Here is a 115,343-nt window from a genome sequence, read left to right as displayed (position 1 = left end):
GCCGTTGCGCGCACGTTCGCGGCTGCCTTCGACGTTGTCGAGGATCCACTTCAGCTTGGTGCCGGAGAAGTAGGGGTCGGTGACCAGGCCGGTGGTGTCGCTGATGTATTGCTCGTGACCATCGCGCTTGAGCTGCTGGCAGATCTCGGTGCTGCGTCGGCACTGCCAGACGATGGCGTTGTAGATCGGGCGGCCGGTGTTCTTGTCCCACACCACGGTGGTTTCGCGCTGGTTGGTGATGCCGATGGCGGCTACCTGGTCGTGGTGCAGGCCGGCTTGTGCCAGGGCCTCGACCATCACGGCGCTTTGGGTGGCGAAGATCTCCATCGGGTCATGCTCGACCCAACCGGCTTGCGGGTAATGCTGGGCGAACTCCCGTTGGGCGGTGCAGACCACGTTCGCGTCGCGGTCGAAAATGATCGCGCGGGAGCTGGTCGTACCCTGATCGAGGGCAATGATGTAGTTCTTATTCTGTGTGTCGGTCATGTCGATTGCCTTGGACGAAAAAAGGGAGTGAGGTCTGGCGCGCGATCAAGGGGCAGGGGCACGCGCCAACGGTATCAGGATGTTCTGGGTTTGCCGTCAATGGCAGGTAGCTCATCCTTTGTAGCAGCTACGGAGCTGGGCAGATGGCGGGCAATCAGCCCGCGATAGGCGGCGGCGCCGAGGCAGGCACCGACAATCGGTGCAAAAACAGGAATCAGGAAGTACGGAATATCGCGTCCACCAGTGAGGGAAATTTCACCCCAGCCAGCGAAGAAAGTCATCAGTTTAGGGCCGAAGTCCCGCGCAGGGTTCATGGCAAAACCGGTCAGCGGTCCCATCGAGCTACCGATCACCGCAATCAGCAGGCCGATCAGCAGCGGTGCCAACGGGCCTTTGGGCAGGCCATTGTTGTCGTCGGTCAGGGACATGATCACGCCCATCAGGATGGCCGTAATGATCACCTCGACCAGAAATGCCTGGGCGGTGGTCAGCGCAGGATTCGGGAAGGTGGAGAACACGGAGGCCAATTCAAGGCTGGCTTGCGTGCCACGAACCATGTGCTGCGTTTGTTCGAATTCGAAGAATAGATTGCTGTAGAGCGTGTAAACCAACAACGCGCCACAGAAGGCACCCGCCACTTGGGCGAGTACGTAGAAAGGCAATTTGCGCTTTTCGAAGTCCGCGAAAATGCTCAGGGCAATACTGACGGCAGGGTTCAGATGAGCCCCGGAAACCCCGGCGGTGAGGTAGATCGCCATGCTGACGCCGACGCCCCAGATAATGCTGATTTCCCACAAGCCAAAACTGGCACCCGCGACCTTGAGCGCGGCAACACAACCGGTACCAAAAAAGATCAGCAGCGCCGTACCCAGAAACTCGGCCATGCATTGGCTCGAGAGCGACGGTTGTTGTAAAGCAGTAGTCATTGAAACCTCAATTTTTTTTGTTGTCTGGCGCGTTCTTGCCTACATGGTCAACGCGCGTTTTTCGCCGTGGCAGGATCCCCATCCTGGTCGCGGTTTACTGCCGGGTACAACGGTAGGGCGTTTCGTACAGTTTCAGAAACGAAAAAATATAGACAAGAAACGCTGCTGTCAAAGGTCGAAAGTGAACTTTCGGTCACAAAAAAACTATTCGATGCATGAATGAATGAGTCATCGCGCAATGGGATGGCCAGGCAATGGCGTCATGGATGCGCCGCCGTAGAGCCTTTTAACGATCAATGTCCTAGAATCCGGCGCAGTATTTTCTTCTGCCGCCCAGTCTGGAGCTGCCATGACCCCCGCATTGGATTTATTGAAAAAGGTTCGGGCCGAACATCGCGTACACAGTTACGAACATGACCCGAAGGCCGCTTCCTATGGTCTGGAAGCCGCGGAAAAGCTCGGGCTCGACCCGGCGCAAGTGTTCAAGACCTTGCTCGCGGCCAGCGAGAAAGGAGAGTTGCTGGTGGCGGTGGTGCCGGTTGTCGGCAGCCTGGACTTGAAAGGGCTGGCCCATGCCGCCGGCGTGAAAAAGGTCGAAATGGCCGATCCGGCGGCAGCGCAGCGCTCTACGGGTTATCTGTTGGGCGGGATCAGCCCGCTGGGGCAGAAAAAGCGTTTGCGTACCTTCATTGATAACTCGGCCCAGCCCTTTGCCAGCATTTTTGTCAGTGCCGGCCGGCGTGGACTGGAAGTCGAACTGGCGCCGGCCGTGCTGGCCGAACACACCCAGGCGAAGTTTGCCGATATCGGCCGTGCGTGAGCGCAGCGCTGTATGGTGAAAATCAGCCGGTTCTGTCACTGGTGCCGGTTCGGTCGGCGCTGCATGCTCGGCGGTCTGACAAAGGGAGATGGGTATGCAGATTGAGTTTCATCAGGTCGACGCGTTCAGCAATCAGCCATTCAGCGGCAACCCGGCGATGGTCTATCGGCTCGATACCTGGCTCGCCGATGAATTGATGCAGAAGATTGCCGCCGAGCACAACCTCGCCGAAACGGCGTTTGTCGTGCGCGAAGGGCAGGGCTGGCACATCCGCTGGTTTACACCGACCACCGAGGTGCCACTGTGCGGTCACGCGACACTGGCCAGTGCCCATGTGTTGTTTGAGGTCTATAAAGAGCCGGTCGAGCGACTGGACTTTATCTGCAAATCCGGCCCGTTGAGTGTGACCCGTGAAGGTGGACGGCTGTGGCTGGATTTCCCGGCGATCACTGCATCGCCGGTGAACCTGATCTCGGACATCGAGCGTGCACTGGGTGTGAAGTCTGTCGAGGTACTGGCTTCGAATGAGCTGTTCGTGGTGCTGGAGTCGGAGCAAGCCGTGCTCGACTGCAAGCCGGACATGGTGGCCCTGGCGAAACTGCCATGGTTGGGCGCCATCGTGACGGCGCGGGGCGAGCAGCACGATTTCGTTTCCCGTTACTTCGCCCCGGCAATCGGCATCAATGAAGACCCGGTGACCGGGTCGACCCATTGCCTTCTGATTCCGTACTGGTCAAAGCGTTTGGGCAAGTCGAGCCTGGCGGCCTGTCAGCGTTCGACCCGGGGCGGGGAGTTGTTCTGCCGGCTGGAAGGTGAGCGGGTGATGATCGGCGGGGATGCGACGTTGGTGGCGCGTGGAACGCTTATGTTGGGTTAACTCCCATCCAGTGTGGGAGCGAGCCTGCTCGCGAATGCGGACTGTCAGTCAACATCTTCATTGGCTGACACACCGCCTTCGCGAGCAGGCTCGCTCCCACAGGGGATGTATTGTTCAGTGAGCGGAGCTGTAGCGCCGGACACCCGATTCAACAGCCGGAATCTGCGCCGCCGTGCTGCCGGACGCCTGGAACAGCACCAGGTGTTCCGCCGCGACACGAATGCCCACCTCCGCCCCGACCTGACGATCGACATGGCTCGGGAAGATCGACTCCAGCTGCGCACCTGTCGGCAGTTGCAAGCGATACAGGGTCGACGCACCGAGGAACGTCTTGCCGGCGATTCGTGCCTTCAGTGCGCTGTCCGGTGCGTAGACGATATCGTCCGGGCGCAGGAGCACGTCCACGGCGCCGCCTACCGGCCAGGTGTAGGCCCGGTTGCCGCGCAGCTCACCCAGTTCGGTTTGCACCGACTCCGGGCTGCTCAACTGACCGCGAATGAAATAGCCCTGGCCGATGAAGCTGGCTACAAAGGGCGTCAGTGGTTCGTGATACAGGTTGTAGGGCGTATCCCACTGCTCCAGTCGACCTTCCTTGAACACGCCAACGTGGTCGCTGACCGCGAAGGCTTCTTCCTGGTCGTGTGTCACCAGAATCGCGCTGGTGCCACGGGCCTTGAGGATGTCGCGTACTTCGTGGCTGAGCTTGCGGCGCAATTCGCCATCGAGGTTGGAGAACGGCTCGTCGAGCAACAGCAGTTGCGGTTCCGGCGCCAATGCGCGGGCCAGGGCGACACGTTGCTGCTGCCCACCGGAAAGCTCGTGGGGGAAACGCTTGCCGAGGTTCTTCAGGTTGACCAGTTCCAGCAGCTCTTCGGTGACGCGATCCTTTTGCGGATGCTTGCGAATGCCGAAGGCGATGTTGTCGGCCACGCTCAAGTGCGGGAACAGCGCGTAGTCCTGGAACACCATGCCGATGCGGCGTTTCTCCGGGGCGAGGGTGAAGCCGGCGCTGGAGATGGTCTCGCCGGCCAGCTGGATTTCGCCTTCGTGTACCGGTTCGAAACCGGCAATCGCTCGCAATGTGGTGGTCTTGCCACAGCCGGAAGAGCCCAGCAGGCAACCGATGTCACCGGCGTTCAAATGCAGGTTCAGGTTCTGCACCACGCGTTGGTCTTGATAGCCGCAGGCGAGGTTGCGCAGGTTAAGCAGTAATGGCTGGCTCATGCGTGGTGATACGCCGGTTCAACGAGGAACTCGAGCAGGGCTTTTTGCGCATGCAGGCGGTTTTCCGCTTGATCCCAGGCCACCGAGCGTTTGTCGTCGAGCAGGTCGACGCTGATTTCCTCGCCACGGTGCGCCGGCAGGCAGTGCATGAACAGCACGTCGTCAGCGGCCAGGTCGAGCAGGGCGCGGTTGACCTGGTACGGTGCGAACAGCTCCAGGCGCTTGGCGGTTTCCTCTTCCTGGCCCATGGAGGTCCAGACGTCGGTGCTCACCAGGTGTGCACCACGCACGGCATCTTTCGGGTCGCGAACGATGGAGACGCGATCGCCGGCCTTGGCCAGGAACACCGGGTTGGGCTCGTAGCCTTCCGGGCAGGCAACGCGCAACTGGAAGTCGAACTGGATCGCCGCTTCTATATAGCTGTTGCACATGTTATTGCCGTCGCCGATCCAGGCCACGGTCTTGCCCTGGATGGAGCCACGGTGTTCGAGGAAGGTCTGCATGTCGGCCAGCAACTGGCACGGGTGCAGGTCATCGGACAGGCCGTTGATCACCGGTACGCGGGAGTTGGCGGCGAATTCGGTCAGGTTGCTGTGGGCAAAGGTACGGATCATCACCGCGTCGAGCATGCTCGACATGACGATGGCACAGTCGCCGATCGGCTCGCCACGGCCCAGTTGGGTGTCGCGTGGCGACAGGAAGATCGCCTGGCCGCCGAGCTGGATCATGCCGGCCTCGAAGGAGATTCGGGTGCGGGTCGAGGATTTCTCGAAAATCATCCCCAGGACGCGGTTTTTCAGAGGCTCGAACAGTACGCCGCGGTTACGCAGGTCCTTGAGCTCAACGCCTCGACGGATCACGCTGACCAGCTCTTCGGGCGTGCAATCCATCAGGGAGAGAAAGTGCCTTGCGCTCATCATTGACTACCTTTTTGCTACAAACCGCAGATGCTCAAAGCCTTGTTTGACGGAACAACGGGCGAGACCTGCGGCGTAAGCCGCACGGGGCGACGAAATAGGGGAAGGCGCGATCTTATAATTAAATGTCGCGTCTTACCAATAGGGCTACGGTTTTTAGGGAGTTTCAGAGGTGCTACGGGTTCACCGAGGTAGCGCTTTTGAAGCCTGTTTCCTGAAAACAGCAGTTCATTTGTACACCGGCCTCTCGGGGCTTGGCAATCAGGCGGGGCGGCAATGGTGCGCTGACAGTCGGTTTCTGACCTGTTATTCATCCCTGCCAGGCTCGACGAACACGGGCGCCTGATCGGTGTGCATGGCCCCCCACGAACCGATTGAACCCCTTCAGCAAATCCACTTGCAGGCGCCGCCCAGGCTGCCTTCGAACTGAGTTCTGGTGGCTATCGGCTGGCCTGATGACCCTCGATTCACAAAACGAACGTCGCTGGCGTGGCGTCGGGTCTGGCGCCATAGTTTTGTTTCCGCGGCCATCGTTGCCCGCCCATAACAAGACAGACTGGCCATGACCAAGACTCTCCATCACCGTGCGTGCCATTTGTGCGAGGCCATCTGTGGCCTGACCATTGAAACCACCGAGGTCGAAGGCGGTAAAGTGCAGATCACGTCGATCAAGGGCGATCCCCAGGACACATTCAGTCGTGGCCACATCTGCCCCAAGGCCGTGGCCCTGCAAGACATCCAGAACGATCCGGATCGCCTGCATCAGCCGATGCAGCGGGTGGGCAATGAATGGCAGCCCATCGAATGGGAAGCGGCATTCAACCTGGTGGCCGAGCGCCTGGCGGCGATTCAGGAACGTCATGGGCAAAACGCCGTGGCGGTCTATCAAGGCAACCCGAGCGTGCACAATTACGGGCTGATGACCCACAGCAATTACTTCCTCGGCCTGCTGAAAACCCGCAACCGGTTTTCCGCGACGTCGGTCGATCAATTGCCCCATCACCTGACCAGCCATTTAATGTACGGCCACGGTTTGCTGCTCCCGATCCCGGACATCGATCACACCGATTTCATGCTGATCCTGGGCGGCAACCCGCTGGCTTCGAACGGCAGCATCATGACCGTGCCGGATGTGGAAAAACGCTTGAAGGCGATACAGGCCCGGGGTGGCAAAGTGGTGGTGGTCGACCCTCGCCGCAGTGAAACGGCGGCGATTGCCGATCAGCACCTGTTCGTGCGCCCGGGCGGTGATGCCGCGCTGTTGTTCGGGTTGCTCAACACCTTGTTCGCTGAAGGTCTGACTCGCGACAGCCATCTGCCGGTAGACGGTCTGGAGGACGTGCGGGAGGCCGTCGCGTCGTTCACCGCCGAGGCCATGAGTCCGTTGTGCGCCGTACCCGCCGAACAGATCCGCCAATTGGCGCGAGACTTCGCCGCGGCGCCCTCGGCTGTCTGTTATGGCCGCATGGGCGTCTCGACCCAAGCCTTCGGAACACTTTGTCACTGGGCGGTGCAGTTGATCAATCTGGTCACCGGCAACCTCGACCGCGTGGGAGGTGCCTTGTGCACCGAGCCGGCGGTGGATCTGGTGGCGACGACTTCGGGCGGACATTTCAATCTGTGGCAGAGCCGGGTTTCCGGGCGCCCGGAATACGCCGGAGAGCTGCCAGTCTCTGCGCTGGCCGAAGAAATGCTCACCGAAGGAGAAGGGCAAGTCCGGGCGCTGATCACCGTGGCGGGCAATCCGGTGCTGTCCACGCCCAATGGCCGAAAGCTCGAGCAGGCACTGGACGGGCTGGATTTCATGGTCAGCATCGACCTGTACATCAATGAAACCACGCGCTACGCCGACCTGATCCTGCCGTCCACATCGGCGCTGGAAAACGATCATTACGACACTACATTCAACCTGTTCGCGGTGCGCAACGTCAGTCGTTTCAACCGCGCAATCCTCGCCAAACCCGAAGGGGCATTGCACGACTGGGAGATCTTCGTCGGGCTGGCCAAGGCGTTTGCCGCCAGGACCGACAAAGAGTTGAAGCCGACCATCGCCCCGGCGCAAATGATCGATCGCGGCCTGCGCATGGGGATGTACGGCGACACTTCAGAGTTCAAGCTGTCATTGGCGACTTTGTTCGATCATCCCCATGGTGTCGATCTGGGGGCGCTCAAGCCCAACCTGGCACCACGCCTGAAAACTGCCAATCAACGTATCCAGGCCGCGCCGGCGGCGATTCTCGCTGACCTGGCGCGCTTCGCAGCCTTGAAGGCGCCGGCCGCCGACGAGTTGTTGATGATTGGCCGCCGGCATGTACGCAGCAACAACTCATGGATGCATAACTATCATCGGTTGGTGAAGGGCAAGCCTCGACACCAGTTGCTGATGCATCCGGACGATCTGGCCAGTCGCGGGCTCAGTGACGGACAGCGCGTTCGGGTCAGTTCGCGGGTGGGTGTGATTGAGGTCGAAGTGCTGGGCAGTCTTGATATGATGAAAGGCGTGGTCAGCCTGCCGCACGGCTGGGGCCACGCGCGGCCGGGCGTGCAAATGTCGATTGCCAGCAGCCAGCCGGGCTCCAGCGCCAACGACCTGACCGACGAATGCCGGATTGACGAACTGTCGGGAAATGCCGCGCTCAATGGCGTGCCAGTGACCGTGGCGGCGGCTTGAATCAGTCTGACGGAGAGACCGAGCAGGGCGCTCGGCTTTCCGTTACAATGCGCCACCGTGCCGACCCATGAGTCGGAAAGTTCAGCCGAGGTGCTCCATGGATATCATCGAAACGATTAAAGAGCAGATTGCCAACAACACCATTCTGCTTTACATGAAAGGCTCGCCAAATGCCCCGCAGTGCGGCTTCTCCGCGAAAGCTGCGCAGGCCGTGATGGCGTGTGGTGAAAAGTTTGCGTACGTGGACATCCTGCAGAACCCGGAAATCCGCGCCAACCTGCCAAAATACGCCAACTGGCCAACCTTCCCGCAACTGTGGGTTGCCGGTGAGCTGGTCGGCGGTAGCGACATCATGACTGAAATGGCCGCTGACGGTTCGCTGCAGAGCCTGATCAAGGACGCCGCCGCCAAGGCCGCTGCTCCAAAGACCGAGGCCTGATCACGTTTCTCTGTAGGAGCGAGCTTGCTCGCGATGGACTCAAAAACGCCACGGGTCGTCAGGCTTCCCGCGTTATCGTTGAAGACCATCGCGAGCAAGCTCGCTCCTACAAGAGCAGGCAACAAAAAGCCCCGCCACTCGAAAGAGGGCGGGGCTTTTTATTGCATCGAAATTAATGGCCTGGAACTTACTCGTCTTCACCCATCTGCGATTGCAGATAGTTTTCGATACCGATCTTGTCGATCAGGCCCAACTGGGTTTCCAGCCAGTCGATATGTTCTTCTTCGGACTCGAGGATATCTTCAAGCAGCTCACGGCTGCCGAAGTCGCCAACTGTTTCGCAATGCGCGATGGCTACCTTGAGGTCGGCATGGCCGGTTTTCTCTATACGCAGGTCGCACTCGAGCATTTCCTTGGTGTGTTCGCCGATGTGCAGCTTGCCCAGGTCCTGGACGTTCGGCAGGCCTTCAAGGAACAGGATGCGCTTGATCAGCTTGTCCGCGTGCTTCATCTCGTCGATGGACTCGTGGTACTCGTGTTTGCCTAGCTTGTTCAGGCCCCAATCTTCGTACATGCGCGCATGCAGGAAGTATTGATTGATCGCGACCAGCTCATTGGCAAGGATCTTGTTGAGATGCTGGATGACTGTAACGTCGCCTTTCATGATGGGGTCCTGCCCTGTATTAGCTGTCAATAGAACAGAGTTTGAGCCGCGTATTTAATAGTGTCAAACCTAAGTTATTGAAACTTAAATGAAAATTAATCGGAATAAGAATGTTTGTGTTCCGCGTCTAGAGCATAACTAGTTGATTTTGAGGCATAAAAAAACCGGACATATGTCCGGTTCTTTGAAAATCGATACTTAAGCGGCTGTAAATTCTGCTGGATAGGGAATTGCAGCCTGGGCCGTTTGCAGTTTGGTCAGGGTCTCTCGGACCACTTCCTTGGCGAGGCAGGCACATTTGCCGCATTGACTGGCAACGCCGGTAGCTACGCGGACTTCCTTGTAGCTGCAGCATCCTTCATAGATCGCATCGCGGATTTGACCGTCGGTGACGCCAGTGCAGAGGCAGACATACATAAGGAAGGACCGTCGCTGATTGTGACTCAATTGCGATGGATCTTAATGTTAACGAGAATGATTGTCAAAGTGGTTTCAGAGTACTTTTCGTCATAAGCGGGGGGCGGCTGACGAACGGTCAATATGGCAAACCGGCGATACAAAACCGTCGGGGATTTCATCGTACCGGGAAAAAACAGCTAAGCCAGCTCAAATACGCGGTGTATGATGGCCGGTCTTTTGCGACCGGGGTTCGTGTCACAGGGCTGTCGCCTCAGGGTGGCAGGCTGATGCGAAACCTGTTTCTCACGCTATTACACCAGGAGATATCCAATGAGCGTACTCGTAGGCAAACAAGCCCCTGACTTCACCGTACCGGCCGTACTCGGCAATGGCGAGATCGTTGACAGCTTCACCCTGTCTTCGGCGATCAAAGGCAAATACGGCCTGGTGTTCTTCTACCCGCTGGACTTCACCTTCGTTTGCCCGTCCGAGCTGATCGCTCTGGACAACCGCATGTCCGAGTTCAAGGCGCGCAACGTTGAAGTGGTCGCCGTGTCGATCGACTCGCACTTCACCCACAACGCCTGGCGCAACACCCCGGTCAACAATGGCGGTATCGGCGAAGTTCGCTACACCATGGCTGCCGACATCAAGCAGGAAATCATGAAGGCCTACGACGTTCAGTCCGCTGATGGCGTAGCGTTCCGTGGCGCGTTCCTGATCGACGACAAAGGCGTTGTCCGTTCGCAGATCATCAACGACCTGCCGCTGGGCCGTAACATGGAAGAGCTGCTGCGTCTGGTCGACGCTCTGCAATTCCACGAAGAGCACGGCGAAGTCTGCCCTGCCAACTGGAAGAAAGGCGACAAAGGCATGAACGCTTCGCCAGAAGGCGTAGCGGCTTACCTGACCGAGCACGCTGCCGCTCTGTAAGGCGCACGCTGCAGGTAAAAAAAAACCGGCCATCGAGGCCGGTTTTTTTATGCGCGGGATAACGCCGGGACTGTGTAGGAGCGAGCTTGCTCGCGATGGACTTGAGAACACCGCTGGGTGTCAGGTTCCCCGCGTTATCGTTCACGACCATCGCGAGCAGGCTCGCTCCTACAGAAAGCCATCAATCGTTGAAGTCTTCCCAGCCACCCATCTGTTTCCAGCGATTGACGATGCCGCAGAACAGCTCTGCCGTCTTTTCGGTGTCGTAGCGGGCCGAGTGGGCCTCGCGACCGTCGAAGTCGATGTCCGCTGCCTGACACGCCTTGGCCAGCACGGTCTGGCCGTATGCCAGGCCCGCGAGTGTCGCGGTATCGAAACTGGAGAACGGATGGAACGGATTGCGCTTCATGTCCAGACGCGCAACCGCCGCATTCAGGAAGCCCAGGTCGAAGCTGCTGTTATGCCCGACCAGGATCGCCCGTTTGCAACCGTTGGCCTTGAGTGCCTTGCGCACGCCGCGGAAGATATCGTTGAGAGCAGACTCTTCACTCACGGCCATGCGCAGCGGGTGATCGAGCTTGATCCCGGTGAATTCCAGGGCGGCCGCTTCGATGTTCGCGCCTTCGAATGGCTCGACCCGGAAGAAGTAGGTGTGATCCGGGTACACAAAACCCTTTTCATCCATGGCGATGGTGGTCGCGGCGATTTCCAGCAGGGCGTCGGTGGCGGAGTTGAAGCCACCGGTTTCTACGTCGACGACAACCGGCAGGTAACCACGAAACCGTGCGGCCATTGGATGACGGGAACCGCCACCGCCGCCATTGCCTTCCAGTTCGTCGTCGAAATGGTCTTCACTCACGCGTGTTCCTCCAGCAGGCGCCAGCGCAGTTTTTCACCGGCGCGCAGCGGGATAACGGTCAGCTCGCCAAACGGCAGGCTGGCAGGGGCGGTCCATTCTTCGCGGACCAGGGTGATGCGATCGGTGTTGGCCGGCAGCCCATAGAAACGCGGGCCGTTGAGGCTGGCGAAGGCTTCGAGCTTGTCCAGAGCATTGCGCTGTTCGAACGCTTCGGCGTACATCTCGATCGCCGCATAAGCGGTGTAGCAGCCGGCGCAACCACAAGCGGCTTCCTTGGCGTGCTGGGCGTGGGGGGCCGAGTCGGTGCCGAGGAAGAATTTTTCACTGCCGCTGGTGGCGGCGTCGAGCAGGGCTTCCTGGTGCGTATTGCGCTTGAGGATCGGCAGGCAGTAGAAATGCGGCCGAATCCCGCCCACCAGCATGTGGTTGCGGTTGTACAGCAGGTGATGCGCGGTGATGGTCGCGCCAACGTTGGCCGAAGCCGAGTTGACGAACTGCACGGCGTCAGCGGTGGTGATGTGTTCGAACACCACTTTGAGCGTCGGGAAACGCTCGACCACACGACGCATGTGCTCGTCGATGAAGATTTTTTCGCGGTCGAACACGTCGACATCGCCACGGGTGACTTCGCCGTGGATCAGCAACGGCATCCCGACTTCGGCCATGGCCTCGAGTGCAGGGAAAATCTTGTCGATGCTGGTAACACCAGAGTCCGAGTTGGTGGTCGCGCCGGCCGGGTACAGCTTGGCGGCGTGCACGAATCCGCTGGCCTTGGCCTCACGGATCTCTTCAGGCTGGGTGCGGTCGGTCAGGTACAGGACCATCAGCGGCTCGAACAGGCTGCCGGCCGGGCGGGCAGCGAGAATCCGCTGGCGATAGCCGTCGGCTTCAGCCGCGTTGCGCACCGGCGGAACCAGGTTGGGCATGATGATGGCGCGGCCAAAGGTGCGCGCGACATCCGCGACGGTATTGGTCAACACGGCACCATCGCGAAGATGAATGTGCCAGTCGTCGGGACGCAGCAGGGTCAGGCGGTCGGACATGAGGGGATTCCAGGCGGGTCAAACTCAAGGGAATGCTACCGGAAAAGACTCTTGCAGGCACTCGCTATCAAGTTTTGCCGCAAGCTTCCGATATCCAACGGGTATGCCGTAAACATGTGTGTGTCGGTCTTTTTGTTGTAGAAGCCAGTGGAGCCTCCCGTGCGCCAGCGTTATTTAGCCTTGCTCAGTGTGTTTGCCAGCCTTCCTGCGATGGCGCTCACTTTTCAGACCCGCCTGGAGAGCATTGAGTGGACGGTCGAAGGCGACAAGTTCGAATGCCGCCTGACGCAGCCGATTACCGACTTCGGTTCGGGGGAGTTCGTGCGCAAAGCCGGTGAGCAGGCAACGTTTCGTCTCAAAGCCTATAACCCGATGATGGGCGGAGGTTCGGCGACCTTGCTGGCGGCTGCCGCACCGTGGCAACCGGGGCGTGAGGATATAAACCTGGGCACGGTGAGAATCGGTAGCGGCAACGTGTTGTTCAACAGTTCACAGGTGCAGGCCGGACGCCTGATCAGCGGTCTGATGGACGGTCGCAGCCCGGTGGTTCGCCATTCCTCGGGAGATGGCCGGGTGTCGGAAGTGCGCTTGCTGCCGGTCAGGTTCACCCAGGCGTTTGCCGATTATCAAGGCTGCGTGGCCAAACTGTTGCCGCAGAACTTCGAGCAGGTGAAACAATCCCAAATCGGCTTCCCTGGCGGCGGTATCGAGCTCGACAATGCCGCGAAAGCCAAGCTGCAGGTCATGCTGGAGTACATGAAGGCTGATCCGACGGTCAATCACATCGAGCTCGACGGTCACTCCGACAACAGCGGCAACCGCCTGACCAATCGCGACCTGTCGCGGCGCCGGGCCCTGGCAGTGATGGAGTTCTTCAAGGCCAACGGCATCCAGGAGTCGCAAATTACCCTGCGTTTCCATGGCGAACGTTATCCGCTGGCGCCCAATACCAACAACGCCAACCGTGCGAAGAACCGTCGGGTAGCGGTACGCCTGGAGCGGGGAGCGCCCGCGGAACAAGTTGCCCCGCAAGCGACGAAAGCGGTCACTTCGGCAACTTCCTGACCCTTAAGTCATCGTCGCGCTCTCGACAGATTCTGTCGCTTGGTCGTCATAAGCTGTCGCGCCTCTGTAAATTATCCTGCATGAGCGGTAGACTTCACGGCTTTCCGTAGAACCCCGTGGAGTGATGGCATGGCGGACGTAAACAAGGTCGTTCTGGCGTATTCCGGCGGCCTGGACACTTCGGTGATCCTCAAGTGGCTGCAGGATACTTATAACTGTGAAGTGGTGACCTTCACCGCTGACCTGGGTCAGGGCGAAGAGGTCGAACCTGCACGCGCCAAGGCTCAGGCCATGGGCGTCAAAGAGATCTACATCGACGACTTGCGCGAAGAGTTCGTGCGCGATTTCGTTTTCCCGATGTTCCGCGCCAACACCGTTTACGAAGGCGAGTACCTGCTGGGTACTTCCATCGCTCGTCCGCTGATTGCCAAGCGCCTGATCGAAATCGCCAACGAAACCGGCGCTGACGCCATTTCCCATGGCGCCACCGGCAAGGGCAACGACCAGGTTCGTTTCGAGTTGGGCGCGTACGCCTTGAAACCTGGCGTGAAAGTGATTGCTCCCTGGCGCGAATGGGACCTGCTGTCCCGTGAAAAGCTGATGGACTACGCCGCGAAGCACGCGATCCCGATCGAGCGTCACGGCAAGAAGAAATCCCCGTACTCCATGGATGCCAACCTGCTGCACATCTCCTATGAAGGCGGCGTGCTGGAAGACACCTGGACCGAGCACGAAGAAGACATGTGGCGCTGGACCGTTTCCCCGGAAAACGCTCCAGACAAGCCGCAGTACCTGGAGCTGACCTACCGCAACGGCGATATCGTCGCGCTGGACGGCGTCGAAATGACTCCGGCCACCGTACTGGCGACCCTGAACCGTATCGGTGGCGAGCACGGTATCGGCCGTCTCGACATCGTCGAGAACCGCTATGTGGGCATGAAGTCCCGTGGCTGCTATGAAACCCCTGGCGGCACCATCATGCTGCGTGCCCACCGTGCGATCGAATCGATCACCCTGGACCGCGAAGTGGCTCACCTCAAAGACGAGTTGATGCCCAAGTACGCCAGCCTGATCTACACCGGCTACTGGTGGAGCCCTGAGCGTCTGATGTTGCAACAGATGATCGATGCGTCCCAGGTCAATGTGAACGGCGTTGTGCGCCTGAAACTGTACAAGGGCAATGTGATCGTCACTGGCCGCAAGTCCGATGACTCGCTGTTCGACGCCAACATCGCGACATTCGAAGAAGATGGCGGCGCATACAACCAGGCGGATGCTGCGGGCTTCATCAAGCTCAACGCCCTGCGCATGCGCATTGCGGCGAACAAAGGCCGGAAGCTGTTCTGAGACCTTTGAACTCGTGATGGATACCTGACCTCGTCCTCGACGAGGTCAGGCTCCTGAATATGGGGTGTGGTGCCAGGTACTGCGTTGTCGGGTGTGCCGCTGACGGTTTCCTGTCTTTCTCCTTCCGATGGTCTGTCCTGTTCTACGCATTGTTGTTTGCCGGTTGGCCGGCTTGATCAATTACCGTCAACCTTTGCGAGACGGGATTGTAGGCAATGTAAAAGGCAGAGCAGTGCTTCCTGGTCTGTCTGGAATGTTTGAGCGCACTGGCCTTCAGTAAAGTCTCTGAAATGGCACTAGTGACAAACAGAATCACGTACGCCATTTTTTCCCGTGGCTTCTGGATTTTTTCCAGCAGCGTTTCAAATTCGACCTCCTTGTTCATACCGCGTGTATCAACGATGCACAGGTCTTTTACAAATTCCGGTAACTGAAGTTGATGCTGAACGAAGACGGTGCTGTGCAGACCAATCTCCGTTGGCGGGTCCTGTGCACCGCAGGGCGACCGAGCTGGCTGCTGGCCATTCGATGGCCTTTCCAAAGCGGGATTCGCGGGCGACTTCCCGGACGCTTTTTTTTCCGACCGCCCAGCATCTTCCATCGCTTTCATGAAATGTTTTCCCTTTTCAAAGTCGGAAGGCGCATACAGTGACCGGTAGTTGAAGTTGAGTGTCGCGAAAAAAAGCAAAAGTAAATAAAACGGAAAGCTGATCAGAAACCAGACATAGAGTTCTCTTTCCTCTTGGTCAAGGAAGGGGAGAGAAACGGCGGCCGAAGTTTCAGAGAGCGTTGCGAATATCGCAATGATTGTCATCGGGTTGGTGATTATCTTTCTGCCATGTTCTGTACTCATGTTGAATTCTCATTTTTTGAGTGTTTTTTGAAGTCTGTTTGATGAGGCTGTTTTGGGTTTTTTTATGATTGCTGGTGGTGCTTTAATGATTGCTCAAAAAATATAATTCGCTGTAAGAGTAATTGGATGTCTGGCGTGTGATATTTCTGGTGTGAGTGTTGAGTGCGAAAATATAAGTTACGTTCTGGCGCAGAAGTAAATATTTGTGTTTGTCAGGGCCCGGTTGTTCACGCTGGCTTTTGGAAAATTCTGGTTGTAAATCGATAGGGCCGATTGCTGAAAGCTGCGCCACCATGACGCCGATACAGTTTTCAATTCATTCCGCTCGAGGGATTTTTGTAGGAGAAATCCGTGTTGTTTGTAGGGTATGTCTCTTGGTGTGGGTGGTTGGAAGGGGCGACATGCCATGGGTGAAACGACTAGGCTATTGTGCGGGCTCTAAAAATTCGAACAGCGAAAATTGGACTTGCCCATGAATAAAGTGCTGATCGTGGATGATCACCCCGTCATTCGTCTTGCGGTACGTATGCTAATGGAACGTCATGGCTACGAAGTTATTGCAGAAACCGATAATGGTGTGGATGCACTGCAACTAGCCCGTGAACTTACGCCGGATATTGTCATTCTGGATATCGGGATTCCGAAGCTGGACGGATTGGAAGTCATCGCGCGTTTGTCTTCGACCTCAATGCCGATGAAAGTGCTGATCCTGACTTCCCAGGCGCCGGGGCATTTTTCCATGCGTTGCATGCAATCCGGTGCGGCCGGTTATGTCTGCAAACAACAAGACCTGACGGAGTTGCTCAGTGCAATAAAGGCCGTATTGTCAGGCTACAGTTACTTTCCCAATCAAGCCTTGCATACCGTGCGTTGCAGTTTGGGGAACGCCAGTGAGGCCGACATGGTTGATCGGTTGTCGGGGCGGGAAATGATGGTCCTGCAGCAGTTGGCCAGAGGGAAGACCAATAAGGAAATTGCCGATGGGATGTTTCTCAGCAATAAAACAGTCAGTACTTACAAGACCCGCCTGTTGCTCAAGCTCAATGCAAGGTCCTTGGTCGATTTGATCGAGCTGGCCCAACGCAACGGTCTGGTGTGATGGCGTATCTTTGCGACAAGGGGCGTTTGTTGAAGTATGGCACTTAAAAAAAAGCCTCCGTTTCGGGAGGCTTTCAGGTGTCATAAGTCAAAATCGTAGTCGGCCAATTGCTTTTGCAGTCGGCGCTCCTCCAGCAGATTGTCGATGGTGCGGCGTTTGCTCAGATTAGTTTTCGCTACTTCAACCACCGGCTCGGCGTCATCGGTTTCGGCGGTGGTGAAGTCGTCTTCTACGTCCAATTGCTCTTTGCCAGTACTCATTTAGTTGCTCCAGGCTAAGAAGGCCTTTGGCGCTCCTTATATCGACAATCTCCCGGCGGGTAAAAAAGATTTTTTCAATCGACAATTCAATAATCCCAATAGCGCCTCAATCGTCGGAGGTTTTGTGCTTGTATTCGCACAAGTCCTCGATCCGGCAGCTTCCGCATCGGGGCTTGCGGGCGAGGCAGACATAGCGGCCGTGAAGGATCAGCCAGTGATGGGAGTCGAGCAGGTACTCCCTGGGCACGAATTTCATCAGTTTTTTCTCGACTTCCACCACATTCTTGCCGGGCGCAATGCCGGTACGGTTGCTGACCCTGAAAATGTGCGTGTCGACAGCCATGGTCAGCTGACGGAATGCGGTATTGAGTACCACATTGGCGGTTTTGCGGCCGACGCCGGGCAGCGCTTCCAGTTCTTCGCGAGTTTGCGGTACTTCACCGGCATGACGCTCGACCAGCAAGCGGCAGGTTTCGATCACGTTTTTCGCTTTGCTGTTGTACAGGCCGATGGTCTTGATGTACTCCGACAGTCCCTCGACACCCAGGGCATGGATCGCCGCCGGGGTATTGGCCACCGGGAACAGTTTGGCGGTGGCCTTGTTGACGCCGACGTCGGTCGACTGCGCCGAGAGAATCACGGCAATCAGCAATTCGAACGGTGAGGAATAGGCCAGTTCGGTCTTGGGTTCCGGGTTGTCTTCGTGCAGTCTGCGGAAAATTTCCAGACGTTTTGCGGCATTCATGGGCAGTGCGTTTCCTCGTAGGCAATCAATGTGTGGGATTGGGGCGCCAGCTCTGCCAGGCGGCGATCAGCAGTCCGAGCAGAATGAACCCGCCAGGGACCAATGTGGCCAGGCGCAGACCACCATCGGCCACCAGCACCCAGCCTTGCCAGTCAGTTTGCGTTGCACCGGACAGCCACGATAGTCGGTTTCCAAGGGTTGCGTTGCCGATGAGTTCGCGCAACAGTCCCATAGCGATCATCAACGTGACAAACAAGCCACTGAGTCGCAGGCGCTGGCGCCAGCTGTTCTGAAAGAACCCGGTGTGTTCCAGTACGACGCACTGCAAGGCGATCATGGCGCCATAAAACCCCAGATGCTGCTGCCATTGCAGCGACCAGACTTGTGCCGTGAGCTCCGCGCAACTGGTGAGCGTGGCGGCCAACAGAACGCTGGCCGGCAAGCGGGCAGCCGGGACCAGTCGGGATCGCAGGGCGCCCATGGCCGGACTGAACAACCAGGTCACCACCATGAACATCAGGCACAGGCCAAGTGCGGCCATCAGCGAGTGGGTGGCACCGATCAGCGGCGTCAGCATCAGTGCGTTGCGCAGAGTGGATGAGTTATCCATGGGCAGGGTTCCCGAGCAGTTGTTGCCGGTGTTCATCAAAGTAGCGCAAGGCATCGTGCACGGCATTGATCACTGCTCTTGAGGTGATGGTCGCGCCTGCGATCTGATCGAACTGCCCCTGATCCTTTTTTAGCGCCCAACCGCTGTCACCGGGCTCTGTTCGGGATTTTCCGGAAAAAATCTGCAGCCAGCCATTGGGCCAGTCGGCGATCCGTGCCCCCAGCCCAGGTGTTTCCGCCTGTTTGAGGGTTTTGACGCCCAGCAACCTGCCATTGGCATCGACAGCGATCATTAGCTCGATGGCACCGGTGTAGCCGAGGGTTTGACTGCGCAGCAACACCGCGACGGGGCGGTCGCCCCGTGTCGCCAGGTAGCCACCCAGCAAGGTGCTGTCTGCCAGGGTGGTTGTATCGATCCTGATGGGGTGGTCGAGTGGTTGATTGTCGTAGCTGTCTGAAGGTATGAGGTCCAGCAGATTCTGGCTGTCGAGCAGACGCTGTTCGGCTGCAATGCGCGGCGCGCTGCCGAGTTGCACGAAGTACGTCACGCCCATGCCCAGTGCGGCCAAAAACACCAGAAGCGTGATGCTTGATGCCCGGCTCATGACACCTCCGGCTGTTGTCTGGCTGCCACGAACCGCTCCAGCGCCGGCACACACAGGTTCATCATCAACACTGCAAAGGCGATGCCGTCCGGATAGCCGCCCCAGGTACGAATCAGATAAGTCAGGAGCCCGACGCCGACGCCGAACAGCAGTTTTGCTCCAGGGCTTCTGGCGCCAGATACCGGTTCGGTGATGATAAAGAACGCCCCGAGCATGGTTGCACCGGTCAGCAGGTGGAACAGCGGCGAGCCATGGGAGTCGGAGCCCGACCCGTTCCAGCACAACAGGCTGATGACGAACAGGCTGGCCAGCATGCCGACCGGTGCATGCCAGCTGATCACCCTTCGTTGCAGGAGAAACATTCCGCCCGCCAGAAACGCCAGGTTGACCCACTCCACACCGCGTCCACCGTAGTGGCCGAATGCCGGATTGCCGGCAAACAGTTCATCCATGGTCAGGCTTTTGTTGACCCGCAGGCTGTCCAGTGCCGTGGCCTGCACCCACGCATCCGGTGCCTGGCCGACACCGAACACTTGCTGCAAGCCACTCAACAGGTCCATGCCATGGGGCGATGGCCAATGGGTCATGGGTTGGGGAAAGGCCACCAGCACCAAAGCAAACCCGAGCATCGCCGGGTTGAAGGGATTTGAGCCGACGCCGCCATACAGGTGCTTGCCAAAGATCATCGCAAAGGCTGTAGCACTAAGGGGCAGCCACCATGGGCAGTAAGGCGGCAGCGCCAGAGCCAGCAAGGTGGCACTGACCAGCGCGCTACCGTCACTCAGGGTTGGCCTCAGCGGTTGCTTGCGCCATTGCACGATGGCAGCTTCAATGGCCAGCGCAGCAGCGGCCGCCAGAACCAGGTTGATCAACACGCCCCAGCCGTATAGCCAGAACGCTGCGAGCACTCCCGGCAGCACGGCCAGCAGCACCAGCTTCATGGCCTGCTGCAGGCGCTCATCAACGGTTTCAAGGGCTGGCATGGGCGTTCACCTGGCGTTCGGCTTCGCCGAGTGCGCGCTCCAGGGCTTCGATTTGCTCCGCCGGTGCTTCGTTGGCCTGAGCCTTCTTGAGTTCGGCACGGCGCATGGCCAACTGGATCTTGGCCCGCTTCAGATCGGCATCATTTGACGACACCGTTGCGACCGTCGGCGCAGTGGCAGGTGGCGCGGCGCTTTCCAGTTGCACCAGGATTTGTTCGGCGTCTTCGAACTGCTGTTGCAGGACAATCAACTGCGATTGCTGTTCGAAGGTCGGTGGATGTCCGAAGGCTTTCAGCGATTTGTGCAGCTGTGCCCGACTCATCGCCACATCGATCTTCGCCTTTTTCAGCGCGGCATCGGCAGTGGCGGCTTTCTGTGCGCGGACTCGCTCGAGGGCAGCCTGTACCGGGTCGACTGCCGCTTCGCTAGGTTGCGTGACACGTTGCCGGGCCTGGCGTTCGGCGATTTTCTGCTGCTCTTCGCGCTGCAAGCGCGCATTGCGCTGTTCGAAGCGGCGCCGCGCGTGATCGCGCTTGAGGGCTCGGGCCTGCCGCGCTTGCGGTGTGAGGGCCAGGCCCCCGACCACCGGCAATACAGTGTCCAGCGGCAGCGGGCGCATTTCGATGCAGTCCACCGGGCAGGGTGCTACGCAGAGGTCGCAACCGGTGCACTCATCGATGATCACCGTGTGCATCAATTTGGCCGCCCCGACGATGGCATCGACCGGGCAGGCCTGAATGCACTTGGTGCAACCGATACACTCGGCTTCGCGGATATAGGCAATCTGCGCAGGTGCCGAGCCGCGAGTGATGTCCAGTTCCAGCACCGGCACCTTCAGCAACTCGGCCAGGGCCGCGATGGTTTCGTTGCCGCCGGGCGGGCATTTGTTGATCGGCTCGCCACTGGCAATGCCTTCGGCGTACGGTTTGCACCCGGGGTGGCCGCACTTGCCGCATTGGGTTTGCGGCAAGAGTGCGTCGATGAGTTGAATCAGACTCATGTTTTGATCAGTCCGCTGAATCCGAGAAAAACCACTGCGATCAGGCCGGCACCGATCAGGTCGATCGGCAGGCCACGAAAGGGCAGGGGCACATCGTTGTCGAGTGTGCGTTGTCGCAGGTCCTGGAACAGACTCAGCACCAGCCAGAATCCCAGGCCGGCACCCAGGCTAAGGGCCGTGGCGTGAAACAATCCTTTATCTTCCTGGGCATTGAGCAGCGCCACCCCGAGCACACCAGCGTTACCCAGCAGCAATGGCCAGAGTCCCTCGAATGTCAGCGTCGAAAATAACCGTGCCAGCACGGTCAGTAACGGAGCGATCAGCAATACACTCAATGGCAGGAACACGAACAGGTGCAGCGACGTCAGTTGCAATGGGACCAGCAGCCAGTGGTAGAGCGCATAGCCGAGGATGCCGACAATCAGCATCAGGCACGTGGTCGCAATGCCCAGCGCATGGATTTGCCGACGTTCGCTGCCCAATAGCGGATCGACGCCCAGCGGCCAGTGCAACACGAAGTTGTTGATCAGGGCTGCACTGATAAGCGTCAAAAGCGTTTCGGTCATGATCGTCCATATCCGATGCTGGATAACTCTGTGGGAGTCAGTATGGGCCAGACATGAAAATCCCACAGTCGCGCCAGGCACGACTGTGGGATCGATTTGCCGCAGATCTTACTTGATGCGCTGACCCGGCTTGGCGCCGCTGTCAGGGCTGAGCAGGTAGATCTCTTCACCGCCAGGACCGGCTGCCATCACCATGCCTTCGGAGATGCCGAACTTCATTTTCCGTGGCTTGAGGTTGGCGATCATCATGGTCAGGCGGCCATCGAGCTTGGACGGATCCGGGTAGGCACTCTTGATCCCGGAGAACACGTTGCGTTGCTCGTCACCAATGTCCAGAGTCAGGCGCAGCAGCTTGTCGGCACCTTCCACGTGTTCGGCCTTGACGATCAGCGCGACGCGCAAATCGACTGCCGCGAAGGTGTCGAACTCGATTTCCGGCGACAGAGGATCCTTGGCCAGTTCGCCATTGCCGGCAGGTGCGGCTTCGCCGGTGTCGGTCTGGCTGGCGGTCAGGTCTTCTTTCGAGGCGTCGGTCATGGCTTGTACCTTGACCGGGTCGATGCGGGTCATCAACGGCTTGAACTCGTTCAACTGATGGTTGGCGAGCAAGGTCGCGTGGTCGTTCCAGGTCAGCGGTGCGACGTTGAGGAACGCCTCGGCGTCGGCGGCCAGCAGCGGTAGCACAGGCTTGAGGAAGATCACCAACTGGCGGAACAGGTTGACGCCGGTGGCGCAGATCGCCTGGACTTCATCCTGCTTGCCTTCCTGCTTGTTCAGCGACCACGGAGCCTTGTCGGCGATCCAGGCGTTGGCGCGGTCGGCCAGGCCCATGATCTCGCGCATGGCGCGGGCGAAGTCGCGGGCTTCGTAGGCATCGGCAATGCCTGGCGCGGCGGCCAGGAATGCTTCGGTCAACTCAGGCGCGGCGTTGGTGTCGACCATCACGCCGGCATTGCCTTTGTGGATGAACCCGGCGCAACGGCTGGCGATGTTGACGACCTTGCCCACCAGGTCGGAGTTGACCTTCTGCACGAAGTCCTCGAGGTTCAGGTCGAGGTCGTCGACGCCACGGCCGAGCTTGGACGCGTAGTAGTAGCGCAGGTATTCCGGCGACAGGTGATCCAGGTAGGTGCGGGCCTTGATGAACGTGCCGCGGGACTTGGACATCTTCTGGCCGTTGACGGTCAGGTAGCCGTGCACGTTGATCCCGGTCGGCTTGCGGTAGCCGGCGCCTTCGAGCATGGCTGGCCAGAACAGGGCGTGGAAGTTGACGATGTCCTTGCCGATGAAGTGGTACAGCTCGGCGGTGGAGTCCTTGCCCCAGAACGCGTCGAAGTCCAGTTCCGGCGTGCGGTTGCACAGGTTCTTGAAGCTGGCCATGTAGCCGATCGGCGCATCCAGCCACACGTAGAAGTACTTGCCCGGCTCGTCGGGGATCTCGAAACCGAAGTACGGCGCATCGCGGGAGATGTCCCACTGTTGCAGGCCGGCATCCAGCCATTCGGCGATCTTGTTGGCCACGGCATCCTGCAGGGTGCCGCTGCGGGTCCAGGTTTGCAGCATGGCCTGGAAGTCCGGGAGCTTGAAGAAGAAGTGCTGGGAATCCTTGAGCACCGGGGTGGCGCCGGAGATCGCCGACTTCGGATCCTTCAGGTCGGTTGGCGCGTAGGTCGCGCCGCATTTTTCGCAGTTGTCGCCGTATTGGTCTTCGGTGCCGCATTTCGGGCAGGTGCCCTTGATGAAGCGGTCGGCCAGGAACATTTTCTTTTCCGGGTCGAAATACTGGGTGATCGAGCGCGTGGCAATGTGCCCGGCGTCACGCAGCTTCAGGTAGATCTGGCTCGACAGCTCACGGTTTTCTTCGGCGTGAGTGGAGTGGAAATTGTCGAAGTCGACCAGGAAGTCGGCAAAGTCGGCGCTGTGTTCAGCCTGGACGTTGGCGATCAGTTGTTCCGGGGTGATGCCTTCCTTTTCCGCGCGCAGCATGATCGCCGAACCGTGGGCGTCGTCGGCGCAGACATAGATGCATTGATTGCCGCGGTGCTTCTGGAAGCGCACCCACATATCGGTCTGGATGTATTCCAGCATGTGGCCAAGATGGATCGAACCATTGGCATAGGGCAGGGCGCTGGTGACGAGGATCTTGCGTGGCTCGGACATGGGGCTCGGCTACTTGATGAAACGGAGGTCGGCCACTATAAAGCGCCGGCGCATATTTTTCATCCTGTGCACCTGTTTCATTGGATGAGTAACAGGAGAAAGATCAAAAGATCGCAGCCTTCGGCAGCTCCTGCAGGGGGCACTTGTAGGAGCTGCCGAAGGCTGCGATCTTTTGAGGTACGATACCCAACATTTTTTCCAGTCCTGTTTTCGGAGTTGCCCATGAGCGCCGTCAATCGCGCAGCGGTGGAAGCCGTCCTTCGCCAATACACCGACCCTTACCTGAACCAGGACCCGGTCAGCGCCGGGTGCGTGCGCAACATCGACATCCAGGGTGACCGCGTCAGCGTCCAGCTCGAATTGGGTTACGCCGCCGGTCTGTTCAAGAGTGGCTGGGCGCAGATGCTGGAAATGGCCATTCAAGGTCTGGATGGCGTGTCGAGTGCAAAAGTCGATATCACCAGCGTGATTGCCGCGCACAAGGCCCAGGCGCAGATCCCGGGGCTGGCCAACGTCAAGAACGTGGTTGCCGTGGCGTCCGGCAAGGGTGGCGTGGGCAAGTCCACCACCGCGGCCAACCTGGCCCTGGCCCTGGCCCGCGAAGGCGCCAAGGTCGGGATTCTCGATGCGGACATCTACGGTCCGAGCCAGGGCATCATGTTTGGTATCCCGGAGCGTACCCGTCCTGAGGTCAAGGATCAGAAATGGTTCGTTCCGCTCAAGTCCCATGGCGTCGAAGTGATGTCCATGGCCTTCCTCACCGATGACAACACACCGATGGTCTGGCGTGGACCGATGGTCTCCGGCGCCTTGCTGCAACTGGTGACCCAAACTGCGTGGGGCGACCTGGATTACCTGGTCATCGACATGCCGCCGGGTACCGGTGATATCCAGTTGACCCTGGCGCAGAAAGTGCCGGTGGCCGGTGCAGTCATCGTGACTACTCCGCAGGACCTGGCCTTGCTGGACGCGCGCAAGGGCGTGGAAATGTTCCGCAAGGTCAACATTCCGGTGCTGGGCGTGGTGGAAAACATGGCCGTGCACATCTGCTCCAACTGCGGACATGCCGAGCATCTGTTCGGTGAGGGCGGTGGCGTGAAGCTGGCCAACCAGTATGGCGTCGAGCTGCTGGCCTCGTTGCCGCTGTCGATGGTCATCCGCGAACAGGCCGATGGCGGCAAGCCGACGGTGATCGCCGAGCCTGACAGCCAGATCGCCATGGTTTACCAGGAGCTGGCGCGTCATGTCGGTGCGCGGATCGTATTGCAGGAGGCTTTGACGCCGGCGATGCCGAATATCAGCATCAGCGACGATTGATGATCTGAAATGCTTTCCCCTGTGGGAGCGGCGGTGCGACGATTCGACTTGCTCGCGAATGCGGTGTGTCATTCAACAAATGGTTGACTGATCTAACGCATTCGCGAGCAAGCCCGCTCCCACATTTGTTTTGTGGTGCCTTTAGATCCGCAACCCGCCATCCATCTCCAGAATCCGACCGGTGTAATAGTCGTTCTCGAAGATGTAAGCCGCCGAATGGGCGATTTCCTCAGGTTTGCCCATGCGCTTGAGCGGAATGCCGGCGGTCATTTTTTCCAGCGCATCAGGCCTCATGCCCAGGGTCATTTCGGTTTCGATGAAGCCCGGTGCAATGCCGGCCACGCGAATGCCGTAGCGTGCCAGTTCCTTGGCCCAGGTCACGGTCGCCGCAGCGACACCGGCCTTGGCCGCCGAGTAGTTGGTCTGGCCGACGTTGCCAGCACGGGAAATCGACGAGATATTGATGATCGCGCCACTGTTGTTCAGCTCGACCATTTTCGCTGCGACTTCACGGGTGCACAGGAACACGCCGGTCAGGTTGACGTCGATGACTGCCTGCCACTGGGCCAGGCTCATCTTGGTCATTTCGCCATCCTTGACCTTGAGCAACAGGCCGTCACGCAGGATCCCGGCATTGTTGATCAGGCCGTGGATCGCGCCGAAATCTTCGGCAACCTGGGCAACCATGTGGGTCACTTGCTCTTCGTTGGCGACGTTACACAAGTAAGCGCGGGCTTCGACACCCTTGGCCTTGCAGGCCGCGACGGCAGCGTCGAGCTTTTCCTGGTTGAGGTCGACCAGGGCGAGTTTCGCGCCCTTGCCGGCGAAATACTCGGCCATGGAACGACCTAAACCCTGGCAACCGCCAGTGATAATGATTACTTTGTCAGTGAGTTGCATTCGCATGTCCCCCGGTAGCAGGTCTGAGTGGTTTCCTTGTAGAGAGCCTCTCGATCTGCGCCTGACGTGGCCCGGCTACACATGAGAACTGCCCCCGATGGCATGCTGGGACTTTCACCAGCAGCTTGTCCGTTTTTATGACGGATTCTATCTAAGGAGTCATAAATTGAGCGTTGAAGCGGCTAAGCATGCACGAGAATTGCTCCTCAAGGAATACCGTGGAGTGCTCTCGACGCACTCCAAGTCAATGCCCGGTTTTCCGTTCGGCTCTGTGGTTCCGTACTGCCTGGACGAGCAGGGCCGGCCGCTGATCCTGATCAGCCGCATCGCCCAGCACACCCATAACCTGCAGAAAGACCCGAAATGCTCGCTGTTCGTGGGCGAGCGTGGGGCTGAGGATGTCCAGGCCGTTGGTCGCCTGACCTATCTGGCGCAAGCGCAGCAACTCGAAGACGAAGCCGCCATCGAAGCCGCTTCCGAGCGTTACTACCGCTATTTCCCGGACTCGCAGGGTTATCACAAGGCCCACGATTTCGACTTCTGGGTGCTCAAGCCGGCGCGCCACCGTTACATCGGCGGTTTTGGCGCGATTCATTGGGTCAACGACCTGACCCTGGCCAACCCGTTCGCCGGCAAGGCCGAACTGAGCATGGTCGAGCACATGAACGCGGATCACGCCAAGGCCATCGCCCATTACGTCGAGCTGGCCGGTCTGCCGAAGAACGTGCCGGCGCAAATGGCCGGTATCGATACCGAAGGCATGCACCTGCGTATCGGCCAGAGCCTGTACTGGTTGCCGTTTCAAGCGCCTTGTAATACGCCGACACAAGTCCGCGAAGCCTTGGTTTCTCTGGCTCACGCTGAACATTGGCCGAAAAATGAAGTGGCCGACGCTTGAATTCACGAAACGGCGACGTCATCTAAGGTGAACTGGCAAGGCATTCTTGCGTTGAGGAACCATTTGATGCGCCCTTTTTTGTTGCTCTTTCTGCTGTTCCCGGTGTTGGAGCTGTTCGTATTCGTCAAGGTGGCAGGGTCCATCGGGTTTTTCCCGGCCCTGCTGCTGATCATTCTCGGTTCGATGTTCGGTGTGTTCGTGCTGCGCATCGCCGGCCTGGCCACGGCCCTGCGTGCCCGTGAAAGCCTGAACCGCGGCGAGTTGCCGGCCCAGACCATGCTCGAAGGCCTGATGCTGGCATTGGCCGGTGGACTGCTGATTCTTCCGGGTTTCATCAGCGATGTGATCGGCCTGTTCCTGCTGCTGCCGTTCAGTCGCCGTCTGCTGGCGGGCAAGATGCGCCAGCGCGCCGAAGAGCAGGCCATGCGTCAGCGAGCGTTCGCCGACGACCTGCAGGCACGCGGCGGTCCAGCCCCCCGCGAGCCGTTGGGGCGTGAACCGAATGTGATCGAAGGCGAGTTCGAACACCGCGATACCAAGTAATACGCCCATCGACACGGCACCTTCGGGTGCCGTGTTCGTTTGCGGGGCATCGACCTGAAAAATTTTCGCTACCCGCCCTTGTAATAAGCTTATGCGCCCTTATGTAACGGTCACCGCAAGGTTTCTGGCGAACACGCCAGACAGACTTCCGCGGTTCGCTTGACGAACCGCAACCGGCACCGCCGGCCTTTGTTAAACCCGCCGGGACTACACCGGCCGATGAAAACCACAATTAGGAGAGATCGACAATGAAGCTTCGTCCTCTGCATGACCGCGTCGTCATCCGTCGCAGCGAAGAAGAAAAGAAAACCGCTGGCGGTATCGTCCTGCCAGGTTCGGCTGCTGAAAAAGCCAACAGCGGCGAAATCCTCGCTGTAGGCACCGGCCGCGTACTGGAAAACGGTGAAGTGCGTGCACTGTCCGTGAAAGTGGGCGACAAGGTTGTGTTCGGTCCTTACTCCGGCAGCAACACTGTGAAAGTCGACGGCGAAGACCTGCTGGTAATGAGCGAGAACGAAATCCTCGCTGTTATCGAAGGCTGATTCCCCGCTCATTTTCCCGCTACTTCAAAGTATTTAAGGAATATCGATCATGGCTGCTAAAGAAGTTAAATTCGGCGATTCCGCCCGCAAGAAAATGCTCACCGGTGTCAACGTCCTGGCTGACGCAGTAAAAGCGACCCTGGGCCCGAAAGGCCGTAACGTGATCATCGAGAAGAGCTTCGGCGCTCCGACCATCACCAAGGACGGCGTTTCCGTAGCAAAAGAAATCGAACTGGAAGACCGTTTCGAAAACATGGGCGCGCAGCTGGTCAAAGACGTTGCCTCCCGTGCCAACGATGACGCAGGCGACGGCACCACCACCGCTACCGTTCTGGCTCAGTCGATCGTCAACGAAGGCCTGAAAGCCGTCGCTGCCGGCATGAACCCGATGGACCTCAAGCGTGGTATCGACAAAGCGACCATCGCGATCGTCAAAGAACTGAAAGCCCTGTCCAAGCCATGCGCTGACACCAAGGCTATCGCTCAGGTAGGCACCATCTCCGCCAACTCCGACAACTCCATCGGCGACATCATTGCCGAAGCCATGGAAAAAGTCGGTAAAGAAGGCGTGATCACCGTTGAAGAAGGCTCGGGCCTGGAAAACGAACTGTCGGTTGTTGAAGGCATGCAGTTCGACCGTGGCTACCTGTCCCCGTACTTCGTCAACAAGCCAGAGACCATGGTCGCTGAGCTGGACGGCCCGCTGATCCTGCTGGTCGACAAGAAGATCTCGAACATCCGCGAAATGCTGCCAGTGCTGGAAGCCGTTGCCAAAGCCGGCCGTCCACTGCTGATCGTGGCCGAAGACGTTGAAGGCGAAGCCCTGGCGACTCTGGTTGTGAACAACATGCGTGGCATCGTCAAAGTCGCAGCCGTCAAGGCGCCAGGCTTCGGCGACCGTCGCAAGGCCATGCTGCAGGACATCGCCGTTCTGACCGGCGGTACCGTGATCTCCGAAGAGATCGGCCTGAGCTTGGAAAGCGCAACCCTGGAAAACCTGGGCAGCGCCAAGCGCGTGACCCTGTCCAAGGAAAACACCATCATCGTTGACGGTGCTGGCGTACACGGCGACATCGAAGCACGCATCACTCAGATCCGTGCCCAGGTTGCCGAGACTTCCTCGGACTACGACCGTGAAAAACTGCAAGAGCGCCTGGCCAAGCTGTCCGGCGGCGTTGCAGTGATCAAGGTTGGCGCTGGTTCCGAAGTTGAAATGAAAGAGAAGAAAGCCCGCGTTGAAGACGCCCTGCACGCTACCCGTGCAGCCGTTGAAGAAGGCGTGGTACCTGGCGGTGGCGTGGCACTGATCCGTGCCCTGGAAGCTATCCTGAACCTGAAAGGCGACAACGCTGACCAGGACGTAGGAATCGCTGTACTGCGTCGTGCCATTGAAGCACCGTTGCGTCAGATCGCTGCCAACAGCGGTGACGAGCCAAGCGTTGTGGTCAACGAAGTCAAGAACGGCAAAGGTAACTTCGGTTACAACGCTGCGACTGGCGAATACGGCGACATGATCGAAATGGGTATCCTGGACCCAACCAAGGTAACCCGTTCCGCTCTGCAAGCTGCATCGTCGATCGGCGGTCTGATCCTGACCACCGAAGCCGCTGTTGCTGAAGCACCGAAGAAAGACGGCGGTGCTGGCGGCGGTATGCCAGACATGGGCGGTATGGGCGGCATGGGCGGCATGATGTAAGCCAGCCTTACCCCTGTACGAAAAACCCCGCCTGCGAAAGCAGGCGGGGTTTTTTATTGCCGGGAATTTGAAAGGCGCCTCGGTCTAGTGTGGGAGCGGGCTTGCTCGCGAAAGCGATGTGTCAGACAACATGTTTGTTGAATGTTGAACCGCTTTCGCGAGCAAGCTGAACTGGTCAACTAATTTTGGACACCAGTTACGGTTTCATGCCGCCAGCTTCTCCATAGCTACCGGCGACCGGTAGTCGTTGTAGCTATGGAGCCTGACGTTGTTGTAACGCATCACATAACGCTGCACATCCACCCGCGCCTCATGTTCCGAGCGGTAGCCATCTTCTGGTACCCACTCTGACTTGAGGCTTCCAAAGAAACGCTCCATCGGAGCGTTGTCCCAGCACTCACCTTTGCGACTCATGCTTTGCAGGAGGCCATGTTTGCGCATTTCTTTCCTGAATTTATGACTGGTGTATTGGCAGCCCTGGTCAGAGTGAAACAGCACCTCTTTTGGCCGGCCTCGCAGGTCGACCGCCATCCGCAACGCTTCGCAGGTCAGCGTGGCATCGGAAATCATCGAAAACGACCAGCCCACGATCCTGCGGGCAAACAGATCCAGCACCGCCGCGAAATACATCCAGCGCGTGCCGACTTTGATGTAGGTCACATCGCCGCACCACACTTGGTTAACCGCCGTGACATCAAACTTGCGCTTGAGCACATGCGGCGCCACCAGCGCCTCAACGCCGGAAGATTTGTACTTGTGCCGCCGCCGTTGATGACTGGCAACACCGGCTTCGCGCATCAAGCTACGAGCCATATGGCGCCCGACACGGTGCCCCTTGGCTTGCAGTTCCTTGGACAGGGTGCGAGACCCGGCGGACGCTCTGGATTCCTTATGATGCTTGACCAGCACGGCCTTAAGTTTCTCCCGTTCAGGATTCACCTTGCCCTGGCGCTGACGCCAGGCGTAAAAGCTGCTGCGGGTGACTCCAAACGCCCGACAGCAATTGTTAACGCCGTACTGCTCGTCCAGCTCATTGATCAGCGAGAATGATCTTTGGAGTCCAAAAGCAGGAGAGCACTGGCCTTTTTTAGGATTTCAATGTCCAGGTCTTTTTGCCTGAGCAACGCTTTGAGCTGCTGAATCTCCCGCTGATCGGCGGTGATTGCCTTGGCCCCCAACGGGGTCGAACCCAAGCGTTCTTTGCGAACCTGGTCGACCCAACGGCGCAAGGCCGTAGGGCCAATATCCAAACTGGCACAAACATCGGGAACTGACTGGCCCTCGTCCAGCACCATGCTGGCGGCCTTGAGTTTGAACTCACTGGAATAAGATTTACGCATATCCAAACACCTCAGATTTGGGCGCCATCATAGCGCCCGATTGAAGTGTCCAAAATCATTAGGCCAGTTCAAGCCCGCTCCCACATTTTTGATCTGTGTTTCAGGCACTCACCGGTTGTGCTTTGGCAACAGCGTCGGCTCGGGAAGCAGGCCGATACAGAATCCAGTAATACGACCCCAGGCAAATCAGCCAGCAGAACACCGCCGTCCACACGTTATGTGAGAAAAAGTGTGCGCCCTGCATCATCCGGCTGATGGAAAACACCGAACCCAAGGCAAATGCAAAGACAAATGCCGCACGGGCCATGCGCGGGCGACGGTCACGCAGCACGAAGAACAATGCAAACAGGGTGAAACCGGTCGCAGCATGGCCTCCGGGCCAGCAACGTCCAGGCTTATCGGTATGCGGGCGAGGGCTCAACAGTTCGCTGTACGTCTCATGGCCGCCGAACTGCTCCAGGCTCCATGGGCATTGCACCGCCGTCACTGCTTTCATTGGCGTTACAAACGACGTCGCCAGCCCCAGCGAGAGCACCAGGCAACCCAGTTCGCGCTTGAACGGTTTGAGCCTGGCCATGTAGAACGAGGCGATGAAGCCGAGGATGGCAAACACAGAGAAGGCGATGACTACTTGCTTGGCGCGATCGTGCAGGATGTCCTCGAGAAAGTAACTGTGGCGTCCGATGAATTCCCCGGCGACCGGGTCGAAAAACAGCCTGGCCAGGTCCATATCCAGACTGGTCAATTCGAGCAACACCAGAATGATCGCGACAACGGCAGGGACTCCAAGGCACACCCAGAAATTGAGCGGGCGAGGAGCGGGGCGGACTAGGGTCGAAACCATGCGAGTTCCTTGGTCGGTAGAGTGTTCTGAAAGGCGCAGCCGCGCAGAGTTTGAACTCGCTTATGTCGTCAACCTGTGAGTCGATAGTGAAAAAGTCGTTAATGCCGCAAACGTTTGATTTCAACGGTTACAGCAGCATGCAATCCTAGCCCTGAGCCACACTTGGCCTTAAGCTGCGCGGGCCATGACGGTCGTTACTGTGGACGGAGAGATGCCCATGCGAATTCTATTGGTTGAAGACAACCGCGATATCCTGGCCAACCTGGCCGATTACCTGGGACTCAAAGGCTATACCGTGGATTGCGCGCAGGATGGTCTGTCTGGCCTGCATCTGGCGGCCACCGAGCATTACGACTTGATCGTGCTCGATATCATGTTGCCCGGCATCGATGGCTATACCTTGTGCAAGCGCCTGCGCGAAGATGCCCGGCGCGAAACGCCGGTGATCATGCTCACGGCCCGCGATCAACTGGACGACCGTCTGCAGGGCTTCAAGTCCGGCGCCGATGATTACCTTATCAAGCCGTTTGCCCTGTCTGAACTGGCGGCGCGTATCGAAGCGGTCATGCGCCGGACCCAGGGCGGCGGGCGGCGGACTCTGCAGGTCGGCGACCTGAGCTATGACCTCGACACCCTGGAAGTCACCCGCGAAGGCCGATTGCTGAAACTCAACCCGGTCGGCCTGAAATTGCTGGCCGTGTTGATGCAGAAAAGCCCGCATGTGTTGCGTCGTGAAATTCTTGAAGAGGCGCTGTGGGGGGACGACTGTCCGGACAGCGACAGCCTGCGCAGTCATGTCCACCAACTGCGTCAGGTGATCGACAAGCCGTTCGCCAAGCCGTTGCTGCAAACCGTTCACGGCGTGGGGTATCGCCTGGCCGAGGGGCGTGATGGAGTTTAAGCAGAGCCTTTCCCAACGAATCATCATTGCCTTTGCGTTGATGAGCGCACTGGTGGCGGGTGCCTTTGCCATGGGCATCGTCGCGACGGTGCACCTGGTGGAGGAAAAACTGATTTCGGCAGGCCTGGGCGGTGATTTGCAGCGCCTGTTGCTGATGGACAATGTCACGGACTGGAGCCATCGCCCCGAGCCGGACCAATTGTTCTACTTCAGCAACGGGCCAGGCGATTTCAGGTTGCCCAAGGATTTGCGCCATCTGGAGCCGGGTTTTCACGAAGTCTTCCGTGAAAACCTGTCGTACCACGCCATGGTCGAAATCGTCGACGGCCGACGTTACGTGCTGATGCAGGACCAGAGCGACTTCGAAGAGCGCGAGCGGGTGCTGTTTGCCGTGGTGCTGGTGGGGTTCGTACTGAGCCTGGCGCTGGCGGTGTTTCTCGGCTGGGTCCTGGCACGCAAGGTCATGGCGCCGGTGGTGCGGCTGGCCCGGCAGGTACGCCATCGCGATCAACTGCTCGGCCTGGCCCCACCTTTGGCCCCGGATTATGCCGCCGACGAAGTGGGCGAATTGGCCGTGGCCTTCGACGCTACCCTCGGGCGCTTGCGTCAGGCCCTGACCCGTGAGCGCTTGTTTACCAGCGACGTCAGCCATGAATTGCGTACGCCCCTGATGATATTGGCCAGTTCCTGCGAGTTGTTGCTGGAAAACCCCGGTCTCGATCAGCGTGGCCGTGCCCAGGTCGAGCGCATCGCCCGGGCCTGTGAAGAAATGCGTGAGCTGGTGCAAACCTTCCTGATGCTGGCCCGTGCCCAGCGCGAAGACGCCGGCATGTCGCCGCAACAGCCACTGGGCCAGGTGGCCGAGGGCCTGGTCGCTCTGTGGCGCGGACCCATTGAAAGCAAAGGGTTGAAGCTGATCTTCGAACCGGGCAGCCCTGAGGCCAGGAGTTACAACGCGACGCTCCTGCACGCGGTGATGGGTAACTTGCTGCGCAACGCCTTGCATTACACCGAACGGGGCTTCATTCGCCTGAGCCTGACGGGCACGGGATTTCTGGTCGAGGACAGCGGTGTGGGCATTCCCGAGGAAAAGCGCGAGGCGATGTTCGAACCCTTCGTTCGGGGCACTGAAAAACGCGGGGAAGGCTTGGGCCTGGGGCTTTCACTGGTGCAGCGGATCTGTGAAAACCAGGGCTGGAGCGTCAGCCTGACTACGATGGAGCCCAGTGGCTGCCGTTTTCAGGTGGAGCTCTCCCGAACTTGATCTGTTGAGTCCGTCGTCCAGAAAACCCTATCAATTCAGTAAAACCCTGTAATAATTCCGGGTTTCCCATAACGATATTTTCACAAATGGATGACCAGTCACCGACACCACAAAATCTAAGGTAGTTGCATCAGAAGTTCAGGAGACCTGATGATGGACGGCCCGATCAAACTCGAGTTTTCAGAGAAGTACGACGATCAACACGCGCAGCGCTATTTGCGCAAACATCAGGAAGGTCTCGGTCGTCGATTGTCCCATTGGCGTGACGAACAACTGGCGCGCAAGGCGCTGGCCTTGGTTGGCGAGCCTGGTCTGGTCCTCGATTTGCCTTGTGGTGCAGGGCGTTTCTGGCCCTTGTTGGCGGAAAAATCCAACCGTGTGATCATCGGTGCCGATAACTCGAAGTCCATGCTGAAGGTCGCAACCCAGGCGCAACCGGCCGATGTGGTGAAGCGGGTACAACCCTTGCACACGTCTGCATTCGACATCGCCTTGCCGGACAACGCCGTCGACAGCATTTTTTGCATGCGCTTGCTCCACCACATCGGTGAAGCCGGGCATCGCATGGCTATTTTGCGTGAATTCGAGCGGGTTTCCCGCGACAGCGTGATCCTTTCGCTGTGGGTCGATGGCAACTTCAAGGCCTGGAAACGCAAGCGTTCGGAGAATTCCCGTGGGCAGGAAGGTTACCAAAACCGGTTTGTGTTACCGGCCGCTACCGTAGAGAAGGAATTTGAGCAGGCGGGTTTCCGAATCCAGGAACAACTGGACTTTTTGCCGCTCTATGCCATGTGGCGAGTTTACGTATTACGCAAGAGGTAACAGGATGGCAGTGCAGTGTGCAGCAGAAACGGAAGTCGTTCCCCAGGACCGCTTCGATTACTTCTGGAATCAGCGCGGTGAATGGGTAGAAGAGCCCAACGTCCGTCGCGGCGGGGAAAGCGGCGTTCAACGCCTGATGGGCAGTGATGGTCAACTGCTCTACGTCAAGCGCCAGACCGGTCATATTCATCGTAGCTTGCAGCACCCTTTCGGGCGGCCTACGGTCATGCGCGAGCATGCCGCGCTCACCGGTGTGACCGCGCTTGGCGTACGGGTTCCGGAAATCGTTTTCTGTGGGGCACAGCGCGATCCTGTGCACAAGTGGCGTGCCTTGCTGGTCACCAAGTCACTGGACGGCTTCGAGGAAATCGAGCACTGGTACGCCGGTGGCGGTCGCGAGCGCCATGGTGAAACCGTACACGAACGAGTGCTCAAGGACCTGGCTGAAAACCTGGCCCGTATGCACAAGGGCCGCTGGCAGCACGGTTGCCTTTACGACAAGCACGTATTCGTTCGCGTGACCGGTGAGGGCGAGACGGCCAAGGTCGAAGTGGCCCTGATCGATCTGGAGAAATGCCGACAGCGTTTGACGGCCCGCCGCGCAGCTGTCCATGACTTGAAGCAACTGCGTCGCCACTCGTCGTTCAGCGACGCAGACTGGAAAAAGCTCGTCTACTTTTATGAGGCGGCGTTTGGCAGCGCTATCAAGGGTTTATAGCGATGAAACTCGAAATTGCACGAGGTTTGTTTCTGGTAGGAGCCTTGGCAGTTGCATCGATCGCGATGGCAACCTGGGAGCAACCACGCCCCCAGGTTCTCAGCTCGATAAACGCAGAAGAACATTGTCCGTTGCCGCGGGTTGCGAAGGCATCCGTGGCCACTCGACCCGATCATGATCTATTGCTTTTCATGTTCGGACTTTCTCAGGGACTGAGGCCGCAAAGTTGAACCGATTGAAGCCAAAATGAAAGGCCTCGCACCTGCGAGGCCTTTTTTTGCCCGGATTTTCAACCTGCACGATTCAATGTGGGAGCGGGCTTGCTCGCGAAAGCGGCTCAACATTCAACAACGATTTTGTCTGACACACCGCTTTCGCGAGCAAGCCCGCTCCCACAGGTCTTTCTGCATCAGGGTTTATCCGGTTTGGCCAGCATCGTGTAGATGCAAGGCAACACAAACAGGGTGAACAACGTGCCGATCGACATGCCGGTCGCGATGACCGTGCCGATGTCGAATCGGCTGACCGCGCCAGCACCGGTGGCGATGATCAAGGGCACCATGCCGAACACCATCGCCGCGGTGGTCATCAACACCGGACGCAGGCGGATGGCCGCCGCTTCCTCCACGGCTTCCCGCGCCGTCAGGCCCTTGTCCTTGCGCAGCTGGTTGGCGAACTCGACGATCAGAATGCCATGCTTGCTGATCAACCCGATCAACGTCACCAGACCGACCTGGGTGTAGATGTTCATGCTCGACCAACCCAGGAACAGCGGAATCAACGCGCCGCAGATAGACAGGGGCACGGTGACCAGGATCACCAGCGGGTCGCGGAAACTCTCGAACTGGGCCGCCAGCACCAGGAAAATGATTGCCAGTGCCAGGGCAAAGGTGACCCACAGGGCGCTGCCTTCCTGTATGTACTGCCTCGACGCGCCGGCGTAGTCGAAGGCAAAACCGACCGGTGCCTCTTCGCGGGCGATCTGGCGCACGAGGTCGATGGCTTCCCCCATGCTCACCAGCGGCACGCCGGACAGGATGGCGGAGTTGAGTTGTTGGAACTGGTTCAGCTGTCTCGGTCGAGCGCGGTCGGTGACCGTGATCAGGGTCGACAATGCCAACAGCTCGCCCTGGGTGTTTTTCACGTAGTAATTGTTCAGCCAGCCCGGATTGTCGCGGAACGTTCGCTCGACCTGGGCAATGACCTTGTAGCTGCGACCTTCGATGGTGAATCGGTTGATCTCGCCTTCACCCAGCAGAGTTGCCAGGGTTCCCCCCAGATCCTGCATGGAAACCCCCATCTGCGCTGCCTTGGCGCGGTCGATATCCACCACCACTTCCGGCTTGTCGAAGGCCAGGTCAACGTCGACAAACGCAAACTTGCCGGATTCCATCGCCCGTTTTTTTACCCGGTCGACCACTTGCAGCAGCAGTTCGTAATCGTTGGAGGAGTTGATGACGAACTGAAACGGCAAGCCTTCGCCGGTGCCCGGCAGGGACGGCAGGTTGAAGCCGAAGATCTGCAGCCCCGGGATCTTTTCCAGTTTGGCCTGCACCTCGGGCAGGATCTCCATTTGCGTGCGACTGCGATCGTCCCATGGCTTGAGCAGGAAACCGCCGATGCCCGATTGCACGCCGTTGAAACCGTTGATCTGGAACGATGAGTAGTACTCGGGAAACGCCTTGAAGATCGAGATGAACTCGTCGGTGTAGGTGTTCAGGTAGTCGAGGTTGGTCGGTTGCGGGGCGTTGGCAATCATGAAAATGATGCCCTGGTCCTCATCCGGCGCCAGTTCCGATTTGGTGAACTTGAGAAGGACCGGAATCAGGCACAACACGATCACGGCGAACACCAGCACCACCGGTCGGGTGTTGAGGGTGCCGTGAAGCATACTCTGGTAGCGGCGCTTGAGGCGTTCGAAAATCATGTCCAGGCGATGGGCCAGGCCACTGGGGTTTTCGTCGTGGCGCAGCAGAAACGCACACATCATTGGCGACAGGGTCAGGGCGACTATGCCGGAAATCACCACCGCGCCGGCCAGGGTCAGGGCAAACTCCTTGAACAGCGCCCCGGTCAGGCCGGTCAGGAAACCGATCGGCGCATACACCGCCGCCAGGGTGATGGTCATCGAGATCACCGGCATGGCGATTTCCCGGGCGCCTTCAATGGCGGCGTCGAACGGCGTCTTGCCTTCCTCGATGTGGCGATGAATGTTTTCCACCACCACAATGGCGTCGTCCACCACCAGGCCGATGGCCAACACCATCGCCAGCAGGGTGAGCAGGTTGATGGAGTACCCCATCATCTGCATGAAGAACATGACGCCGATCATCGACAACGGGATGGTCACCACCGGGATCACCACCGAGCGCAGGGCGCCAAGGAACAGGAACACCACTACGATCACGATCAGTACCGCTTCGAACAGGGTCTTCACCACTTCGTCGATCGAGGCCTGGATGAACAGGGTGGCGTCGTAGGCGATTTCACCCTTGAGGTTCGGCGGTAGCTGGGCCTCAAGTTCCGGCATGATCTTGCGCACTTCCTTGATCACATCCAGCGGGTTGGCGGCAGGTGTCGCCTTGATGCCGATGTACACCGAAGGGGTGCCACCGAAGGAGCTGATGGAGTCGTAGTTTTCCGCACCCATTTCCACGCGCGCCACATCGCGCAGCAGCACACGGCTGTCGCCATCGACCTTGAGCGGAATCGCCCCGAAGGCTTCGGCGGACTTGAGTTCGGTATTGGCGTTGATGCTGGTGACCACGTATTCGCCTTTCACCTCGCCGGCGGCCGAGAGGAAGTTGTACTGGCGCACCGCGTTGGTCACATCGCTGGCACTGAGGCCGAAACCCGCGAGCTTCACCGGATCCAGCCACAGGCGCATGGCAAATACCTGGTTGCCGAGGATTTCGGCCTCGGCCATGCCGGGCAAGGTCGCCAGCTTGGGCTGGATCACCCGCGACAGGTAATCGGTAATCTGCGGGTTGCTCAATTCCTTGCTGAAGAAACTCATGTACATCAGCACTGACGCATTGGCAGATTCTTTGCTCAGCACCGGGTCTTCTGCGTCCTGGGGCAACTGGTTCTTGACCTCGTTGGCCTTGGCCAGCAGTTCGGTAAACAGGCGGTCGCTGTTGGAGCCGATGCGCGCGTAGATCGAGATCACCGAGAAATTCTGGCGACTGACCGAGGTCATGTAGTCGATGCCCTCGGCGCTGGCCAGGCTTTGCTGCATCGGTTGGGTGATGTAGCCCTGGATGGTCTCGGCGTTGGCCCCGGGGTAGGCGGTGGTCACCGTGATCAGGGCGTTTTCCATTTGCGGGTACTGGCGCAGCGGCAGCTTGCTCCAGGCCTGGAAGCCCAGCAGCACGATCAACAGGCTGACCACGGTAGCGAGAACCGGACGGCGGATGAACGGGTCGGTAAAAGCCATGGAAATTCCTTGATCAGTCCGCGCGTGGCGGGCTGTTCTGCCCGGCCTGGGTCTTGTCGTCGCTGATGGCAATGTGCGCGCCGTTATCCAGTTTGAGCTGGCCGGCGGTCACCACTGTCTCGCCGCTCTGCACACCTTTGATGATCATCACTTGCCCATCACGGCGTTCGCCGGTCTCGACAAACCGCCGTTCGGCGATCAGCACCGGTTGGCCCTTGTCGTCCTTTAGCAGGCTGCCATCCTCGGCCTTCTTCGGTACGGCCACATACACCGAGTTGCCGTAGAGCGTGTAGGTAATCGCGCTTTCCGGCACCACGATGCGCGGTTGCGGGTCGGGCAGGAGCACCTGGAGGTTGGCGAACATGCCTGGCATCAACTTGCCATCGGGGTTGGCCAGGGTGGCGCGGACCTGCACGTTACGGGTGCTGTTCTCGACTTTGGGGTTGATTGCACTGATGGTGCCCGGGTACTCCTGGTTCGGATACGCCGCGACAATGACCTGCACTGGCTGGCCGAGTGCAATCTTCGGCACCGACTGCTCGGGCACAAAAAAGTCCACATACAGGCTACTGAGGTCTTGCAGGGTGGCGATCATGGTACCACTGGCAAGATAGTCGCCAACGTCTACCTGCCGAATGCCGATGGTCCCGCTGAAGGGCGCGAGGATGCTTTTTTTGCCGAGCGCAGCCTTGAGTTGATTGACCGTGGCCCTGCTCTTCTTCAGCACCGCCGAAAGTCGGTCGAACTCGCCTTTGGAAATGGCCTGGCTGCCGACCAGTTGGCTACCGCGACCGTAATCGAGCTGTGCCAGCCCGAGGTCGGCCAGAGCCGTTTCCAGCAGGGCACTTTCAACAGCGCTGTCGAGGCGCAGGAGTGGTTGACCGGCCTTGACCTTTTGCCCTGACTCGAACTGCAAGTCGATGACGGTGCCATCGGTCTCCAGGCTCAGGTCCACGCCCTGCAATGCCTTGAGCGTGCCAACGGTAGGCAGGCGGGCTTGCCACGGGCGCTCGGTGGCGGTGGCCACGGCAACGCTGATGGCCGGTTTAGGCGCAGAGAAGCCTTGAACCATCGTGTAGATCGAGAAGGCTTTGTACGCGGCCAGGACCAGCACAATCAGTAGAACCACACCCAACATGATCAGCATGCGGCGACGCAGCATATTCCAGTTCCTTGGAGAAAATCAGGTGAGACAGCAGGGCACATTACCGGGAGTGTAGAGGTAATCCAACTGCCGTTTTTACAGGTTGCGAGGTATTAGAGGGGGGAAAGCCTGAAAAGATTCGCCGTCTCGGGTCGCGCTGCGGGGTGTACGTCATCCCGATGCCGGCGCGGCCCAAGGCGGCGATCTTTTCAATGATTCAAGCCATCAGATGCAGATGGTTGTCCCAGAGCCCTGCGGGTAGCTCCAGCGGTTTGGCGACCAGGTTTGTCTGGCGGCAGTCGTAATAGCGGCAGCGTCCCTGGCCCGAGGTCACGACAAAACCATCGGCCACGGCCCCGACCCCGGCGCAATCGGGCAGGGGGGCATCCAGGCGTACTTCACCGCTGTCCAGGTCCCAGATGAAAAAACGATTGCCTCGCGGCGCAGTCAACGCCACCAGGCGCAAGTCGTTGTGCACCGCGACGCTGGCGGTGTAGTGCCCCATGGCCTGCAACTGGTGCTCGGGCACCGGGAACGCCACGAAAGGCTGACCGGGACGCTTGATCGCCAACAGCTCCGACGACTCGTGGGCTGGGCCCATGAACTGTTGGCTGGCGACGATGGTGCCATCGCTAGCGACGGCCAGATGGCGCACGCTGTTCATCTGCTGGGCGAGGGTTTCCTTGCTCAGCAGGGTGCCATCACGTTGCATCAGGACCAGGCTCGGTTCCATGGCGTTGAGGTTCATTTCCACCCGGCTTTCGGCCTCGGTGCGAATCCCGCCGTTGGCCACCACCAGGGTTTCGCCATCGGGCATCCACGACACCTGGTGCGGACCCAGGCCGTGGGTGGAAATCTCACCGCTGTGCACCAGCCTTTCGCCTTCGAACTTATACACACCGAGCAGGCCGCGGCCTGGGTCGGTGGTGTCATTTTCGGTGGCGTACAGCCAGTCGCCGCTGTGGTGAATGACCGCGTGTCCGTAGAAGTGCCGGTTTGGCTGCGACACCACGGTTTGCAGGAGCGCGCCGTCGCGCAGGTCGATCAGGTAGCTCTCGGTGCCCGGACGGCGGGCGACGAACAGCGCAATCGGCTGTGTCGGGTGGTTGATGATGTCGTGGCAACGCTGGCCGACCCGGGTGGCGAACACCTGGGTACCATCGAGCCGATAACCGACGGCGTAATGCTGGCCATCGGTATCGTCCCGTGCCGAAAGCAACAACGGACTCTTGTCCTTTTGCTTGAACAGCTTCCAGCCGCCCAGCGTCACCGCGCCCAGCAGCAAACTCCCTAATGTCAGAACCTGGCGTCGCAGCATGGAACTGGCCCTCATCAGTCACCGTCGTTGGCGTTGAAGCCCAGCTGGATGCCCAATGCCTTGGCCAGATCAGCCTCGTGCAGGCGATGGACGACGTTGAGGCTGTCATACAGCTCGTTGAGTTGCTGGCGGCCGGCCTCGTCATTGAGCATGTCGGTCAGCGAGCGCTGGTTGCCGGCAAACAGTTTCAGCGAGGCGGCATAGGCGGCATCGATCTTGTCGGCCAACGGCTTCTGCTCGCTTGGCAACAGTGCGCGCAGGCCTTTGTTATCCACACCTTCCCAGACTGTTTTGGCGGCCGCGAGGCTGGCTTCGAGGCTGGTCAGGGACGACTGGCTGCGCCAGGCATCGGCCTGGAACGGTTGCGGCACGCCCTTGCTCTGGCGACCCATCGGCGTGCCGAGTTTTTTCTTCAGGGTGTCGATGGCGGTGACTTGAACCCGCAGCAGATCGGCGATCGCTTCGTGGGAGTCGGCGTAACGCTGGTTGGGGAATTTGCTCATCTGCGCGAGCATGCCGTCAGTGTTGTTCCAGGTTTGCAGAATCTCTTCGGCCAACTGTTTCTGGCGTTCGCCGATGGCGATCAGCAGTGGGCAGTATTTGCTCTTCTGCTCAGCGTTGGCCACGTCAGGCTTGCTGTCGAACAGAATGTATTCGTAGGCCGAGAGGCCCTGCACCACGACACTGGACTTGGCCAGCGCTGCAACATCGATCTGCGGCTGGGCGCTGACCAGTTGCTCGACCTGACGGCCGACCAGGTTTTTCTTGTCCGGCCAGAACTGCACTTGCCACGAGCGGTTGCCTTCGGCCAACGGCCCGATCAGCAGCGGTTGCAGCTCGGCCCAGGCTTTTTGCGCATGCAGGAAGTCGGCACGGGCGGTTTCCAGGGTTTCCTTGCCTTCGCAGTAGGCGAGGGCGCTGACTGCCAATTGACGGTCGGCTTCAACCCAGCGGGTGTAGGTCGGCAGGATCACTGACTTGGCGATGGCCGCCGACGTGACCGCTTGCGGATCCTGGGGCGAGCAGGCGCCCAGGGCGAGGGCGGCAAGGCTGGTGAACAATAGTTTGGGACGGAACATGTCGGGCTCCCGCGAGTGGAATGCGTGTTAAAGGGAATTCAGGAACGCCAGCAACGCGGCGCGCTGCTCGGCATTGAAAGACAAAACCTGTTGCTGCGCCGCTGTTGCCTCGCCGCCATGCCAGAGCACGGCTTCGAGCAGGTTGCGGGCGCGGCCGTCGTGCAGGAACTGGGTGTGGCCGCTGACCGCCTGTGTCAGGCCGATGCCCCACAACGGCGGGGTGCGCCATTCGCGGCCACTGGCCTGGAATTCGCTACGGTTGTCGGCCAGGCCGTCGCCCATGTCATGCAGCAGCAGATCGCTGTATGGCCGAATCACTTGATTGGCCAGTTCAGGTACGGCGGCGTTGGCGGCGGTGGTGTATTTCGGTGTGTGACAGGACTGGCAGCCGGCCTGATAGAACAGGGTTTTACCGGCCAGCACTTCAGGTGCGTTGACGTCACGACGGGCCGGTACGGCGAGGTTACGGCTGTAGAACAGCACCAGGCGCAGGATGTTATCGCTGACTTCCGGCTCGCCATCGGGGCCGTTGCCACTCGGTGCCTGTTTGCAGGCGGTTTGCGCGTCCGTGCAGTCATCAAAGGGCCGCAGGCTGGTCGTGAGGCCCATATCGCCCGAAAACGCGTGAACATTTTGCTGATTGAGGTTCGGTTGTCCGGCTTTCCAGCCAAATCGTCCAAGCACTGTCTTTTGCCCTGCGTCATCCCAGACCCGGTTCGGTCGTCCGCTGATGCCGTTGTTCGCCTTGGCCTGTGCCTCGGCGTTGGCCAGGATCGCCTCGTCAGGGATCGCCTCGAGCAGGCCCAGGCCAATCATCGGCGGCGCTACGCGCGCCGAGAAACGGGTATCGGGATGCATCGGACCGTAGCCCAATTGGGTGATATTCAGGCTCGGTTTGCGCAGCTCGACTTCGGTGCCGTCCTTGAAGCGAACCGGCACGGCGGTGTAATCGACCCGCACTTTGCCTTCGGGGGCCACACCGGGTACGGCCATGTCCTGGAACTGACCGCCGTAGACGGGCTCCGGCACCACGCCGATCTGCTCGATGACCTTGGCATACGCCGGGGCGTCGGGAATCGACAGGCGTACCAGCATCGATACGGCGTTCACATCGCCCGCAGTTGGCGGATGGCCGCGGCCGTCCTTGATGTGACAGCCCTGGCAGGCATTGGTATTGAACAGCGGACCGAGGCCATCGCGCGCAGTCGTCGTCGAAGGGGCGATCACCCAAGGACTGCGGAAGAAGCTGTTGCCGACGCTGAAATCCACACGCCGGGACGGCGGCAGGTTCGCCGAGGGCATGGAAAACGCGTTCTGATCGCTCTTGCGCACCGTCGCACTGCCTCCGGAGCGGGCTTCACCGGGTTCTGCCTGGGTGAATTTCGGGGCGTCATCGCAGGCACTCAGGCCCAGGGCCAGAAACAGTGCGGACAAGCGAAGAGGCAGCGAGGGCATCAGGGATCCTGCAAGACGAGCAAAACAAGGGCGCAAAGTCTAACAGGGGATAAGAATTTGAATAAGAGGAATTATCGTTTGCTTGATGTGGGGCAGGGTTTTTGGCTTACCCATTACCCCTGTGGGAGCGGGCTTGCTCGCGAAGGCAGTGTGTCAGTCCCCATGGAGATTGCCTGACACGACGCTTTCGCGAGCAAGCCCGCTCCCACAATGGGATGTGTGTAGCAGATATGAAAAAGGCGACCCGAAGGTCGCCTCTTTCATTCAGCCAGCGTTGATCAGAATTCGTGATCAGCGTTGTCCGGGTTCAGGTCGTTGATGCCCAGTTTGCCAGCGGCGGCTTCGATCGAACCGGTCTGCTTGACCAGCGCAGCGATGGCGTCACGGACGATCTGATTGCCTGCGGTGTTGCCGGCAGCGATCAACTGGTCGTAGTGCTCGCCCTTGTTGGCGTGGTCGACCATGACTTGAAGCTTGGCTTCGGTAGCGGCCAGGTCGTCTTTGAGCGCGGTGTCGGCAGCCGGATCGGCCTTGGCCACCAGGGACGACAGGCTGGCGCCGGTCATTTTGGTGCCGTCGACACGGGTGTATTCGCCCAGGTACACGTTACGAATGCCCTTGGCATCGTAGAAGTGCGAGTTGTGGGTGTTGTCGCTGAAGCAATCCTGTTCGTCTTCAGGGGAATTAGCTTCCAGGGAAACCTTCATGCGCTCGCCCGCCAGTTCGCCCAGGGACAGACTGCCCATGCCGAACAGCATTTTGCGCAGGCCGGTTTCAGCCGGTTCCGCTTCCAGGGTGGCGCGGTAGTTGTCGGCCACGTTCGGCTTCCAGTTGCCGACCATTTCTTCCAGGTCGCTGACCAGCAGCTGAGTCACGGACTTCAGGTAGGCACGACGACGATCGTTGTGACCGCCGGTAGCGCCTTTGCCTTCCAGGTAGTCCGAAGCAGGACGGTTGCCGGCGCCAGGGCCGGTGCCGTTGAGGTCCTGGCCCCAGAGCAGGAATTCGATGGCGTGGTAACCGGTGGCGACGTTGGCCTCGGAGCCGCCCAGCTCGTTCAGGCTGGCGAGTTTTTCCGGGGTGATGTCTTTGACGTCGACCTTGTCTTCGCCGATCTGCACTTCAGTGTTGGCGATGATGTTGGCGGTGGCGCCCGGGTTGCCCAGGGCGTGCTCGTAGGACTTGTCGACGTAGTCGATCAGGCCTTCGTCCAGCGGCCAGGCGTTCAACTGACCTTCCCAGTCGTCAACGATGGTGTTGCCGAAGCGGAACACTTCGCTCTGCAGGTAAGGCACGCGAGCGGCAACCCAGGCAGCCTTGGCGGCTTTCAGGGTGTCGGCGTTCGGTTTGGCGAGGAAGGCGTCTACCGCGGTTTGCAGGGTCTTCGCGGTGGATTCGGCATCGCTGTAAACGGCGAAAACGATGTCGGCGTAGTGAGCGACAACGGCTTTGGCGGCGGCTTCGTCGACTTTAGCGGCAGCGGCAGGCGCAGCAGCCGGGGCGGCCGCGGTGCTGGCAGCTGGCGCAGGCGCGGCAGCTTTTTCTTTGTCACCTTCGCCGCAACCGGCGAGGGAAATAGCGATGGCCAACAGACTGGCGGTAGCCAGAGGCATACGAATCATGGCGAACATCCTGCTTCGATAGGGGTGGAGTGGCGCTATGCGCACGCAAAACTGCGACATAATGCAAATCTTTCGCATTATGTGTAAAGGGTTGTAGGTGGAAATATTTCTTATTCACTGTAGGAGCGAGCTTGCTCGCGATGGACGTCAACGATAACGCTGGGAACCTGATACCCCGCGGTGTTCTCAAGTTCATCGCGAGCAAGCTCGCTCCTACAGGAGGGGGGTTACAAAATAGCGGCGTTGCTGCGCTGGGCCTGTTTCAAATAGAGGCCCAGTTCCCGCGCCGGCAATGGCTTGCTGTAGTGATAACCCTGACCTTCGTGGCAGCCTTCGGAAATGATGTAGGCCTCTTGTTCGGCGGTTTCCACACCTTCGGCAATTACCTGCATGCCCAGGCTCTTGCCCAGCTGGATGATGGCGCGAACGATGGTTGCATCGTCGTCGTCATCGAGGAGGTCCTGAACGAAGCTCTTGTCGATCTTGATCTTGTCCAGTGGCAGGCTCTTGAGATAGCTCAAGGATGAATAGCCGGTTCCAAAGTCGTCGATGGCGATCAGCGCACCGGAGCGGCGCAGGCTGAGCAGATGCTGGGCCGCGGTGCTGATGTCTTCCATCAGGCCGGTTTCGGTGACTTCCAGTTCCAGGCTGCGTGGCGGCAGGCGGTACATTTGCAGCAGGTTGTTGACCACCCGTGGCAGTTCGGCGTGGTGCAATTGAACCGTGGACAGGTTGACCGCCATGCGCAGCTCACTGAAGCCCTGGTCATGCCACTCGCGTAATTGTTTGCAGGCCTGGTCCAGCACCCATTCGCCGATGGCGATGATGGTGCCGTTCTGCTCGGCCAGTGGGATGAACAGGTCCGGCGGCACCATGCCGTGCTCGGGATGCTGCCAGCGAATCAGGGCTTCGACGCCCACTACGCGGTTGTCGCGGTAACTGATCTGCGGCTGGTAGACGAGGTAGAACTGATTGCGGACCAGCGCATCGCGCAGATCTTTTTCCAGCTCGCGGCGGCGGCGCATTTCGGTGTCGACGCTGGCGATATAGAACTGATAGCGGTTGCGCGAGCGGGTCTTGGCCAGTGTCATGGTCTGCTCGGCCTTTTGCAGCAGCTTCTCGGTGCTGTCGCCGTCCTCGGGGAACAGGGTGATGCCGATGGTGGCGCGCAGGCGAATCTCCTGATGGTCGAGGGCAAACGCCGCTTCCAGATCATCGAGAATGCTTTGTGCCAGCTCGGCGGCTTCGTAGGGTTGTTCGATATCAGCCTGGACCAGGGCGAACTGGTCGCCGCCGAGGCGGGCGAGGGCACCCAGGCGACCGCTATGGCCACGCAGGCGATCGGCCAGGGCCAGCAGCAGCTGGTCGCCGGTCTGGTAGCTGAACTGCTCGTTGATGCCCTTGAAATCGTCGAGGCCGACACACAACACCGCGACCCGGCGCTGCAATCTGCCGGCGTCGATGAGGATCTTGTCCAGTTGCTGCTGCAATTGCTGCCGGTTCGGCAGTCCCGTCAGAAAATCGTACTGGGACATGCGCAACAGGCTGTTTTCCGCCTCGTGGCGCAGATGGGTGTTGCGTTCGATGGACTCGAGCAACTGGTTGGCGGTGTTGATCCAGATGCCCAGTTCGTTTTTCTCGTGGCCCTTGAGCAGCGGAATCTTGTGTTCGCTGGGACGATCCGGATTGATTTCCGTGAGGTGCTCGATGATCCGCGACAGCGGCTTGGTCAGCAGCCAATGATAGACCAGATACAGCACCAGCCCCATGGCGAGCGCGCGCAGTACGCCGGAAATGAAGATGATCACCGAGTTGACAATGAACCCTTGGCCGTAGGTGGCGGTATCGAGGGTGATGCTCAGGTCGCCGTAATACTCGCTGTAAGGCCCGCGACCGACCAGCTGGGTGGTGAAGGTGCGTTCCTTGCCGAGAATCAGGTCGGTCAGCCAGCGGCTGTGGGAGTGCTGCAGTTCGCGGGTTTTTTGCGCGAGCATGGCTTCGTTGGGATGGCCGATGGAGGCCTTGCGCACGGCGGCATCCTGAAACAGACCTTCGATCACCTGCATGCCCATTTCCCGGTCCAGGCTGTAGACGGCTTGGGTCGAGGGGTCGCGAAACATGTCGAGGATGCGTTCGGCATCGCTGGCGACGGCCTGGCGTGTTTTATAGGCATCGAACACGATCTGCGCGCAGCTCAAGACCACGCCTACGATCAATGCCGACAGGAGCACGACCCGGAGCAACTTCACCGACAAGCTGTTCTTGAGTTCCAGCTTCAAAGGGTTATTCCTTGTTCCGTGCGGGTAGCATCAAGTTGCCATGAGTATTGGCAATCCCGTGATGGCAGTCAAAGGGACAATCATCCTTGGGGGATTTTGCCTGCAGCTTGGCTGATTTGCAGTTGTCTTGACGAGTTAGCCTATTAGCACTGTGTCGGTTGTCGAGTCCTTCAACTTTAGGGGTGGGGGTGCAGATATTTTCCTTTTGTTTGATGTTAGCCGTGTGTGGCGGTGGGGCAAGGGGCTCGAGGCTTGTTTCATTGTTGGGTTTTTAACGGAGTACATATCCATTTCTTTGGTAACGGCGACTTACGGTTCCGCTCTTACAGCGGGTCACTTTTGGCAAACGCCCCAAAAGTAACCAAAAGGTCTCGCCCCTTACGTACGGCCCCTCGCCTAGGCTCGGGGTTCCTTCGCTCCGGTATTCATCCGGGGGCATTGCCCTCCGGTCGGCTTCGCTTCGACCTACATGCAATGAGTTCGACTGCGTCGAACGGCGCTGCGCGCCCATCCCCGGATGAACACCTGCGCTCAGCCTGCCGAGGGGGCGGGTGGATCAAGATCAAGATCAAGATCAAGATCAAGATCAAGATCAAGATCAAGAGCTGCAGGCGAGCTAACGCTCGGCCTGTTGAGTGGTGAAGAGCCTCTATGTACGCCGCTCTGTCTTTGCTCTCCTGTGGGAGCGAGCCTGCTCGCGAAGGCGGCCTGCCGGCCGACCTGAATCTGGCGGATGTACTTTGACCCTGTGGGAGCTGGCTTGCCAGCGATGACGGCCTGTCAGCCGACTAATCTCCCACGCCTCCAAGCTGATCACTCCCACGCTCCCGCGTGGGAGTGATGCCAGGGACGTTCCGCGTTACGTTTTTGCGAGATGGCGCGGTGTAGGAAAGCGCCAGAAGTTTCCCACGCTCTTTTCAGGTTGCCCGTCGGAAGTGGACTCAATAGCCTCTGACTGTCGCTGAAAACTCAGCGATCGGGTGTGAGAACCCGGCAAGTCATAGTCATCCAGTGCCCGTATCCGCATAATTGCCGCCAGCTTTTCCGCTGTCTGTAAATGCGTTATGGCGGCTGTGTGCGGGCAGACTTTTGTCTGGCCGGGTGCCTATGACCGGTTTTCTCACCTCGCACATAGCTGCCACCTCTTTGCCGTGTGAGAACGGCAATGGGTGGCACCCACCGCATAGGAATATTTCAGTGGATAAGTTAATCCCCGATCCCCCCAGCAGCACCAAACCCTACAGCCCCCACACCATGTTCATGATCGTTCCCGACATGGACACTGAAACCCTTCTTGCCCACGCCTGTGAATCACTGGCTTCCGCCAATGTCCTGGCGAGTGATTTCGCCACCTACCTGAATGGCCCCCAGCGCAACACAGCGTTGGCCATTTCGCAGATTGTCATGTTGGCGGAGCTGGCGGTGAGTCGCGCGCTGGATAACCTCGATCCGCAGGGATAGGTATTCAGTCAGGTTGACCGCGTCATCGTTCTTCGCGAGCAAGCCCGCTCCCACACTGGATCGTGTCGTCTATGGAGCAAATGTGGGAGCGGGCTTGCTCGCGAAGAGGGCCGGATAATCGACACATTTTTCATTGATGTGGCCACTTTCCCGAACGCATAAAAAAACCCGGCAAAAGCCGGGTTTCTTGACTGGCGTCGTGCTTAAGCGGTGAAGGTTTTGCCTTCGAACTGCTCAGCCACGAATTTCCAGTTGACCAGGTTCCAGAACGCTTCGACGTACTTCGGACGCAGGTTGCGGTAGTCGATGTAGTAAGCGTGTTCCCAGACGTCGCAGGTCAGCAGCGGGGTGTCGCCGTTGGTCAGCGGGTTGCCGGCGCCGATGGTGCTGGCCAGGGCCAGGGAACCGTCAGCCTTCTTCACCAGCCAGCCCCAGCCGGAACCGAAGGTGCCGATGGAAGTCTTGCTGAACTCTTCCTTGAACTTGTCGAACGAACCGAAAGCTGCGTTGATGGCCTCAGCCAGTGCGCCGGTTGGTTGACCGCCGGCGTTTGGCGCCAGGCAGTTCCAGTAGAAAGTGTGGTTCCAGACCTGTGCGGCGTTGTTGAAGATACCGCCCGAGGAAGTCTTGACGATTTCTTCCAGGGTCTTGCCTTCGAACTCGGTGCCTGGCACCAGGTTGTTCAGGTTCACGACGTAGGTGTTGTGGTGCTTGTCGTGGTGGAATTCCAGAGTTTCCTTGGAAATGTGCGGCTGCAGGGCATCGTGTGCGTACGGCAGCGGCGGCAATTCGAAAGCCATGATGATTCTCCTAATCAGGTCAGTTGCGGTGAGCGCAAGGCCGATCACGGGCGGCCAGACAAGCGCCGGGGAGTTTGTACTCTTTGCGGCGCAGGGAGACGGATCATAGCACCGGGGGGGCGGCATAACCACGCAACAACTGTGTGGAATAGAGGTTCCGCGAATCAGATGGCCGCGATCAACTGCAGCGCTACGGCAAACATCATCACCGCCACCAACAGATCGAGAATTCGCCAGGTACCGGGGCGGGCGAGCCAGGGTGCCAGCCATGCCGCACCCAGCGCCAGGGTGAAGAACCACAGCAGCGAGGCACTGGCCGCGCCTACCACATAAGCGCCGGGCTCGGTTTGTTGTGCGCCCAGGGAGCCGATCAGCAAAACGGTGTCCAGGTAGACGTGCGGGTTGAGCAAGGTCACCGCCAGCGCGCTGAGCATGACCGCCCGCAGCGAGCGTACGGTCTGACCCTCGCCCTGCTCAAGGCTCTGTTTCGAAAAGGCCCGGCGCAGTGCCTGGGTGCCATACCACAACAGAAACGCTGCACCGCCCCAGCGGGCGATGGCCAGCAATGTCGGGTTCTGTGCCAATACCGTCGCCAGGCCGAACACCCCGGCCGCCACCAGCAGGGCGTCGCAGGCCACGCAGAGTGCCGCGACCGGCAGGTGATGTTCACGCCGCAGGCTTTGCGCGAGGACAAACGCATTCTGGGTGCCGATCGCCATGATCAGGCCAAAGGCCACCAACAGGCCGTTCATATAACTTTGCCACATGATTTTTTACTCCGCGTTGGCTGCCAGATCCCGCAGCACCTGCAGGGCACGGTCGGCGTCGGCCTGGCCGACAAACAAATGGTCGTGGTAGTAGCCGGCAATCACGTTGCAACTGATGCCGGCCTTGCCCAATGCCGTGGCGAATGCGGCGGTCAGGCCAACCGCTTCGAGTGCCGAATGCACGTTCAGGGTGATCCAGGCAGCGATGTAGTCGAAGTGCAGCCCGGCTTTTTCGGCGTGGGAGCGTTCGAGAATCACGGTCAGGCCTTCCTGCTCGCGGAAGCTGCCGACAATCTCCAGGCCCGCAGGCAACTGGCCGTCGCGCAGGGTGCAGAACACGTATTCGCCGGCATTGAGTTGCGGGCTCATGCTGCGCAGCAACGTTGCCAATGAAGTTTCGCCAGCCATGTGGGTGATCCTTGTTCAAGAGTTCTTGCTGGTCATTGTCCCTGCGAAGGCTGTATAAGAAAAACCAATCTTGCTGATCGCTCATTAGGAAAACTGATGTTCGACTATAAATTGCTTTCTGCCTTGGCCGCCGTGGTCGAACAGGCCGGTTTTGAACGGGCGGCCCAGGTGCTGGGCCTTTCGCAGTCGGCGATATCCCAACGCATCAAGCTGCTGGAAGCGCGGGTTGGTCAGCCGGTGCTGGTGCGGGCCACACCGCCAACGCCAACGGAAATCGGTCGGCGGTTGCTCAACCACGTGCAGCAGGTGCGCTTGCTTGAACGGGATTTGCAAAGCCTGGTGCCGGCACTGGATGAAGAGGGTCTGCCGGAACGCCTGCGGATCGCCCTGAACGCCGACAGCCTGGCCACCTGGTGGGCGCAGGCGGTGGGGGAGTTTTGCGCGCAACAGCATCTGTTGATGGATCTGGTGGTCGAAGACCAGACCGTCGGCCTCAAGCGCATGCGTGCCGGCGAGGTGGCAGCCTGTGTCTGCGCCAGCGAGCGTCCGGTGGCAGGCGCGCGCAGCGTACTGCTGGGGGCCATGCGTTACCGTGCGCTGGCCAGCCCGGCCTTTATTGCCCGGCATTTTCCGCAAGGCGTACGCGCCGATCAGTTGGCCCGCACCCCGGCGCTGGTGTTTGGGCCGGACGATTTCCTGCAGCATCGGTATCTGGCGTCCCTCGGCGTCGAGGGTGGTTTCGAACACCATTTATGCCCGTCGTCCGAAGGCTTCATTCGATTGACCGAAGCCGGTCTGGGCTGGGGCCTGGTTCCGGAACTGCAGGTACGCGAGCAACTTGAAAGGGGCGTATTGCGGGAGTTATTGCCAGATAAGCCGATCGATGTGCCGCTGTACTGGCATCATTGGCGTAATGGCGGTCAGTTGCTGGGGTTGCTCACCGATCAATTGGTCAGCGCATCGAAGCAATGGCTGGTGCCCTTGGACTGACGCGCAGCGTCAAGACCTCACGTAATACGCAAAACGAAATATTCGGAGCAATTCATGAAGATTCTGGTTACCGGCGCAAGCGGCTTCATCGGCGGACGCTTTGCGCGTTTTGCCCTGGAGCAGGGCCTGGACGTGCGGGTCAACGGTCGCCGGGCCGAGAGTGTGGAGCATCTGGTACGCCGCGGAGCCGAGTTCATCCAGGGCGACTTGAGCGACCCGGAACTGGCGCGCGAATTGTGTTCGGACGTCGAGGCCGTGGTGCATTGCGCCGGTGCCGTCGGTTTATGGGGACGTTATCAGGATTTCCATCAGGGCAACGTCCAGGTCACCGAGAACGTGGTCGAAGCCTGCCTCAAGCAACGGGTTCGACGGCTGGTGCATTTGTCGTCGCCGTCGATCTATTTCGATGGTCGAGATCACCTGGGCCTGACCGAAGAGCAGGTGCCCAAGCGCTTCAAACACCCTTACGCCGCCACCAAGTACCTGGCCGAGCAAAAAGTCTTTGGCGCCCAGGAGTTCGGCCTCGAAACCCTGGCCCTGCGCCCGCGTTTCGTGACCGGGGCCGGCGACATGAGCATCTTCCCGCGCCTGTTGAATATGCAGCGCAAGGGGCGCCTGGCAATCATCGGCAACGGTCTGAACAAAGTTGACTTCACCAGCGTGCAAAACCTCAACGAAGCGTTGCTCAGCAGTTTGCTGGCCAGCGGTTCCGCGCTGGGCAAGGCTTACAACATCAGCAACGGCACGCCGATTCCGTTGTGGGATGTGGTCAATTACGTCATGCGCAAAATGGACGTCCCACAGGTCACCCGCTACCGCTCCTACGGCCTGGGCTACAGCGTGGCGGCGCTCAACGAGGGCGTGTGCAAGATGTGGCCGGGGCGTCCCGAACCGACACTGTCGCGCCTGGGCATGCAAGTCATGAACAAAAATTTCACCCTGGACATCAGCCGTGCCCGGCATTATCTGGATTACGATCCCAAGGTCAGCCTCTGGACGGCGCTCGATGAATTCTGTGGCTGGTGGAAGGCGCAGGATATTCGCTGAGGCTCGAACAGCGCGCCATTTCTGAACCGGATACGGGCTTGGGGGTCAATGGTTGCGGCTGTGGGGTTTATACTGCGCGGCATAAAGCCATTATGTGATTCACTAAGGTTGATTCAATGTCCATGCGAAACGATGCCAACGACGACTTCGACGATGTACCGAGCCTGCGTGCAGACGTTCTCGATGACGATTTTCCGCCCACTGCTCGCACGGTCGTGCATTCGCGCACGGCGCCGGTGGTGAAGGTCAAGGCGGCGAGTACCGGTCCCCTGTGGGCGTTGGTCGGGGCGTTGTTCTTTGCGTTCGCGGGCCTGGCCTGGTGGAGCTTTCAGCAGATCTCCCTGATGGAACAGCAACTGGTGGCGACCCAGGAAAGTTTCGCGCGGATCAGCGAGGAAGCGGCAGGGCGCCTGCAGGATATTTCCGGAAAGGTCGTGGCCAGCCAGACCAGTGTCACCACCGACAGCGAGGCCTTGAAGCTGCAAATCCGCCAGCTGGAAGGCAAGCTCCAGGACCAGAGCACCCAACAGCAAGGTGTGGCCGGCCAGGCCTCGGACCTGGACAAGCGACTGGCGCAAATGTCGGCGCAAACCACTGAAGCGGACAAGCGCCTTGCACTGCTGACTGCCCAGAACACTGAGCATCAGGCGGTCAATACGCAGTTGCAGGCCGAGGTCAAAGCCCTGAGTGCTGAAGTGGCCGCCCTGAAAAGTGCTCCGTCCGACTCGGAAAACTTCGATGCACAGTTGAAAAGCCTGGGTGCCGATATCGTCGCCCTGAAGAAGCAAGGCAACCCGAGCGCTGCCATCGAGCGTCTCGAGCAAGATATCGTCGTGCTCAAGAGCGTGCAGGACAACCGTCCGGCCGCCGCACCGGGCGCGACCAATACCGCGGAGTTCGATGCCTTCCGCAGCCAGGTCACCCGCAACATCAATACCCTTCAGGCGCAGATCCAGAACCTGCAACAGCAGTTGCGCGCCCGGCAGTAATAGCAGCACTTGTGGCGAGGGGGCTTGTCGGAATGCCGCACCACCCCGTTCGGCTGCGCAGCAGTCGTAAAACCGGTAACCGCGGTGTGTCAGGCCATCACCGGTCGCAGGTTTTAGCGCCGCTTCGCAGCGCAACGGGGGCAAGCCCCCTCGCCACAAAAGCCCCCGCTGTGTGTTTTCCTGAATATCCATGCCTCCCCCCATTGCCGTCTACGCTCTTGAAACACCATCAGGAACGAGGGATACGCAATGGGGTTTCTGCATAAGTCCGCCTTGTTATGCGGCATGTTTTTACTGTGCCTGGGCCAGGCACAAGCCGCCGGGACGGAAAAGGACGACAGCAAGGCGGCTATCGCCCTGCTGGAAAAAGCCTTGGCCTACTACCACGAGAACGGTGACAAGGCCTTTGCGGCGTTCAGTCGCCAGGGCGAGTTTGTTGACAAGGACCGTTACGTCTTTGTGCTCGACACCAAGGGCGTGATGCTTGCCAGCGGCGGACCGTCGTCGGCGTTGATTGGTCGGGACGTGTCGCAAGTGCTGGGTCCGGAGTTGCAGAAAACCTTCAAGGACGCCCTGAAGGTGCCAGAGGGCAATGGCATTCAGCAGGCGGAGTATCGCTGGCAGAACTGGAGCGACGGCAAGGTCGAGCGCAAGCATGTCTACTACCAGCGCGTCGGCCAGAGGATTCTGGCGGTCGGTTATTACCTGCCCCGAGCCTCCGCTGAACAGGCCATGGCCTTGCTGAATAAAGCGGCAACCGATCTGGCCAGGGACGAAAAGGGCACCCTGACGGCGATCAATTCCCTCAAGGGCGGCTACCTGCAGGATGACCTGTATGTGTTTGTCGTCGACCTGGACACCCGGCGTTATGTGGCCCACGGCACCAACCTGCGGCTGATCAATACCGACTTCAGCAAGATCGAAGACTCGGAAGGCAAGCCTGTGGGCGAGCCGATTCTGGCATTGATGGCCAAACAGGATTACGGCGAATACGAATACCGCTGGAAAAACCCGGTGACCGGCAAGGTCGAGAACAAGCATGCCTACCTGAAGAAGGTCGGGCATTTTCTGGTGGCTGTGGGGTATTACAGCCCTTGAATGGTAGTGACTGTCAGATCGCCTTCGTCGGAACGCCGCCCGGAGCAAGCCCGCTCCCACATTAGACCGAGTTCTTCATCAGCACGCGGTCAACTGTGGGAGCGGGCTTGCTCGCGAATACAGACAACGCGGTCCACCTATCGAACCTTGTCCTCGCGCCCGCGCAACAACATGTTCGGCATGGCAATCGCCGCCGCCAGCCCCAGCAACGACACCACCGCACTGACCGTCAGCAAGTGCCGGAACGTCAGCAGCAATTCAGCACGCAAGGCGTTCTGCGCCTCACCCGGTGCGGCGTTCAACCCGTCGAGCAACACATTCCCCGAACTGCCTTCGGCAATCAGCGACGAGCCGGCCAGGTGCGCAAAACTTGAACTCTGCAACAAGGCCAGCAGCAGCGCCGACATCAACGCCACACCCACGGCACCCCCCAGCGAACGGAACAGGTTGGTGGTGCTGGTGGCGACGCCGATGTCCCGCTGGTCCACCGAGTTCTGCGTGCCGACCAACGATGTCGGGAACTGCATGCCCGAGGCAATCCCGCAGAGCAGCATGAACAAGCTGCTCACGACGAAGGCCTGCGGTGGGCTGAACGCCATGCCGGTAATCGCGATGGGCATCAGCGCGGCACCGGTGAGGATCATCGGTTTGTAGCGTCCGGTCACGGAGGTGCGGCGGCCAGCGAAATACGCGCCAATCGGCAAGCCCATGGCCAGCGGCAGCAGATGCAGGGCGGCGCTGTCGGCCCCGGCGCCGGTGACGCTCTGGAAGCGCAGCGGCATCAACACGATCAGCGAGATGGCCTGGAAACTGGTGAAGAAAATCGTGCACCAGCACAGGATCGCAGGGCGGTTGGCGAACAGATGCATAGGCAGCAATGGCTCCCGTGCCCGCCGCTCGTGAACGACAAACAGCCCCAGCACCAGTACCGCACAAGCGAGCAGCGCCAGCACCTCGGCACTGCGCCAGGAATGACCCTGACCGACCTGCGTGATGCCCAGCAACAATGCCGTCAGCCCGATGATCATCAACACGGTGCCCAGGTAATCGATGACTGGTTTGCGTTGTGGAACCGGCAGACCCACCAGCGTGCGATGGGCCACCAGCCAGGCACCCAGGCCCAGCGGCAGGTTGATCAGGAACACCCAGCGCCAGGACAGGTATTCGGTCATGTAACCGCCGAGCACCGGGCCGGCCACGCTGGCCACCGCGTACATGCTGCTGAAATAACCCTGATAACGACCGCGCTCCCGTGGCGGCACGATGTCACCGATGATCGCCTGGCTCACCGAAATCATCCCGCCGGCCCCGATGCCCTGGAAGATCCGCGCCAGAACCAGTTGCTCCATGCTCTGGGCCATGCCGCAGAACACCGACGCCAGGGTGAACAGGCCCATGCCGAACAGCATCAACTTGCGCCGCCCGTACAGGTCGCCCAGTTTGCCGTAGATCGGCACCGCCACGGTCATGGCCACCATGTAGCCGGAAATCACCCAGGCCAGCAGGCTGACGTCCTTGAACTGTGCGGAGATGGCCGGCATCGACACGGCGACGATGGTCTGGTCCAGCGCCCCGAGAAAGATCGCCAGCATCAGCGCGATCAGCACGCTGCGAATGGCGGGTTTGGGCGTTTCAGGCTGATGGAGATTGGTCACGGGAAAACCTGCGGGCATTGATTGACCCGCACGAGGCAAGGCGAGCGGGGATGCTCGCCAGTGTAAGTCGATAGCAGGCTATTCGATAGCCTCATAAGGAAGCCCGACATAGTTTTCCGCAATGGTTTTTCGACCCGCCTCGGAACCGATGAAATACTCCAGTTCCGATTCGGCAATGCGCTGGCTAAAGGCATCGTGGTCCTCGAAACGGTGCAGCATCGAGGTCATCCACCAGGAAAACCGCTCGGCCTTCCACACGCGGCGCAGGCAGATTTGCGAGTATTTCTCCAGCAGATCAACGCGGTTTTCACGGTAAACCTTGAGCAGGATATTGAACAGCGTACTCACATCGCTGGCTGCCAGGTTCAGGCCCTTGGCGCCGGTGGGCGGAACGATGTGCGCGGCATCGCCGACCAGGAACATCCGCCCGTATTGCATCGGTTCGACCACGAAGCTGCGCAGCGGCGCGATGCTTTTTTCGATGGACGGGCCGGTCACCAGTTTGTCTGCCAACGCTTGTGGCAACCGCGTCTTGAGTTCATCCCAGAAGCGTTGATCCGACCAGTTATCGACATGATCGCTGGTGGGCACTTGAAGGTAGTAACGGGTGCGTGTCGGCGAGCGCATGCTGCACAGGGCAAAACCGCGCTTATGACGGGCGTAGACCAGCTCGTCGTGGACCGGTGGGGTATCGGCCAGGATCCCGAGCCAGCCGAAGGGGTAGATCCGTTCGAAGACTTTCAGGCTGTCGGCGGGAATCGATTGCCGCGCCACGCCATGGAAGCCGTCGCAACCGGCGATGTAGTCGCAATCGAGTCGCCAGGTCTCACCATCCTTCTCAAAAGTGACAAAGGCTTCATCGGTTTTCATACCGTGGGGAACGACGTTGGCTGCCTGGTAAATCGTTTGCGCGCCGGCCTCCCGACGGGCGGCCATCAGGTCGCGGGTGACCTCGGTCTGGCCGTAGATCATCACGGTTTTGCCACCCGTGAGGGCGTGCAGATCGATGTGCACCTGGCGCCCGTCGAGGGCCAGTTCGAAGCCGCCATGCACCAGCCCCTCGGCGTCCATGCGCTGACTCACGCCGGCCTGGCGCAACAGCTCTACCATGCCTTGTTCAAGCACGCCGGCGCGGATTCGGCCCAGTACATAGTCCGGGGTCTGACGTTCGAGAATGAGGGTGTCGATACCGGCGTTGTGCAGCAATTGGCCGAGCAACAAGCCTGAAGGGCCGGCACCAATGATGGCGACCTGGGTTTTCAGCGTTTTCATTGTTTTTATGACTCGCAAGCTTCACGCGACCAGGGTCGGTGAATGATTTTTATGGATCGAGTGCTTGCATTTTTCCCTTGCGGGTCTGTCAATTGAAGGTGAAAACTGAGCCGATAGCTGTACATTCTGCCAATCGGTGCGATTATCGCCCGCCATCAAACTCCGAGGCCTGGATTGAAGTGATGAACAAGCCTGACCTGCCTTCGATTCCGGTGTTCAAGCTCTACGGTGAAAGCCTGGATTGGCCGACCCCGGACTTGCTGCACTGTGAAACCATTTCCAAACGCAGCCGCGAACATCATTGGGAAATCAAACCCCACCGCCACGCTGATTTATGCCAACTGCTCTTCGTATTCAAAGGTCAGGCAGAGCTTGAAATCGAAGGCCAGCGTACACAACTGCTGGAACCGGCGATCCAGATCCTGCCACCGCTGTCGGTGCATGGCTTTCGCTTTTGCGAAGACGTGGAGGGCTTTGTCGTGACCCTGGCCGCGCCGCTGATTGCCCATCTGCAGATGCAGTTGGGGCAATCGGTCAATGCCCTGGCCCAGGCCGAAAGTTACCCAGCAGGCAAGGACGCCGAGTACCTCAACAGCCTGTTCAGTGCCTTGCAGAGCGAATACAACAGTCATCAACCGGCCCGGGAAATGCTCATGCATTCGCTGGTCAGCGTGATCGTGGTGTGGGTCAGCCGCCAGGTGATCCAGCGTCGCACCGCCATGGCGCGACCGCAGCGGGCCCGGGAATACCTCAACGGCTTTATTCAACTGGTGGAAGAGACTTATCGCCAGCACGTCAAGGTCGAGGATCTGGCGCACCGGCTGGGGATTTCCGTATCGCACCTCAACGGCACCTGTCGTGAGCTGGCGGGGCAACCAGCGTTGCAGATCATGCACGAACGGCAATTGCTGGAGGCCAAGCGCTTGCTGACCTACACCAGCATGACCATTTATGAAATGTCCGACGTGTTGGGGTTTTCCGATCCGACCAACTTCACTCGCCTGTTCCGGCGTCGTGTGGGGATTTCGCCCAAGGCCTTCCGCGACCGCTTGAAGGCCGATCAGGACAACGAAGCCTGACCCCCTTCGTTACCGGAGGGCGTTGAGGGTGGCGTTGTGGGGGATGCAGCGCTCGAAGTTGCAGCTCGCGGCTTCTCGGGGCAGGTTGCGCAGTTGCTCGACGCGCCAGGCGGCAGCGCCATACAGCCCGAGCGTGACCGCGCAGGTGATGAAGATCGCGAGGTATCTTCTTGTTCTGATGTTCATGGCGTTGACCTCTGAACGAATACCTTTCGGTACTACTTTGAGCATAGGTCAGCGCTGGTGAGTTGCTAGCCATCACGCACCATTCAGTCCACTGATGACTTCCCCTGTGGGAGCGGGCTTGCTCGCGAAAGCGGCATTTCATGCACAAGATTTGCATCGAATGTACCGACTTCTTCGCGAGCAAGCCCGCTCCCACATTTTGATCGGGTTACAGGCCGATATCCCACGTCGGTTCTTCCGGAAACCTCACAACCAGAAAATCCAGCAAGCTGCGCAGCGCCACCGGCATGTGCTTGCGTGAGGCGTACACCGCATACACGTTCATTTGCCGGGGTTCGGCCGCCGGCAGCAGGCGAATCAATTCGCCGCTGTGAATGTGCACGCCGGCCTGGTAGGTGGGCAGCATCGCCACCCCGGCGCCGGCGATCGTTGCGCGCAACAGCGTGCTGGCCTCGTTGGCGCTGATGTTGCCCTGCACCGGTACTGAAACCTGCTCGCCGTCCTGCTCGAAATGCCAGAGGCTTTTGCCGAAGTAGGAGTGGGTCAGGCAATTGTGCAGGCTCAGGTCCTCGACCCGTTGCGGCGCTGGATGTTCGCGCAAGTAAGCAGGGGAAGCGCAGATCACCGAGCGGCAAACCGTCAGGCGGCGGGCGATCAGGTTCGGGTCCAGATCGTTGCTGGTGCGGATCGCCAGGTCGATGCGCTCATCCACCAGGTTCACGGTGCGGTCGAGCATCTGCATGTCGACGCTGACGCCGGGGTAGCGCTTGACATACGCGGCCATGGCATCGGCCAGTTGCGCCTGGCCGAACGAGGTGCTGACACTGATCCGCAGCAGGCCGCGTGGTGCGTCGTCCGGTTCGCTGACGGCGGCTTGCATGTCGCTGGACAAGTCGAGCATCTGCCGGCAGCGGGGCAGGATCTCGTTGCCGGCGGCGGTCAGGCTCAACTTGCGTGTGGTGCGATGCATCAGGCGCGCGCCAACCCAATCTTCCAGTTCCGCCAGATACCGCGACACCACCGGCCGTGACAGCTCCAGGTGATCGGCGGCGGCCGACTGGCTGCCGAGGTCGACCACCGTGACGAACACACGCATTGCTTGAAGACGATCCATGATTTGCCCGCTTTCAGAAACAAACTATGTTCAAGCATCGCATTTTTTGTACCGAGTCAGGCAACTAAGCTCTGGGTTCATGTAGGAGCGAGCAGGCTCGCTCCTACAAAAGGCATCGCCAAATATGGCATCGGGATCACGGAGCAACAGATGATCGGTTTCACCTCACTTAAGCGAGTTTTGCTGGCCACCACCTTCGGTTTTGCCGCCCACGCCAGCGCCTCGCCCCTGACGCTGGATGTCTACAACCCTGGCGAAAAAGCCATTTTCCCGGTGACCTCGGTGCTGGTCAGCGGCGAAAAGGAAGCGATTCTGGTGGATGCCCAATTCGGCAAATCCCAGGCCGAGCAGGTGGTGGAAAAAATCCGCGCCAGCGGCAAGCAATTGACCACCATCTACATCAGTCACGGCGACCCGGACTACTACTTCGGTCTCGACACCCTGACCGCCGCGTTTCCCAAGGCCAAGGTCCTCGCCTCGCAGCCGACTGTTGATCACATCAAGCAAACCGTCGACGGCAAGCTGGCCTTCTGGGGGCCGAAAATGGGCGCCGATGTGCCGGCCAAAACCATCGTGCCGGACGTGCTCAAGGGCGACAGCCTGATCCTCGAAGGGCAGAAGTTGCAGGTGCTTGGACTTGAGGGGGCGCAGCCGGATCGCAGCTTTGTGTGGATTCCGTCGATCAAGGCGGTCGTCGGTGGTGTTGTGGTGGCGCAAAATATCCATGTGTGGATGGCCGACACGCAAACGGCACAGTCCCATGCCGATTGGTTGGCTACGTTGCATTCCATTGAAACCCTGAAACCGAAGACTGTCGTGCCGGGGCATTACCTCGGCGACGACAACCATGCCCTCGCCGCGGTGCAGTTCACAGCCGATTACATCAAGGCTTTCGATGAAGAAACCGCCAAAGCGAGGGATTCTGCCGCACTGATCGCCGCGATGAAAAAGCGTTTCCCGACCCTGGGTGACGAAAGCTCCCTGGAGCTGAGCGCCAAAGTCGCCAAGGGCGAGATGAAGTGGGGGGAGTGAGTCTTTGACATGAGCGGGGGCTTTTGTGGCGAGGGGGCTTGCCCCCGTTGGAGTGCGAAGCACTCCCCTGCATTCCTTCAGGCACCCCATAGACACAGGTTTACGACTGCTGCGCAGCCGAACGGGGGCAGCCCCCTCGCCACAAAAGTCAGCGCTAATTGATACCGATACTTTCAAGCCAACTGGAGTACGTCATGAGCAACATCGCAATCATCGGTGCCACCGGTCGTGCCGGTAGCCAACTGCTGGAAGAAGCCCTGCGTCGCGGTCACAGCGTTACCGCCATTGCCCGCGACACATCGAAAATCAGCCAGCGTGCGGGTGTGGTCACACGCAACGTCGACGCTCTGGATGCCAGTGCATTGCAAGCAGCCATCGAGGGGCATGACGCAGTCATCAGCGCGGCACATTTCGCAACGCTGCCTGCCAGTGCCGTCATCGGGCCGGTGAAGAAAGCCGGGGTCAAATGCTTGCTGGTAGTCGGCGGTGCGGGTTCGCTCTTGTTGCCCGATGGCACTCGAGTGATCGACAGCGATGGTTTCCCTGAGGCTTACAAGGCAGAGGCCAGCGCCGGTGCCGAATTCCTCGCAAACTTGCGTGAAGAGCGGGATCTGGACTGGACCTTCCTGTCGCCCTCGGCCGAATTTGTCGAGGGCGAGCGCACCGGGAGATTCCGTCTCGGCCAGGATGATTTGCTGGTGAGCAGCGAAGGGCGTAGCTGGATCACGTTCGCCGACTATGCGATTGCAATGCTCGACGAACTCGAGGCGCCAAAGCATTCGCGGCAACGGTTTACAGTTGGGTACTGACACCGCAATCCATGTAGGAGCTGCCGCAGGCTGCGATCTTTTGATTTTGCTTTTTAAAAACAAGATCAAAAGATCGCAGCCTGCGGCAGCTCCTACAGGTGGCGGTTCAGCGAGACTGCGCCTGCTCCACCAGCCATCCCATCAATTCACGTAACTTCGGCGAAGGTCCGGGTTTTTCGGGGAATACAAGGTAATACGCCAGTCCTGTTGTGACCTTCAAATCGAATGGCATGACCAGCCGCCCGGCATTCAGGTCATCGCCGATCAGCGACCAGTCGCCAATCGCCACCCCCGTTCCCTGGGACGCCATCGACATCGCCAGGTCCAGTGTTTCGAAATGCTGCCCCTTGCCGACATTGGTCAAATTCACCTCCGCGGCCTTCAGCCAGGCTTTCCAGTCCCGTTCATCGCGGGTCGGGTGCAGCAGCAGGTGTTGTTGCAGATCGGCGGGTGTCTGCAGGGGCATGGGGCCTTCGAGCATCGGTCTGGAACACACCGGCGTGAGTTGTTCATCGAAGAGTTTTTGCGACATCAGTGAATTGTCCGGCGGTGCGCCGTACATCACCGCCGCATCGAACTGCTCGAGATGAAAATCCACGCCGTGCTTGACCGTGGTGGTCAGTTCCACCGGCACGTCCGGGCGTTCCCTTTGCCATTGCAGCAGGCGCGGCAGCAACCAGCGCATGACGCAGGTCGGTGCCTTGAGTTGCAGGGTTTCGCGCTTCTCGCCGATCTGTTCCACGGCCTCATCGATCAGGCCGAAAATCTGCTGCACCCGTGGCAACCACTCCCGTCCTTCGGCAGTCAGGTCCAGGCCTCGGGCCTGGCGAATGAACAGCTCATAACCCAGGTGATCTTCCAGCCCGGCGATCTGCCGGCTGACTGCGCCCTGGGTAATGTGCAGTTGTTCGGCGGCCCGGGTGAAATTGCAGCACTGCGCGGTAATCAGAAAAGTGTGCAGCGCCGGCAGGGGAGGCAGTCGTTTCATTGGGATCCAAGGTATGACGTGAGGACATGGCTAGTATGACTTTTTATCCATTGTTGCGGCTACGTGTCGCCCGTTCCAATGAGGCCATTCCCGGGCCTGCCAATCCATCATAAACACAGCGCATGCCCGGCGTCTCAAACGAACAAAAAGGGCAAAGACATGGCGACGTGCGGCGAAGTATTGGTCAAGTTACTCGAAAACTACGGAGTCGAGCAGGTGTTCGGCATTCCGGGGGTTCATACCGTGGAGCTGTATCGCGGGCTGGCCCGTTCGAGCATCAACCACGTGACGCCGCGCCATGAACAGGGCGCCGGCTTCATGGCCGACGGCTACGCCCGCACCAGCGGCAAACCGGGTGTGTGCTTCATCATCACCGGCCCTGGCATGACCAACATCACCACCGCCATGGGCCAGGCCTACGCCGATTCGATCCCGATGCTGGTGATCTCCAGCGTGCAATCGCGCAGCCAGTTGGGCGGCGGTCGCGGCAAGCTGCATGAACTGCCGAACCAGGGCGCACTGTGTGCCGGTGTCGCGGCGTTCTCCCACACCCTGATGTCGGCGGCGGAATTGCCGGGTGTGCTGGCTCGCGCCTTTGCGCTGTTCCAGGCGGGCCGTCCGCGTCCGGTGCACATTGAAATTCCATTGGATGTGTTGGTCGAAGACGCTGACGAGCTGCTCAGCAGCCTGCCGGTCAACATCGACCGCGCCGGTGCTTCGCCGAGTGCCGTGTCGCGCATGACCGAATTGCTGGCCAACGCCAAGCGTCCGCTGATTCTCGCCGGTGGCGGTGCCATCGACGCAGCCGCCGAGCTGACTGCGCTGGCCGAGCTGCTGGACGCGCCGGTCGCCCTGACCATCAATGCCAAGGGCATGCTCGCCTCCGGCCACCCGTTGCTGATCGGTTCGACCCAGAGCCTGGTCGCCACCCGTGCGCTGGTCGCCGAGGCCGACGTGGTCCTGGCCATCGGCACCGAACTGGCCGAGACCGACTACGACGTGACCTTCGCCGGTGGCTTCGAGATTCCTGGCAAGTTGCTGCGCGTGGACATCGACCCGGACCAGACCGTGCGCAACTACCCGCCGCACGTGGCGCTGGTGGCCGACTCGCGCAACGCTGCCCAGGCCTTGCTCAGCGCCTTGTCGCACAAGTCCCTGGCCGAACGCCGCAACGATTGGGGCCAGGTACGGGCCGCTCGTCTGCGTGAAGACCTGGCCACCACCTGGGATGCACCGACCCTGGCCCAGACCCGTTTCCTTGAAACCGTCCTGTATGAACTGCCGGACGCGGTGTTCGTCGGTGATTCGACCCAACCGGTATACACCGGCAACCTGACGTTCAACCCGGAGCGTCCACGTCGCTGGTTCAACTCGTCCACCGGTTACGGCACCCTCGGTTACGCCTTGCCGGCGGCGATTGGCGCCTGGCTCGGCGGCAGCGCTAAAGACGGTGCTCGCCCGCCCGTGGTGTGCCTGATCGGTGACGGCGGCCTGCAGTTCACCCTGCCGGAACTGGCCAGCGCCGTTGAAGCGCGCACTCCGGTCATCGTGCTGCTGTGGAATAACCAGGGCTACGAAGAGATCAAGAAATACATGGTCAACCGTGCCATCGAGCCGGTCGGTGTGGACATCTACACACCGGACTTCATTGGGGTGGCCAAGGCCTTGGGCTGCGCGGCCGAAGCCGTCAGCAGTGTCGAGCAATTGCGCGGCGCATTGCGTGTGGCCCACGATCGCCAGGGCCCGACCCTGATTGAAATCGACCAGGCCGAGTGGATGAAGGCGGTGTCGAAATGACTTTCCCGACTACCCTGGATGGCCTGTACATCAACGGCCAATGGTCGGCCGGCAATGAACACCTGCGCGTTATCAATCCGGCGACCGAAGCCCTGTTGACCACGGTCAATGGCGGCGATGAGCGTGCGGTTGATCAAGCGGTGAGCGCGGCGACCCGGGCGTTCGCCGGCTGGTCGAAAACTACCGGTGCCGAACGCGCTGCCATCCTGCGCAAAATCGCCGCGGGAGTGCAGGCCAACCGTGAAAAACTGATGCACTTGCAGTCGAGCAACAACGGCAAGCCGCAATTCGAAGCCGCCATCGACGTCGATGACGTGATCGCCACGTTCGAGTATTACGCCGGTCTGGCCGAAGGGCTGGACGCGAAACAGGACAGCGCCATCGAACTGCCGAGCGACGATTTCAGCGCTCGCCTGCGCCGCGAACCTTGCGGTGTAGTCGGCCTGATCGTGCCGTGGAATTTCCCGATGGTGACCACCGCCTGGAAACTCGCCCCGGCCCTGGCCGCCGGTTGCTGCGTGGTGCTCAAGCCTTCGGAAGTCACGCCGCTGCCAGAGCTGGAACTGGCAACGATCATCGCCCAAGCCGGCTTGCCGGCGGGCGTGTTCAACCTGGTGTGTGGCACTGGCCTGGCTGTTGGCGCGCCATTGTCGGCGGATCCGCGTATCGCGAAAATTTCCTTCACTGGCAGCAACGCCGTTGGCGTGCAGGTCATGCAGCGGGCGGCGGAAACCGTCAAAGGCGTGAGCCTGGAACTGGGAGGCAAATCATCGCTGCTGGTGCTGGCCGATGCCGATCTCGACCTGGCGGTGGAAGTGGCTTGCGGCGGTGGTTTCTTCAACGCCGGGCAGATGTGCTCCGCCACCAGTCGCGTGCTGGTGGCCGATGAACTGGCCGATGAATTCCTCAGCCGAGTGAAGGCCCGTGCCGAAGCGATTCGCGTGGCCGACCCGTTCGACCCGAACGTGGAAATGGGCGCGCTGGTCAATCAGGCGCAATACCAGCGTGTCCTGGGCCACATCGATCGTGGTTTGAGCGCCGGTGCCAAACTGGTTTGCGGTGGCAATCGCCCGGCGGACCTGCCACGCGGATATTTTTTGCAGCCGACGGTTTTCACCGACGTGCCCCAGGGCAGTGCACTGTGGTGTGAAGAGATTTTCGGCCCGGTGATCTGCGTGCGCAGTTTTGCCTCTGAAGCCGAAGCGATTGCCCTGGCCAACGACAGCCAGTTCGGCCTGGTCGCCAGTGTGGTCACGCGCAATGCCGAGACCGCCGACCGCGTCGCCAACGCTTTGCAGGCGGGGCTTGTATGGATCAATGCTCCGCAGGTGATCTTCCCGCAGACCGCCTGGGGCGGCTACAAGCAGAGCAGCATAGGCCGTGAATTGGGGCCGTGGGGCTTGCAGGCTTTCCAGGAAATCAAACACGTGATCCGGGCCGTCTGACACCGATCACTGTAGGAGCGAGCCTGCTCGCGATGGACGTCAACGATAACGCGGGGTACCTGAATGAGCGCGGTGCCCTTGCGTCCATCGCGAGCAGGCTCGCTCCTACAGAAAAGCCATCCGCGTGCCCCGAAAGTAGGCATGCGCTGGCGTCATGGCTTCAATGAATTTTTATCGATAGTCAGGTGTTTTACGCGACCTCAGGATGAACTCGCTGGTTCAGCCAAACCCCCGAAAACAGAGGGGTTAACGCTACCCAGTCGCGCGGATGCAACAGTTTCGACCTGCCTTATACCTACAAAAACAAAGGGAGTCCGTAATGGGCGAGCATGATCTGAACAGACGTCAATTCATCAAGACCGTGGGCGTAGCCTCGGTTGCAGCGGCAGCCATGAGCATGCCGTTCATCAAGGCCAATGCCAGCGACACACGCTTTGCCGGCAAGACCCTGCGTTTGCTGACCTGGTCCGATGACACCGGCCTGGCTGCACTGCGCAACATCGCTGCGACGTTCGAAGACAAGTACGGCTGCAAGGTCATCGCTGACCGCACCGGCAGTACCTCGGAAATGGTCGCCAAACTCAAGGCCGGCGGTGATCGTCCGCAGTACGACATCATCACCCTGGCAGGCGTTGGCGCCGAAGGTCTGGCCGCCGCCAACCTGCTGGAAAAACCCGACCTCAACCGCATTCCCAACCTGGTCGATGTACCGGAGAAATACCGCACCGGCGCCAATGGCCACGGTATCGGTTACCTGCTGTGGTGCAACAGTCTGGTCTACAGCACCCGCACCCAGAAAGAAGCCCCGACCAGCTACGCCTCCCTGTGGGATGCCGACGCGGCGCCGAACATCTTCCTGCCACCGCCGAACTGGACCGAGGCCATGGACCTGATCATCATCGCCGCCAAACTGGCCGGTGGTGACGAGCACAACATTGAACCTGGCTTCAAGAAACTCGCCGAGCTGAAAGATCGTGTGGTGACCCTGGGTGAAAACCCGAACCAGATCGCCGAACTGTTCCGCACCGGTTCCCTGGACATGGGCGGCCTGTACGCACCGGCGTTCTTCCCGAAACAGATCCGCGATCCGAACTACGGTCTGGGCGCGACCTTTGGCATGAAGGAAGGTTTCTACACCGACCTGATGCTCTCGGTGATGCCGAAGAACCGTCCGGGCGATACCGACATGGCCTATGCCTTCATCAACCACTCCCTGGACCCAGTGGTGCAGGGCAAGATGGCTGAAGACATCTACAACGGCCCGGTCAACGCCAAGGCGATCATCTCCGCCGAAGCGCGCAAGAGCCCGTACATCCTCACGCCGGAGCAGATTGCCGAGAAGGCGATCATGCACGACAACGCCTTCCTGGCGACCGTGCATGACCAATGGATTCGTCGTTACACGGAAATCTTTTCTTCCTGATCGTGTGACGTACACAGGATCTTCAAACACTGAAGATCCCCTGTGGGAGCGAGCCTGCTCGCGAATGCGTCAACACATTCAGTATTGATGTGACTGACACACCGCTTTCGCGAGCAGGCTCGCTCCCACAAGGGGCTGATGCGTCTGGAAGTCTTGTGTCTGTCAGCCGCTTTCCATTGACGAGACCCTTTGCTATGGAACACCAACCTCTGACCCATCCGGTGAGTGCCGCTCCCGTGCGCGCCGCTCGGGGTGTTTCGCCAACGACGCGCGCCTGGCTTTTCCTCTCGCCGTCGATGCTGTTTCTTGGCGTACTGATTGCCGCCAGCCTCTTGGTACTGCGCATGAGCGTGGGCACCAAAGGCGCGGAATGGTCCGGGTTCAGCCTGGCCAGCTACGCCCAGTTGCTGGAACCCTATTACCTCAAATCCCTGATGCTGACCCTGCGCCTGGCGCTGATCAGCGCGGTGATCGCAGTGATCCTGGCGATCCCGGTGGCCTACACCATGTCGCGCCTGACCTCGCCGTTCGTGCGACGGATCTTCCTGGCGGCGGTGTTGCTGCCGTTGCTGGTCAACCTGCTGCTGCAAAGCTACGGCTGGCTGGTGATCCTCGGTCCAGGCGGCATGCTTAACCAGGCCTTGATGGGCCTGGACCTGATCAAGCGCCCGATCATGCTGTTGTATAACCAGAACGGCGTGTTGATGGGCCTGGTGCAAACCGCCTTCCCGCTGGCCGTGTTGCCGATCGCCAGCGCCATGCGCGGCGTCGCCCGCAGCTACGAAGAAGCCGCTGCCACCCTCGGCGCCAGTCGCTTCCAGGTGTTTCGCCAGGTGGTGTTGCCGATGAGCCTGCCGGGGATCATTACCGGTGCGACCCTGGTGTTCGCCTACAACGCCAGCAGTTTCGTGGTGCCCTTGCTGCTCGGTGGCCGGCGCGTGCCGATGCTGGCGGTGATGGTGCATGACCAGATTGCCCCGTTGATGAACTGGCCCGCCGCGTCCGCCGCCGGCGTGGTGCTGATCGTCACCACCCTCGCGATCATGACCTTGTCCGAATACATCACTGGCCGTCGTCGGCGCATGCTGGAGGCTTCCCAATGAGCACCCTGACCAAGAAACGTTATGGGCTGTTGCCCGGCGAGACCGGCAAGTTCGCCGGCATCCTCTCGGGCTTCATCCTGCTGCTGGCGGTGCTGCCGATCCTGACCATGATCGTGATGTCGTTCAGCGGCGCGTCGAACCTCGACTTCCCGCCGAGCAGCTACAGCCTGCAATGGTACAAGGCCGCCTGGCACACCTTCGTGTCGCCGGACGCCAGCGATGTGCTGAGCCTCGGCCAGGCCATGAGCACCAGCCTGCTGGTGTCGTGCCTGACCATGATTTTCGCCACGATCATCGCAGTGCCTGCGGCCTACGCGCTGACCCGTTGCGAGTTCCGCGGCAAGGCCGTGGCCCTGCAACTGATGTCGTTGCCGCTGGTGTTCCCGATGGTGGTGTTGGGGCTGGCATTGCTGCTGGTGTTCGACAGCTTGCCGTTCCACATGACCACCTCGCGCCTGGTGATTGCCCACGTGATCCTGGCACTGCCGTTCGTGGTGAAGAACTGCACGGCGGCGATGCTTTCCATCGGCAGCGAAGTCGAGGAGGCCGCGCAGATGCTCGGTGCTTCACCGCTGCGGGCGATTGTCGATGTGGTGGTGCCGTTAATGAAGTCGGGGATCCTGGCGGGCATGCTGCTGGCGTTCATCGTCTCGTTCAACGAATTCACCGTGACTTACTTCCTCTACACCATCGATGTGATGACCGTGCCGATCTGGATGTACAGCCGCACCGTGTCTTCGCTCGACCCGACCGTATTTTCGTTTGCCGTGCTGATCGTGCTGATCGACTTCGTCCTGATCTGGGCGCTGGAGAAGCTGGTTGGTGAAGGTGGCGTTTCGTTCTGATTTCTTGAGGTACTTCAAATGTCTGGTCTGATTCTGGAAAACGTCGAGAAACATTACGGCTCGGCCTGCGCGGTAACCGATGTGAACCTGCATTTGCCCGAGGGCAAACTGGTGTGTTTCCTCGGCCCTTCGGGCTGTGGCAAAACCACGCTGCTGCGCATGATTGCCGGCCTTGAAACCCTGACCGGCGGCGAGATCCGCCTGGACGGTGAAGACATCGGCCACACCCCGGCGCACCTGCGCAACTTCGGCATGGTGTTCCAGTCCCTGGCACTGTTCCCGCACATGACCGTGGGCGAGAACATCGCCTATCCGCTGAAACTGCGCGGGGTCAGCAAGGCTGACCAGCAGGCGCGGGTGGTGGAGTTGCTGGAGCTGATCCAGTTGCAGCAAATGATTGATCGTCCGGTGGCCAAGCTCTCCGGCGGACAGCGCCAGCGCGTGGCGATTGCCCGGGCGATTGCCAATCACCCGAAAATCCTCCTGCTCGACGAACCGTTGTCGGCGCTGGACGCCAAGCTGCGCGAGTCGATGCAGGTGGAAATCCGTCAACTGCAACAGCGCCTGAACATCACCACCATCATGGTGACCCACGACCAGCGTGAAGCCATGACCATGGCCGATATCGTGGTCGTGCTGGGTGAACACCGGGTGCAGCAAGTGGGTACGCCGATTGAAATCTACCGGCACCCGGCCAACGAGTTCGTCGCGGACTTCATCGGTTCGGGCAACATCTTCCCGGCCACGGCGCTGGGCGACGGCAAGGTCAGCCTGCCGGGTGGCGATGCGCTGCAAGTGCCGATCTGCAAGAGCATTGCGGCAGGGGAAAAGGTGAAGATGCTGATTCGTCCGGAAGACCTGCAACTGTCGGCGCCGCAGGCGACGGCGGGCAACCGCTTGCTGGGCAAGGTGACCTTCGTGCGCGATATCGGCGCGACCATCGAGACCACGGTTGAGTGTTCCGGGGTGTCGTTTACCGCGCTGAGCACGCCGTGCCAGGGCTTTGGCCTGAGCGTCGGTCATCCGGTGTCGGTGACCTTGCCGGCGGAGGCTTGCCGGGTACTGGGGGCCTGATCCAGAACTTGTAGTGCCTGAGCTGGCCTCTTCGCGGGCAAGCCCGCTCCCACAGGAGATTTTTAGTGTTCACCAAATTGTGTGAACACCGACGATCCCTGTGGGAGCGGGCTTGCCCGCGAAGGCGTCGGTAGTCGCACCGAAAACTCCGGATCAGACGCTCAACCGCAACCGCGCCAGATCCCTTAACGGCGGCGCGCCGAACAACCGGCTGTATTCCCGGCTGAACTGCGAAGGACTTTCATACCCGACGCGATACCCCGCCGCCGAAGCCTCCAGCCCTTCGGCCAGCATCAACCGCCGCGCTTCCTGCAGGCGCAACTGCTTCTGATACTGCAACGGACTCATCGCCGTCATCGCCTTGAAGCGGTGATGCAGGGTCGATACGCTCAGGTTCACTTCCTTCGCCAGATCATCGATGCGCAACGGCTGTTCAAAGTTGCCATTGAGCCATTTGATCGCCTGGCTGACGCGATGGCTCTGACTGTTGGCGATGGCGATTTCGTACAGCCGATGTCCCTGTTTGCTGCGCAGCAGTCGATAGAGGATCTCCCGGCGAATCAGCGGCGCGAGCATGGCGATGTCTTTCGGCGTGTCCAGTAGCCTTGCCAGGCGCAGTACGGCATCCAGCATGGCCGTGTCGAGCCGCTCGACATACAGCCCGCGCCCGGTCGGCCGGGTGGGCACGCCGAGGGGGCCGGCGTCGGCGATCAGCGCGGTGATTTCCGCCGGATCGATGTCCAGGCGCAGGGCCAGGATCGGCTCCTCGGCCGAGACATCCACCACCCGTCCACTGAGCGGCATCGAGACCGAGACCACCAGGTAGTTCAACGGGTCGTAGTTGAAGTATTCGTTGGCCAACTGAACTTCCTTGCGCCCCTGGGCCATGATGCACAGTGCCGGTTGCGCGAGCACCGGGGCAAACTCATGGGACTGGCTGTGGCGGGACATGAACAGCGAGCCGATGGCCGTGGCATAACTGCCATCTTCGGCGGTGTTGCGGCGGATGATCGCCGCCAGTTCCGCGCGCTGCTTTTCCATGTCGGTGTCCAGCGGGGCTTGAAAGTGATCGAGCGACGTCATGCGCGGCATCCTCGGCAGGCATGGAGGGAATGGAGCAGAGCATAAGTTTGTGCAAGTGGCAGCGGTAGACACATCCTGCCGGATGCTTGCCTGATTCTGCATGGGGGGACTTCTATGCCGGCGCATGACAGGCAGTGCCTGCCACCCACCAACCCCAGTAGGAGCTGCCGAAGGCTGCGATCTTTTGATCTTAAAAACAAGATCAAAAGATCGCAGCCTTCGGCAGCTCCTACAGGGCAAACCTGTGACAGGGTTTTACAGCTACTCAGTGAAGTTTCGCAGGATCGTGCAATGCACCGGCAGGAATCGACTAACGGCACCCGGGCAGAGCCCCTTAACCTTTGATCCTGTCGCAGCCCGTCCCCCGGCTGCCACGCGACTCCCCGGGAGGGTTGAACATGTCCACGCAAATCCCCGTCAGTCATATGGCCTTCGTTCGAGCGCGCGCCGGGCGCTCGGCGGAACTCGGAGTGCGCCTCAGCGCCCTGATCGAACCGTCCCGCGCAGCGCCAGGCTGCCTGAGCTTTGCCTTGCAGCATTCACAGTGCGATCCGGAACTGTGGCTGGTGTCCGGTTTCTGGAGTGATCAACAGGCCATGACCGCCTACTTCAACACGCCGGCGATGGAGATTTTTGCCGAGCTGGTGCAGGAACTGGTGGTCAACAGTCTGGATTTCCACACCTTCAAGGATGTCTCGGCGGCGCAGGCCCTGGGACAGTCCGCACTGGAGGTACACAAACTGGCCGGTTGAGGGTTTAATGACGGCATTCTCAATCAGCCAGGATGCGCGACATGGCACGTAAAGCCTTTGATCACTTCGAAGCTGTTTCCGCTGTAGTACCGGGCGAGGGGGGGTACCACGCCGCTATCGCCGTCAAGGCGCTGGGTGGTTCCGGCGTTCCGCGTTTTCACAAAGTGCTGGAAGGCCAGATCTTCAAGACCGCCCATGACGCCGACCTGGCAGCGGCCAAAGAGCTGACCCACCTCAAGGACGTCAAAGAAGACGCCGACCTGCTCTGGTGATCACTTCACCGCCCCCGGGCGGTACATCTTGAACAACGCCTCAGGCCCCAGCTGGAAATAATCCGCCGGCCCGCCGCCGCGCAGAATCGGTTCTGCCGCGGCGGTGTCGTATACCCCATCCTTCAACAGCCATTTGGCGATATGCACGGCGACCACTTCGCCGAGGATCAGCCAGCTCGGCACCACATTGCCGTCCGCTCGCTGCAACTGAATGATCTGCGTGACCTTGCACTCGAAGGACACCGGACTTTCGGCCACCCGTGGCACCTGAATGACTTTCGAGGCAACGGTCGTCAGGCCGGCCAGTTCGAACTCGTTGACCTCAGGCCCGACCATCGCGCAGCTCTGGTTCATCTGCTCGGCCAGCGGCCGTGTGGCCAGGTTCCAGGCGAACTCGCCGGTCTGTTCGATGTTGTTCAGGCTGTCTTTGCGTCCGACGCTGGAAAAACCAATGATCGGCGGAATGTAGTTGAAGGCGTTGAAGAAGCTATAGGGCGCCAGGTTCAAGCGGCCTTCGGCATCCTGTGAAGAGATCCAGCCGATGGGACGCGGGCCGACGATGGCGTTGAACGGATCGTGGGGCAGGCCGTGACCGTTGGCGGGTTCGTAGAAGTGGATGTCGTCGGGCATTGGGGAGAGTTTCCAGAGCTTGCGGGGAGACGTGCATGGTGCAAGCACGCGCCGCGGATTTCCAGTCCGACCTTCCCCCTGTAGGAGCAAGCTCGCTCCCACATTGGACCGCATTCCTCCGAGGGTACGCGGTCAACCTGTGGGAGCGAGCCTGCTCGCGAAGGGGGCTTGGCAGTCACCCTTGCGGTAACTGCCTGACGTCTGTCAGTCAGTGACGATCCGCGAATGTTTGCGGGTGTCTTTCATGGTGATGTACACCAGCAACGACACGGCAATACAGGCGGTCACGTACCAGTAGTAGCCCGTCTCCATGCCGATGCTCTTGAACCACAGTGCGATGTATTCAGCGGTGCCGCCGAAGATCGAAACGGTCAGTGCATACGGCAGGCCTACGCCCAGGGCGCGGATTTCGGTCGGGAACAGTTCGGCTTTTACCACGGCGTTGATCGAGGTGTAGCCGCTGACGATGATCAGCGCCGCCATGATCAGGAAGAACGCGCCCCACCAGGTCGTGATGGTGTGCAGGGTGGTGAGGATCGGCACGGTGAACAGGGTGCCCAGAATGCCGAAGGCAATCAGGATCGGCCGGCGACCGATTTTATCCGACAGCCCGCCGACGATCGGTTGCAGGCACATGAACAGGAACAGCGTGGCGGCGGAAATGGTGGTGGAGTCGGAAATGCTCATGCCGACGGTGTTCACCAGGTATTTCTGCATGTAGGTGGTGTAGGTGTAGAACGCCAGGGTACCGCCCATGGTCAGGCCGACCACGGTCATCAGTTCCTTGGGGTGACGCATCAAGGTGCGCATCGCGCTTTCCTTGGCTTTTTCTTTCTTGGTGAAGGACTCGGTCTCTTCCATGCCGCGACGCAGGTACAACGCCACCACGGCACACAGCGCGCCGATGGCGAACGGGATGCGCCAGCCCCAGGCGTAGAGCTCTTCGGTGGTCAGCAGTTGTTGCAGCACGATCAACACCGCCAGGGCGATGAGCTGGCCGGAGATCAGGGTCACGTACTGGAAGCTGGAGTAGAAGCCGCGACGTTCCTTGGTGGCCATTTCGCTGAGGTAAGTGGCGGAGGTGCCGTATTCGCCACCCACCGACAGGCCTTGCAGCAAGCGCGCGAACACCAGCAGGATCGGCGCACCGATGCCGATGACTTCATAACTCGGGCTCAGGGCGATCAGCAGCGAACCGAAGCACATCAGGTACACCGAGGCCATCAGGGCCTTTTTGCGCCCGACCTTGTCGGCATACAGCCCCATCAGCCAGCCACCGATCGGACGCATCAGGAAGCCCACGGCGAAGATCGCGGCGGTGTTGAGCAACTGGGCGGTGGTGTCACCCTTGGGGAAGAAGGTCTTGGCGAAGTACAGGGAGAAGGCGGCGTAGACGTACCAGTCGTACCACTCGACCATGTTGCCGACGGAACCGCTGAAGATCGATTTGATGCGGCTGGACGTGGTTCTTTCTTTGGCCGGCACGGCAGCCGACCCAAGCGGCAGGGAGTTGGAGTTATCCATTGAAGGATCCTTCGTTTAATTGTTTTTGTGGAGCGCGTTTAAACGCAGCCTGCAGGGGCTATAGCAGGAGCTGTGCCAAGGGGGAGAGGGCCGGTTTAGAGGGGTGGTGGTGTTTTGATGAGCGGAAATCCGCTTGTCTGTGGGTGGTGGTGAGCGGAAAGTTGCTCATCTGGCGGTGTGTTTGTACTGCCTTTGCCGGCCTCTTCGCGAGCAAGCCCGCTCCCACAATGTTCGGCGTACACAGATCCACTGTGGGAGCGAGCTTGCTCGCGATGGGGCCAGGACAGACACTGCAAACTCAGGTCTCTTGCAGGAACATCTCTCTGCTCAACCCATGCCGCTGCATCTTTTCATTGAAGGTCCGCCGCGGCAGTTGCAGTTCTTCGAGCACCGCCTTGACATCACCCTTGTGCCGGGTCAACGCCGCGCGCAGGCACTGTGCTTCAAAGGCTTCCTGCTGCGCCGCCAGTGACTGGCCGGGCTCGATGCCCAAGGGCTCCGGCTCACCGAGCCCCAGTACCTGACGCTCGGCGACGTTCGCCAGTTCGCGCACATTGCCTGGCCAGTCGTGGCTCAGCAGGTGACTCAACTGCGCACCGCTCAACGGTGGAAATTTACGTCCCAGCCGTTCGGCGGCGTTTTGGGCGAAGGATTCGAACAGCAGCGGGATGTCTTCACGGCGTTCGCGCAAGGGCGGCAGTCGTAGTTCTGCGACGTTCAAGCGATAGGCCAGGTCTTCGCGAAAACGTCCGGCCCGCGCTTCGTCGAGCAGGTCCGGTTTGGTCGCGGCAATGATGCGCAAATCCACGCGAATGCTCTGGTTCGAACCCAGTCGCTCAAGCTTCTGCTCTTGCAACACCCGCAGCAATTTCACCTGCTGGGCCAGCGGCATGCTTTCGATTTCATCGAGAAACAGCGTGCCACCGTCGGCGTATTCGAGTTTGCCGATGCGCTTGCCAGACGCCCCGGTGAACGCACCGCTCTCGTGACCGAACAGTTCAGCCTCGAACAGTTGCTCCGGGATGGCCGCGCAATTGAGTGCGACAAAGGGCTTGTCGGCTCGCGACCCGAAGTCATGCAGGCAGCGTGCGACCAGCTCCTTGCCGCTACCGGTTTCCCCGCGAATCAGCACGTTCACCGGCAGGGCTGCCAGGTCCAGCACCTGCCGACGCAGGGTCTGCAAGCCACGGGACACGCCGAGCAGCGTGGCATCGAGTTTGGCGCGGTTGTCTGCCTGCTCGTGCAGTGCGCGGTTTTCCAGCACCAGCCGGCGCTTGTCGAGGGCGCGGCGCAGGCTGCCGAGCAGGGTTTCCGGGCTGAAGGGCTTTTCGAGGAAATCGTAGGCGCCGTCGCGCATGGCCTCGACGGCCATCGGTACGTCGCCGTGGCCGGTCAACAGGATCACCGGCAAATCGGCATCCCGGCGTTGCACCTCGGCCAGCAGTTCCAGGCCAGTCATGCCGGGCATGCGCACATCGCTGAGAATCACCCCGGCAAAATGCTTCGGTAGCTGCGCCAGACACTCGTCGGCGCGGCTGAACAGCTGCACCTCGAAACCCGACAGGCTCAACCATTGCTCGACGGCACTGCGGATGCTGCTTTCGTCGTCCACCACCATCACTGAGTTCAGCATGGTTCATGCACCTCCTGGTCGATGGGCAAGGTCAGGGTAAACACGGCACCTTTGTCATGATTGTCGGCAGTCAGGCGCCCGCCGGATTCGTGGACGATGGCGAACGATACGGCCAAACCGATGCCCAGGCCATCGCCCACCGGTTTGGTGGTGAAGAATGGATCGAACACCTTGGACAGGTTCTCTTCGGCGATACCGCCACCGTTGTCGATCACGCTCAGGCGCCACAATTGTTCGTCGGCTTCGAGGCGGATTTCCAGGCGTTTGCAGGGTTTGTCCTGCATCGCATCGAGGGCGTTGCGCAGCAGGTTGATCAGCACCTGTTCCAGGCGAATCGCATCGCCGCGCACCCAGGCCGGACGGGTCAGGTGCAACACGGTGCTGACCTGTTCGTCGCGCAGCCGGGTGTCGAGCAGTTGCAACGACTGGTCCACCACCGTCGCCAGGTCCAGGCGTTCGCGCAAACCGCTGGGGCTTTTGCGGGCGAAGGTTTTCAGGTGGCCGGTGAGGGCGGCCATGCGCGTGAGCATTTCATCCACCGGTTTGAGCGCCTTGTAGGCGTCGTCGACCCGGCCGTGGTCGAGCAGCAGGCGCAAGGTCGCCAACTGCATGCGCTGGGCGGTGAGCGGCTGGTTGATCTCGTGGGCCAGGGCGGCGGACATCTGCCCCAGCGCCGCGAGTTTGGCCGACTGCACCAGGCCCTCCTGGGCGGTGCGCAGGTCGCGGGTACGCTCTTGCACCAGTTGTTCGAGTTCTTCTCGGCTGCGCTGGCGCAGCTTGGCCATGCGCCAGCGCTGATTGAGAAACAGCAGCAGAAACACCAGGGTCAACCACAAGCCGGCCGCAGCGAGGGCAGCATTGCGGCTGTCTTCGAAGGCGACTTGCGGGCGCCGCAGCAGATGCAGGGTCCAGCCCTCGGCAGTCAGCGGCAGGGACTCCCACAGGTAGTCCGCCTTGCCGTCCGGGCCATTGACCCGGACGAGGTCACTGTTGTCGTCGAAGCGCCGCAATGATTGAAACGCCAGCGGCGTCAGGGGCTGCTTGTCGTATTGGCGGGTGGCCTTGAGTTCGGCGTGATCGCTGTCGCCGAGCGGCTTGAGCAGGCGATAGCGCCAGCCCGGCTGGTTGGCGATGAAGATGATCCCGCGCGCGTCGCTGACCAACAGCGTGTCGCTGCCCTGGCGCCACTCGCGTTCCAGTTCGGGAAATTCCAGTTTCACCACCATGGCGCCGAGGAACTGCCCGTCGTCATCGCTGACCGCGCTGGAGAGGAAGTAGCCGGGAATCCCGCTGGTCACGCCTACCGCGTAAAAACGCCCGGTGCCCTGGGTGCGGGTCTGGTTGAAATAGGGACGGAAACCGTAGTTATGGCCGACATAACTGCTAGGCAAACGCCAGTTGCTCGCCGCCACGGCCAGACCGGTGCGATCGAGCAATTCCAGGGTCGAGGACTCGGCGGCGCCGTTGATCTTTTCCAGTTTGCGGTTCAACGCATCCTGCTGCCCGGGGCTCACCGTCCCCTTGAGTGCCGAGCGCAACTCCGGGTCCAGCGCCAGCACGGCGGGCAGGGCGCGGTAACGTTCGATCAGGGTATGCAGGGACGTGGCATAGAGCGCCAGTTGCTGATTGGCTCGGGCGGCGTCTTCGACCATTGACTGGCGCACGGCGTGGCGCATGGCCAGGGTCGCGGCGATGGCGGCGCCGGCGATGATCAACAGGATGTACAGCGACAAACGCACGTTACGGGAAATCGGCAGCATGCTGGCACAAACAGGTAGAAAGTCGGGCGGGCACGATAGCATGGTGAACCGCCTGAAGAGACAAGGGCTGCAGAAGATCTACGAGCTTGCGTCGGCTACATATAGACGGATGTTCTTTGCGTCACGATTGTAGGGTTTGAAATGGGGCTTTCGACGCAATTGCCTTGGTGCATGTCTACATCCGGAACCGCACCTGCAGCCCCGGCTGTCGATAACCGCTAACCGGGGCGTATGCCGATGAATGTCCGGGTTCAATGCAGTGTCCTGTTGATCCGTCGTGTTTCCTCTACAGGTTTGGGCGGATCAAAATTATCGTTTTCATCGGACTCGATGATGTACCAGGTGCGATAGCGCTTTTCCCGGCGCAACGGTTTTTCTTCGGGCGGAGTGCCCTGCAGCATTTTTTTCGCCAGCACGGTGTGTGTCGGCCGGCCGGCGGCGTCGTAGAACTGCTGGTCGTGATACCCGGCTTCACGTATCGCCTCGTCATTGATGTAGCGGAACGTGTTGGCGAAGTAAGGCCGATAGATGCGCACCGTTTCGCCCTTGTTGTTGTACTCGACCCGCTCGCTGACCCGCCAGCGCCGGGCGGCCTCTGCTTCCTTGGGCCGGCCGTATTTGTCGAGTGTCAGTTGGTCATTCTCCTCCACCCACCACGCCAGGCCGGGTTCGACTTCCTGCTTGGTTTGCAGGGAACGGCCGAAGCCGTCCCAGCAGGCGATGGCCGCGCGGATCTGCAGCTCTGGGTCGCCGGGATAGCGGTCGGCCTGCAAGGTGAGCACATGCACGGGTTCGCGATGAGCATCATTGACGTACCGCTGGAGCAGTTTCTCGTCCGCAGTAGGATCTTCCAACAACCCCTCGAGATGCACCCGCGCCCGGCTGCAGAGATGGCCGTCGGGCAATATGAAACCTTCGCCGCGGGCCCATTCCAGCCAGGAGGCGAGAGCGGCCGGGGGCACTTTGCCCATCCAACTGAAGGGGGCGGAGAAGGTGGCGGTGGCGTAATGACCGATCGCTTTGATCTTGTCGGCAATGGCGCCTGCGGGACTTCGGTCTTCGGGAGGCATGTAATTACGCAGGGAGTGAAAACCGACCTTCTCGCCCAGTTCGGTGCCATAGAAGCTGGTCACCAACACTTCGCCGAACGCGTTGTAGCAGGCCTCCTGGGTGTTTTGATTGGGGTCGAGAATGCCGGCTGGCAGGAACGATCGGTAGTCGACACCGAGGATGCGTGTGGTGCAGCCATCCGGCAGAGTGACGGCGGTGCTCAGGCACCAGTGCTTGTCATACGCGACTGAGGTGATGCCATGGCTCTTGGTCTGCTGGAATTTTTCGACGTTATAGAACCCCGCCAGTTTGTGATACACAGGGAAGTTTTTACGCACTGACCACAGGTAGTTTTTCGCGTCGGTCGGGTCTGCGAGCTCACTGGCAGTAGGCTCCGGCAAGAACAGCTCCATGATGTGATAACCGACTGATTCGAGTTTCTCCTTGAGGTTGAACGGCATGTTGCCATTTTCGTCCTTGAGCTTGTCGAAGGCGCTCAGGGCGGTGGCATCCATTTCGGCGGTTTCCTGATCGCTGGGCAGGGCGGTGAAGATCAGTTTGTCCGGGGGCAGCAGTTCGCCTTTCTCCGGATCCAGATATCGCTGCAGCGCCAAACCGGTCAACACCGCTTTGGCTGCCCAGGCGCCTTTTTCATCGGCCAACTCAAGGAATTTTTCCTGGTAGATGTTGCAGGGCTTGAGTTCGTCCTTTTTCAGCACCAGCGCATTGCTGCGCTGACGATAAGGAATGCCCAGACGCCAGCCATCATAGGCTATCAGGTGGCAATACTCGGCCTTGGTCTCGGTCAGATACCAGCATTGTTGCGCGTCGTCATGGGCGTCCAGCCACCATCTGTTTTCGTAGTCTTCATCGCTTTCGTCGCCAGGTGCGTTGACGGCGAAGGGTGGGCTGTCCTTGTTGGTTTTGCGCCGGGCGTAGTGCACGACGAAACCGTGGATGAGGCCGCCGAACTTGTCCCACTGCAGATTGAGTGTGTGCTGGACCAACGGGTCGTCCGCCACCTGCGGCTCATACTGGTAAGCGATGCTTTCCAACGCCAGTAACTGCAGTACGGGATAGGGGTGATGTTCGCCTTTGGGGCGCAAATGGCGAATGAGGAAACGGTTCTCCTGCACGCTGTAGGGCACAGCCGTTTCGGGATCATCGTCGGCGGCAAAAACCTCCGTACGCAACACCGAGCCGCTGAGGGTTCGGGCCATCTCGCGGGCGAGGTCTTCATCGGGGGCGATCACGCGTCCCGCCGCATCGCTGAGGTGATACTCGTGCAGCAGTGTCGGGCGCAACGCCTTTGCCTCTGCGTCACCGGCGTAATAACCGTCGTCGCGCATGTCGATGGCGCGGCCGGTGTGAAACCAGGTTTTGCTCAGGATCGGCGCGGTGAAACCCGGGCTCGAGCGTTCAGCCGCCGACGCTTCGGTATCGGTTTGCAGCAACAAGCCAAAACCGCGGAACTCTCGCTCGAAACTGTCGTAGAAACCCTGGCGATAGCTGAAGCCCTGGGTCAGTCGGTTGCCGGTGATTTCATCCAGTTGGGTCTGCTGGCTGACCAGGTGCATGGCGAACGGCAGGTGCGAAACCGGGGCTTTGCCGGCGGCGATCAGCTCGGCTTTTTCGTCCAGCCATTCCTGCGCCGAACTGCGGTAACTCACCCCCGTCACGGCGCCCATGTTGTTGTGACTGGCATTGACCAGATAGGGTTTGGCGCTGACGAAATCGTAGCGCCAGTGCTCGGGTTTCATGTGGGGCACGGTGAGGATCAGGCTGGAACAACCCAGTCCGTTGAGGTCGGCGATGCTCACCTGGCAGAAGCGGTCGTAACGCACATCTTTTGGCCATGGCACTTTTACATAATTCTCTTCGAAGCCTTCACCGGCGTGATTCATGTAGACCCGGAAACCGTCGGACTCCAGGTAGATCAGGTCGACCGCGCCCGAGCCGTCCAGGTCCGCCAGCCGCACCCGCGACGAATCGAACTCGGCATATGGGAACTTCAGCTCGCAAAGGACGAAACCCTTGCCGAATTTTCCATGCCCCAGATTCGGCCAGCATTTGACTTCGTTGTGGCGGATGCGAATCAAGTGTTGTGTCGCGCTGCCCAGTGGATCGCTGAAAGCCACCAGTTCGGTCTGGCTACTGCTCAACAGGGGCAGCGAGTCATCGTTGTCGCCCCGAGGGACGTTGGCCCCTTGGCTGAACCCGATTTCACGACGGCTTGAATACAGGCGCACGCTGCGTGGACCGATCAACGCCAGATCCGTCAGACCGTGGCCCACCAGGTCAGCCAATTGCGCATCGGAATGAAAAAACTCCGAGGGGAACGCATCATAGCCCACGAAGTTCGACCAGCTTCGGTCCGGATTGAGGGTGAAGAACCCGGACATGCCGGGCCGGGCGATCACCCAGTCGAGCTTGCCGTCGCCGGTCAGGTCGCTCAATGACTGGCGAATCGGTTTGCTGCTATCGGCCACGGGAATGCCGGGCAACAACGCCCAGTCGCCGTAGATCACTTCATTGCCGCCACTGTCGGCACGCTGCGGTTCGCGGTAGTACCAGGCCTTGTCACTGCGCATCAGCACGCCCGGAATGCCTTCGCCATACAAGTCCACCAGTTGATAACGCTGGCCGTCATTGAGCCCCGGCATCTGGGGGAACTCGCTGTAACCTTCGCGCTGCGGATCGAGGTCAAACGGGTTGTAGAAAAACTCCATGGGCGGGCGACTTTCCACCTGCCCCTGATTGTCATAGGCCTGGATGTGCGCGGCGGTCAGATGGTTGTAGCCCAGCGCGCTCGGGCGATATTCGAGCAGCAGGCGCTGGACCAGCACCGGATCGTCACCCAGCTCTTCGGTGAATTGATGAAACATCAGGACCTGACGGCACAGGCGCCGGGAACCCAATTCGAAACCGTAGGCGTAGTTCCAGAACGGGTCCTTACGCGGTGCCCCCCAATCGCCGCGCTCTATTCCAGGCAGATCGTAAATCGGCACTTGCGTCAGGTCGGCACTGCGTTCGCCGTAATCGAACAGCAGGTGAAAGTGCCAGTCCGCGTCTTTCCAGCCATCGGCTTTCCATGCGTACAGGTTGGCGTTGGCCTGAGCGTTGCCGTACAGGACCCGACGTAGATAACGCTGGGCGCGGTAGTCACGAAACTGCGGTGCGACCGGTGCTTCGACTTCCCTCTGGTACAGGTACACCACATGTTCACCGCGCAGGTTCAGGCTTTCATCGATCAGCCACACACCAACGTGGAATTTGTCATTCGGATCGGCCCGCCGTGATGCATCGGTTTTGCCGTAGCAGTGCAGGCTGCCGTCGGCGCCATGGATCAGCCAGAAGCCGGCGGGGTTGTCCTCGTCGTCGACTTTGGTCCAGTGCTCAATCAGATCAAACCCGCCTTCCACCCGCGGCCAATATCGCACGACGCGGTGCTCGCCGAGGTTTTTGGCGTCGTTGTACTCACTCACTAATCTGGAAATGATCTGGCCATCGTCACTTCTCTCGGGCATCCACACGTCACCGCCGGGGCCGACCACCTGATCGTTGCCTTCATACTTCGGCACGCCTTTGGTGGTGCGCAGGGTGATGGCGTTGGTGGTCAGGCGCCAGCCGATGCCGAACGGACTGTTGCCGACATCGCTGCTGTAACCCAGGCCCAGGGCCGGGACCATGTCGCGGTTGGGGGCCTTGCTGATCGGCAGGGGTAACTCCAGCGATGCGGCACCGGTGGTGCCCACGCCGCCCCAGCCTTTGCCGATGCTCTGGATGGCACCGCCGCCTTTGGGCAAGGAGGGCGCATTGATTTCCAGGGGGGATTGCATTTGTTCGTTCATTGCAAGCCTCCGGTGGATCTGGCGGTGTAGGAGATATGAACGATGATGTCGGTCAGAGATTTGAGCATGGCCTTCTGCACATCCCGATTGGGGAAGGTCAGGGTCCAGCGTGAAACCGCCCCGGTGTATTCGAATGGCAGATAGCGCTCGTCCTGAAAATTGAGCTGGAACTGACCGTTGTCATCGACGCCGTGGGAGAGGGCAATCTGCTGGCTGGCTCTGAGGTTCTCCTTGACGTTGCCGGCCGTGGCGGACATTTCCACCTTGCTGGAGCTCTGGCTCAGGACGGCGCGGATGTCTTCATAGGGCCCAACGGTGACGGGCAGGGACACGCTGATGGTTTTGATGCGCCGCAGGTAGTGGTTCTGTCCGGCGTAATCGTCGTCGAACATTTTCTGTGTCAATTCGAATTCGCAGGTGCCAGTGTTTGTCAGATCATCCGTGATCTCCTTCCAGCTCTTGTTGATCGTCGATGCGAGGTCTTTCTCTTTCAGGTCTTTCAACGAAATGGTTTTACGGATCTCCAGGTCGCGTTTGTTGTTTTGCACGTATTCACGGTACATCTGCTGCAGGCCCATTTTCAGCTCTTCCCCGGCACCCAGGCCGCGGTAACTGCTGTTCCATGCCCCGGGACGAATAAAGGTCTGGGTGAAATCGCCCATTTCATACTGCCAACAGGCTTCGGCAGCCTGGCACAGGGACTGCGCGGTGTTGAAGGCGGTGTAGTAGAAGCTGGCGAACTTGCTGTTGAGCCAGTCGTAGGTCTGGGACTTGCTGAAGCGGTTGCTGCTCAGCAGGAAGTCGTGAGTGGCCTTGGCCTGGTTCAGTGCGGTTTGCGCCTGGCGCAGTTGCAGTTGAGTGGCGACGTGTTGTGCCTCATAGACCTCAAGTTGGGCCTTGATGTGCTCGGCTTCGAGTTTTGCCTGGTCGCGGGCCTGGGTCCACTCCTGGGTGCGGCGACGATATTGCTCGTACAGAGCGATGGCTTCGGCCGCCCCATGCTGAGCGGTTGCCGAAGCTTGTAGCAAGTGCATCGGGGCTTGGAAACCACCTTCCATGCGATGGCCGCCGACTGCCATCCCGAAAATATTCGGCGCTATTTTGACGGTTTCCGCATAGAACCCCAGCATACCCATACTGATTTCCGCAACACGACCACCCAGGTGTAAGGACCCTGCTAAAATCTCTCCGACACTAACGCCGTCATTCACCAACTTTTCGTAATATTTCAGCCGTCCTTGAACAATGTCTTGACTGGCCAGCAGCGCCTTTTTATTGGCCTCGTCAATCTTCCCGGCCTGCACTTGTATATCCACCGCCACCTTCGCCAGGTTCCAGGCTTGTTGCTGTTGCAGTTCCAGGTATTGCGCCTGCTCTTTGCGCTCGATCAACGACAACAAGGTCGAGCCGAATTGCATCACGCTGTCCACCGCATTCTGTGCAAGGGCAAACATGAAACTGAAGCGGTAGTGCGGAATTTGCGGGCTCAGCAGACGGTTGAGCGCCGCGCCGGACAGCCCTTGACCCCACGCGGCCAGCAGCGCCCGTGGGTCCAGCGGTGGCGCAAACAGCGGCAGGTTCAAGGCATTGCCCGCTATGTCAAGGTTGTGCCGCAGGTTGTACAGCCGGCTTTCGACCCGCTCCCAGCGCTGGATCAGCTCGGGGTTGAAGGGGCGACGCAAATACGGGTTGTCGACACCGGGCACCGAGGGATCGGCTGTGTATGGCCGCAAGCACAGCAGTGGAGCAGCCTCTGAGGCCGGGGCTTTACCAATCCGTAGCGGCGGGTGGACTGCAAGTTGCTGTTGAGCGTCGAACAGCTGTTGCTCGAACTCGCGCAACTCCGGGTTTTTCGCCGTACTCAGTTCCTCCAGACTGACCGGCTCCCAGTCGTCGGTTTGCTTGACGTCCGGACGCGGGCCCAGCAAATCCAGGATGTGGACATAACGCAGCTTGGCTTCTGCCAGCCCGTCCGGGGTCAGTTCCCGGTAGGCTGCGTCTGCCTGGTTGCTCTCGATATCGATATAGAGGCCGTATAGCGCCTTGCGAAAATGCACCGGGAAACTCAGCGCAATCTGATGCGGATCGTCCGGGTACAGAATAGCCTGGCTGGGGTCCGCCGGGCCTGGCCACACAGGCTCTTCAAGTGGCACCGAGCGCCAGTAGACCGAATGTCCGCTTTGGTCCGAGGGATCGAACACATACGCCAGCCAGCGCTTGGCTTCTTCGTATTGTTGTTCTTCATTGAGCCGGTAAGCCACCAGCCAGGGCAGATACAGGAACAGTTCGAGGAAGTACAGGTAGTAAGCGCCGGAGAAATCCATCGGCTCCGCGCCGAGCTTATTGGGAATGGGCGGCTCTTTCATGTGTTGGGTTTTCCGGCTCAGCAGAGACTCCATGCCGTCTTCGGCAAGATTGATCAGATGCCTGGCAAAGGTGGTGTTCATGCGAATGGGTGCCCGTTTCACCCACGTGGAGTCGTCAGCGTATTGAATTTTTGATCCGGTGAAGTCGATGAACTGAGCCTGGCCTAGAGAGGGGGTGTCTCCGATGGGAACATCTATCAGGCTGTTGACGCTCGGCGCTATTTGCAGACTTTGGGCTAGCGCTTCTCCCCAGCCGATAGTGAGTGCCTTCAGGGCACCGCCAACGAGTTTGTAATTGAACAAATTCCGCTCATAAACCAACACTCCGTAAACAAGCGGTATTGTCGGATTGCCCTCGGGCCATTCGACTGGCCAGCCATCGGGTCGATGGGTTTTCTGATCGATCGAGAATGAGTAAGTGATCTGTGCATCTTGGGCGAGACTTGCGGCCATGGGGGAATCAAATAGCGGACGTATTTGCTCGAGCTTTTCAGGTTGTTCGTTTTCCACATCATAGGGGTGAGCAATAAAAAGCTTGTAGTGGTAGGGGCCGGAGATAGTGGTGTTTAACTGGCGATGAAGAAATAATGTTTTCCATCCATCTGCATAGCGTCTGCATTCCGTAAGGTAAACCAGTTCCGGTGCTTCAAAAAGAGCATCAAACATATCTTTGTAGAGGCGTTTCCCCTTAAGAGAAGCTTCTCCACCTCTTGGGGTCGGCGGCAACGCGAATGTATCACCTCCGCCAGTGCTTTCTATGATGAGATTTTTTTGACCAACACTGTTTGTGAAAGAATACGTAGCATTTGTCTGATTCAGCCAGTCAGTTTCAACAGGCTTGATTTTCGAACCTTCCAGCAGAGTATAACGGCGATCATGATAGCTGGATTCACTGAATACCAAGGTTAACTCAAACAGCACAAGGTCTGAGTTGCCTCTGTCATGGATGAAAATTCTTACAGTTTTCTCGTTGTTAAACCCATTGTTTAAAGTCGTTGTCAGTTCAATGTTCGAGTTTTCTCTATCGTAAACAACCTTGGCGGTATCGATTCGCGCCTGCCAATCGCGAAAGTTCCATGTATTTGGTTCTTTCTTTGGTTCAAGATGAGTTATGGTGCCGAAATCTGGTGTGCCTGTTGGAAGCCAGTATTGAAACCGGCCTTTGTTGATGTGGGCGAAGATGCGCCCGATCAATTGCACATGTCCTTGGCTGGGGTCCGCACTGAGCGCGTTAGAGGCAGTTACTGTACCGGACTCGGGAAACAGCGAAGTCACATTGAAGTTCTTGTCGATTCGTACCGTTCTCAGGAAATCATATTTGTCATCTTTCCCGGTTTCTGGATCTTCATCCTCTGGTTCCGGGCCAGCCTGGTAGTTGGAGTACAGCATCAACACCATCGATTCGGGCGACGTCGAGTTGTCATACACCGCGATAGTCTGTGTTTCCCTTTCAATTTCCTCTGGCGTTTTGGCGATCAGGGCAGGGGGCAGGCAATAGTTTTCGATGTAGATCCGAGGCGTACTCCAGCTGTCATCGTACTTTTTGTAGCTCCCGTACAAACGGAACAAGGGATGAGTCTTGACACTGTTTTGCGCATTTCCTCCAAAAGAGTCCGGTGAAAGGGCATCGGGATCCTGATACTCCACTTCCGCCCAGACCACGAACAGCCGATTGTTGAACCAGCAGGGGCGGATCGTGTGCTCCAGGGCTTTGTCCGAAATCGGCACGTTGGCTCTGCTCCAGTCCGTCCAGGCACTGGGCAGGGGTTTGTCGTATTTGTGCGGGAAACGGTCATCTTCAATCGCGGGTGTTTTCTGTGGCCGTTGAGACATGTCCAGTGCACGCCAGTACCAGGCGTTTTCGGCAGGTGACTTGGCGATGAAGTAATAGGTGCTGTTGGCGAAGTATTCTCCGTGTATGTAGCCATTGCAGATTTTCAGGTTGGCCACTTCCTCGAAGCGTGCCAGATAGGCCAGTACCGCGGCCTGCACGGTATCGGGCTGGATCTGCGCCTGGTTGATGTCGTTTTCCAGTTGCTCGAAGCTGTCGGTCTTGGTCAGCCGCAGGGTCGGGTCCAGGTAAATATCCGGGAAGTGGTGCAACTGCTGCAGAGCCGCCCAGATCGGATAGCGGTTCAAACCGTCTTGCCAGGTCTTGACTTGTGCGCTTGTCAGGCTCGTGTGCTCGTAGCCGGGTTCCATGTTCAGCAGGGTGCCGTTGATCAGCTGTTGCAGGCTGGCAATGGCGCAGGCGACCGGGCTGGTGGGCACGTTCTGGCTGATCAGCACATCCAGCAACCAATACTCATACAGATCGTTCGGGGTCTTGATGCGGTCCACCAGGCCGTAGTCGATCATGGTCTGATTCTTGGGCACGGCTTCGTGCAAATACAGCGCAAGCATCGCGTCACGCAAGAACTCATTGAGGGGGGCATCGAAGGCAATGGTCATGTTTGCTCCTTAAACACTGGCGGGCGCTGAATCGGCAGGGGTGTGGGCGGCCATGACGGCGTCACCGACGGTTTTCCAATCGTTGAGGGTGCTTTGGTGGTTGAGTGCGGTGGCCAGCAGCAGTGATCTGGCGGACAGTCCGCTGGCGATGCAGGTCGCCTGGCAGCGGCGAACCCAGTCCACCTGTGCCATCGAGCAGGCCCGGGCATTAGGCAGGGTGCTGGTTAGCTGTTGCACTTCTTTTTCAGACCAGCCCAGCAATCGGGCCAATGCGGCATTGGCGGTTTCGTTGGCTGCTTGACGCAGCGCCTTGGTTTTCAGTTGGGCGCTGCCGGGGTTGGCCAGCCTGAAATAGCTCAGCAGGCTGTCCTGCGGCCGCTGTTGGTCATTCAGCCAGTGGCTGAAGCGCTCCAGCAGGTAAAGGTCTGGGAGCGTTGATTTGCTGTTGCTGAGCGGGTAGTCCCCCAGCCACTGGGGGTTGAGCAAAAACACACGCAGCACGTCGTTGCTCAATCGTAGATGCACAGCGATTTCTGCATGGCGACAGATGCGCTGGAAGTCCGTGATCAGTTGGGCGCTGGGTTCTTGCCCGGCATCGAGTGCGGTTTGAAGGAAGGCATATACGGAGTGAAAGGCCCAATACATGACCGCGACCGTTCGGTCCGACGGCAATTGCGCGGTTTCCTGGAACAGTGCTTCGAGCAACTGTGTTTGCCGGTCATGGGCATCGAGCAACAGCGTGATCAGTTGCTCCTTGCAGCGCTGCTTGACCGTTGGGTCCAACCTTATGCCGGCAAGCATCTGGTCAAGGTCAGTGCCCAGCCACGTGAGTGGCTCATCGACCAGGGTCAGATCGTTGTCCAGTCCGGGCAACAGGCCCTGCTCATCCAGCAGTTTCTGGCTGATCAGACGTTCGAACCACTCGATTTTCACCGGCTTGCCGTTGCCAGTGTCCTCATAAAGCGGCAGCTCCAGGGCCTCGACTTGCTGCCGGTCGACCACGTTGCGGCCAATGTCCTGGTTTAGCCGAATCAGACGCGCACGCAAGTCATCACTCAAGGGTTCGTGTACAAATGCTTTGGTTGACGGATCGTCTTGCAAGTCTTCGGTTTTCAACAGGGGAATATCCGGCCCCAGGCGCTGTTGCAATTGCGCGATCGTCTGCTGGCTGTCCTTGAGCCAATCGATGGCCCAGGCCAGTTGCATCAGCACATCGAGGATATCTGGGGTTTGCGGCGATGTGCGCGGGCTCAGTCGGCCGCTGGCCAGCGCAGTCTTGTATCGCTGGCCGCCGAGCAGGGTTGCCAGTGTCAGCAGGTCGGCCACCGAGAGGCCGAAGAGTTGGGCGATGCGCGCCTGGCGGAACAGCGAGGAGACGGTCGGCAGGTCGCGTTTGAGCGTGTTGTTCTGCAGCTGCATGGTCTGTCTGGCGATCAGCAGCAAGGAGTCTTCGGTCGGTTGCAAGCCCAGGCCAGCGCACAGTTGCAGCAGGGTTTTCTGGTTGGCGGGCGTGGGGCCGGTCAAGGTGAAGCTGGCTTGATCAAGGACCAGTGGCGTGTCGAACAATTGCATCCGGTTGAACACCTGGTCGAACAGGGGCAACTCGTCCTTGCTGGTGGTATAGGGCGTGAGGTCGTGCATCAGTGCCGCAAATTCCTGCGGGTCAATGCCATGGCGCCGGTTCAGGTAGCGATACACCCCCAGGGCACGCAAGGTATTTTCGTTGAGTTCCATGCCCAGGTTGTTTTCGCCTTCGGCGCGAATCGCGCAGATGATCAGGGTGTCGAGCTTGGCGAAGGGTATGCCGGTCCAGCGCTGCAAGCGGATCATGCGTTGCAGGCGGTCGTAACGGTTGAGGGAGGTTTTGCTCAGGCGCCAGGTTTTTCTGTCGCCGGTTTTGACGTATTCGAGGTCCATGGCGTTGTCGAATTTATCGCGCCGGATGGATGCGGCGGTGGGCGGTATTTCGCTGTCGTAGCGACCTGCTCCTGTGCCATTGACGTAACAGGCGCCGTAGTGGCTGGGATACGGGAATTTGATAACGGAGTTATTGGCTTGCAGATTTTTGCTCGGGCAGTTGGGCGATAGCCTTACCGCGTAGGTGCGGCGCGAGAGCAGCATCTCGACCTGCTCGGCGTGCAGCCCGGTGTGTTGCATGAAGGTATTCAGGTCGTCGAGGAACCCGGTGTCGGGTGTGGAGATTTCAGTGCCGTAGGCTTTTTTGAAGTAGGCCTGTTCTGCGGCTGTCAGTTGGTATTGCTCGTCCAGGGTAAGGGTAAAACGCCTTCTGAGCAGTTTCGTCCAGGCACTTGTAGAGCCGGTGGCAATGTTCAGGTCGAAGCTGACGGTGTAGCCCGCTATGGTGGGAACCGGGATTAGCGCGGCGGCAACGATGCGGGCACAAATGGTTGCTGATGAGGCCGCCTGCATGGAGTTCGGTCGATAGGTGTTGGTGTTTATAGCCGAGCCGTTGCTCAGCCTCAGCGTCATGGTGAGTGGTGGGGGGAGAGGGGGGGGGCCGACCTGCACCTTAATGCGAAAGGTCATGGGGACCGAGGTGGTCCCGCCAGCGGTTGTGATTGGGTTGCTGGCGGGGGGATTGGCGGTGTCAATATCCGCTTGCCCTGTGGGCAACAAGTAACAGGTCGTCATCGCAGCGTGCGGGCTCAGTTGAGCACTGCCATCGCTTTGCCAGCCGTTAGGCAAATTGTTCAGGTCACCACGGCTCAAGTAAAAATCACTGTAGGGCGACGGCTCGATAAGCAAGCACTGTTGCTCCGGGCTCAACCCGGTCAACAGTCGTTGTGCCTGCAATGTCGGATGCTGTACGGCGCCGTAACGGTTCATGGCGTCCTGATCGATGGGCAGCCACACACTGGCCCGATAATTCAGCTCTCCCAGTTCCGGACTTTTACCGGACAAACCCAACTGGCATTGATGGTGATAAAAGTTGTAGGGCAACTGGAAGGGGTAGTGACGCTCGGTCAGCACCTGGTGAATGGGCTTGTTCCTGTCTGCCGCAATACCTTGCAGGTAAGTCTTCAGGTTGCGGTCCAGTGTATCGTTGACGATCTTCAGCATCGGCCGCGGCTTGAAGGTGCTCTCCTGGCTGATCAACAGGTCCTTCAGGTCGGGGCGACGCTTGTCCAGCAAGATCCGTTTGGGGTCCGCGGGCTGAAGGGTTTCCAGTTCGCGGACAAACGCCATCAACGCACTCAGGTAGGCCACCGGTGAATCGACCGCGGCCAGGGCCCCGACCTTGCAGAATTCATCCCAGTTTTCTTTGAACAGGTTGGGGAAGGTCGGGCCCAGCTGTGTGAGGGAGCGTACCCCGCTGCGTTCGGCCAGCACCTGGAATTTGCCGGAGGACGTCTTGTACTCGCGGTAAAGGCGCGCCAGCAGGCTGGCATAGCCCATGGCGTTGTCATAGGCCAACCCGGCGTCGACGTCGCAGAGCACGGCCAGTTGCCGAGCGAAGTCGGACTTGTTCAGGCGGACGATATCGAAGACTGAGGTAAAGCCCATTTCCAGCATGGCCGCTTTGAAGGTGAGCTTGCCTTTGTTCGGTGCCAGGTCGGTGTTGACCAGGGCGTTTATCAATTGAGGGTGTTCGGCAGCCATTTAACTGACTCCTGCGAGGTTGGCGGCGACGGAGCGGCCGGGCAGGATTACGCTAGCGACAAAAAGTGGCCGTGTAACCTGTCAGATCTGACAGGTTGTGCTGGATTTACTAGAAAGAATTGAAACTGCTCAGTGGTTTTTTTATTACTTTTGGTCCAGCAAATCTGATTGTCCTTGCGTATCGGACTGCACCACTGATCGGGACTGTCAGATATGACAGGTGTTTGTCGCGTGTAATTATGGATAGAAATGGCGCTTTCGAAGCGGCAACAATGCCGGGTATGGAGCGCTGATATCGTGAAAGACATTACAGGCGTCACAGAAATTGCAGGTACTACAGACCAAACCGATGCGCTGGAGGGAACCGTCGAGCCATATTTTATCAATTGGCCTGCTCCCAGCGTTTCCCAGCCCAAACAAGGTGACACGGTGCGCCGTGGTTTTGTGGTTGTGGCCGCGGGGTCGGCGGGTTTTATTCCCGTTGAATGGTGGAATTTATTTATCAGTTTTCATGGTAAGAACAGGAGACTCCATTACAAGCCGTCATTCGAAAATTATTGGCATCTAGGAGGGATCTGGACTTCTGAGCTCCAATTCAGGGTACCTGTCAATGCCGTTCCAAAGACAGACGACTTTTACCTCGAGCTAGAGTTTAAGGCGGGAATTTACAGCGACTCGAGGTGGGTTCGTAACCTCAAGATGCAGGGATTGCCCAGACCGTCGATCACCGATCCGGGCACGGTATGGGTTTCGCGCCCCACCATCAGCGGGACGGGTGTTGCGGGCTCGACGGTCAATCTGTTTCAAGCCCTCCCGGGCGTCCTTATCATGGTCACCACCACCACCGTGCAGTCGGACGGGACATGGAGTGTAAGGTTGCCCCGACCGTTGTTGATGACCGAACTTTTCTGGCTGACGGCCTCGCAAACCTTGCACGGAGAAACATCCTTAAGGGCTGCTTCCGTCGGTTTTGCGGTGTTGTTTGAGCCCGCGATAACCGCAATGACGGTCTCTGCCGATGGCAAGCCTACCATCAGCGGCATAGGAGGGTTAGCGGGCGCGGACCTGCAAATCTGGAAAGAAGGGGGTTTCGAAGGGGTCCAGCTGAGCACTAAGGTCCGGCCTGATGGCAGTTGGTCGGTTACCGCCACTACCGCCTGGGCCGTTGGTACACACCGCATCACTGCAAGGCAACTCGGCCCGTTATCCGGGGCGGAATCCGATTGGGCGGCTGTCAAAGTGCTCACGATCAAACCGGCACCACCGGTAGTAAACAACCCGGGCTTTGTCAAAACGGCTCGGCCAACCATCACCGGTAAAGGTGCTCCCAACGCCACGGTCCGCTTGTATCAGCACAATTTCCCTTCGAATCTGATTGCAACCATTCCGGTACCGCGTAACGGTGAATGGAGTTTCCCGCTGACACGGGATTTGTGGATGGCTGATCCCTTATCAATCAATTCGAATCAGACCTTGAACGAGGTTGAATCAGAGTGGGGCACTCCTTTCAGTTTTACAGTTTTATTTGCGTTGACGATCGAAACCATCAGCGTCTCTCATGATTTCAAACCGACTATTAGCGGCTACGGGGGGCTTGCGGGGGCCAAGGTTGAAATCTGGCGGAAAGGGGGAGTGGAAGGCGTACTGCTAACCGGGACCGTTAAACCAAATGGTCGCTGGACGGTTAGCTCATCCACGGCGTGGGCGTTAGGCGCTCACTGCGTCACCGCAAGGCAGGTAGGGAAAAACCCTCAGCACCAGTCCGACTATGCCGCGCATGTGGGCTTTAGCGTCCAACCGGGCAAGCCGACGATCAGACCCCTGTCCGGCCCGGTCTTTCCAACACAGGTGCTGACCATTGAGCGCGTGCACACCGGCGCTGTCACCCTGAGGCTGGTTGACGTTGACTCAGGCCTCCCGATCGCCGGTAACTTCAGTGGTGCTGGAAGCAGTCGTCAGTTCGCGCCTGATCAACACTGGCGACTGGGCACCCGCCGGGTCAAGGTATTGCAGACGGTCAATAACGTGGCGTCTGAAGACAGCGATGTATTGGCATTCAACGTGGTGCTTTCTTCCACACTTGTCCGCACGCCGGGAGAGAATGGCTTCCTGGAGTCGGGCGGCGTGTTTTCGGGGACGCGGGGCTGGGCCGGGCCTGGGTCCAGGGTGGTCCTGTATCCGCTTGCCGGCAACAACGAAGTGGCTTCGGCGGTACCGCTGGGCAGTGGCGACTGGACGTCCACGCCGCTCTCGTTAGCCCCGGGTGCACATACACTGCGGGTGTTTGTCAAAGTAGGCGATCAGCTTTCCGAGGCGCAGGTTCGATCCTTCAGAATCAGGCCCCCTCGTCTTGCGATCTCGCCAGTGTCCGAGCCCCTCGACGCGAGGCAAGCGCTGGAGATTACCGGTGTGTATTCCGGTGCCGTCACCTTTAAGCTGCTCAAGGCCGATAACAGCACGGTTGCCGGCAGTTTCAGCGGCAGTGGCGGTAGTCGCAGGTTCATTCCCACGCAAGACTGGTTGCCGGGGGAGCACAAGGTCCGGGCCGTGCAGGTGGTCAACAGCGTGGAATCTACCCCGAGCCTGCAATTGACGTTTAAAGCCAGGCCTCCACTACCCGGCATTGATGTGCCTGCGGAGGAGTCCCTGCAGCCCGCCGATTTCCAGATGAGTGGCACCTGCAGTGCGGGAGCCACGGTTTGTGTGTTGAATACCGATGGTAATGTCGTGGTTCAGGCACAGGTAACCGGTAACCGTTGGACGGCGAACTATGATTGGCAAAGGCCGGGCCGGACCGAAAAACGCGTGATGCAAGCCGTCAACCATGTTGATTCCTATCCAACAGCCCCCCGCGTGTTCTATATCAAGCCGAACACTCCATCGATCATGCCTCCCGTTAATCCAGCCGCGCCGCGTGAAGTGTTGAGCATTGTCGGCGTCTTCACACCCGGCACCGTCGAATTGAGGCTGATTGACGATAGCAATAAAGAGATAGCAGGTGATTTCACTGGCATCGGCACTAGCCGTCTGTTTACTCCGAAGCAGGACTGGCCGCTGGGCGCGAGCACGGTCCGTGTGGTGCAGCGTGTGAACGACGTGGATTCTGATCCAAGCCCCCCACGAGTGGTCTGTATCCAGTTGTTGAAACTGACGATTCTGACGCCGCCGGCTTTCGGCGAACCGGCACAGCAACTGAATATTGTCGGGGTGCATGAAGCGTTCTCGGAATTGCGCATGTACAGTCAGGGTGGGCGGGTTTCCGGGAGCTTCAGCGGAGCTGTTGGCGCTTACGTTTTTGCTCCCGATCAGGACTGGGTGCCAGGCACCAATACCGTCTGGGCGACTCAGGTCGTCAACGATAGGGAGTCCGAGCCAAGCGATCCGTGCAGCTTTATCGCCAAGCCCGCTGCGCCGAGTTTTAAGGTGCCAAGCAGTGGAGCCAGCTATGGCGCTGGTTTTGAAATGAGTGGTGCGTGTTTACCCGGGGCAACGATTTATTTGCGTAACCTGGATGGCACCACCCTGGATTGTTGGTCGGGCGATGGCGACGAGTGGGCGGCACCTTTCGTTGGGGATGTGCCGGGCTTCAAACAAAAACAGTTGACGCAAATCGTCAATGGCATTGAATCGGATCCGTCTCCCGTGCGTGATTTTTATATCCGGCCGCGTTCTCTGACGATCATGGGGCCGGACTCTATTAGCGTCGACCCGGGGAAGGTGCTGGAAATCACGGGTGTCTATTCTGATGCTGCCGTATTGAAGTTACTCAGAGGAGGTCTCAAAGAAGTTGCCGGCAGCTTCAGTGGCACAGGAGAGCGCCGTACCTTTACCCCCGCCAATAATCAATGGGTGCCGGGAGGTTACTCACTCACGGCGGTGCAGGAGGTGAATGGGGCTGTGTCGACCGAAAGCCCTCGGCTCTGGATGGTGGTAAGTCCTTACCCACCGGTGATTGAGGCGCCCGAGGAGCAATCCCGGCAGTCCGCCGATGTTCAGTTCAGTGGCACCTGCCATGTTGGCGTACGGGTCTACCTGCTGGATAAAGAGGGTAACACCCTGGTCGAAGGGCAGGTCACGGGTAACACCTGGACGGCGTCTTACCATTGGCAGGAGCCGGGCCATACCCAGGTCATGGCCAAGCAACTCTTGATCAGCAACAACGCTTCGTCCTCGCCAAGCCCTCTGCGTGCTTTCTATGTCAAGCCCGCCACTCCGTCGATTCTGCCGCCCACCGAACCGGTGACGCCGTGGCAGCCGTTGACAATAAACGACGTTTACCCCGGTGCCGTCACGCTGACCGTGTTCGACGAGGCGGGCACACCTGTGGCTGGCAGCTTTACCGATGGTGGGTCTACTCGCCAGTTCATACCTGACAGCAACTGGGCAAGCGAAAACCGCTTGCATGTGGTGCAGACCGTCAACGACGCAGTGTCCGATCCCAGCGAACCCTGTACGTTTTCCGTGAGGCTGTCGGCACCGGTCATCGAGTATCCGCAGCATGATCAGGTGATCGATATCGCGCAGCAGTTTACTGGCAGTGCAGAGTGGCTTGGCCCAGGGGCTAATGTGGGTTTGTATGATTCGCTGTCAGGCAATATGTTGGCCATTACGCATGTGTTTATTGGCGGAAGTTGGGAGACACCCAGTGCGTTGCCTCTTGGTCCGGGTTCCCACGAGGTCCTGGCGCGGGTCCACCTGGAAGGCCTGGTTTCCCCGAACGCCCGTCGTGCGTTCAAGATCAGGCCGCCCAAGCCTGTGATCATTCCACCTGAAAGCCCGGTCGAGCGGCTGCAGCCATTGAACATTACCGGCGTTTATTCGGCCTTGGCGACCTTGAATGTATTCGATGGCGCAGGCCGTCCGGTTGCCGGTGCGGTGGTCGGCAGTGGCGAAGACTATGCCTTTACCCCGGATCTGGAATGGGCTTACGGCGAGCACAGGATCAGCGTCACGCAGGTGGTGGAGGGCGTCGAATCTGTTCCAAGCGAGGTCTGTGTATTCACGGTGGAAGAGGAGGCCATACCCGAGGCGCCGCACTTCGAGCTGCCGCTGTCGGGTTCGTCTACGCCTTCGCGCCCGGTGGTCAAGGTGATCGGACTGCCCCAGGCCTTGATCAGCGTGCGGATTGCGCAAGGGGACGTGTTGCACAGTCAAGCGGCGGATGCCGACGGTGTGCTGGAGTTCATCGTCGCCGATCGCTTGTCCCCCGGCCCCGTTTCTCTGGAGGTCAAGCAGCAAGCCGATGGTCCTGAATCGGATTGGAGCGAACCCCATGACTTCATCGTGCTACCCCGGCCCAAGACCCCCACTATCATTACACCGACCCCAGACAGCCGGGTCTCTACCCTGCCGTCGTTCACGGGCGATGGTACAACCGGCGGATATATCGAGCTGCGTCGGACAGACGATCTGACCAACCTGCTCACCTCAATCCGGGGCGTGCGTCGGTGGAACTGGACCGCTGTCACGCCATGGACCCCGGGTAATTATGACGTGCAGGTACGGCAGGTGGATCGCGGCGATGACTCCGACTGGTCAGCGTGCCGAAGCTTCGAGGTGGTCAATGCCCGTTTGGAGATCGCTGAGGTCGAGCCTGTGCTGGCCCAGCCGGTCGTCAAAGAGCACGAGAGCGTGTTGTTGCGCATGCAGGTCGTGACTGCCGAGACCTGGGAGGGACACGCGGGGCTTGAAGTGCGCTGGTTCATTGACGGGCAGCAAGACATCCAGGCGGTCACACAGACCGATGAGCACGGCTGGGCGGAGTACCGCTATACACCGGAGACGGTGGGCGTGCACCAGGTCCTGGCCGATGTTTCCCACGAGAATGAGGGGGTCATCACCCACGGGGCGTTTGAAGTGACCGCGCTTGTAGAAAATACCTGGATGCGCGACTTCACGCTGTACCTCGATGGCCAACAAGTTGACCCGGGTAAAGGACAATTGTCGATACGACGCGGCATGGCCCATGAGCTGGAGCTCAGAGTCAACGCTGCCAGCAGGGCGATCGGTACCACGGTCACCCTGGACGATCTGGCGAATGCCGTGTCGCAGGGCTTGCGGTTTGCTCCGGATCTGGGCGTGGCACAGACGATCGGGAGTGATGGCGTACGGTGGTCCATTACCACCCTCTTGGGCGAAGAAGGCAATTTCGGCTTGAAGCTGAGCAGCCCGAACCTGCCGGACTGGTATGTGCCGGGGCATTTGATATCGGATGACCTGGTCGACGAAGTGGAGGTGCTTTTCGATACCCTGCCCATCAAGGCATTGGACGAAACGTTGTATCCCTGCCATGGCGCCAGGCACAGCATTACCCTGCGCCCCAAACCAGGCAGCCAGATCGTGGGTCAGGACGTGACCCTGGAGTGGCTGGGGGAAGACGCCCAAGAGCTCAACATCACCTTGAGCCCCGCTGGCGATGTTCCACAAAGGATGGATCTCGATGGCGTGACCTGGACGCTCGATTGCAGCGAAAGCAGTCGCGATGCGTTGTTTGCCTTGCGGCTGAAGATCGCGAAATGGGGCTTCACTTCCAGAGGGTTGTCGTTGTCGCTGGGGAATAACAAGGTCAGGTTCTCGGAGAGCGTGGGACCTATCGAGCTTGGAGGATCTGCGCCGTACTTTAGGTACAGTGTTCGTGCAGCCTCGGTATTTACCGGTCAGCCCGCAGGACGGGTAAACGTCATCGAGGTGAAAAACTACGTTGAGCGCATTCGCACTACCGAATCGAGCGGCTGGGTCACCATGTACTATTACCCGGATCAAACCGGGAGTTTCAAAACACGCAATCCCTATGACGGCAGTTGATTCAAGGCAAACAACGCTGCACTCATTAGAGTAGTGGCATTATCGGCAATAAAAAAAGCCACGCTATCTGCACAGACAGCGTGGCTTTTTCCGTGGCGGGTCGAGTGCTTACTGCACTTCCACCGCCAGGCTCTCACTGATCTTTTTCTGCCAGATGGCAGGACCGGTGATGTGTACGGACTCGCCCTTGCTGTCGACGGCAACAGTCACCGGCATGTCCTTGACCTCGAACTCGTAGATCGCTTCCATGCCCAGTTCGGCAAACGCCAGCACCTTGGACTTCTTGATCGCCTGGGCGACCAGGTAAGCGGCGCCGCCGACGGCCATCAGGTACACGGCCTTGCTGTCTTTGATCGCGTCGATCGCGGTCGGGCCGCGCTCGGATTTGCCGATCATGCCCAGCAGGCCAGTCTGCTCGAGGATCTGACGGGTGAACTTGTCCATCCGCGTCGCGGTGGTAGGGCCTGCCGGGCCAACCACTTCGTCACCGACCGGATCGACCGGGCCGACGTAGTAGATGAAGCGACCTTTCAGGTCCACCGGCAGGGTTTCACCCTTGTTCAGCATCTCGACCATGCGTTTGTGCGCAGCGTCGCGACCGGTGAGCATCTTGCCGTTGAGCAGGACGGTTTCGCCCGGCTTCCAGCTCTGCACGTCTTCCGGGGTCAGGGTGTCGAGGTTGACGCGACGGGCCGACGGGCCGGCTTCCCAGACGATTTCCGGGTAGGCGTCCAGCGGTGGCGCTTCCAGCGAGGCCGGGCCGGAACCGTCGAGCACGAAGTGCGCGTGACGGGTGGCGGCGCAGTTCGGGATCATGCACACCGGCAGCGAAGCGGCGTGGGTCGGGTAGTCCATGATCTTCACGTCGAGCACGGTGGTCAGGCCACCGAGGCCCTGGGCACCGATGCCCAACTGGTTGACCTTCTCGAACAGCTCCAGGCGCATTTCTTCGATGCGGTTCTGTGGGCCACGGGCTTTGAGCTCGTGAATGTCGATGGATTCCATCAACACTTCCTTGGCCATGACGGCGGCTTTCTCGGCGGTACCGCCGATGCCGATGCCGAGCATGCCCGGTGGGCACCAGCCGGCGCCCATTTCCGGGACGGTTTTCAGCACCCAGTCGACGATCGAGTCGGACGGGTTGAGCATGGCCATTTTCGACTTGTTCTCGGAACCGCCGCCCTTGGCCGCCACGTCCACTTCCACGGTGTTACCCGGAACGATGGAGTAGTGGATGACTGCCGGGGTGTTGTCCTTGGTGTTCTTGCGAGCGCCCGCCGGGTCGGCGAGGATCGAAGCGCGCAGGACGTTTTCCGGCAGGTTGTAGGCGCGACGCACGCCTTCGTTGATCATGTCGTCCAGGCCCATGGTGGCGCCATCCCAGCGCACGTCCATGCCGACACGGACAAACACGGTGACGATGCCGGTGTCCTGGCAGATCGGGCGGTGGCCGGTGGCGCACATGCGCGAGTTGATCAGGATCTGCGCCATGGAGTCACGTGCCGCTGGCGATTCTTCGCGCAGGTAGGCTTCGTGCATCGCCTGGATGAAATCCACGGGGTGGTAGTAGGAAATGAACTGCAGGGCGTCGGCAACGCTCTGAATCAGGTCGTCTTGCTTGATCACGGTCATGAGTCGCGCTCCTCTAAAAGACGGGAACATTCAATAAGGTGCTTGCAGCTTGGGTGCATCGGTCGGTTGCAAGCACCTTTCAAGGCACGCCGGGCATGCTGGCGCGACGCTAAAAAGGCGCGGCAGTATACCGCGCCTCGTTGAGCGGCACACGCGCCAGTGGTCAAACCTTGGTCTCATTGTCGTACCCGGCCCCTGTAGGAGCTGCCGCAGGCTGCGATCTTTTGATTTTGTTTTTAAGATCAGGATCAAAAGATCGCAGCCTGCGGCAGCTCCTGCAGGGGAATCGGGTCATCCCGAAAATTGAATGGTCATTTATCGGCCACGCCACTAAAGTGACATGCGGTCTGTAGAGTAGGACGCTCTGTCAGTCTCCTTTCAATTGGTGAGTCAACGATTGACCCATAACGCCATCCAGCGCCTGTTGCTCAAACGTTTCGCCCTCGCGGCCGGCACCTATGCCCTGGTATTGCTGTTGCTGTGGCTGGCGTTTTTTACCGGTCACTACGAGGCGCCGCTGGCCAGTGTCGCCATCGGCAGCGCACTGGTCGTAACCAGCCAGGCCATCCTGTTCGCGGTGTTCTACAGCGGCTGCAACCTGCGTTTCGCCGACCCCAGCCTGACCGAGGCGCAAGTGTTGCTGGGGCTTGGCTGGCAAACCTGGCTGATCGCCCATCTGGACGAAGCCCGGGGTGCGTTCCTGGTGTTTTACGTTCTTATCCTGCTGTTCGGCCTGTTCCATCTGTCACGCCGATCCTTTGTGCGATGCGCATTGCTGGTGTTCTTCAGCTTTAGCGCGATCACTCTGTGGGAGGGCTACCACTTCCAGTTGCCCGACCCGGCCATGGCGGTGTTGCAGGTGTGCGTGCTGTTCATCGTGCTGGTGTGGCTGGTGTTGTATGCCCGCTACGTCCAGGCTTCACGACAACGCATGCGTCAGCGGCGTTTTGCCTTGCAGGCGCACCAGGACACCTTACGCGGGATGATGCGCCAGCTCGAAGATCTGGTGGCCACCGACGAACTCACAGGCCTGTTCAATCGCCGGCATTTCCTGCGCCTGGCTTCCCGCGAGTTGAACGCCATGGAAGCCGGAGTCGTTCATGGCCTGGCGCTGATCGACCTCGACCATTTCAAACGCATCAACGATCTGCATGGGCATGCCGCCGGCGATCAGGTGCTGCAAGCCTTTGCCGGCGTTGCCACCGCGTGCCTGCGTGACAGCGATGTTCTGGCTCGCTACGGCGGCGAAGAATTCGTGGTGCTGCTGCCCGATTGCGATGCCGACAGTCTGACTTCGTGCTGCGAACGGCTGCGCATCGCCTTCACCGATGTCGAGTTGATCGGTCTGAATGTGCGCAACCTCAGCCTGTCCGCCGGCATGACCCTGCTGGAGCTGGGCGACGACCTCGATGACGCGCTGCAACGGGCCGATCAGGCGCTCTATCGGGCCAAGCGTGACGGTCGTAACCGATGCGCGGCGGCGTGGGAGAACGTCGATGCCTGAGTTGCGGGTTGGCGAGCGCCACTGGTCGGTAGCGGCGGGCAGCAATCTGCTCGACGCGCTGAATCAGAACGGCGTGCCGGTGCCTTACAGTTGCCGCGCCGGCAGTTGCCATGCGTGCCTGGTGCAGTGTGTACGGGGCCTGCCGAGCGACAGCCGGCCGGATGCCCTGAGTGCGCAGCAGCGAGAACAGGGTTGGCGCCTGGCGTGCCAGTGCCAGGTGGTCGAGGACTTGCAGGTGCATGCTTTCGACCCTCAGGTCGATGGCCAACCGGCCGAGGTCGCCGCGGTCGATTGGCTGAGCACCACGGTGCTGCGCTTGCGGGTGATCGCGCAGCGACCGCTGCGCTACAGCGCCGGCCAGCACCTGGTGTTGTGGGCGGGCAACGTGGCGCGGCCGTATTCCCTTGCCAGCCTGCCGCAGGAAGACCGTTTTCTGGAGTTTCATCTCGATTGCCGCAAGCCCGGGGAATTCAGCGATGCCGCCCGGCAATTGCGCATCGGCGATCCGATCCGTCTCGGTGAATTGCGCGGCGGTGCCTTGCATTACGATCCGGACTGGCATACCCGGCCATTGTGGCTGCTGGCGGCCGGCACCGGGTTGGGGCCATTGTTTGGTGTGTTGCGCGAAGCGCTGCGCCAGGATCACCAAGGCGCCATCCGTGTCATCCACCTGGCCCATGATGTCGATGAGCACTACCTGGCCAAGCCTCTGCAGGCCATGGTCGCCAGCCGTCCGAACCTGAGTGTCGAACTCTGGACCCCGGCCGAGTTGCCAGCGGCTTTGGCGCAACTGCGGCTTGTTTCCCGGCAAACCCTGGCCTTACTCTGCGGAGCCCCCGACAGTGTCGATGCCTTTGCCCGGCGCCTGTACCTGGCGGGACTGCCGCGCAATCAACTGCTGGCCGATGTGTTCCTGCCCCGTGGTTGAGCGCTGACTTTTCAGACGTGAGACCTGCCATGACCGAAGCCATCCAAGTTGAACGCGAACGCGGCCTGTTGACCCTGCGCCTGAATCGCCCGGACAAGAAAAACGCCCTGACTCGCGCCATGTACAGCCAACTGGCCGAGGCGCTGAAACAGGCCGACAACGACCCGGGGATCAGTGCTGTACTGATCAGCGGCTCAGCCGAATGCTTCACCGCCGGCAACGACATCGCCGATTTCATCCAGCAACCGCCGACCAGCCTCGACAGCCCGGTGTTCCAGTTCATGCTCAACCTGCTCGAATGCCGCAAACCGGTGATCGCCGCCGTGGCCGGGGCGGCGGTGGGCATTGGCACGACGATGTTGCTGCATTGCGATCTGGTCTACGTCAGCCGCGATGCGCGCCTGCGCATGCCGTTCGTCAATCTCGGGTTATGCCCTGAGTTCGGTTCCAGCCTGATCCTGCCGCGCTTGCTCGGGCAGGCCAAAGCGGCGGAGTTGTTGCTGCTGGGTGAAGGTTTCAGCGGTGAACAGGCGGCTGCCTGGGGCATTGCCAATGAAGCCTTGGGCAGTGGCGAAGAGGCCTTGGCCAAGGGGCGGGAGATGGGCTTGCGCTTTGAGTCGCTGCCGCCGGAAGCGGTGCGGATCAGCAAGCAATTGATGAAAGCGCCGGATCGGGAGCTGTTGCGCAAGGTGATTGAAGAGGAGGGGGCGTTGTTCACCCAGCGGTTGCGTTCGCCGGAAGCGTTGGCGGCGTTGACCGGGTTTATCAAGCGGCATTGAATCTTTCGCTGACTGGGCCGGCCCCTTCGCGAGCAAGCTCGCTCCCACAGGGATTGGGATTCACCGCAAAAAATGTGGGAGCGAGCTTGCTCGCGATGGGGCCGGATCAGGCAACACAAAAAATGGATCAGGCAGCAAAAAGCCCCGCCATTCACATGGCGGGGCTTTTGTTTTTCAGCAACCGGTCACTCAGACCATTGGATCGCCAACGTGCAGGATCTTCATGCCGTTGGTGCCGCCGGTGGTGTGGTAGCTGTCACCCTTGGTCAGGATGACCCAGTCGCCTTTCTGTACTACGCCGCGCTTGACCAGCTCGTCGATCGCCTTCTGGCTGACTTCGTTCGGCGCCAGCGAAGCCGGGTCGAACGGGATGGTGTACACGCCACGGAACATCGCCGCGCGAGCCTGGGCTTCGCGGTGCGGGGTGAACGCGTAGATCGGCACCGAGGAACGGATGCGCGACATGATCAGCGGGGTGTAGCCACTTTCGGTCAGGGCGATGATCGCCTTCACGCCCGGGAAGTGGTTGGCGGTATACATGGTCGCCAGCGCAATGCTCTCGTCGCAGCGCTGGAACTCCTTGCCGATGCGGTGGCTGGAGGTCTTGCTGGTCGGGTGCTTTTCGGCACCGACACAGATACGCGCCATGGCCTGAACGGCTTCCAGCGGGTACAGGCCAGCGGCACTTTCGGCCGAGAGCATCACGGCGTCGGTGTAGTCGAGCACGGCGTTGGCCACGTCGGACACTTCGGCGCGGGTCGGCATCGGGTTCTGGATCATCGACTCCATCATCTGGGTCGCGACGATCACCGCCTTGTTGTGACGACGTGCGTGCAGAATGATCTTCTTCTGGATGCCCACCAGTTCGGCGTCGCCGATCTCCACACCCAGGTCACCACGGGCAACCATCACCGCGTCGGACGCCTTGATCAGGCCGTCGAGGGTTTCGTCATCGGCCACGGCTTCGGCGCGTTCGATCTTCGCCACCAGCCAGGCAGTGCCGCCGGCTTCGTCGCGCAGTTGACGGGCGTATTCCATGTCGGCGGCGTCACGCGGGAAGGACACGGCGAGGTAGTCGACTTCCATTTCCGCAGCGAGCTTGATGTCGGCCTTGTCTTTTTCAGTCAGGGCCGGAGCAGTCAGGCCGCCACCGCGACGGTTGATGCCTTTGTGGTCGGACAGCGGGCCGCCGATGGTCACGGTGCAGTTCAGTTCGGTGGCCGTGGCGGTATCGACGCGCATCACCACGCGACCGTCGTCGAGCAGCAGCTCGTCGCCCACGCCACAGTCCTTGACCAGGTCCGGATAATCGATGCCGACCACTTGCTGGTTGCCTTCGGTCAGAGGATGGCTGGTGGAGAAGGTGAATTGATCACCGATCTTCAGCTCGATCTTCTTATTGGCGAATTTGGCGATACGGATTTTCGGGCCTTGCAGGTCACCCAGCAGGGCGACGAAGCGGCCGTGCTTGGCAGCGAGGTCACGCACCAGCTTCGCACGAGCCTTGTGCTCGTCGGGGGTGCCGTGGGAGAAGTTCAGGCGGGCGACGTCCAGGCCAGCCAGAATCAGCTGTTCGAGAACTTCCGGCGAGTTACTGGCCGGGCCAAGGGTGGCGACGATTTTGGTACGACGGACGGACATGCAAAGACTCCTGAGTTCAAGCGCTGAGTGAGGCTACTATGCTCCGAAGGTGTAGTCATTGTTCGTATGCACTACTTTTTTCTTTCTTTATTGAACCTGACAACTTTGCGCCAGGCAGCCTGAAGATTTTCGCCCACGGGTCGATACAACGTTCAAGACAGGAGATCCCCATGCGATTCGTACTCATTGCTGCCCTTGCCGTCGGCGCCCTCAGTGCCACCGGCTGCACCCGTTGGGCAATGAACCATCACTTGAACAATGCCTACAGCGCCTATGACCGGGGCAATTGCGAGCAGGTGATGCTCGAACTGTCCAAGGTCGAACGCGACAGCCGCGCGCGGCCATACGTGTGGCCGGAAGTGTCGATGATGCGCGGCCAGTGCCTGGAGCGGCAGAAGATGTTTATCGACGCGGCCCAGACCTACCAGTTCATTATTGCCGCCTATCCGCAAAGCGAATACGCCTACCGCGCCCGCGCCCGCCTGGAAACCTTGCAGAGCCTGGGCCACTACCCGTTGCGCAGTGCCGCGGCGGTAAAACCGACGCAGTTCTGATGGCAGGCGAGCATTCCATCGCTGGCTCCCCGGCGGCGCTGAGCTATAGTCCAAGGAACCGGTTTTAGAGCCTTGCCTCTGAACCGGGGCAACACCTGTGACCGGCATAAGCAGGACTCAGCGCCGTAAGGACTGGCGCACCGGGAGCGGGGAGAGCGGGCCAAGACTCAATGAGTACCCGTTCCGAAGCAGTAGTGCGGCTCTGCTTAAGAGCCTTGCATAGCGAAAACGCACATGTTCACCGACCGCCGAATCGAGCGGCATCAACTGCCGTATTTCCTGAAAGTATTCAACGGTATCACCGGCAAACCCATCGGCTACCTGGGCAATGTCTCCGAAGACGGGCTGATGCTGATCAGCCAGCTGCCAATGATGATCGGCGCGGACTTCAACCTGCGCCTGAAAATCCCGGCGACCGAAGGCGGCCAGCGGATCATCGACCTGCAGGCCTGTTGCCTGTGGTGCCACGAAGACGCGACCCCCCAACATTACGACGCCGGTTTCAGCCTGCAAAGGGCACCGCCGGAGTATGGGCAATTGGTGAGGGCGTTGAAGCAGTACTTCAGCTTTCAGTCATTGCCGGCCTCGGCTTGAGATCACTCAGGCTCAAGCTCTTTTCCAGCCCAGATACCGCGTCACCAACGTCGCCCCCAACTCGCCGGGTAGCGCATCCATCACCAGCACACCATGAGCGTTCAAGCGCTCATGGAGTTCGGCGCGTGCATTGAGGTAGTCCACGGTCCCGCAATAGGCCAGCGCCTCGGACAAGGTCTGTACCGGTGACTGGCGCAAGGTGTCGAGCACGTCCTCGCGCAGGCTCGCGACCAGCACCTGGTGCTGCTGGCTCAGGCGCTTGACCGCCGGGAGCAACTCGTCGTCCTCTTCGCGCAGGTTGGTCACCAGTACCACCAGTGCCCGGCGTTTTTGCCGTGCCAGCAGTTGCGTAACGGCGGCTTGGTAGTCGGCGCTGCGTTGGCTGCTGTGCAAGTCATAGACGCGATTGAGCAGTGTGTTGAGATGGCTGCTGCCTTTTACCGGCGCAAGATAGCGCGGCTGCACGCTGGCAAAGGTACTCAGGCCCACCGCGTCGCCCTGGCGTAGCGCGACGTAGCTGAGCAGCAAACAGGCATTAAGCGCATGGTCGAAGTGCGATAGCTCGCCGTCCTGGCTGCGCATGTGCCGGCCGCAGTCGAGCATGAAGATGATCTGCTGGTCGCGTTCGTCCTGATACTCCCGGGCAATGGGCGAGCGCTGGCGGGCGGTGGCTTTCCAGTCGATCTGACGCAGGCTGTCGCCTTCGCGAAATTCCCGTAGCTGATGAAACTCCAGTCCCAGGCCTCGACGCTGGCGTTGACGTACGCCGAGCTGGCTGAGCCAGTTATCCACAGCCAGTAACTGGCCGCCATAGATTCGGGCGAAGTCGGGATAGACGCGGGTGTGGTCCGCGACATCGAGAATGCGTTTGTCGGACCACAAACCCAATGGGCTCGGCAGGCTGATTTCGCAGTGCTCAAAACTGAAGTGCCCGCGTTTGAGCGGACGTAGCCGATAGTCGATTCGGCTGTGCTGGCCCGGTTGCAACTCGACAGTCAGCGGCAGGAGTTCGAAGTCCAGGCCCGAGGGTACATGGTCGAAGATCTGTACGCTCAGCGGTTGTGAAAAGTCGTGTTCAAGGATCAGTTGCACATCGCTCCAGCGACCGAGGGCCAGACTGCCGGGTATCTCACGGCTCAGCCGGGGCGAGGGTAGTCGCTTCAGCCGAAAGGCATCGAGCAGGGCCAGGACCAGCAATGCCAGGAGCAGTCCCCAATTGATCTGCGTGACGCTCGCCGGCACCGCCAGCTCCAACGCCCGCAGACTGCCGAGCACGATGCCGATGGCCAGTAGTGACGTTAACCAGATCAATAGCAGGCGCGAGGGTTTCACTGCCGCGGTGCCGGTACTTGGTCGAGCATCTGTCGGAGCACCTGATCGACATCCAGCCCTTCGATGTCCAGCTCCGGCGCGATGCGCACACGATGACGCAGCACCGCCAAGGCGCAACCCTTGATGTCGTCCGGAATCACGAACTCCCCGCCGCGCAGCAGCGCACGGGCACGGGCACACCGCACCAGCGCGATGGACGCGCGCGGGCCGGCGCCGAGGGTCAGGCCGGGCCAGCTGCGAGTGGAGCGGGCCAGGCGCACGGCGTAATCGAGCACCTGATCGTCCAGCGCCAGGTCGCTGGCGATGCGTTGCAGGGCCAGCACATCCCTGGCCTGCAACAAGGTGCGCATCGGCTGGACATCGAGCATGTCGGCCCGGGTCGAGCGGCTGACCTGACGCACCATGTCCAACTCTTGCTCGGCGTCCGGGTAATCCATGCGCACCTTGAGCATGAAGCGATCCAGTTCGGCTTCCGGCAGCGGGTAAGTGCCTTCCTGTTCGATCGGGTTTTGCGTGGCGAGCACCATGAAGGGTTGCGGGATCGGCAATGGCTGGCCTTCGAGGGTGACTTGCCGTTCCTGCATGGCCTCGAGCAGCGCCGCCTGGGTTTTCGCCGGGGCGCGGTTGATCTCGTCGGCCAGTAGAAGGTTGGTGAATAACGGCCCTTTGCGCAGTTTGAATTGCTCGGTCTGCATGTCATACACCGCGTGCCCGGTGACGTCGCTGGGCATCAGGTCCGGGGTGAACTGGATGCGCGCGAACTCACCGCCGAAGCAACGGGCGAGGGCGCGTACCAACAGGGTCTTGCCCAACCCCGGTACGCCTTCGAGCAATACGTGGCCGCCAGCGATCAGCGCGGTCAGCACGTCGTCGATCACGCTGTCCTGGCCAATCACGGCTTTTTGCAATTCTTTGCGTACGGCCTGGGCCAGATGGCCGGCACGCTGACGCTGTTGAGCGGCATGGCTCGTTGCGTGGGGCTCGATCGGTTCATTCATTGGTTCCGGAGCCTTACTAACTGCTACATTGGTTTTATCTTCCATAAATCAGTCACTTATCTAATCTAACTTTTTTCACGTGTTTTTTTACGCGTGGAACGAGTGAGTGACTGCCAATCTGCTTCATTGCAATCCCATGGCAACCCCACATTTGAGCATTCGTCAGAGGTGGAGGTTAGTCTATCTCAGCCGTCACTCGCCCACCCTGAAGTGCAACTGCCGACATTGCCTGCCTCCATCAAGGGCTACTACCGACCTGGAGCAGTCGGCGAACAGAATAATGGCAAATTAGTAGCTAAGCTTGGTCTGCACGCTCGCCATAGGTGCAGAACGAGGTTGAGGAAATTGAAAGGAACAGAACATCTGGCAAAAGTGATTGCCGACGTTCAGTTCTACAATGGAGAGCGAGGAGAATCGTTACCTGGAACGATGATGTCAAAGACAACAAATGAAAATGATTTCGCTTTATCGCCGAAATGTTAAGAGGCTGATTCCGAGAGTAAAAAAATTTCACCATGAAATTAGCATCGCCAAATGCATTGCCTAGTGTCGGCACAAAAGGTTGATTGGTTTCCGAATACCGCTTCTATTGGTTGATTTAGAAGGATTATGTTTGGAGATTGTGAAATGGATTCTTTCAGGGATAAAAGCGCCGCAAAGCAAGCCATACCCACCAGTACAAATAAGCCGCGTTCGACCAAGTGGCACCGCATGTACTTTTTTCTTGCGGGATTCGACGTGCTGGTTGTTGTGCTGAGCGTGCTATTGAATCACCTGATCGTCGATACCTATCACCGCTCCATCAAGGCAAACCAGTCGTGGGTCCAACAGCTGTCGAGCTATTCAACGCTGGGCAGCCTGGCTTCCACAGTCAATGCGCCGGGCAATAATGTGTTCGATACACATAATGTTGAAGCCGAATCGGGGAACATGAATGAAGCCTTGCGCGTCTTCAACGAGCATTTGGCAATGGCCAAAAAACAGTTGGAAGTACGGATCGCCAATGAGGCTGAACACAGTGCAGATATACAAGCCTTTACCCTTGCATTGAAGGATGAGGTGGGTGCAGTTGATGCCGCGATGGTCGAAATGGTGAACGAGGCCTTGCTGATCTTTTCCTACTTCAGGGAGGGGCAGTCGGATAATGCCGGCAAACGCATGGCAACGATGGACAGGAAGTTTGCCCTGTTGCTCGCCTCACTCAGTACCGTGCGCGATCGCGTTGGCCTGATTCAAAGCAAGCTCCTGGAGGAGGAGCTTGAGTCGGTCGAAGAACTGCGCCGGGTCGAATACGCGATCATGGTGTTCGTGCTGTTGATGGTCAGTGCGGCCATGATCTACGGGGGCAAGATCAGGCGCGAAATGGAGTCGCAAGCAGCTGAAAGGGAAGGTTATCTGGCAGTGCTGCGCGAAAGCGAGAAGCAGGCCCGCCAGCAGGCATCGCTGCTGGACAAGGCCCAGGACGCCATTGTCGTTCACGGGATGGATAACCGCATCCTGTACTGGAACAAAAGTGCCGAGCGTCTCTACGGTCTGTCAAAGGAAGAGGCACTCGGCAAATCGGCACAGGAGTTGATCTACCAGGGTAGCGCCGCTTTCAATGCGGCCACCAACAGCCTGATCGAAACGGGTGACTGGGCGGACGAAGTGACACTTCGACGCCGGGATGGCTGCACCATCACGCTCGAAAGTCATCGAACCCTGGTGCGAGACGATGATGGCCAGCCGCAATCCGTTCTGTCGATCAATACTGACATCACCCACCGCAAGACCGCTGAGCAAGAGGTCCAGCGTTTGGCCTTCTACGATCAGTTGACCGGGCTGCCCAACAGGCGGCTCATGTTGGACCGGTTACAGCATCTGCTGGCGGGCAGCTCCCGTAGCCTGCATACGAGCGGGATAATTCTCATTGACCTGGATAACTTCAAGGCACTGAACGACACGCTGGGGCATGACAGAGGCGACATGTTGCTGCAGCAAGTTGCTCTGCGCCTTTGCGGCTGCATACGCGAGAGCGACACCGTGGCTCGCCTGGGCGGAGACGAATTCGTCGTCCTGCTGGATGGCCTTAATGAAAATCCTCCAGACGCGGCTATCCAGGCCAAGGCTATTGGCGAAAAGATTCTCAACTCTCTGAACATTTCCTACCAGTTGGATGGATATGAGCACCACAGCACCCCCAGCCTCGGCATTGCGCTGTTCCAGGGGCAGCTGAGCACAGCGGACGATATTTTGAAGCGCGCTGACCTGGCGATGTATCGCGCCAAGGCGGCGGGCCGCAATACCATGCGCTTCTTCGATCCGCAAATGCAGGCGGTTGCCACGGCACGCGCCAGACTGGAAGTAGACTTGCGCCAAGGTTTGCAGGACAACGAATTCATTCTTCATTACCAGCCGCAGGTCAATAGTGAGGGCCGTATCATTGGCGCAGAGGCACTGATGAGATGGCAGAATCCTGAGCGCGGAGTCGTGTTTCCAGGCGAGTTCATTCCATTGGCAGAGGAAACGGGGCTGATTCTGCCGTTAGGCCGTTGGGCGCTGCAGGCAGCCTGCACTCAGCTGGTTGCCTGGGCAAGGCATTCGGAAACCGCCCGGCTGGGTATGGCTGTGAATGTCAGCGCCCGCCAGTTTCACCATCCGGACTTCGTCGAGGAGGTACTGCAAGTACTGAGATACACCGGGGCCGATCCGAAGAAATTGAAACTGGAACTGACCGAAGGCCTGCTGATTGAGGATATGGAAGGTACTGTCGCCAAAATGATCGAGTTGAAAGAGATCGGCATAGGCCTTTCGCTGGATGATTTCGGTACCGGCTACTCGTCACTGTCATACCTCAAGAGCCTTCCGCTGGATCAACTCAAGATCGACCAGTCCTTCATCAGAGATGTGCTGGTTGATTCCAACGACGCCGCCATCGCCTGCGCGATTGTGAGCCTGAGCCAGATATTGGGGCTTTCGGTGATTGCAGAAGGTGTGGAGACAGAAGCTCAGCGTACCTTTCTGGTCAAGCATGGCTGCCAGACCTACCAGGGTTTCCTGTTTTCCCCGCCACTGCCAGCCGAACAATTTGTGGAGTATGTTCACGAAAGATTCATGGCGAGCACTGATTTCCCATGGACCAAGACTGAATCGCCATAAAGATCATAAGGCGTTCCTCAGGGATTGCAGGTGGGCGACCTGACGGCTGAATTCAACGCTGGAAAGCCGTTGATTCGGACGCGGGCTCATGGCCTGGCTGATAGCGCGTGCGGGTTGGCCGGTCAGGCGTGCGAGCAGCAACCATTGTTCGGCGACGGCGAGTTGTTCAAAGCCGGGATGGCGACGTCGCACGCGCCGCAGAATGTCCTGCTGCAAGGCTTGCAGCAAGCCGGCTTGACCGTTGCGGCGCAACAGGAAGTCGGCACTGGCGCGCAGGTGCTCCTGCAGTTGCCGGCGTGCTTTCGGTGCCGGTTCCAGCAACGGCCCCTGACGCACGCCAAAGTGCCAGAAACCCAGGCCGATCAAGGCGAACAACGCGACCAGCGCCTGGGGGAAGTAACGCAGCAGCAAGGTCGGCAGGCTGTCGTGATCGGTATTGAAGATCAGCGTCACGCGGGTGTCGGCGGTGAGGTACCAGAGCAGCCAGGCGTTGTCGTATTGCTCGACGGCCGGGGTTTTCCACAGGTCGGCATCGGTGACCACGATGATCGAGCCGAGTCCGTAATCGAGTTGCATCATGTGCGTCGCCCTGGCGCTGTTGGCCCAGGCCTGGGCGAGGTTTTTCGGGTCCTCGAGATGGAAAGCGGTATCGAAACCGGCATAGGCCGGGGCGTTTTCGTCTTCCAGATAGAGCTTGGTCAGTTGTGGGTAAGGATCGTCACCGACATCCGGAGGCGGCTCCTTGAGGTCTTTGCTCAAGGACTGGCGCAGTTGTACCCGGTCAAGCAGCAGGTCATTGCTGTGGCCGAGTTTTTCATCCCACAACGACTCGGCGACGAACAGCAGCCGCCCGCCGGCCCGGGTCCAGTTCATCACCTGGTCGATCTGCCGTGGCGTCATGTTGTAGCGGTCTCCGAGCAACAACAGGCTGTGTTGATGCGGATCGAGGCCGGGCAGGATGTCCAGGCCGTTGGCGTGGTCGACGCTCAGGCCTTGCTGGCGCAGGAACAGCTGCGCCGCCAGATAAGGGTTGGCCCTGGCTTCGGGAGAAGGGCCGTGGTCGATTTCGACCTGGTAAGGGGTTGCCTTGAGGTACAGATAAACACCCAGTGCAGCCACCAGCACAGCGAGCAGGGCAATGGCGATCGTCCCCCGGCGCCGACTCAACGGAGCGCTTCCGGGTCGAACAACACGCGCCAGCCGTCACACAATTCCTGTTGCACCTGTGCGGGGGGCAGGCGGTGACCGTAGGCCATGTCTTGCCAGTGCCCGGTCAGGTTTTTGCTGTAGGCCAGCAAGGCTGGTTGCTGTAATTGCTCGATGCGCTGCAGCACCTGCCCTTCAGTGTCGGCGGCCTCGAGCGCGATGTTGAAGTCGTGCGACAGGCGGCTGAGCAGGGCGCGATAGAGCAAGCCGAGGGCTTCGCGCGGATGGCTCTGCCAGAGGCTTTCGGCGCGGGTGGCAATGTCGGTGGGCAGGGACTCGGGCTTGAGGTCCAGGCCCGACACCTGCTGCGGCAAGGGGCGCACGGCTTTGGCGTCGAGGGTCGGTCGCCGGCTGACGAACGCCTGCACCCAGTCGCGATAGCGCCAGATCAACAGGCCGACAGCACCGATGACGATGGCCCACAGCGCGATTTCAATCAGGTTCGCCAAGGTTCTGAAGCGCTGTCCCTCAAACAGCTGCAACAGGGACTTCAACCATTGCGGTGTCTGCCCGTCGCCCGACGCTTCAGCGTCAGGCGGGTCTTCGCTGAAGCGATAGTGTGTCACCGTTTCCCGGTTCTTGAAGGGCGGCTGTTCGAGGATCGTCTTGATGCTGTCCCTGGCGACCTGGGTGTTCAGGGGCTGGCCCAGCAGGCGCGGGCTGTCGGGTGAAATGGCCGGTTCGGCGGCCCACAGGCTGTGTGCAGGTGACATCAGCAACATCACGGCGATCAACAGCACGCTGCTCGCACTGATCAGACGCTGGCGCATCCGGCGGAACACCAGTTCGATATCCCAGGCCTCCAGCACAGTGCGCCGGTTCAAATAAAGGCTGAAACCGCAGGCGACATAGATCGGTTCCCAGACCACCAGCACCAGTGCATAAAACAGGTTGGTCAGGTGTTCCAGCCAGCGCCAGTCCTGGGTGGCCGCAGAGATCAGCGACTGCCAGCTCCAGTCCAGCGCGACCTGTTGTGGCAACAGCAGATAGAACAACACCATCAAGCCGATCCACAGCGCGCCTTCCAGATGCGCGCCGATGATCGTCAGCCAGCGTGCGGCGCCGGCGTCCCGCTGCAACAGCACCTCCAAACGCTGCTGGCGCTGTTGTCCGTCGAGGCCTTCGAGTTGCGCCACCGGCATCACGAAACTGCGCTGCAGACTCAGGCGTCGCCAGGTCAGGCTGGCCAGCAATTGCCCTTTGAGCAGCCGCGGCCATTGCCGCAGGGCCTGCTTGAGCGTGGGTGTTTCGCCGAACATGGCTTTGGACAGGATGTACAAGGGCAAGCGGTCGAATGCCGGTTTCAGCCACCAGAAAATCAACACGGCGAGAGAAGGCGAGTCCCAGAGCCCCCAACTGAGCAACGCGAACACCGGCAGCGTGAGCAACGCCCAACTGGTCATCAGCAGGCGTCGGTGGCGCTGGCTCAGGAGCACGCCGAGGTCCATGGCTTCCCAGGTCGAGCGCGGGCGAATGACCACGCTGGCGTCATTCAGGCGCATGGCGGCGACGTCCGGCGAATACGAAATAAATCACCACCAGCAACCAGAGTGCCGCGCCGACCAGGTACTTGGTCTGGTATGAAGGGCGAGTCATTGATGACCAGTAGGCTTCGATAAACGCCGCGATCAACAGAAACAGCATGACCCCGCAGATCAGCTGCACGCTCTTGCGCGCCGCCAATCGCAAGGACTCGGCGCGGGGCAGGCGCCCCGGGGCGACCAACGCCCAGCCCAGCTTCAGACCGGCGGCGCCTGCCAGGGCGATGGCGCTGAGTTCGAAAGCGCCATGACCGACCACGAATGCCCAGAAGGTCTGCCCGTAGCCGACGTAAGTCAGATGCCCGGCCACCGCACCAATCATCAGGCCGTTGTAAATCAGGAAGAACACGCTGCCCAGGCCAAACAGCAAACCGCTGGCGAAGGTCTGAAAGGCAATGCCGATGTTGTGCATGATGTAGTAGCCGAACATCACCCAGTCTTCACTGGCGGCCCGTTGCACCGAGCGCCCGAGGTGACCGGCAACGGGGTCGTACATGCTTTGCATTTCGCTGACCTGCTCGGCGGGGATCAGGTTGTAGATCAGGTCCGGGAACAGGTACACCAGCAACGCGAAACCGCCCAGGCTGACAAAGAACATCAGGCTGGCGGCGAGCACAAAACGCCACTGTTCGCGCACCAGGCGCGGGAA

General features: G+C 59.7%; 92 protein-coding genes (2 of these 92 running past the window's edge). 41 read left to right on the top strand and 51 right to left on the bottom strand.

The window, feature by feature from the left end; translation table 11 throughout:
• Both glpK and ACXX83_RS19475 read right to left on the bottom strand, forming a co-directional pair.
• On the bottom strand, positions 1-486 hold the 5' portion of the coding sequence (gene glpK / locus ACXX83_RS19480; protein ID WP_015096694.1) for a glycerol kinase GlpK. The gene continues 1,020 nt to the left of window position 1, outside the view; 486 of the gene's 1,506 nt are visible here — the first part of the coding sequence; its start codon is at positions 484-486; the stop codon falls past the left edge of the window.
• A gap of 74 nt (positions 487-560) precedes the next feature.
• The gene (locus ACXX83_RS19475; protein ID WP_015096693.1) at positions 561-1,412 is read right to left on the bottom strand and encodes an MIP/aquaporin family protein; all 852 of its coding nucleotides are present in this window, start codon (positions 1,410-1,412) and stop codon (positions 561-563) included.
• 349 nt (positions 1,413-1,761) lie between these two features.
• On the opposite strand from ACXX83_RS19475, the gene ybaK reads away from it, so the two are divergent.
• Positions 1,762-2,232 (top strand): Cys-tRNA(Pro) deacylase, encoded by a 471-nt coding sequence (gene ybaK / locus ACXX83_RS19470; RefSeq protein ID WP_007971306.1) that lies wholly within the window; start codon positions 1,762-1,764, stop codon positions 2,230-2,232.
• Between the two features lie 94 nt (positions 2,233-2,326).
• On the top strand, positions 2,327-3,109 hold the full coding sequence (locus tag ACXX83_RS19465; RefSeq protein WP_458549379.1) for a PhzF family phenazine biosynthesis protein: 783 nt from the start codon (positions 2,327-2,329) through the stop codon (positions 3,107-3,109).
• Positions 3,110-3,223: 114 nt separating this feature from the next.
• On the opposite strand, the gene ACXX83_RS19460 is transcribed toward ACXX83_RS19465, so the two are convergent.
• On the bottom strand, positions 3,224-4,333 hold the full coding sequence (locus tag ACXX83_RS19460) for an ABC transporter ATP-binding protein (RefSeq protein ID WP_458549378.1): 1,110 nt from the start codon (positions 4,331-4,333) through the stop codon (positions 3,224-3,226).
• Complete coding sequence (gene argF, locus ACXX83_RS19455) at positions 4,330-5,250, bottom strand: ornithine carbamoyltransferase (RefSeq protein WP_126050859.1); 921 nt, start codon at positions 5,248-5,250, stop codon at positions 4,330-4,332. The genes ACXX83_RS19460 and argF overlap by 4 nt, the downstream gene beginning before the upstream one ends.
• A 562-nt stretch (positions 5,251-5,812) precedes the next feature.
• Between argF and ACXX83_RS19450 the strand changes: the two genes are divergently transcribed.
• Both ACXX83_RS19450 and grxD read left to right on the top strand, forming a co-directional pair.
• On the top strand, positions 5,813-7,921 hold the full coding sequence (locus ACXX83_RS19450; protein ID WP_458549377.1) for a molybdopterin oxidoreductase family protein: 2,109 nt from the start codon (positions 5,813-5,815) through the stop codon (positions 7,919-7,921).
• 97 nt (positions 7,922-8,018) lie between these two features.
• Positions 8,019-8,360 (top strand): Grx4 family monothiol glutaredoxin, encoded by a 342-nt coding sequence (gene grxD, locus ACXX83_RS19445; RefSeq protein ID WP_007971318.1) that lies wholly within the window; start codon positions 8,019-8,021, stop codon positions 8,358-8,360.
• A 187-nt stretch (positions 8,361-8,547) separates the two neighbouring features.
• On the opposite strand, the gene bfr is transcribed toward grxD, so the two are convergent.
• Together bfr and ACXX83_RS19435 are read right to left on the bottom strand one after the other, a co-directional pair.
• The gene (bfr, locus tag ACXX83_RS19440) at positions 8,548-9,024 is read right to left on the bottom strand and encodes a bacterioferritin (protein ID WP_007985870.1); all 477 of its coding nucleotides are present in this window, start codon (positions 9,022-9,024) and stop codon (positions 8,548-8,550) included.
• Positions 9,025-9,222: 198 nt separating this feature from the next.
• Positions 9,223-9,441: a bacterioferritin-associated ferredoxin gene (locus tag ACXX83_RS19435; protein ID WP_007985869.1), complete on the bottom strand. Its 219-nt coding sequence runs from the start codon at positions 9,439-9,441 to the stop codon at positions 9,223-9,225.
• A 312-nt stretch (positions 9,442-9,753) separates the two neighbouring features.
• On the opposite strand from ACXX83_RS19435, the gene ACXX83_RS19430 reads away from it, so the two are divergent.
• Complete coding sequence (locus tag ACXX83_RS19430; RefSeq protein WP_007971324.1) at positions 9,754-10,356, top strand: peroxiredoxin; 603 nt, start codon at positions 9,754-9,756, stop codon at positions 10,354-10,356.
• Between the two features lie 181 nt (positions 10,357-10,537).
• Here the strand turns inward: ACXX83_RS19430 and rnt are convergent, their stop codons facing one another.
• Positions 10,538-11,215 carry a ribonuclease T gene (gene rnt, locus ACXX83_RS19425; protein ID WP_007972317.1) on the bottom strand — a complete coding sequence of 226 codons (678 nt, stop codon included), beginning with the start codon at positions 11,213-11,215 and terminating at the stop codon, positions 10,538-10,540.
• A complete protein-coding gene (pyrC, locus tag ACXX83_RS19420; RefSeq protein ID WP_126052841.1) occupies positions 11,212-12,258 on the bottom strand; it encodes a dihydroorotase in 1,047 nt (348 codons plus the stop codon). The genes rnt and pyrC overlap by 4 nt, the downstream gene beginning before the upstream one ends.
• A gap of 159 nt (positions 12,259-12,417) precedes the next feature.
• Between pyrC and ACXX83_RS19415 the strand changes: the two genes are divergently transcribed.
• Positions 12,418-13,323, top strand: coding sequence for a flagellar protein MotY (locus tag ACXX83_RS19415; protein ID WP_126047375.1), 906 nt, complete (start codon positions 12,418-12,420; stop codon positions 13,321-13,323).
• 129 nt (positions 13,324-13,452) lie between these two features.
• The gene (locus ACXX83_RS19410; RefSeq protein WP_007972320.1) at positions 13,453-14,670 is read left to right on the top strand and encodes an argininosuccinate synthase; all 1,218 of its coding nucleotides are present in this window, start codon (positions 13,453-13,455) and stop codon (positions 14,668-14,670) included.
• A 142-nt stretch (positions 14,671-14,812) separates the two neighbouring features.
• Here ACXX83_RS19410 and ACXX83_RS19405 read toward each other — a convergent pair whose 3' ends face one another.
• Positions 14,813-15,523, bottom strand: a complete 711-nt coding sequence (locus tag ACXX83_RS19405; RefSeq protein WP_458549376.1) for a hypothetical protein — start codon at positions 15,521-15,523, stop codon at positions 14,813-14,815.
• 472 nt (positions 15,524-15,995) lie between these two features.
• Here ACXX83_RS19405 and ACXX83_RS19400 point away from each other — a divergent pair, with 472 nt between their 5' ends.
• Positions 15,996-16,622, top strand: a complete 627-nt coding sequence (locus ACXX83_RS19400; protein ID WP_007972324.1) for a response regulator transcription factor — start codon at positions 15,996-15,998, stop codon at positions 16,620-16,622.
• Between the two features lie 80 nt (positions 16,623-16,702).
• Here the strand turns inward: ACXX83_RS19400 and ACXX83_RS19395 are convergent, their stop codons facing one another.
• The 8 genes from ACXX83_RS19395 to metG all read right to left on the bottom strand — a co-directional run bounded on the left by ACXX83_RS19395 (position 16,703) and on the right by metG (position 23,550).
• On the bottom strand, positions 16,703-16,882 hold the full coding sequence (locus ACXX83_RS19395; protein WP_007972325.1) for a PA3496 family putative envelope integrity protein: 180 nt from the start codon (positions 16,880-16,882) through the stop codon (positions 16,703-16,705).
• Between the two features lie 106 nt (positions 16,883-16,988).
• Positions 16,989-17,627: an endonuclease III gene (nth, locus tag ACXX83_RS19390; RefSeq protein WP_007972326.1), complete on the bottom strand. Its 639-nt coding sequence runs from the start codon at positions 17,625-17,627 to the stop codon at positions 16,989-16,991.
• A 25-nt stretch (positions 17,628-17,652) separates the two neighbouring features.
• Entirely contained in the window at positions 17,653-18,237 is a 585-nt protein-coding gene (locus tag ACXX83_RS19385) for an Rnf-Nqr domain containing protein (RefSeq protein ID WP_458549375.1), read from the bottom strand.
• Complete coding sequence (locus ACXX83_RS19380) at positions 18,230-18,841, bottom strand: RnfABCDGE type electron transport complex subunit G (protein WP_217836273.1); 612 nt, start codon at positions 18,839-18,841, stop codon at positions 18,230-18,232. The genes ACXX83_RS19385 and ACXX83_RS19380 overlap by 8 nt, the downstream gene beginning before the upstream one ends.
• The gene (locus ACXX83_RS19375; RefSeq protein WP_217836272.1) at positions 18,838-19,824 is read right to left on the bottom strand and encodes an RnfABCDGE type electron transport complex subunit D; all 987 of its coding nucleotides are present in this window, start codon (positions 19,822-19,824) and stop codon (positions 18,838-18,840) included. The genes ACXX83_RS19380 and ACXX83_RS19375 overlap by 4 nt, the downstream gene beginning before the upstream one ends.
• Complete coding sequence (rsxB, locus tag ACXX83_RS19370; protein ID WP_458549374.1) at positions 19,811-20,824, bottom strand: electron transport complex subunit RsxB; 1,014 nt, start codon at positions 20,822-20,824, stop codon at positions 19,811-19,813. Before rsxB ends, ACXX83_RS19375 begins: the two co-directional genes overlap by 14 nt.
• The gene (locus tag ACXX83_RS19365) at positions 20,821-21,390 is read right to left on the bottom strand and encodes an electron transport complex protein RnfA (RefSeq protein ID WP_458549373.1); all 570 of its coding nucleotides are present in this window, start codon (positions 21,388-21,390) and stop codon (positions 20,821-20,823) included. Before ACXX83_RS19365 ends, rsxB begins: the two co-directional genes overlap by 4 nt.
• A gap of 108 nt (positions 21,391-21,498) precedes the next feature.
• The gene (gene metG, locus ACXX83_RS19360; RefSeq protein WP_458549372.1) at positions 21,499-23,550 is read right to left on the bottom strand and encodes a methionine--tRNA ligase; all 2,052 of its coding nucleotides are present in this window, start codon (positions 23,548-23,550) and stop codon (positions 21,499-21,501) included.
• Positions 23,551-23,772: 222 nt separating this feature from the next.
• Here metG and apbC point away from each other — a divergent pair, with 222 nt between their 5' ends.
• The gene (gene apbC / locus ACXX83_RS19355; protein ID WP_015096679.1) at positions 23,773-24,867 is read left to right on the top strand and encodes an iron-sulfur cluster carrier protein ApbC; all 1,095 of its coding nucleotides are present in this window, start codon (positions 23,773-23,775) and stop codon (positions 24,865-24,867) included.
• A gap of 141 nt (positions 24,868-25,008) precedes the next feature.
• Here the strand turns inward: apbC and ACXX83_RS19350 are convergent, their stop codons facing one another.
• Positions 25,009-25,767 carry an SDR family oxidoreductase gene (locus ACXX83_RS19350; protein ID WP_458549371.1) on the bottom strand — a complete coding sequence of 253 codons (759 nt, stop codon included), beginning with the start codon at positions 25,765-25,767 and terminating at the stop codon, positions 25,009-25,011.
• A 166-nt stretch (positions 25,768-25,933) separates the two neighbouring features.
• Here ACXX83_RS19350 and ACXX83_RS19345 point away from each other — a divergent pair, with 166 nt between their 5' ends.
• The 4 genes from ACXX83_RS19345 (at position 25,934) to groL (ending at position 29,446) form a co-directional block, all read left to right on the top strand.
• On the top strand, positions 25,934-26,665 hold the full coding sequence (locus tag ACXX83_RS19345; protein WP_458549370.1) for a HugZ family pyridoxamine 5'-phosphate oxidase: 732 nt from the start codon (positions 25,934-25,936) through the stop codon (positions 26,663-26,665).
• Positions 26,666-26,731: 66 nt separating this feature from the next.
• On the top strand, positions 26,732-27,208 hold the full coding sequence (locus ACXX83_RS19340) for an FxsA family protein (RefSeq protein ID WP_015096676.1): 477 nt from the start codon (positions 26,732-26,734) through the stop codon (positions 27,206-27,208).
• A gap of 248 nt (positions 27,209-27,456) precedes the next feature.
• Positions 27,457-27,750 carry a co-chaperone GroES gene (locus ACXX83_RS19335; protein ID WP_007985847.1) on the top strand — a complete coding sequence of 98 codons (294 nt, stop codon included), beginning with the start codon at positions 27,457-27,459 and terminating at the stop codon, positions 27,748-27,750.
• Between the two features lie 49 nt (positions 27,751-27,799).
• On the top strand, positions 27,800-29,446 hold the full coding sequence (groL, locus tag ACXX83_RS19330) for a chaperonin GroEL (protein WP_015096675.1): 1,647 nt from the start codon (positions 27,800-27,802) through the stop codon (positions 29,444-29,446).
• Positions 29,447-29,650: 204 nt separating this feature from the next.
• Here groL and ACXX83_RS19325 read toward each other — a convergent pair whose 3' ends face one another.
• The 3 genes from ACXX83_RS19325 to ACXX83_RS19315 form a co-directional block, all read right to left on the bottom strand.
• A complete protein-coding gene (locus ACXX83_RS19325) occupies positions 29,651-30,475 on the bottom strand; it encodes an IS3 family transposase (protein ID WP_256582901.1) in 825 nt (274 codons plus the stop codon).
• A gap of 8 nt (positions 30,476-30,483) precedes the next feature.
• Positions 30,484-30,786 (bottom strand): transposase, encoded by a 303-nt coding sequence (locus ACXX83_RS19320; RefSeq protein ID WP_458548453.1) that lies wholly within the window; start codon positions 30,784-30,786, stop codon positions 30,484-30,486.
• Between the two features lie 100 nt (positions 30,787-30,886).
• Positions 30,887-31,630 carry a phosphatase PAP2 family protein gene (locus tag ACXX83_RS19315; RefSeq protein ID WP_458549369.1) on the bottom strand — a complete coding sequence of 248 codons (744 nt, stop codon included), beginning with the start codon at positions 31,628-31,630 and terminating at the stop codon, positions 30,887-30,889.
• A gap of 217 nt (positions 31,631-31,847) precedes the next feature.
• Between ACXX83_RS19315 and colR the strand changes: the two genes are divergently transcribed.
• From colR to ACXX83_RS19290, 5 genes are all read left to right on the top strand, one after another.
• A complete protein-coding gene (colR, locus tag ACXX83_RS19310; protein WP_007985839.1) occupies positions 31,848-32,531 on the top strand; it encodes a two-component system response regulator ColR in 684 nt (227 codons plus the stop codon).
• Positions 32,521-33,795, top strand: coding sequence for a sensor histidine kinase (locus ACXX83_RS19305; RefSeq protein ID WP_217836266.1), 1,275 nt, complete (start codon positions 32,521-32,523; stop codon positions 33,793-33,795). Before colR ends, ACXX83_RS19305 begins: the two co-directional genes overlap by 11 nt.
• A 153-nt stretch (positions 33,796-33,948) precedes the next feature.
• The gene (locus ACXX83_RS19300) at positions 33,949-34,617 is read left to right on the top strand and encodes a class I SAM-dependent methyltransferase (protein WP_458550216.1); all 669 of its coding nucleotides are present in this window, start codon (positions 33,949-33,951) and stop codon (positions 34,615-34,617) included.
• 4 nt (positions 34,618-34,621) lie between these two features.
• Entirely contained in the window at positions 34,622-35,335 is a 714-nt protein-coding gene (locus ACXX83_RS19295) for a lipopolysaccharide kinase InaA family protein (protein ID WP_217836265.1), read from the top strand.
• A 2-nt stretch (positions 35,336-35,337) separates the two neighbouring features.
• A complete protein-coding gene (locus ACXX83_RS19290) occupies positions 35,338-35,565 on the top strand; it encodes a hypothetical protein (protein WP_080925402.1) in 228 nt (75 codons plus the stop codon).
• Between the two features lie 179 nt (positions 35,566-35,744).
• On the opposite strand, the gene ACXX83_RS19285 is transcribed toward ACXX83_RS19290, so the two are convergent.
• The 7 genes from ACXX83_RS19285 to ACXX83_RS19255 all read right to left on the bottom strand — a co-directional run bounded on the left by ACXX83_RS19285 (position 35,745) and on the right by ACXX83_RS19255 (position 47,668).
• Positions 35,745-38,771 carry a multidrug efflux RND transporter permease subunit gene (locus ACXX83_RS19285; protein WP_458549368.1) on the bottom strand — a complete coding sequence of 1,009 codons (3,027 nt, stop codon included), beginning with the start codon at positions 38,769-38,771 and terminating at the stop codon, positions 35,745-35,747.
• Between the two features lie 13 nt (positions 38,772-38,784).
• Entirely contained in the window at positions 38,785-39,933 is a 1,149-nt protein-coding gene (locus tag ACXX83_RS19280; RefSeq protein WP_217836263.1) for an efflux RND transporter periplasmic adaptor subunit, read from the bottom strand.
• A 199-nt stretch (positions 39,934-40,132) separates the two neighbouring features.
• Positions 40,133-41,233: a DUF1513 domain-containing protein gene (locus ACXX83_RS19275; protein WP_217836262.1), complete on the bottom strand. Its 1,101-nt coding sequence runs from the start codon at positions 41,231-41,233 to the stop codon at positions 40,133-40,135.
• A 14-nt stretch (positions 41,234-41,247) separates the two neighbouring features.
• Positions 41,248-42,312, bottom strand: coding sequence for an imelysin family protein (locus tag ACXX83_RS19270; RefSeq protein WP_458549367.1), 1,065 nt, complete (start codon positions 42,310-42,312; stop codon positions 41,248-41,250).
• A 27-nt stretch (positions 42,313-42,339) separates the two neighbouring features.
• Positions 42,340-43,767, bottom strand: a complete 1,428-nt coding sequence (locus ACXX83_RS19265; protein WP_458549366.1) for a di-heme oxidoreductase family protein — start codon at positions 43,765-43,767, stop codon at positions 42,340-42,342.
• 278 nt (positions 43,768-44,045) lie between these two features.
• Positions 44,046-45,389: an imelysin family protein gene (locus tag ACXX83_RS19260; protein ID WP_458549365.1), complete on the bottom strand. Its 1,344-nt coding sequence runs from the start codon at positions 45,387-45,389 to the stop codon at positions 44,046-44,048.
• A gap of 227 nt (positions 45,390-45,616) precedes the next feature.
• A complete protein-coding gene (locus tag ACXX83_RS19255) occupies positions 45,617-47,668 on the bottom strand; it encodes a putative bifunctional diguanylate cyclase/phosphodiesterase (protein ID WP_458549364.1) in 2,052 nt (683 codons plus the stop codon).
• 1,197 nt (positions 47,669-48,865) lie between these two features.
• Here ACXX83_RS19255 and ACXX83_RS19250 point away from each other — a divergent pair.
• A complete protein-coding gene (locus tag ACXX83_RS19250) occupies positions 48,866-49,129 on the top strand; it encodes a DUF6124 family protein (RefSeq protein WP_041474947.1) in 264 nt (87 codons plus the stop codon).
• Positions 49,130-49,332: 203 nt separating this feature from the next.
• On the opposite strand, the gene ACXX83_RS19245 is transcribed toward ACXX83_RS19250, so the two are convergent.
• The 3 genes from ACXX83_RS19245 to ACXX83_RS19235 all read right to left on the bottom strand — a co-directional run bounded on the left by ACXX83_RS19245 (position 49,333) and on the right by ACXX83_RS19235 (position 51,104).
• Positions 49,333-49,929, bottom strand: a complete 597-nt coding sequence (locus tag ACXX83_RS19245) for a superoxide dismutase (protein WP_008022038.1) — start codon at positions 49,927-49,929, stop codon at positions 49,333-49,335.
• Positions 49,930-50,093: 164 nt separating this feature from the next.
• Positions 50,094-50,696, bottom strand: coding sequence for a LysE/ArgO family amino acid transporter (locus tag ACXX83_RS19240; protein ID WP_015096661.1), 603 nt, complete (start codon positions 50,694-50,696; stop codon positions 50,094-50,096).
• Positions 50,697-50,702: 6 nt separating this feature from the next.
• On the bottom strand, positions 50,703-51,104 hold the full coding sequence (locus ACXX83_RS19235; RefSeq protein WP_407799207.1) for an ACT domain-containing protein: 402 nt from the start codon (positions 51,102-51,104) through the stop codon (positions 50,703-50,705).
• A gap of 96 nt (positions 51,105-51,200) precedes the next feature.
• On the opposite strand from ACXX83_RS19235, the gene ACXX83_RS19230 reads away from it, so the two are divergent.
• The 4 genes from ACXX83_RS19230 (at position 51,201) to ACXX83_RS19215 (ending at position 55,228) form a co-directional block, all read left to right on the top strand.
• Positions 51,201-52,094, top strand: a complete 894-nt coding sequence (locus ACXX83_RS19230) for a LysR family transcriptional regulator ArgP (RefSeq protein WP_007978530.1) — start codon at positions 51,201-51,203, stop codon at positions 52,092-52,094.
• A 54-nt stretch (positions 52,095-52,148) separates the two neighbouring features.
• Positions 52,149-53,141 (top strand): NAD-dependent epimerase/dehydratase family protein, encoded by a 993-nt coding sequence (locus tag ACXX83_RS19225; RefSeq protein WP_015096658.1) that lies wholly within the window; start codon positions 52,149-52,151, stop codon positions 53,139-53,141.
• 116 nt (positions 53,142-53,257) lie between these two features.
• Entirely contained in the window at positions 53,258-54,130 is an 873-nt protein-coding gene (locus ACXX83_RS19220; protein ID WP_458549363.1) for an ATPase, read from the top strand.
• Positions 54,131-54,379: 249 nt separating this feature from the next.
• Positions 54,380-55,228 carry a cache domain-containing protein gene (locus ACXX83_RS19215; RefSeq protein WP_458549362.1) on the top strand — a complete coding sequence of 283 codons (849 nt, stop codon included), beginning with the start codon at positions 54,380-54,382 and terminating at the stop codon, positions 55,226-55,228.
• Positions 55,229-55,365: 137 nt separating this feature from the next.
• On the opposite strand, the gene ACXX83_RS19210 is transcribed toward ACXX83_RS19215, so the two are convergent.
• Together ACXX83_RS19210 and pobA are read right to left on the bottom strand one after the other, a co-directional pair.
• On the bottom strand, positions 55,366-56,883 hold the full coding sequence (locus ACXX83_RS19210) for an MDR family MFS transporter (protein ID WP_458549361.1): 1,518 nt from the start codon (positions 56,881-56,883) through the stop codon (positions 55,366-55,368).
• A 78-nt stretch (positions 56,884-56,961) separates the two neighbouring features.
• Positions 56,962-58,146, bottom strand: coding sequence for a 4-hydroxybenzoate 3-monooxygenase (gene pobA / locus ACXX83_RS19205; protein WP_458550215.1), 1,185 nt, complete (start codon positions 58,144-58,146; stop codon positions 56,962-56,964).
• Between the two features lie 191 nt (positions 58,147-58,337).
• On the opposite strand from pobA, the gene ACXX83_RS19200 reads away from it, so the two are divergent.
• On the top strand, positions 58,338-59,234 hold the full coding sequence (locus ACXX83_RS19200) for a helix-turn-helix domain-containing protein (protein ID WP_458549360.1): 897 nt from the start codon (positions 58,338-58,340) through the stop codon (positions 59,232-59,234).
• 9 nt (positions 59,235-59,243) lie between these two features.
• On the opposite strand, the gene ACXX83_RS19195 is transcribed toward ACXX83_RS19200, so the two are convergent.
• Positions 59,244-59,420: a hypothetical protein gene (locus tag ACXX83_RS19195; protein ID WP_007978514.1), complete on the bottom strand. Its 177-nt coding sequence runs from the start codon at positions 59,418-59,420 to the stop codon at positions 59,244-59,246.
• Between the two features lie 208 nt (positions 59,421-59,628).
• Positions 59,629-60,534, bottom strand: a complete 906-nt coding sequence (locus ACXX83_RS19190; protein ID WP_458549359.1) for a LysR family transcriptional regulator — start codon at positions 60,532-60,534, stop codon at positions 59,629-59,631.
• A 150-nt stretch (positions 60,535-60,684) separates the two neighbouring features.
• Here ACXX83_RS19190 and ACXX83_RS19185 point away from each other — a divergent pair, with 150 nt between their 5' ends.
• Complete coding sequence (locus ACXX83_RS19185) at positions 60,685-61,566, top strand: MBL fold metallo-hydrolase (RefSeq protein ID WP_458549358.1); 882 nt, start codon at positions 60,685-60,687, stop codon at positions 61,564-61,566.
• A gap of 194 nt (positions 61,567-61,760) precedes the next feature.
• Positions 61,761-62,375, top strand: a complete 615-nt coding sequence (locus tag ACXX83_RS19180) for an NAD(P)-dependent oxidoreductase (protein ID WP_458549357.1) — start codon at positions 61,761-61,763, stop codon at positions 62,373-62,375.
• Positions 62,376-62,481: 106 nt separating this feature from the next.
• On the opposite strand, the gene ACXX83_RS19175 is transcribed toward ACXX83_RS19180, so the two are convergent.
• Positions 62,482-63,363: a LysR substrate-binding domain-containing protein gene (locus ACXX83_RS19175; protein ID WP_217836249.1), complete on the bottom strand. Its 882-nt coding sequence runs from the start codon at positions 63,361-63,363 to the stop codon at positions 62,482-62,484.
• 159 nt (positions 63,364-63,522) lie between these two features.
• Between ACXX83_RS19175 and ACXX83_RS19170 the strand changes: the two genes are divergently transcribed.
• The 6 genes from ACXX83_RS19170 (at position 63,523) to ACXX83_RS19145 (ending at position 71,050) form a co-directional block, all read left to right on the top strand.
• Positions 63,523-65,160: a 5-guanidino-2-oxopentanoate decarboxylase gene (locus tag ACXX83_RS19170; protein ID WP_015096646.1), complete on the top strand. Its 1,638-nt coding sequence runs from the start codon at positions 63,523-63,525 to the stop codon at positions 65,158-65,160.
• Positions 65,157-66,605, top strand: coding sequence for an aldehyde dehydrogenase family protein (locus tag ACXX83_RS19165; protein ID WP_458549356.1), 1,449 nt, complete (start codon positions 65,157-65,159; stop codon positions 66,603-66,605). Before ACXX83_RS19170 ends, ACXX83_RS19165 begins: the two co-directional genes overlap by 4 nt.
• 319 nt (positions 66,606-66,924) lie before the next feature.
• Positions 66,925-68,028, top strand: coding sequence for an extracellular solute-binding protein (locus ACXX83_RS19160; RefSeq protein ID WP_458549355.1), 1,104 nt, complete (start codon positions 66,925-66,927; stop codon positions 68,026-68,028).
• 194 nt (positions 68,029-68,222) lie between these two features.
• Positions 68,223-69,131 (top strand): ABC transporter permease, encoded by a 909-nt coding sequence (locus ACXX83_RS19155; protein ID WP_217836246.1) that lies wholly within the window; start codon positions 68,223-68,225, stop codon positions 69,129-69,131.
• Complete coding sequence (locus tag ACXX83_RS19150; protein WP_007978496.1) at positions 69,128-69,976, top strand: ABC transporter permease; 849 nt, start codon at positions 69,128-69,130, stop codon at positions 69,974-69,976. The genes ACXX83_RS19155 and ACXX83_RS19150 overlap by 4 nt, the downstream gene beginning before the upstream one ends.
• Before the next feature lie 18 nt (positions 69,977-69,994).
• Complete coding sequence (locus ACXX83_RS19145; protein ID WP_458549354.1) at positions 69,995-71,050, top strand: ABC transporter ATP-binding protein; 1,056 nt, start codon at positions 69,995-69,997, stop codon at positions 71,048-71,050.
• A 153-nt stretch (positions 71,051-71,203) separates the two neighbouring features.
• Here ACXX83_RS19145 and ACXX83_RS19140 read toward each other — a convergent pair whose 3' ends face one another.
• Complete coding sequence (locus ACXX83_RS19140; RefSeq protein ID WP_015096642.1) at positions 71,204-72,133, bottom strand: AraC family transcriptional regulator; 930 nt, start codon at positions 72,131-72,133, stop codon at positions 71,204-71,206.
• A gap of 398 nt (positions 72,134-72,531) precedes the next feature.
• On the opposite strand from ACXX83_RS19140, the gene ACXX83_RS19135 reads away from it, so the two are divergent.
• Positions 72,532-72,885, top strand: a complete 354-nt coding sequence (locus ACXX83_RS19135) for a putative quinol monooxygenase (protein ID WP_458549353.1) — start codon at positions 72,532-72,534, stop codon at positions 72,883-72,885.
• Between the two features lie 41 nt (positions 72,886-72,926).
• A complete protein-coding gene (locus tag ACXX83_RS19130) occupies positions 72,927-73,157 on the top strand; it encodes a hypothetical protein (protein ID WP_458549352.1) in 231 nt (76 codons plus the stop codon).
• On the opposite strand, the gene ACXX83_RS19125 is transcribed toward ACXX83_RS19130, so the two are convergent.
• The 7 genes from ACXX83_RS19125 to ACXX83_RS19095 all read right to left on the bottom strand — a co-directional run bounded on the left by ACXX83_RS19125 (position 73,158) and on the right by ACXX83_RS19095 (position 92,043).
• On the bottom strand, positions 73,158-73,787 hold the full coding sequence (locus ACXX83_RS19125; RefSeq protein ID WP_458373978.1) for a flavin reductase family protein: 630 nt from the start codon (positions 73,785-73,787) through the stop codon (positions 73,158-73,160).
• A gap of 204 nt (positions 73,788-73,991) precedes the next feature.
• Positions 73,992-75,311 (bottom strand): MFS transporter, encoded by a 1,320-nt coding sequence (locus tag ACXX83_RS19120; protein ID WP_007978480.1) that lies wholly within the window; start codon positions 75,309-75,311, stop codon positions 73,992-73,994.
• Between the two features lie 298 nt (positions 75,312-75,609).
• Positions 75,610-76,944, bottom strand: a complete 1,335-nt coding sequence (gene mifR / locus ACXX83_RS19115) for a two-component system response regulator MifR (protein ID WP_458549351.1) — start codon at positions 76,942-76,944, stop codon at positions 75,610-75,612.
• Positions 76,938-78,704 (bottom strand): sensor histidine kinase, encoded by a 1,767-nt coding sequence (locus ACXX83_RS19110; RefSeq protein WP_458549350.1) that lies wholly within the window; start codon positions 78,702-78,704, stop codon positions 76,938-76,940. The genes mifR and ACXX83_RS19110 overlap by 7 nt, the downstream gene beginning before the upstream one ends.
• A 251-nt stretch (positions 78,705-78,955) precedes the next feature.
• Positions 78,956-83,605 carry a SpvB/TcaC N-terminal domain-containing protein gene (locus tag ACXX83_RS19105; protein ID WP_458549349.1) on the bottom strand — a complete coding sequence of 1,550 codons (4,650 nt, stop codon included), beginning with the start codon at positions 83,603-83,605 and terminating at the stop codon, positions 78,956-78,958.
• Positions 83,602-88,422, bottom strand: coding sequence for a Tc toxin subunit A-related protein (locus ACXX83_RS19100; RefSeq protein WP_458549348.1), 4,821 nt, complete (start codon positions 88,420-88,422; stop codon positions 83,602-83,604). The genes ACXX83_RS19105 and ACXX83_RS19100 overlap by 4 nt, the downstream gene beginning before the upstream one ends.
• 9 nt (positions 88,423-88,431) lie before the next feature.
• Positions 88,432-92,043 (bottom strand): Tc toxin subunit A, encoded by a 3,612-nt coding sequence (locus ACXX83_RS19095; RefSeq protein WP_458549347.1) that lies wholly within the window; start codon positions 92,041-92,043, stop codon positions 88,432-88,434.
• Between the two features lie 297 nt (positions 92,044-92,340).
• On the opposite strand from ACXX83_RS19095, the gene ACXX83_RS19090 reads away from it, so the two are divergent.
• Positions 92,341-98,847 carry an Ig-like domain-containing protein gene (locus tag ACXX83_RS19090; protein ID WP_458549346.1) on the top strand — a complete coding sequence of 2,169 codons (6,507 nt, stop codon included), beginning with the start codon at positions 92,341-92,343 and terminating at the stop codon, positions 98,845-98,847.
• 108 nt (positions 98,848-98,955) lie between these two features.
• Here the strand turns inward: ACXX83_RS19090 and ACXX83_RS19085 are convergent, their stop codons facing one another.
• Positions 98,956-100,479, bottom strand: a complete 1,524-nt coding sequence (locus tag ACXX83_RS19085; protein ID WP_015096634.1) for a fumarate hydratase — start codon at positions 100,477-100,479, stop codon at positions 98,956-98,958.
• Positions 100,480-100,876: 397 nt separating this feature from the next.
• Here ACXX83_RS19085 and ACXX83_RS19080 point away from each other — a divergent pair, with 397 nt between their 5' ends.
• The 3 genes from ACXX83_RS19080 to ACXX83_RS19070 are packed head-to-tail and all read left to right on the top strand — an operon-like array spanning position 100,877 to position 103,690.
• Positions 100,877-101,983, top strand: a complete 1,107-nt coding sequence (locus tag ACXX83_RS19080) for a GGDEF domain-containing protein (protein ID WP_458549345.1) — start codon at positions 100,877-100,879, stop codon at positions 101,981-101,983.
• On the top strand, positions 101,976-102,911 hold the full coding sequence (locus ACXX83_RS19075; protein ID WP_217836237.1) for an iron-sulfur-binding ferredoxin reductase: 936 nt from the start codon (positions 101,976-101,978) through the stop codon (positions 102,909-102,911). The genes ACXX83_RS19080 and ACXX83_RS19075 overlap by 8 nt, the downstream gene beginning before the upstream one ends.
• Positions 102,912-102,940: 29 nt before the next feature.
• The gene (locus ACXX83_RS19070; RefSeq protein ID WP_015096631.1) at positions 102,941-103,690 is read left to right on the top strand and encodes an enoyl-CoA hydratase-related protein; all 750 of its coding nucleotides are present in this window, start codon (positions 102,941-102,943) and stop codon (positions 103,688-103,690) included.
• Positions 103,691-103,879: 189 nt separating this feature from the next.
• Here ACXX83_RS19070 and pyk read toward each other — a convergent pair whose 3' ends face one another.
• Positions 103,880-105,331 carry a pyruvate kinase gene (gene pyk, locus ACXX83_RS19065; protein ID WP_007978464.1) on the bottom strand — a complete coding sequence of 484 codons (1,452 nt, stop codon included), beginning with the start codon at positions 105,329-105,331 and terminating at the stop codon, positions 103,880-103,882.
• A 170-nt stretch (positions 105,332-105,501) separates the two neighbouring features.
• Between pyk and ACXX83_RS19060 the strand changes: the two genes are divergently transcribed.
• Together ACXX83_RS19060 and ACXX83_RS19055 are read left to right on the top strand one after the other, a co-directional pair.
• Positions 105,502-105,885, top strand: a complete 384-nt coding sequence (locus tag ACXX83_RS19060) for a tetratricopeptide repeat protein (RefSeq protein WP_015096630.1) — start codon at positions 105,502-105,504, stop codon at positions 105,883-105,885.
• 234 nt (positions 105,886-106,119) lie between these two features.
• Positions 106,120-106,479: a PilZ domain-containing protein gene (locus tag ACXX83_RS19055; RefSeq protein WP_095965416.1), complete on the top strand. Its 360-nt coding sequence runs from the start codon at positions 106,120-106,122 to the stop codon at positions 106,477-106,479.
• Positions 106,480-106,491: 12 nt separating this feature from the next.
• Here ACXX83_RS19055 and ACXX83_RS19050 read toward each other — a convergent pair whose 3' ends face one another.
• Both ACXX83_RS19050 and ACXX83_RS19045 read right to left on the bottom strand, forming a co-directional pair.
• A complete protein-coding gene (locus ACXX83_RS19050) occupies positions 106,492-107,811 on the bottom strand; it encodes a DUF58 domain-containing protein (RefSeq protein WP_458549344.1) in 1,320 nt (439 codons plus the stop codon).
• The gene (locus ACXX83_RS19045; protein ID WP_458549343.1) at positions 107,808-108,809 is read right to left on the bottom strand and encodes an AAA family ATPase; all 1,002 of its coding nucleotides are present in this window, start codon (positions 108,807-108,809) and stop codon (positions 107,808-107,810) included. Before ACXX83_RS19045 ends, ACXX83_RS19050 begins: the two co-directional genes overlap by 4 nt.
• 627 nt (positions 108,810-109,436) lie before the next feature.
• On the opposite strand from ACXX83_RS19045, the gene ACXX83_RS19040 reads away from it, so the two are divergent.
• Positions 109,437-111,947, top strand: a complete 2,511-nt coding sequence (locus tag ACXX83_RS19040; RefSeq protein WP_458549342.1) for a putative bifunctional diguanylate cyclase/phosphodiesterase — start codon at positions 109,437-109,439, stop codon at positions 111,945-111,947.
• Between the two features lie 3 nt (positions 111,948-111,950).
• Here the strand turns inward: ACXX83_RS19040 and ACXX83_RS19035 are convergent, their stop codons facing one another.
• The 3 genes in view from ACXX83_RS19035 to ACXX83_RS19025 are tightly spaced (each overlapping or abutting the next) and all read right to left on the bottom strand, a layout consistent with a single transcriptional unit that may run on beyond the window.
• Entirely contained in the window at positions 111,951-113,114 is a 1,164-nt protein-coding gene (locus tag ACXX83_RS19035; protein ID WP_458549341.1) for a DUF4350 domain-containing protein, read from the bottom strand.
• Complete coding sequence (locus ACXX83_RS19030) at positions 113,111-114,655, bottom strand: DUF4129 domain-containing protein (protein ID WP_458549340.1); 1,545 nt, start codon at positions 114,653-114,655, stop codon at positions 113,111-113,113. The genes ACXX83_RS19035 and ACXX83_RS19030 overlap by 4 nt, the downstream gene beginning before the upstream one ends.
• Positions 114,642-115,343, bottom strand: the 3' portion of a protein-coding gene (locus ACXX83_RS19025; protein ID WP_458549338.1) for a stage II sporulation protein M. The gene runs 276 nt beyond the window's last position; only the last 702 of its 978 coding nucleotides appear in the window; its start codon lies beyond the right edge, outside the window; its stop codon occupies positions 114,642-114,644. The genes ACXX83_RS19030 and ACXX83_RS19025 overlap by 14 nt, the downstream gene beginning before the upstream one ends.

It is taken from the genome of Pseudomonas sp. GNP012, assembly GCF_054343835.1.
This window is presented reverse-complemented; position numbering and strand designations above follow the sequence as displayed.

What these genes read in the sequence shown, in the direction of transcription:
- ACXX83_RS19475 (WP_015096693.1), bottom strand. Translation starts at nt 1,412, where the DNA reads ATGACTACTGCTTTACAACAACCGTCGCTCTCGAGCCAATGCATGGCC.
- ybaK (WP_007971306.1), top strand. Translation starts at nt 1,762, where the DNA reads ATGACCCCCGCATTGGATTTATTGAAAAAGGTTCGGGCCGAACATCGC.
- ACXX83_RS19465 (WP_458549379.1), top strand. Translation starts at nt 2,327, where the DNA reads ATGCAGATTGAGTTTCATCAGGTCGACGCGTTCAGCAATCAGCCATTC.
- ACXX83_RS19460 (WP_458549378.1), bottom strand. Translation starts at nt 4,333, where the DNA reads ATGAGCCAGCCATTACTGCTTAACCTGCGCAACCTCGCCTGCGGCTAT.
- argF (WP_126050859.1), bottom strand. Translation starts at nt 5,250, where the DNA reads ATGAGCGCAAGGCACTTTCTCTCCCTGATGGATTGCACGCCCGAAGAG.
- ACXX83_RS19450 (WP_458549377.1), top strand. Translation starts at nt 5,813, where the DNA reads ATGACCAAGACTCTCCATCACCGTGCGTGCCATTTGTGCGAGGCCATC.
- grxD (WP_007971318.1), top strand. Translation starts at nt 8,019, where the DNA reads ATGGATATCATCGAAACGATTAAAGAGCAGATTGCCAACAACACCATT.
- bfr (WP_007985870.1), bottom strand. Translation starts at nt 9,024, where the DNA reads ATGAAAGGCGACGTTACAGTCATCCAGCATCTCAACAAGATCCTTGCC.
- ACXX83_RS19435 (WP_007985869.1), bottom strand. Translation starts at nt 9,441, where the DNA reads ATGTATGTCTGCCTCTGCACTGGCGTCACCGACGGTCAAATCCGCGAT.
- ACXX83_RS19430 (WP_007971324.1), top strand. Translation starts at nt 9,754, where the DNA reads ATGAGCGTACTCGTAGGCAAACAAGCCCCTGACTTCACCGTACCGGCC.
- pyrC (WP_126052841.1), bottom strand. Translation starts at nt 12,258, where the DNA reads ATGTCCGACCGCCTGACCCTGCTGCGTCCCGACGACTGGCACATTCAT.
- ACXX83_RS19410 (WP_007972320.1), top strand. Translation starts at nt 13,453, where the DNA reads ATGGCGGACGTAAACAAGGTCGTTCTGGCGTATTCCGGCGGCCTGGAC.
- ACXX83_RS19405 (WP_458549376.1), bottom strand. Translation starts at nt 15,523, where the DNA reads ATGAGTACAGAACATGGCAGAAAGATAATCACCAACCCGATGACAATC.
- ACXX83_RS19400 (WP_007972324.1), top strand. Translation starts at nt 15,996, where the DNA reads ATGAATAAAGTGCTGATCGTGGATGATCACCCCGTCATTCGTCTTGCG.
- ACXX83_RS19395 (WP_007972325.1), bottom strand. Translation starts at nt 16,882, where the DNA reads ATGAGTACTGGCAAAGAGCAATTGGACGTAGAAGACGACTTCACCACC.
- nth (WP_007972326.1), bottom strand. Translation starts at nt 17,627, where the DNA reads ATGAATGCCGCAAAACGTCTGGAAATTTTCCGCAGACTGCACGAAGAC.
- ACXX83_RS19385 (WP_458549375.1), bottom strand. Translation starts at nt 18,237, where the DNA reads ATGGATAACTCATCCACTCTGCGCAACGCACTGATGCTGACGCCGCTG.
- ACXX83_RS19380 (WP_217836273.1), bottom strand. Translation starts at nt 18,841, where the DNA reads ATGAGCCGGGCATCAAGCATCACGCTTCTGGTGTTTTTGGCCGCACTG.
- ACXX83_RS19375 (WP_217836272.1), bottom strand. Translation starts at nt 19,824, where the DNA reads ATGCCAGCCCTTGAAACCGTTGATGAGCGCCTGCAGCAGGCCATGAAG.
- rsxB (WP_458549374.1), bottom strand. Translation starts at nt 20,824, where the DNA reads ATGAGTCTGATTCAACTCATCGACGCACTCTTGCCGCAAACCCAATGC.
- ACXX83_RS19365 (WP_458549373.1), bottom strand. Translation starts at nt 21,390, where the DNA reads ATGACCGAAACGCTTTTGACGCTTATCAGTGCAGCCCTGATCAACAAC.
- metG (WP_458549372.1), bottom strand. Translation starts at nt 23,550, where the DNA reads ATGTCCGAGCCACGCAAGATCCTCGTCACCAGCGCCCTGCCCTATGCC.
- apbC (WP_015096679.1), top strand. Translation starts at nt 23,773, where the DNA reads ATGAGCGCCGTCAATCGCGCAGCGGTGGAAGCCGTCCTTCGCCAATAC.
- ACXX83_RS19350 (WP_458549371.1), bottom strand. Translation starts at nt 25,767, where the DNA reads ATGCAACTCACTGACAAAGTAATCATTATCACTGGCGGTTGCCAGGGT.
- ACXX83_RS19340 (WP_015096676.1), top strand. Translation starts at nt 26,732, where the DNA reads ATGCGCCCTTTTTTGTTGCTCTTTCTGCTGTTCCCGGTGTTGGAGCTG.
- ACXX83_RS19335 (WP_007985847.1), top strand. Translation starts at nt 27,457, where the DNA reads ATGAAGCTTCGTCCTCTGCATGACCGCGTCGTCATCCGTCGCAGCGAA.
- groL (WP_015096675.1), top strand. Translation starts at nt 27,800, where the DNA reads ATGGCTGCTAAAGAAGTTAAATTCGGCGATTCCGCCCGCAAGAAAATG.
- ACXX83_RS19320 (WP_458548453.1), bottom strand. Translation starts at nt 30,786, where the DNA reads ATGCGTAAATCTTATTCCAGTGAGTTCAAACTCAAGGCCGCCAGCATG.
- ACXX83_RS19315 (WP_458549369.1), bottom strand. Translation starts at nt 31,630, where the DNA reads ATGGTTTCGACCCTAGTCCGCCCCGCTCCTCGCCCGCTCAATTTCTGG.
- colR (WP_007985839.1), top strand. Translation starts at nt 31,848, where the DNA reads ATGCGAATTCTATTGGTTGAAGACAACCGCGATATCCTGGCCAACCTG.
- ACXX83_RS19305 (WP_217836266.1), top strand. Translation starts at nt 32,521, where the DNA reads ATGGAGTTTAAGCAGAGCCTTTCCCAACGAATCATCATTGCCTTTGCG.
- ACXX83_RS19300 (WP_458550216.1), top strand. Translation starts at nt 33,949, where the DNA reads ATGGACGGCCCGATCAAACTCGAGTTTTCAGAGAAGTACGACGATCAA.
- ACXX83_RS19295 (WP_217836265.1), top strand. Translation starts at nt 34,622, where the DNA reads ATGGCAGTGCAGTGTGCAGCAGAAACGGAAGTCGTTCCCCAGGACCGC.
- ACXX83_RS19290 (WP_080925402.1), top strand. Translation starts at nt 35,338, where the DNA reads ATGAAACTCGAAATTGCACGAGGTTTGTTTCTGGTAGGAGCCTTGGCA.
- ACXX83_RS19285 (WP_458549368.1), bottom strand. Translation starts at nt 38,771, where the DNA reads ATGGCTTTTACCGACCCGTTCATCCGCCGTCCGGTTCTCGCTACCGTG.
- ACXX83_RS19280 (WP_217836263.1), bottom strand. Translation starts at nt 39,933, where the DNA reads ATGCTGCGTCGCCGCATGCTGATCATGTTGGGTGTGGTTCTACTGATT.
- ACXX83_RS19275 (WP_217836262.1), bottom strand. Translation starts at nt 41,233, where the DNA reads ATGCTGCGACGCCAGGTTCTGACATTAGGGAGTTTGCTGCTGGGCGCG.
- ACXX83_RS19270 (WP_458549367.1), bottom strand. Translation starts at nt 42,312, where the DNA reads ATGTTCCGTCCCAAACTATTGTTCACCAGCCTTGCCGCCCTCGCCCTG.
- ACXX83_RS19265 (WP_458549366.1), bottom strand. Translation starts at nt 43,767, where the DNA reads ATGCCCTCGCTGCCTCTTCGCTTGTCCGCACTGTTTCTGGCCCTGGGC.
- ACXX83_RS19260 (WP_458549365.1), bottom strand. Translation starts at nt 45,389, where the DNA reads ATGATTCGTATGCCTCTGGCTACCGCCAGTCTGTTGGCCATCGCTATT.
- ACXX83_RS19245 (WP_008022038.1), bottom strand. Translation starts at nt 49,929, where the DNA reads ATGGCTTTCGAATTGCCGCCGCTGCCGTACGCACACGATGCCCTGCAG.
- ACXX83_RS19240 (WP_015096661.1), bottom strand. Translation starts at nt 50,696, where the DNA reads ATGTGGCAAAGTTATATGAACGGCCTGTTGGTGGCCTTTGGCCTGATC.
- ACXX83_RS19235 (WP_407799207.1), bottom strand. Translation starts at nt 51,104, where the DNA reads ATGGCTGGCGAAACTTCATTGGCAACGTTGCTGCGCAGCATGAGCCCG.
- ACXX83_RS19230 (WP_007978530.1), top strand. Translation starts at nt 51,201, where the DNA reads ATGTTCGACTATAAATTGCTTTCTGCCTTGGCCGCCGTGGTCGAACAG.
- ACXX83_RS19225 (WP_015096658.1), top strand. Translation starts at nt 52,149, where the DNA reads ATGAAGATTCTGGTTACCGGCGCAAGCGGCTTCATCGGCGGACGCTTT.
- ACXX83_RS19220 (WP_458549363.1), top strand. Translation starts at nt 53,258, where the DNA reads ATGTCCATGCGAAACGATGCCAACGACGACTTCGACGATGTACCGAGC.
- ACXX83_RS19215 (WP_458549362.1), top strand. Translation starts at nt 54,380, where the DNA reads ATGGGGTTTCTGCATAAGTCCGCCTTGTTATGCGGCATGTTTTTACTG.
- ACXX83_RS19200 (WP_458549360.1), top strand. Translation starts at nt 58,338, where the DNA reads ATGAACAAGCCTGACCTGCCTTCGATTCCGGTGTTCAAGCTCTACGGT.
- ACXX83_RS19195 (WP_007978514.1), bottom strand. Translation starts at nt 59,420, where the DNA reads ATGAACATCAGAACAAGAAGATACCTCGCGATCTTCATCACCTGCGCG.
- ACXX83_RS19190 (WP_458549359.1), bottom strand. Translation starts at nt 60,534, where the DNA reads ATGGATCGTCTTCAAGCAATGCGTGTGTTCGTCACGGTGGTCGACCTC.
- ACXX83_RS19185 (WP_458549358.1), top strand. Translation starts at nt 60,685, where the DNA reads ATGATCGGTTTCACCTCACTTAAGCGAGTTTTGCTGGCCACCACCTTC.
- ACXX83_RS19180 (WP_458549357.1), top strand. Translation starts at nt 61,761, where the DNA reads ATGAGCAACATCGCAATCATCGGTGCCACCGGTCGTGCCGGTAGCCAA.
- ACXX83_RS19175 (WP_217836249.1), bottom strand. Translation starts at nt 63,363, where the DNA reads ATGAAACGACTGCCTCCCCTGCCGGCGCTGCACACTTTTCTGATTACC.
- ACXX83_RS19170 (WP_015096646.1), top strand. Translation starts at nt 63,523, where the DNA reads ATGGCGACGTGCGGCGAAGTATTGGTCAAGTTACTCGAAAACTACGGA.
- ACXX83_RS19165 (WP_458549356.1), top strand. Translation starts at nt 65,157, where the DNA reads ATGACTTTCCCGACTACCCTGGATGGCCTGTACATCAACGGCCAATGG.
- ACXX83_RS19160 (WP_458549355.1), top strand. Translation starts at nt 66,925, where the DNA reads ATGGGCGAGCATGATCTGAACAGACGTCAATTCATCAAGACCGTGGGC.
- ACXX83_RS19155 (WP_217836246.1), top strand. Translation starts at nt 68,223, where the DNA reads ATGGAACACCAACCTCTGACCCATCCGGTGAGTGCCGCTCCCGTGCGC.
- ACXX83_RS19150 (WP_007978496.1), top strand. Translation starts at nt 69,128, where the DNA reads ATGAGCACCCTGACCAAGAAACGTTATGGGCTGTTGCCCGGCGAGACC.
- ACXX83_RS19145 (WP_458549354.1), top strand. Translation starts at nt 69,995, where the DNA reads ATGTCTGGTCTGATTCTGGAAAACGTCGAGAAACATTACGGCTCGGCC.
- ACXX83_RS19140 (WP_015096642.1), bottom strand. Translation starts at nt 72,133, where the DNA reads ATGACGTCGCTCGATCACTTTCAAGCCCCGCTGGACACCGACATGGAA.
- ACXX83_RS19135 (WP_458549353.1), top strand. Translation starts at nt 72,532, where the DNA reads ATGTCCACGCAAATCCCCGTCAGTCATATGGCCTTCGTTCGAGCGCGC.
- ACXX83_RS19130 (WP_458549352.1), top strand. Translation starts at nt 72,927, where the DNA reads ATGGCACGTAAAGCCTTTGATCACTTCGAAGCTGTTTCCGCTGTAGTA.
- ACXX83_RS19125 (WP_458373978.1), bottom strand. Translation starts at nt 73,787, where the DNA reads ATGCCCGACGACATCCACTTCTACGAACCCGCCAACGGTCACGGCCTG.
- ACXX83_RS19120 (WP_007978480.1), bottom strand. Translation starts at nt 75,311, where the DNA reads ATGGATAACTCCAACTCCCTGCCGCTTGGGTCGGCTGCCGTGCCGGCC.
- mifR (WP_458549351.1), bottom strand. Translation starts at nt 76,944, where the DNA reads ATGCTGAACTCAGTGATGGTGGTGGACGACGAAAGCAGCATCCGCAGT.
- ACXX83_RS19110 (WP_458549350.1), bottom strand. Translation starts at nt 78,704, where the DNA reads ATGCTGCCGATTTCCCGTAACGTGCGTTTGTCGCTGTACATCCTGTTG.
- ACXX83_RS19105 (WP_458549349.1), bottom strand. Translation starts at nt 83,605, where the DNA reads ATGAACGAACAAATGCAATCCCCCCTGGAAATCAATGCGCCCTCCTTG.
- ACXX83_RS19100 (WP_458549348.1), bottom strand. Translation starts at nt 88,422, where the DNA reads ATGACCATTGCCTTCGATGCCCCCCTCAATGAGTTCTTGCGTGACGCG.
- ACXX83_RS19095 (WP_458549347.1), bottom strand. Translation starts at nt 92,043, where the DNA reads ATGGCTGCCGAACACCCTCAATTGATAAACGCCCTGGTCAACACCGAC.
- ACXX83_RS19085 (WP_015096634.1), bottom strand. Translation starts at nt 100,479, where the DNA reads ATGACCGTGATCAAGCAAGACGACCTGATTCAGAGCGTTGCCGACGCC.
- ACXX83_RS19075 (WP_217836237.1), top strand. Translation starts at nt 101,976, where the DNA reads ATGCCTGAGTTGCGGGTTGGCGAGCGCCACTGGTCGGTAGCGGCGGGC.
- ACXX83_RS19070 (WP_015096631.1), top strand. Translation starts at nt 102,941, where the DNA reads ATGACCGAAGCCATCCAAGTTGAACGCGAACGCGGCCTGTTGACCCTG.
- pyk (WP_007978464.1), bottom strand. Translation starts at nt 105,331, where the DNA reads ATGTCCGTCCGTCGTACCAAAATCGTCGCCACCCTTGGCCCGGCCAGT.
- ACXX83_RS19060 (WP_015096630.1), top strand. Translation starts at nt 105,502, where the DNA reads ATGCGATTCGTACTCATTGCTGCCCTTGCCGTCGGCGCCCTCAGTGCC.
- ACXX83_RS19055 (WP_095965416.1), top strand. Translation starts at nt 106,120, where the DNA reads ATGTTCACCGACCGCCGAATCGAGCGGCATCAACTGCCGTATTTCCTG.
- ACXX83_RS19045 (WP_458549343.1), bottom strand. Translation starts at nt 108,809, where the DNA reads ATGAATGAACCGATCGAGCCCCACGCAACGAGCCATGCCGCTCAACAG.
- ACXX83_RS19040 (WP_458549342.1), top strand. Translation starts at nt 109,437, where the DNA reads ATGGATTCTTTCAGGGATAAAAGCGCCGCAAAGCAAGCCATACCCACC.
- ACXX83_RS19030 (WP_458549340.1), bottom strand. Translation starts at nt 114,655, where the DNA reads ATGCGCCTGAATGACGCCAGCGTGGTCATTCGCCCGCGCTCGACCTGG.